The organism is Croceibacter sp. (genome assembly GCF_002716225.1).
Taxonomy (GTDB): domain Bacteria; phylum Bacteroidota; class Bacteroidia; order Flavobacteriales; family Flavobacteriaceae; genus Croceibacter; species Croceibacter atlanticus.
In genome coordinates this window covers 57,672-173,014 of record NZ_PAZX01000001.1, presented here as the reverse complement: position 1 = coordinate 173,014, position 115,343 = coordinate 57,672, and the positions used below count along the sequence as shown (strand labels likewise).

The window sequence follows — 115,343 nt, the reverse complement described above, 5'->3', positions numbered from 1 at the left end:
AGGTATATTTTGATCTACAGCTACATTTCTTGCCATAGACAATGTGAGCGCAGTTTTACCCATACCAGGACGACCAGCCATAATTATTAAATCACTTGGTTGCCATCCAGAAGTTAACTTATCTACACGCTCAAAACCTGAAGACACACCACTAAGACCTTCTTTATTCGAAATATCTTCAATCTTTTTCTTTGCTTGTATTACAAGCTCTCTTGCTGTTTCTGAAGATCTCTTAATATTTCCTTGTGTAACTTCATAGAGTTTAGATTCTGCAGTATCTAATAAGTCAAAAACGTCTGTAGTCTCATCATAGGATTGTTCAATTATTTCGTTTGAAATTTTAATTAAACTACGCTGAATATATTTCTGCAAAATAATACGCGCATGGAACTCGATATGTGCAGAAGAAGACACCTTTTGAGTAAGTTGAACTAGGTAAAAATCGCCACCAGCAGCCTCAAGTTTCTGATCTTTCTTAAGTTGCTGAGAAACGGTTAATAAGTCGACAGGCTCACTATTTTCAAACAATTTAAAAATTGCTTCAAAAATATATTGGTGAGACTGCTTATAGAATACATCTGGGTTAAGAATATCTATAATTTCGTCGACCCCTTTTTTATCTATCATCATCGCACCTAACACAACCTCCTCTAAATCAGTTGCCTGAGGTGGTAATTTTCCTTTTTCCAAGGAAATAACCTGTCCTCTGTTGTAATTTTTAGATGTTTGCTGATTGACGTTCTCCATAAAGCGAATGTAAAAAATTTAGACTCATGATGCGTGTTAAATACCGTCTTGATATATTAACAATTACCATGTGTACAAGTTGTGGATAACTAAATTCTCCTGTTAATAAGCACAAAAAAACCCAAAGCATCAACTTCAGGTTTTTGTGAGCAAGTGGTTTAATAGGGATTAGCCTTTAAAGACTCCCATTTCTGAATATTTATTCATTCTTTGTTCCACTAAATCTTTTGGTGATAAGTCTTTAAACTCTGCATAAGAGCTTGCTATTTTCTCTTTTACCGTTGAGAACGTTTTGTCTCTATCTCTATGTGCGCCACCTAATGGTTCTTTCACAATTTCATCGACTAACTTCATCTTTTTCATGTCTTTAGCTGTAAGCTTTAAAGCCTCTGCAGCTTCTTCTTTATGCTCCCAACTTCTCCATAATATAGAAGAGCAAGACTCTGGAGATATTACAGAATACCAAGTATTCTCTAACATTAATACTTTATCTCCTACACCTATACCTAAAGCACCACCACTAGCACCTTCACCTATTATTACTACAATAATTGGCACTTTAAGGCGTGTCATTTCCAAAATATTTCTTGCAATAGCTTCACCTTGACCACGTTCTTCTGCTTCTAAACCTGGATAAGCACCTGGCGTATCAACAAAACATACTACTGGCACACCAAATTTCTCGGCAGATTTCATAAGGCGAAGTGCTTTACGGTAGCCTTCTGGATTAGCCATACCAAAATTTCTATATTGTCTGGTTTTGGTGTTAAAGCCTTTTTGTTGACCTACAAACATGTAACTCTGGTCTCCTATTTTTCCAAGACCACCAATCATAGCTTTATCATCCTTTACATTTCTATCGCCATGAAGCTCTAAAAATGTATCACCACAAATAGCTTTAATATAGTCTAATGTATAGGGACGTGAAGGGTGACGAGACATTTGAACACGTTGCCAAGCGGTAAGGTTCTTATATATGTCTTTTTTGGTTTCATTTAGTTTTTTCTCAATTTGCTTGCAGGTTGCCGTAACATCTACTTCGCTCTCTGATCCAATATTTTTTGCTTTTTCATATTGCTCTTCAAGTTCTTTGATAGGCAACTCAAACTCTAAATATTCCATAAAAGGTGTTGTTATTTTAGCTTACAAATATAGCAAACATTTTTTGGGAAGTGAATATTCTAGTTTTAAGATTACACTTAAAACTTATCTCATTTTTCTTCGCTTAGCAAATCTGCCAATACCGTCTTTATTTTTCAGAATTCCATTTAACACTACAGTAGATAAAATTATTAAAGCACCATAATAAAATTCTGGATTCATTTCTTCTTTACTTCCAAAGATGAAAAATGCTAATATTATACCGTAAACAGGCTCTAAGTTTATAGTTAGCATAATTGTATATGGACTCAGGTACTTCATAACAGCAACAGATGCTATAAATGCATACGCCGTACAAACCGATGCCAACACCAATAACAATAACCAATCTTGATTGCTAAGTTGAAAAAATTCTGAAGTAAATCCTGCTGATGCTTCTCCTATAAAAGTATCAAAACCTAAATAGATTGTAATAGCGATTACGCCAATTAGCAACTCATAAAATGAAATAACTGAAGCATCTCCTTTTTGCGCTAATTTGCCGTTTATCAAGGAAAAAACTGCAGATAAGAATGCAGATATTAATGCTAAAATAATACCTAAAACATAATCTGTTTCTACATTAAATATTATGTAAAGACCTGCAATAACCAAGACACCAAAAAAAACTTCGTACCAAATTACTTTTCGCTTATAGAAAATAGGTTCCATAATTGAAGTAAAGAATGCGCCAGTAGCAATAAGCGCTAGCGTGATAGAGACATTTGAAACTTTTATAGCTTCAAAAAAAGTTAGCCAATGCAAGGCAATCACAATTCCTGCAGATGCCAAAATTAATAGTTGTTTTGCAGTCATTCTTAAAGGTTTCTTTTTATAAAGAATCCACAAAAAAATAAAACCGCTTGCTAACCACATTCTATAAAACACTAACGGTAAAGCGTCGATAGATATGAGTGCTCCCAAAACTGCGGTAAAACCCCATATAAAAACAATAACATGAAAATGTAAGTAACTTTGTAGCTTAGCGTTTGGCATTGTAAAGTAGATAGATTGCTAATATCCCAAAGGACACATTTGGAAACCAGACCGCAACAAGTGGTGAGAAGTCACTTTGTTCTGCGATAGTACCTAAAACTTTATCTAGAAAGACAAAACTAAATGCCACCGCAATACCTATTGCTAGGTTAATACCCATACCGCCACGGCGTTTCATTGCAGAAACCGCAACAGCTATAATAGTAAGTATATAAGCCGAAACTGGTGTGCTCCATCTTTTATAAGCAACCACTAAATATCTATTTAGATTCCCTGATCCACGTCGTTTTTCATCTTCAATAAACTTATTAAGTTCATTAAAATTAAGTGTTTCTGCCACGTAGGAATTAGGCGTAAGTTCATCAAACTCAAATGGCAAGATTGTATCTAACTTTCTGTAATGAATTAAAGAATCTCCTCTAGCACCAACCAAACGTTTATTAAAGTTAGTTAAGGTATACGTTGTGTCTTCCTTATTATACTGTAACCTAGAGGCACTAATCTTATATTCTAACACATTATCCTTAAAATGCTCAAGTGTGAAATTTAGAGCAGATTGCCTTGAAGGATTAAAGTTTGTGGCATAAATAACCTCGTCGTCATTTATTTGCCTGTAAACATTTTTGGTTTCTTGTTGGTTGTCTCCTCCACTTTTAAGGTAAGTGTATTTAAACTCATTAAAACCCTTACTAGCAGATGGCGCTAAATACATACCCATTATTAATGCTAATAAACACACTATGGTAGCACCTATTAGGTATGGTCTTAAAAACCTATAAAAGGAAACTCCAGAACTTAAAAATGCTATAATCTCTGTATTGTTAGCTAGTTTTGAAGTAAACCAAATTACCGAGAGAAATAAAAACAGCGGAAATAATAAATTAGCAAAGTAAATGGTGAAGTTTAAGTAATACTCCGCAACTTCAATAAAAGGTACATCATTAGCTAAAATCTTATCAATTTTTTCAGCTAAATTAACTGTAATACCAATTGGTATAAACAACAACAACAAGGTTACAAAAGTTCCTAAGTATCGTTTTAATATGTACCAATCTAATATTTTCATTAAAGGCGTTTGTCCATTTGTTTAACCATCTTATCTTTCCATACTCTAAAAGTACCTGCTAATATTTGCTTACGCGCTTCTCTAGTTAACCACAAATAAAAGCCTAAGTTATGAATTGTAGCAATTTGCTTGCCTAAAAATTCATTTACAGAAAAAAGATGTCTTAAATATGCTTTAGAATATTCTGTATCTACCCAAGTAATGTCCATTTCATCAATAGGAGAAAAATCATCTTTCCACTTGGCATTCTTAATGTTAATTGTACCGTGTGCGGTAAACAACATTCCATTTCGTGCATTTCTTGTAGGCATTACACAGTCGAACATATCTATACCAAGCGCAATATTTTCAAGTATATTAATAGGAGTACCAACACCCATTAAGTAACGTGGCTTTTCTTTAGGCAATATTGCTGTAACAACATCTGTCATAGCATACATCTCTTCGGCAGGCTCTCCAACTGAAAGACCTCCAATTGCATTTCCGTCTGCTCCAACACTTGCTATATAATCTGCAGATTGCTGTCTTAAATCTTTGTAGATACTACCTTGTACAATAGGAAAGAAGGTTTGCTCATAACCGTATTTAAAAGGCAGCTTTTTTAAATGCGCCACACAACGCTCTAACCACCTATGCGTCATATGCATAGATCGTCTTGCATATTGATAGTCGCACGGGTAGGGCGTACACTCATCAAAAGCCATAATTATATCTGCACCTATTGTACGCTGAATTTCCATCACATTTTCTGGAGTAAACGTATGCATACTACCATCTATATGGGATTTAAACTTTACGCCTTCTTCTTTTATTTTTCTATTAGACGATAATGAGTAAACTTGGTAACCACCACTATCTGTTAAGATATTACGATCCCAGTTCATAAATTTATGCAACCCACCAGCTTTCTCTAAAATCTCTGTTCGAGGCCTTAAATACAAATGATACGTATTCCCTAAAATTATATCGGGATTAATATCTTGTTTTAATTCTCTTTGATGTACACCTTTTACAGTACCAACTGTACCAACAGGCATAAAAATTGGAGTTTCAATTTTACCGTGGTCTGTAGTAATTGTTCCTGCTCGTGCTTGAGAATTTTTATCTGTAGAAAGAAGATCGAATGTCATAGGCTAAAATAGAAGGGCAAAGATAACCAACTGAAATAGATTATCGAATTTGCTTCAAAAATTAATACGAGTTGTTTACTACTTCCTTAAAATCGTTAATAACTGCATTCTTTTAATTTTTTAACCCTTATAACAATGCGTATTTTTGCAGAAAATCAACCTATTCCAAATATGGCAGACATTAAAGCATTAGAGGATTTCGTAACTCAAGTGAGACGAGACATTTTGAGACAAGTACACCGCGTAAATTCAGGGCATCCTGGAGGCTCATTAGGTTGTGCAGAATTTTTTACAGCTCTTTACCAAGAGGTAATGACACATAACAGTGATTTTAACATGAACGGTAAAGATGAAGATGTATTCTTTTTATCTAACGGGCATATATCACCTGTTTTTTATAGTGTTTTAGCTAGAAGTGGCTACTTCCCTGTTGAAGAACTTAATACATTTAGACTTATTAATTCTAGATTACAAGGACACCCAACTACCCACGAAGGCTTACCAGGCATACGTATGGCATCTGGCTCTTTAGGGCAAGGCCTATCTGTTGCAATTGGTGCAGCAAGTACTAAAAAATTAAATGGAGACGATAAGTTAGTATATGCACTTTTAGGCGATGGCGAATTGCAAGAAGGACAAAACTGGGAAGCATTTATGTATGCTGCAGGTAATGGTATAGATAACCTAATTGCTACTATAGATTTAAATGGGCAACAAATTGATGGCTCGACAGATAAAGTATTACCATTAGGAAATCTTAAAGAGAAGTTTGTAGCTTTTGGATGGGATGTCTTAGAAATTAAAGATGGAAATAATATAAAGGAAGTTATAGATGGCCTAAAGTTGGCTAAAAGCAAAACCGGAAACGGTAAGCCTGTACTTATTCTTATGCATACTGTTATGGGTAACGGTGTAGATTTTATGATGCACACTCACGCTTGGCACGGAAAAGCACCTAATGACGAGCAACTAGAAACTGCTTTAAAGCAAAATCCAGAAACTTTAGGAGACTACTAACGCTATTACTACATTACAATGAAAACATACACTAATACAGGAAATAAAGACACACGCTCAGGATTTGGAGCTGGTTTAACAGAATTAGGAAAAACCAATGAAAATGTAGTGGCACTTTGTGCAGACTTAACAGGATCATTAAAAATGGATGAGTTTAAAGAAAACCACCCAGATCGATTTTTTCAAATAGGTATTGCAGAAGCTAATATGATAGGTATTGCTGCAGGAATGACTATTGGAGGAAAAATACCATTTACAGGAACATTTGCTAACTTTTCAACTGGTCGTGTTTACGATCAGATAAGACAAAGTGTAGCTTACTCAGATAAAAATGTAAAAATCTGCGCATCTCACGCAGGTGTCACTCTTGGTGAAGATGGTGCTACCCATCAAATTTTGGAAGATATCGGATTAATGAAGATGTTGCCAGGCATGACTGTCATAAACACTTGTGATTACAACCAGACTAAAGCAGCAACTCTTGCAATTGCAAAACACGAAGGTCCTGTTTATTTAAGATTTGGACGTCCTAAGGTTGCTAATTTCACGCCTGAAAACGGAACTTTCGAAATTGGAAAAGCTGTTCTGTTAAATGAAGGTACAGATGTTACTATTGTTGCAACTGGACATTTGGTTTGGGAAGCTCTATTAGCTTGTGAAGCATTAGAGAAAGATGGTATTTCTGCTGAAGTAATTAACATTCATACAATAAAGCCTTTAGACGAAGAAGCCATAATTAACTCTGTTAAAAAAACGGGATGTATTGTTACTGCTGAAGAGCATAACTATCTTGGCGGCTTAGGAGAAAGTGTTGCAAGAACTCTTTCCCTTAATTTACCAACTCCACAAGAATTTGTAGCTACAGAAGATACATTTGGAGAAAGTGGAACGCCTGCACAATTAATGGATAAATACGGTCTTAATGCAGATGCTATTATTGCTAAAGCAAAGCAAGTTATCTCTAGAAAATAGACTTAACTTTTTAAGAATAAAAAAAGCGTAAACAAATGTTTACGCTTTTTCTTTATTAGAATGTTTTCTTTTTATTCTTCCTCTTCTTCCGGACTACCATCTACATCTGCCTGTAAATAATCTGCAATGCCATCATTATTGCTATCTGTAAAAATAATTTCATCTATAGTAATAACACCATCATTATTTAAATCTTCAGAAATAATTTCATCTCTTGTAAGAACTCCATCATTATCATCATCTGCATCTAAATAATTAGGGCCGCCATCTGAATCTGTATCTTCTCCACTTTCAAATTCACTATTTTCTCCAGTTGCATCTTCTAAGAATGACGGAATACCATCATTATCGTGATCTGCTTGATTAGATACAAATAATTTAAAACTGAAAATTAATGGAGAATATGTAGGAATAATCCCCACACTACCACTAAAGTAACCTATCCCAGAAGGAAAGAAAACCGCTCCAATACCATAATCATCATTAAAAGTTATGGTTCCATCTGTGTTTTCTACAAATCCACTTGCATCTTTAAACTCTGTTATACCAGCAGTAAATCCAGGTATTAAACCACTCGCTGTTAATCCTCCAGGAAGATCAAACCAAATAGGTTGCACAGAACTATCAAAAAGATCATTTGTAAGCAACTCACCTCTATAGGTAACATATGTTGAGTCTGCTGCTGTTGGCGCACGACCAACACCTTCTCTTACTTTAAGAACATATAAGTTATAATCTATATCTGCCTCCTCAACAGTCTTAGTATAAAGTTCTGGTCTGTCAATAAGTGCAATTTTATCTATATTCTCTCCTGCAATTGTATCAAACCTTACCACATAATCAAAATCTTCCGAAGGGTTTTCAAACTCTTCATAATTGTAAAAATGGGTTTCAAGATAGGTTTGTAATTCTAATTGATCTTCTGCATCAACCTCTGCCCTATCTCTATCCGGCACAGGTACAAAATCCTCTGTATCATCATCATTGCAAGATACAAGTACAGCTAAAACCAATATAGCTGGAAGTAAAATTTTATTCATTTTCATCATTGCTTAATTTTATGCGCAAGATACAATATTCTTGTATTTTTGCTATACTGTAACGGCTAATCCCCTTAATTAATATGCGAGTAGACAAATATTTATGGTGTGTAAGATATTTTAAGACTAGAAGTCTTGCCACTAAAGCGTGTAATCTTGGTCGCGTAAAGATAGACGGCCAAAATCTCAAGCCCTCAAGAGAAGTTCATCCTTTAGATGAAATTGAAGTGAGAAAAAATCAGATTAATTATAAAATTAGAGTACTTGACACCCCTAAATCTAGAGTTGGTGCTAAATTAGTTGGATTATATCTTATAGATATTACACCTGCAGAAAATTTAGAAAAATTAGACTTATTGAGTTATACAAAATCTCAACAACGTGAAAAAGGCGCAGGAAGACCCACTAAAAAAGACCGTAGAGATATTGAGGATTTTATAGACGATACAGATGACATCTAACTTTTGGGAACAACGATATGCCAATAACAACACTGGATGGGATCTTAACACAGCATCACCTCCTTTAAAACACTACATAGACACACTTTCTAATAAAACACTTTTTATTTTAATTCCTGGTTGCGGAAATGCTTACGAGGCTGAATACCTACACAATCAAGGTTTTGAAAATGTTTTTATAGTTGATTTAGCAGAACACCCATTAATAGAATTCTCTAAACGAGTACCAGATTTTCCGAAATCTCATATTTTACATCTAGACTTCTTTAACTTAACTCAAAAATTTGATTTAATATTAGAGCAAACATTCTTCTGCGCTTTACACCCAGAGCAAAGACTAAATTATGCTCATCATACATCTAAGCTTTTAAATAGCAACGGATGTTTAGTAGGCTTGTTTTTCAATAAAGAATTTGATAAAACGGGACCTCCATTTGGCGGTAATAAAAAAGAATACAAAAATCTATTTAAAAACTTATTTAAAATTAAGAAGTTAGAAAATTGCTATAATTCAATAAAACCAAGACAAGGAAGTGAACTCTTTTTTATCTTTGAAAAAAAGTAACTCATGACAACAGCTGAAATTTTATCTGCAGAAGATATTGAACATAAAATTAGAAGGATGGCATTTCAGATTTACGAAGCCAACATTAATGAGTCTTCTGTTATTATTTCTGGGATTTATCCTAATGGACACAAGCTTGCTATAAAGCTTAAAGAGGCTGTTGAAAAAGTATCTAACCTTACCGTTACTCTTTGCAAACTTGACATTGACAAGAAAAACCCAATTGGCACAGTAAAGGTTGACGTGAGTGAAGATGTGTATAAAAATAAATCTGTGATTCTCGTTGACGATGTTTTAAACTCTGGCTCTACTTTGATTTATGCAGTAAGTCATTTTTTAAAGGTTCCATTACAACAATTTAAAACCGCTGTTCTTGTAGATAGAAATCATAAAAAATATCCTGTAAAGGCAGACTATAAAGGTATTTCACTATCAACATCAATAAATGAAAATGTTGTCGTTACATTTTCACCTAAAATGAAAGTAACCTTAGAATAATTCTGTAGAAATTTCTTTAGTTAACTCACTCTCAGTTTTAGCATCACAGCTAAGGATCACATCTGCTTGATTATAATAAAAACTACGCTCAAAGAGATGCTTTCTCACAAAATCATTCAATTCTTGCTTACTTTCTATGTGGCTTATTAAAGGCCTAGTAATTTTATTACCCCATAACCTATTAACCAAAGCATCTAATGAAAGTTTTAGATATACTGACGTTACTGAATTGGAGTCTTTAATTAAACTTAAATTATTTGCATAACAAGGAGTACCACCACCCAAAGCAACAACACACCTTTCATTACTTTCTATCAAAGCTTTTAATACTTCTGTTTCTTTTTTTCGAAAGGCTATTTCACCATGTTTTTTAAAAAAATCTGAAATACTAATATCTGTATCTTTTACTATAAGGTGATCTAAATCATAAAAAGGAATATCCGTAACATTAGATATAGCCTTACCTAAGGTAGATTTTCCACTTCCCATATACCCCATTAAAAAAACCATTAAAACTAATTTAAATTTATAAGTTAGTAAAAATATGACATTTTACCTTTGTCATATAAATTAATGATAGTATATTTGCACCCGCATTAGAGAAATCTAAATATGCATGATCTGGTAGCTCAGTTGGTAGAGCATCTCCCTTTTAAGGAGAGGGTCCTGGGTTCGAGCCCCAGCCAGATCACTTCTTTATTTAAAAAGGCGAAAGCCTTTTTTTTATTAGATCTGGTAGCTCAGTTGGTAGAGCATCTCCCTTTTAAGGAGAGGGTCCTGGGTTCGAGCCCCAGCCAGATCACTTCTTTTGCCCAGATGCTGGAATTGGTAGACAGGCATGGTTGAGGGCCATGTGTCCGTTAGGGCGTGTGAGTTCGACTCTCATTCTGGGCACTTAAACCTTGTTTTCTACAAGGTTTTTTTCAACTCCACAATTTTAAATTTTTTTTTATTATCAAATAAATGAGATTTTAACGTCCTATTTAGTGATATTGCATTCTTTTTATTTAGTTTTGTTTAATCGATTAAATACAATGGTTAAACAAAAATTCAGCATAAAGGATCTTGAAAATCTAAGCGGCATTAAAGCTCATACTATTCGAATATGGGAAAAAAGATATGGCGCATTAGAACCAGACCGTACAGATACTAATATTAGATTGTACGATATCACCAATCTTCAGAAATTATTAAATATATCTTTCCTGAATGATAACGGCTATAAAATCTCTAGGATTTCTAAAATGAGTGACGAAGATGTCATCAAACTCGTGAATAGAATTTCAGCAAGTAAAAGTGATGAAAATAGAGCTATAGCAAAGTTTAAAATTTCAATGATAAATTTTGACGAAATCCTATTTGAAAGCACTTATCAAAAATTGCTTTCAGAAAAAGGATTTCGTGACATATTTAAAGATGTCTTTATTCCTTTGCTTGAAGAGATAGGTCTTTTATGGCAAACAAAAACCATTAATCCTTGTCATGAGCATTTTATAACCAATCTTATAAAACAAAAATTAAGTATTGAGATAGAGAAAGCCCAGAATCCAAATAATTATGATGACAGCAAATTATTTGTTTTATACTTACCACCTAATGAAATTCATGATTTAGGCTTAAATTATTTTCATTATGAAGTTTTGTTAGAAAACTATAGAGTTATTAATCTAGGAAGCAGCTTGCCTGTATGTGATCTTGAAAACATACTAAACCTACATGAAACTATAATTTTCGCAACATATTTCACAGTACAACCAGAAGACATTCCTTCATACATTAAAGAATTTGAGGAAGTTATTTGTAAAGAGAGCATCAAAGAGCTTTGGGTTATGGGCAGAAAGCACCAAGGTATAGATAAGTCTGGATTTAAAAATAACATAAAGTTTTTCGATACTGTTTCACAAGCCATTTTACAATTACAATATTAATTTGAAGAAAAGAATAGCAATTATAGGCAGTGGTTTTTCTGCATTAGCAAGTGCTTCATACTTAGCAAAAGAAGGTCACCAAGTTACCATTTACGAAAAAAATGACACCGTTGGAGGCCGAGCACGACAGTATAAAAAAGACGGTTTTACTTTTGATATAGGCCCAACTTGGTATTGGATGCCAGATGTGTTTGAGCGATTTTTTAACGATTTCGATAAAAAACCATCAGACTATTATACCTTAGAAAAGCTTTCACCTGCATATAAAGTCGTTTTCTCTGAAACTGAGTCTATTTTAATAGAAGACACATTAACTAAAATATACGCTGCATTTGAGGCTGAAGAAAAAGGCAGCTCTAAACAATTAGAAAAATTTATAACCAAAGCTAAATCAAATTATGATATTGCCATAAAAGATTTAGTTTACAGACCAGGTGTTTCTCCTCTAGAATTAATAACACCTGAAACCATTAAAAAAATAGGCGCTTTTTTTAGCACTATTTCTAAAGATGTTAGAAAACAATTCAATAATGAAAAACTAATCCAAATACTTGAGTTTCCTGTGCTTTTTTTAGGAGCTAAACCAAGCAATACTCCTGCATTTTATAGCTTTATGAATTATGCAGACTTTGGTTTAGGTACTTGGCATCCCAAAGGTGGCATGTATCAAGTTGTCTTAGGCATGAAAACTTTAGCAGAGTCTCTAGGTGTTAAGATTAACACTAATGCAAACGTAGAGAAAATCTTAGTTCAAAATAGCTCGGCAACAGGACTTATTGTAAATGGCGACACAATTACTGCAGATATTGTTTTAAGTGGTGCAGATTATCATCATACAGAAACTTTACTACCTTTAAAACTAAGACAATATTCTGAAACATATTGGAGCAAAAAAACCTTTGCGCCTTCAGCATTACTATTTTATATCGGTTTTGACACCCCAATAATAAATGTTGAGCATCATACTTTATTTTTTGATGTAGATTTCGAGGAGCACTCAAAAGCTATTTATGATGATCCTCAATGGCCGGAAAACCCTTTATTTTATGCAAGTTTTCCTTCCAAAACAGACTCAAGTGTAGCTCCTAAAGGTAAAGAAGCTGGAATTTTTTTAATTCCATTAGCGCCTGGAATTGAAGACACTGAAGCTATTAGAGAAACTTATTTTAAAAAAATAATGACTCGTTTTGAAAATTTAACCAACCAAACAGTTCAAAAAAACGTTATATTTAAAGAGACCTATTGTCTCAATAATTTTATTGAAGATTATAACTCTTATAAAGGCAACGCATATGGTTTGGCAAATACATTATTTCAAACCGCATTTTTAAGACCTAAATTAAAAAGTAAGACTGTAAAAAATCTGTATTTTACAGGACAGTTATCTGTTCCTGGACCAGGTGTGCCACCATCCCTAATTTCCGGAAAATTAGTTGCTGGCCTTATACAAAAACACAACAAGAATTAAATGAAATCTATTTTTGACACCGTTTCTAGAGATTGTAGCAAAGCAGTTACAAACTCTTATAGCACTTCATTTTCATTAGCTTCAAAATTATTAGCACCTTCTATAAGACAAGATGTTTATAATGTATACGGCTTCGTAAGATTTGCTGATGAGATTGTAGACTCTTTTCACAATTATGATAAAGAAACTTTATTAAACGATTTTGAGGAAGATTTAAAAAAAGCTGTAAGAGATAAAATTAGCTTAAACCCTATATTAAATTCGTTTCAGGAAACAGTTCATAAATTTAATATAGAAGAAGAATTCTACATGTCTTTTTTAAGAAGCATGAGGTTAGACCTTTATAAATCTAAGTACCTTACAAAAGAAGAATATGAAGATTATATTTACGGCAGTGCAGATGTTGTAGGCTTAATGTGCTTAAAAGTATTTGTAAAAGGAGATCAACAAAAATTTGATGACCTTAAGGAAGACGCCATGAAATTAGGCTCTGCTTTTCAAAAAGTAAATTTCCTGAGAGATCTTAAAGCAGATCTAGAAGATTTAAATAGAAGTTACTTTCCCAATACAAACCTTCAAAAATTAGACGAGAATAGTAAGAAAAGGATTATTGAAGAAATTGAATTAGATTTTAAAGCTGGCTTAAAAGGTATACAAAGGCTGCCTGTAGAAGCTAAATTAGGCGTTTATACAGCTTATGTGTATTATTTGAGGCTACTACACAAATTAAAGAAAACACCATCTCTGGAGATACGCAATAAACGCATACGAGTACCTAATTATGAAAAAGCAGGATTAATGGCAAAATCTTACGTAACCTGCAGATTAAATTTATTATAGATATGGATATCCTTATTTGGATTTTAGTATTTCTACTCACTTTCTGCATAATGGAATTTATGGCTTGGTTTACCCATAAATATGTAATGCACGGATTTTTATGGAAACTACATAAAGATCACCATCATAAAGATCATAACAGTTGGTGGGAGCGAAACGATTTCTTCTTTATTTTTTACGCACTAGTAAGTATTGGTTGTTTTGTATCGTGGAGCTTTTATAACGTTTGGATAGGTCTTCCCATAGGTCTTGGTATATTTGCATATGGTGTGGCTTACTTTATGGTTCATGACATTTTTATACATCAGAGATTTAAACTTTTTAGAAATGCCAATAACTGGTATGCAAAAGGTATAAGACGCGCCCACAAAATACATCACAAACACTTAGGGAAAGAAAAGGGTGAATGTTTTGGTATGTTATTTCCACCACTTAAGTATTTTAATAGATCATAAGTAAATTGTATGAGCACCAAGTCTTTTGATTTCATCATTATTGGTGCAGGTTTATCTGGTCTTCATTTAGCTCATTCGTTTCTTAATGATCCTTTTTTTAAAGATTTTTCAATAGCTATAATTGATAAATCTTCTAAATCTGAAAACGACAAAACGTATTGCTTTTGGGAAAAAGGTAAGGGAAATTGGGATTCTATTCTTACAAAATCTTGGACTAGCGCATTAGTTTATGGTACATCTAAAAAAATAAATGTGCCCTTACTGCCTTATACGTACAAGATGGTAAAATCGTTGGATTTTTACAATCTTGTTTTAAGTGAGATTGAAGCTTCCAATACTATTCAGTTTTTTAAAGATGACGTACAATATGTTAATGAAGACAACATAGTCACTGTAACCTGCAATACTAATTCGTTTCAAGCCAAGCACGTCTTTGATAGTAGGCTTAGTGAAGATTTTGAAAAAGACAAAACTGCCACTACTCTTTTACAACACTTTAAGGGATGTACTATAAGTACAAAAAAACCGACATTTAACCCTGAAGTCTTAACAATGATGGATTATAGGTTAACCTACAAGAACACCACTAGTTTTATGTATGTTTTGCCTATTACGCCTACTAAAGCTCTTATTGAATACACGTTCTTCTCACCAAGTTTAGTTGAAGACCATATTTATGATTCGTACTTAAAAACCTATATTTCTAATACCTTATCTATTACAGATTATACTATAATTGAATCTGAAAAAGGTATTATTCCTATGACAGATTACAAGTTTAAAAAACACCATACAGATGCCATTACCAAAATTGGAACTGCTGGTGGTTGGGTTAAAGGTTCAAGTGGTTATTCATTTAAAATGTCTGAAAAGAAATCGAAGAGTATAATTGAGAACATTAAAACTGATAGTCATCCAACTAATGGGTTGTACAATAATAAATTTGAGTTGTTTGATGCTATTTTCCTTAAAGTCTTAAAAGATGATAACAGTTACGGCCCTAAACTCTTTCAAGATTTTTACAGCAAGAATGAAATGGCAGTAGCCCTAAAGTTTTTAGATGAAGAAACTTCCTTTAACGAAGATTTAAAAATAGTGTGGAGCTTAAAATCATTTAAGTTTGTTAAAGCATTTTTAAAAACACTATTCAGGTTTAGATAGGAGCTCATCTAAAGTACTTCTAAACTTTTTACTATTCCAATTAGCACTACCTGTATGGTTTATAATTAGGTTGTCTTTAGCATCTAACACGTAAGTGGTTGGTAATTGATTACTGTTAAAAGCTTCGGGTAAGTTATTTGTACTTGTATAAAATGGCAATGTATAATTGTGTTTTTCTGCAAAGGCTTTGGTAGTTTTGACATCCTCATTAGATAAAAACACAAATACCACATCGTCCTTGTAGTCATTATAAACATTTTGAAAACTTGGCATTTCTGCCACACAAGGCGGACACCAAGTAGCCCAGAAATTAACCACTAACGGTTTGTTTATATGTTCTACATTTAACACCATACCATTGGCATCAACTATCTCCCAATTAGACAAATTAACTTCTTTCGAAGTCTCTTCAATACTTGGTGAAAAAGCTAATAACTGTTGTGCAAACACCTGAATCTTAAATCTGGTTTGCGGTATTAAGAGTAACACAATAAAAAAAAGCAACAACACATTTTGCCATTGCTTTTTTAAGAATTTAAATATTGTTTTCAATCTATTTTATTTGCTGGGAAAGTCTTTCAATTTGATATTCTAACTGCTTAAGGTTAGATTCCATATGTTCAAACTTATCTGTTTCTACTTTTGTGTTAGTATTAACTTTGCTTGTAACCTTACCTTTTATTGAAAGAATTGCTTTAATTTCTTCGTTCTCTATTTTTATCGGGCTATAGTGTTTATTATCACTTTCTAAGTAGCAATAGCCGTATTCTTTCTTTACGCGCTTAGTAAGGAGACCTTTTTCTGTCCCTATTACAACTAATGAATTATCTGCAACATCTGAAATAGAATGTTGAGCTTCACAAATTAAGATATCATTTGGGTAAAATGTTGGTGTCATACTATCACCCTCTACTTCAAATAATAGGTGATTAGATGAAGATTTAAATCCTGGGATTCTATATCTGTCATATTCACTTTGTGAATGTGCTCCTTGCAGTTCATTTAAATTACCTGCAACAGCCTCAACATTTATAAAAGGAATAAAACCATTTTCAATATTCATATGAATAAGGTTAGTTTCTCCTTTGAGTATAAAATCTGTACTAACATCATATAACTTTGAAAGTGTAAGTACATGACCTATCATAACATTATTATGTGCACTTTCAATTAAAGAGTAAGCACTTTGTGAAATGTTAAGTTTTTCTGCAATAAATTGTTGTGAGTATTTTTTTTCCTTACGTAATGATTTTATTCTTTGACCTATTGATGTCATCATCATGAGAGCATTAAGTTAGTGAATAACAAATTTAGGGATAAGCAGTAGTTTATGATTGCACATTAACATAATGAGATGACCTCCATAAACTATTTAAACCAATTTTTAGTGCAATAAATTATTAATAAACATTTAATCGTTAATATTTAGCACATTGATGACAAAAGGAGTTATCGCGAATGATAGTTTAAGAATAATTTAAGATATATATTTTGTTAAATTTTAACATTTCGAGGCTAAAACATAAAAGGCTGAACGATTAACGTTCAGCCTTTTATAAAATATATTAAACCAAAGGGCTTAAGACTTGTTCTGTTTTTTTATAAGATTTAATGCAGATCCTTCTTTATACCATTCAATTTGTGGAAGGTTGTAAGTGTGATTTGCTTTAATTGTATCCTTGCTACCATCTTCGTGAACTATCTCGATAGTTAATTGCTTATCTGGTGCAAAATCTTCTAAATCTATAAAGTTGAACGTATCATCTTCTTGTATTAAATCATAGTCGGCTTCATTTGCAAAAGTGATTCCTAACATACCTTGTTTCTTAAGGTTTGTTTCATGAATTCTTGCAAAAGATTTCACCAATACTACTTTCACACCAAGGTGTCTTGGCTCCATTGCAGCGTGCTCTCTAGAAGAACCTTCACCATAGTTATGATCTCCTACAACAACTGTTGGTATACCTTTTTCCTTGTAATGACGCTGTACTTTTGGCACGGCATCATACTCTCCGGTTAATTGGTCTTTCACAAAGTTTGTTTGCTTGTTGTAAGCATTTACAGCTCCTATAAGGCAGTTGTTAGAAATATTATCTAAGTGACCTCTATAACGTAACCAAGGACCAGCCATACTAATGTGGTCTGTAGTACATTTTCCAAATGCTTTAATTAGCAATTTAGCGCCTGTTAAGTTTTTACCATCCCAAGGCTCAAAAGGTGTTAATAGTTGTAAACGCTCACTATCTTCAGCTACTTTTACATCTACATCGCTACCATCTGAAACTGGCTCTACATAACCTGCATCTTCTACATCAAAACCTTTTGGAGGCAGTTCTATACCGCTAGGCACATCTAATTTCACCTCTTCACCATCTTCATTTAGAAGCGTATCGTTAAGTGGATCAAAATCTAAACGTCCTGAGATTGCAATTGCAGCCACCATTTCTGGAGATCCTACAAAGGCATGTGTATTAGGGTTACCATCTGCTCTTTTAGAGAAGTTTCTATTAAAAGAGTGTACTATAGTATTCTTTTCATCGCCTTTTAAATCACTACGATCCCATTGCCCAATACAAGGTCCGCAGGCATTTGTAAAGATTGTTGCATTAAGGTCTTCAAATATCTTAAGAATACCATCACGCTCTGCTGTGTAACGTATTTGCTCTGAACCTGGATTAATACCAAAGTCAGACTTTGCTATTATCTTCTTATCTACAGCTTGTTTAGCTATAGATGCAGCTCTAGTTAAATCTTCATAAGATGAGTTTGTACAAGATCCTATAAGACCCCAATCTACTTTAATTGGCCAGTCGTTCTTTTTAGCCTTGTCTTTCATTTCTGAAACAGGTGTCGCTAAATCTGGAGTAAAAGGTCCGTTTAGGTGAGGACGTAACTCGTCAAGATTTATTTCGATTACCTCATCAAAATAATCTTCTGGAGTTTCATAAACTTCAGGATCTGCAGTAAGGTAATCTTTAACAGCGTTAGCAGCATCTGCCACATCACTTCTGTCTGTCGCTCTAAGGAAACGCTCCATAGATTCGTCATAACCAAATGTTGATGTTGTTGCACCAACTTCTGCACCCATATTACAAATAGTTCCTTTACCAGTACAGCTCATAGATTTTGCGCCTGGCCCAAAGTATTCAATAATTGCGCCTGTTCCTCCTTTTACGGTAAGAATACCAGCAACCTTTAAGATAACATCTTTAGCAGCTGTCCAACCATTAAGTTTCCCGGTTAGCTTTACACCTATAAGTTTTGGAAACTTAAGTTCCCAAGGCATACCAGCCATAACATCGACAGCATCTGCACCACCAACACCAATAGCTACCATTCCTAAACCACCAGCGTTAACTGTATGAGAGTCTGTACCAATCATCATTCCTCCAGGAAATGCATAATTTTCTAATACTACTTGGTGAATAATACCTGCACCTGGTTTCCAGAAGCCAATACCATATTTTTTAGATACAGATTCAAGAAAATCAAAAACCTCATTACTTGTTTCGTTAGCTCGTTTTAAATCTGCTTTAGCTCCTTGCTTTGCCTGTATAAGGTGGTCACAATGTACTGTAGTAGGCACTGCAACATTAGGTTTTCCAGCTTGCATGAATTGCAAAAGCGCCATTTGCGCTGTAGCATCTTGACAAGCTATACGGTCTGGTGCAAAGTCTACATAATCTTTAGATCTAGTAAATGCTTGAGTTGCATTACCGTCCCAAAGGTGACTATAAAGTATTTTTTCTGAAAGTGTTAAGGGCTTACCAACAACCTCACGTGCTTTATCTACACGTTCCGTCATTTGGTCATAGACCTTTTTTATCATGTCAATATCGAATGCCATAGTGTGAGTGTGTTTATTTTTTGAAGTCTTGCGAAAATACGGAAATACAAAGACATTTAAAAGTTTAATGCCAGTATTGCAATTTATCTAATTTTCATAAAGACTTATTATGAAATTACAGATTTATTATAACCTAACTTAAGGATGTATTGAATATTTGACATATTATTAAGGTCTTCAGAATTTTACCCTAATTCTTTATATATCATTAAAGTATAGATAAAGAATAACAAACAGTTAGTTTCCTAAAATAAGTCTTTTATAATCTGCTCTATAGATATGCCTTCTGCTTCTGCTTTGTAGTTTCTTATCATTCTATGCCTAAGAATACCTGTTGCAACTGCTTGTACGTCTTCAATATCTGGAGAATATTTCCCTCTAGTGGCTGCGTGTGTCTTTGCAGCTAAAATTAAGTTTTGGGAAGCTCTTGGTCCTGCACCCCAATCTACAAACTCTTTTACAAGATTAGAGGCTTCTGAAGATTTAGGACGTGTTTTTCCAACAATTTCAACTGCATACTCTATAACATTATCAGCTACAGGTATGCGCCGTATTAGTTGTTGAAAATCTATAATTTCTTGTGCCGTAAATAAAGGGTTAACTGTTGCTTTATGGTCTCCAGTAGTTGCCTTTACAACATCTACCTCTTCCTGAAAACTTGGGTAATCTAAATTTATAGAGAACATGAAACGGTCTAACTGTGCTTCTGGTAAAGGGTAAGTACCTTCTTGCTCAATAGGGTTTTGAGTTGCCAATACAAAATAAGGCAAGCTTAAAGGGTAATTGGTTCCTGCAACTGTTACAGAACGCTCTTGCATTGCTTCCAATAGTGCTGCTTGCGTTTTAGGAGGCGTTCTGTTAATTTCATCTGCAAGTATAATATTAGAAAATACGGGTCCTTTTAAAAACTTAAATTCTCTGTTTTTATCTAAAATTTCAGATCCTAAAATATCACTTGGCATAAGGTCTGGCGTAAACTGAATACGCTTAAAATCTAAACCAAGGGCTTGAGAAATGGTATTTACCATTAACGTTTTAGCTAAACCTGGAACACCAACAAGAAGCGCGTGCCCTCCAGAAAATATAGAAATTAATATTTCCTCGATGACTTGCTCTTGCCCAACAATAACTTTTGCTATTTCTTTTTTTAGTTGGGTATGTTTTTCAACGAGGTGTTTAACAGCTGAAACGTCTGACATATTTTAATTTTGTTTTAACCAGTCACTAGCAAAATCACAATTTCTGTAATCGCCATTTATTTTAATGTAAGTATCGTCAATTTTTTCTTCTTGCCAAGCTTCAATGGCTTTTAATTGTTTTTCCTTAAGTGCTAGTTCTTTAATTTTCAAGTAATCTTGAGCATAATCTGCAATGTGCTCTTCATACCTATCTGTAACTGTCATTATTTTAAATTTCTTACGGCCTACTCTATCTTCTTCAGTTAAAATAGGAGAAATTTCATTTTCATCTAGATTAACCACTTGGTTGTAAATTGTAGGATCAATCTTTGTAAGTTCAAATCTTGTATCTCCAGTTGCAGGATTAATTAACTGTCCGCCATCTTGCTTTGTCTCTTCTTCTGTTGAGAATTGAACTGCAGCATCTTCAAAAGTAATAGTTCCTTTATTAATTTCAGTTTTTAAACTGTCTATTTGTTTTCTGGCAGCGTTTACACTTTCTGGTGTTGTATCTGGCACTAAAAGTACTTGTCTTACATCTACAGTTTGTCCTCTTATCTTATCGACCATAAGGATATGAAATCCAAATTCTGTTTCGAAAGGCTCACTAATTTCACCTTCTTGTAAACTAAAAGCAGCATCTTTAAATTCTTTTACAAATGGGTCTTTACGTGTTAAAGAGTATTGACCACCATTAGCTCTAGATCCTGTATCTTGTGAATACAATACCGCTTTGGTAGCAAAACTTGCTCCATTATCTAATACATCTCTACGCATTTCATTTAGACGATCTATAACGCGTTGGCGTTCTGCTTGTGGTATTTCTGGCTGAATTATAATTTGAGCGATTTCAATTTCGTCTCCAAATAAGGGCCTGTCTTCTTTAGGGATACCGTTAAAGTATTCTCTTACTTCTTCAGGTGTAATCTCAATACCATCTACAATTGAGCGTTGCATTTCTCCAGCTAACTTATTTTGCTTGTTAATCTCAAAAAGCTCTGCTCTAAATTCGCCTTCATTATCTTTTTGATAAAAATTAAGAACCTTTTCCATTGTTCCTAATTGACGTTTCATATAATCTATTTGCTGATCTACGTAAGCATTTACCTCAGCATCATTTACCATAATACTATCTATTACGGCATGGTGTGCATAAAGCTTATCTTCTAGAAGTTTCCCTGTTAAATTGCAGCGTGTTATATCCTGAACAGAAATACCTTGACTTTTAAGCTCTATATATGCCTTATCTATATCACTATCTAAAACTACGTACTCTCCAACTACTGCAGCTACACCATCTACCTTAAATTTCTTGAAGGGCTTTTTTACAGTGTCTTGAACTGCGGCTGTTTCTGTAACAGCTGTGCTAGATTCTGTAACTATAACTTGCTTAGTCTGTACCGCTGTACTATCTGATGTTGTTTCCTGAGCAGTTAGTGATACTGTAGCGCCTATTAGTGCTGCCACAGTTAAATATTTAGTTGAAAATCTCAAATTCATTATTTTTAATTGCATCCTTCGTTATATCTGTTCTTAAGTTTTTTATCAATTCTTGTTTCCTCTTGTTAAGTATAATCTGCTCAACCGTTGGTTTTATATAAGATAGTGGTGCTTGTTCTCCACGTTCTTTAATATCCTTAATATATATTAAATAGACGCCAAGAGAATCTTTAAGTTGCACATATCTATCTGCAGTGTTTAATTGCCAAGGTTGCGCTTCTTTTAACACTGGCAAATCTTCCAAAAGTTGTCTGGATTCTCTCCAAATTGAATCATTAAGGTTGTATTGAGGAAACTCCACAACACTATTCATTAAAGATTGTTTGTCTTCACTATTAAATCTTGCTATTTCTCGCTTTACTTGATTTATAGATGATGAACCATCTGGCAGCCTTACATATCTTAGTTTATATAATGTTTCATTTAGACTAAAAGCTGTACTGTTAGCCTCAAAATATTCTTTAACTTGATTTTCTGTAATAACAGAATCTATTTTCTTTACCACCATTGCATCTGTATAAGCCTTGGTGTAAAGTTGATTCTTATAATCATCTACCAACTTATCAAATTTTTTCTGGCGCTCTAAATTCAAATTAAGTTTTGCTCTGTCTATTAAAAGCTGCTGAGTTGCCCAACGGTCTATATAATTATTTACAATTACAATGCTATCTTCTTTAGATGTTGTTGCGGTTGTTAGATTAGAAATGTCTTCTCTATACAAAAAGCTTTTGTTTACACGCGCCACGACTTCACGCTCATCTTCAGGGCCAAAGTCAAAATTAAAATAATCACAACTTTGCAGTAAAAATACACCGCAAAAAATAGCTAGTATGTAATTTAATTTAGTCTTCAAGCTTTGTTTTTATAAGGTTTACTGTATCATCATTAATATTTACAGAATATTTTGTTCTTAATGCCGCAATCCAGTTTTTCTCTAAATAATCTTGATAGTCACTTACAATAGTTCCTTTAGCTTCTTTAAAAGTTTTAGGACCAGCAGGTAACACATCTTTAATGTTTACTACAGTGTAATAATTGTCTTCTTCATACACTTTAGAAATACCTTGCTTAATTTTTAATTTTTTAGGCAATACCTCATCTTCTACATTAAACGTACCATTAGAAAATAAGGTGGTCATAGATTCATCACTATTAATTTGTGATTTAACATCAACTTCAGAAACACCTTTCTTCATTAAATTTCTAACTTTTTTTGGCGTCTGTTTTATTATTAACCTTAGCCATAGTAACGTTTACGCGTTTATCCCAAAGGTAATTTTGTTTGTTAGTCTCGTAAAAAGTTTTTAATCCTAAAGTGTCTTTTTTAGCTTTGTTCCAAATGTTCATTTCCATAAGATCGAACAACAAAAGACCATCTCGATATTCTGAAACAATATTAGAGAACTCTTTATCTTCCTGTTCCAAATGATCACGGTGATAGGCCAACACCTTACCATCTACATATTCTTTTAACCAATTGTTTATAGCAGTATTTTTATCGCCACTTAAGCCTTTATTTACCTGTTTATTATAAATGAATTTCGCGAAATCTCTATACTTAAATACAGAATCTCTTAATTTAAATAATGGTTGATCTAATGTGCTGTTATCTGAAATAGCCCAATTTCCATCTTTTACATCTTTAGTGACATAAGTGCTGAAGAAAGACTTAGCTTCAGAAAAATCACCAATAGAATAATGATCTTTTAAGCTAGCAACCAAAGCATCACTAATTAAGTTTGCCCTAGAGTCTTTAGTTACTTTTTTCTCTAATTCTCCACGCATCTCGTTAAAACTAGGAATAGGAAACCTATCAATAAGTTTTATAATATGCCAGCCGTATTGAGTTTCAAACGGCTCTGTAACTTGCCCTGCTTTTGTTAATGAAAATGCTTTTTTCTCAAAAACTTCAGAATTTAGCTTTCCACTACCAAATCTATCTAATTTTCCTTCTCGCCTAGCTGAATTCCTATCATCACTAAATTGTTTAGCAAGCACACCAAAGTCTTCTCCTTGCTTTACTTTTAAATACAATTCTTCAATCCTGTCTTTTGGATTAAAAACGGTGTCTTTAGGTTTTGGCGATACCATTATATGGGCAACTTCAACTTCACCAGCAGATGCTCTTCTATCATTAACTTTTAAGATATGATAGCCAAATCTTGTTCTAAAAGGTTCAGACACATCTCCAACTGGAACTGTATACGCTTGCTCTTCAAAGGCGTAAACCATCTTAAGAGTAGTAAACCATCCTAATTCACCTCCATTTTTCTTAGCAGAAGGATCTTCAGAATAAGTTTTTGCTAAAGTTTCAAAAGACCTGCCATTTACAGCTTTCTCTCTAATATCTTTAATCTTAGAATATGCTTTTAATGTATCTTCTGGCGTAGCATTTTGATCTACTCTTATTAATATATGACTGGCGTTAACTTCATTTACAGTACGATCATAAGCTTCTTGAACTAATGCTTCTGTAACATTATTATCTGTTAAGAAGTTACGTGCCATCTGGTTTCTGTATGTTTTAAACTCTCGTTGAAACTTAAGTGTAGTATCTAATCCTTGCTCATAGGCTTCACGTAGTTTTAACCTATAATCTATAAAAAGCTTTAAATATTCATCGACATCCTTTTGAGACTCATCTTGAACTAAATCTAAATTTTTTTGATAAACCCTAACAAAATCAGATGCGTAAACTGGCTCACCATCTAAAGTCATTATTATCTGTTTATCTAATTCTTGCGCAATTGTGTTGCCCGCAATAAGTAAGCAAAACACAAATAAGAACCGATATAATTTCATAAATGCGTGTTTAATTTAAGCAATGTCCGCAAAAATAATAAACTCAAGCGGTTTTCAACTCTTTTGTTATAACGAAATTACACTCCATAACGTATATGGTTGCTCTAATCATTATTCTACATTATATTAGTGCATATTAAACTAAAAACTACATGAAATATAGCTCTCAAATAATTATAGAATTGCCACGAGAAAAAACCATCTCAATTTTTGATAATGCTGAGAACATGAAGCATTGGCAAAGAGGACTTATACACTACAAACAGCTTAGTGGTGATTTTGGTGCAGAAGGCGCCAAAATGCAACTAGACTATAAAATGGGAAAACGGGAACTTACAATGATTGAAACTATTATTAAAAACGATCTTCCTGATTTGCTCATTACATCTTATGACACCAAAGGTGTTTATAATATTCAAACAAATCATTTTGAAAATACTTCTAATGGGCATACTAAGTGGACATCTGAATCTGAGTTCCGTTTTAACAACTTAATGATGAAAATTATGGGGTTTCTTATGCCTGGCGCATTTAAAAAACAATCTTTAAAATATATGAAAGATTTTAAAGCCTTTGCAGAAGACAATAAAAGTGTATTAGATTAATTTTGTGTGCTAAAACTAAACTTTGTTAGCGGCATATTATTTGAAACACTTTAAACGTTAACAAAACAAACATAAATTACCATGAAAAAATTGTTAGTCTTAATTACGTTTCTATCTAGTATATCACTTTTTTCTCAAAATACTATAAACCAATTTGACAGTAATGGAAAACGTCATGGGTTATGGAAAAAAACGTACGAAGGATATGATCAATTAAGATATCAAGGTACTTTTGAGCACGGAAAAGAAGTTGGTGAGTTTATGTTTTACAAGCCAAAATATGGAAAACAGCCTTCTGCTATCAAAACATATTCAAAAGATACAGACCTTGTCTTGGTATCCTATTTTACAAAAAAGGGAAAACTTATAAGTAAAGGGCAATTAAAAGATAGGCTAAGGACTGGTAAATGGGAGTATTATCACAATAACACAGACGCTATTATGATGATAGAACATTATAAAGACGATAAGCTTCACGGAAAAAAAACTGCATATTTCGATAACGGAAATATTACAGAGGAATACAATTATATTAACGGTAATAAAGAAGGAGACTACAAACTTTACTCACTTAATGGTGTTTTGCTACAACACCTTAATTACAAAAATAATGAGCTACACGGCGCGGCACTATTTTATAACGGTAAAGGTGAAGTAACAAAAAAAGGTCAATATAAAAATGGCAGAAAAGACGGTTACTGGCAATATTATGACCAAGGAAATTTAACTGAAGAAATTTTCTTTCCTATTAACACCTCTAGAAAGAAAGGTTAGAACACAATTTTCGACTCTATTTTGTAATTTTGCAAACTAAATTTAGAAAGTCATTTGCGCTTTGCAAATTGCTCTAAATTATTACAACTTAATATGAAACGTGTAGTAGTAGGACTTAGTGGTGGTGTAGACAGTAGTGTTTCTGCATATTTACTTAAAGAACAAGGTTATGAGGTTATTGGCTTGTTTATGAAAAACTGGCATGATGATACCGTAACCATAAGTGATGAGTGTCCTTGGCTGGATGACAGTAATGATGCTATGCTTGTAGCCGAAAAATTAGGCATACCATTTCAAACTGTAGATTTAAGCGAAGAGTACAAAGAACGTATAGTTGACTATATGTTTAATGAATACAAAAACGGACGCACCCCAAATCCAGATGTGCTTTGTAATCGTGAAATTAAGTTTGATGTTTTTATGAAGATTGCAATGTCTTTAGGAGCAGACTATGTAGCCACAGGACATTATTGCAGAAAAAGCAGTATAGAAAAGGATGGTGAAACCATTTACCAATTATTGTCTGGAAAAGATAATAATAAAGACCAATCTTACTTTTTATGTCAACTTTCTCAAGAGCAATTATCTAAAACATTATTTCCAATTGGTGAGTTGCAAAAGAGTGAAGTAAGAAAAATTGCAGCTGAGCAAGATTTAGTTACCGCAGACAAAAAAGACTCTCAAGGTCTTTGTTTTATAGGAAAAGTAAGGCTTCCAGATTTCTTGCAACAACAATTAAAACCTAAGGAAGGAGATATCGTAGAGATTGACTCAACTTTAGACCAATACGCAAAAGACACTAAAGAAGACTTTAATACAACTGAAGAAGAGTTGGCTTACCTGTCTAAAAAGTTTACATATAATTTTGAAGATGGTAAAGTAGTTGGCAAACACCAAGGTGCACATTATTTTACAAAAGGACAACGTAAAGGTTTAGGTGTAGGCGGTACTCCAGAACCATTATTTGTAATAGATACAGATGTAGAAGAAAACATTATATACACAGGCCAAGGAAAACAGCATCCAGGTTTATATAGGCGAGGCCTTTTTGTTAGCCCTCATGAAATACATTGGATTCGTGAAGATTTAAAACTTGATACAGGTGACACTATGAATGTTATGGCACGTATCAGGTATCGTCAAACTTTAGAAAAAGCAACATTACACCAAACCGAACACGGCTTATATGTAATTTTCGACAACCCTCAATCTGCCATTGCAGAAGGACAATTTGTAGCTTGGTATCAAGACGAAGAACTTATTGGTAGCGGTGTAATATCTTAAAATATATTTATGACAACTAACAGAATCACAGAGCTTTTCAATATTAAATACCCTATTATTCAAGGTGGCATGATATGGGCTAGCGGCTGGAAACTAGCAAGTGCTGTTAGTAATGCGGGTGGACTTGGCCTTATTGGCTCAGGCTCTATGTATCCAGAAGTACTAAGAGAGCACATTCAAAAATGTAAGAAAGCAACAGACAAGCCTTTTGGAGTTAACATTCCTCTACTTTATCCTAATATGGAGGAAATTGTTCAAATTATTATAGATGAAGGTGTAAAGATTGTTTTTTCATCTGCTGGAAATCCAAAAACATGGACTTCTCATTTGCAGTCTCACGGTATAACTGTTGTTCACGTGGTTAGTAGCGTAAAGTTTGCTTTAAAAGCTCAAGAAGCTGGCGTAAACGCCGTAGTAGCAGAAGGTTTTGAAGCAGGCGGACATAATGGTAGAGAAGAGACAACTACTTTAGCATTAATACCAATGGTAAAAGAACAATTAGACATCCCATTAATTGCTGCTGGTGGTATTGCAAATGGAAAAAGTATGCTCTCAGTTATGATATTAGGAGCAGATGGCGTACAAGTTGGAAGTAGATTTGTAGCTACACCCGAAGCATCTTCCCATCAAAACTTTAAAGATTTAGTTGTAAAAGCAAAAGAAGGCGACACACAATTAACGCTTAAGGAACTTGCACCTGTAAGAATGCTGAAAAATAAATTCTTCAACCAAGTTATAGAGCTTTATAGCAAAAACCCTTCTAAAGAAGATTTAATTGAATTATTAGGCAGAGCTAGAGCTAAAAAAGGAATGTTTGAAGGTGATCTAGATGATGGCGAACTAGAAATTGGACAAATTTCAGGGCTAATTCACGATATAAAACCTGCAGGGAAAATTGTTGAAGACATGGTTTCAGAATTTAAAGAAGCTAAAGAAAAGTTACCTACTTTTTAGCGTACTCTTTTAATTTATCCAGCTCTTTTGCAATATGTGCCTGCCATTTTATTTCAGCTTCTGAATTCATGCTATGGGCGCTTTCTAAATCAAATTCACCTTGCATCTTAACACGCTCAAGCTCTATATTATTATAAAGCTTTTGTAAATCTTTTCTAATATTTCTACCTGGTTTATAAGCCTGCATAGCTTTTCTTAGCTTACGGGCGTGAATTTCGCTTATATCAAAATGTGCTTGCTCGTGCTTTAAAAGCTTATCTGTCTTATGATCTGGATGTACCCAAGATCCATTAGGATAAAATGTACTATATACTTCGTATTGTAAATCTACTTCGCCATTAGTAGTTTTATAAGACCACGTATATGAAAAGCCAGAATTTGTATTAGCATGAAATTCTGAGTCGTAAACTGGAGCGCCTTTAAAATCACTCCAAGTTAATACCGGATGATCATCATAGGATATTTTTTGTTGGGTATACCCAAGTGATACCATACCCAAAAGTAAAAAGACCGCTAAAGTTTTAAAATTACCCATATACAAATGATATGTTTTTTTCAATATCTGGATGCAAACTAAAGTGCACTGGGCACGTATTTGCTGTATGCTCTAAAATGCTTTTAGTTTTTTCGTCGTAAGATTTAGGCAGTTTAATAACCATATCTATCTTAGAAATCCTTCTAGGATTACTAGCCATAGTTTTCACAACTTCTGCAGTAGCATTAATCATATCTACATTAAGTTGATCTGCTTTAATTCCCATAACGGTAAGCATACAACTCGCAAGTGCTGTAACTACAGTGTCGGTTGGAGAAAACGCTTCACCTTTACCATTATTATCTGTAGGCGCATCTGTTATAAACGTGTTACCGCTTTTAATATGCTCACAAGTAGTTCTTAAATTACCATTATAGGTTATCTTACTAGTCATTATTCTACAGGTTTTAGGGTAAGGTTTTCTCCATATTGCATAATATAGATCCCGTTATTCATATAGCCACTTATACCGTTTTCAACATAACTAAATTTGTTTTCTATATACTCTGTAGCTATATTATTTTCTAACGATTCCATGTAAGTGTCTGAATTTGCCAACCTCAACAACGTATCATACATAATATCATAACCACGCACTGCATACTTGTTAGGAGCAATACCGTATTTAGCATTATAATCTATTATGAATTTGGCTTTATTCTCATAATCAAATTCTTTATCTACTGAAGGAAAAGTAAATTTGAGATTACTTAAATGATCGTTTGAAACATCTTCACTATCAAACGCAGATGTTTTCTCCAAAGCAAATAGTTGTATGTTATGTTTAGAACGGTAAGCGTTTAAATACGATAAAAGATTACTTAATAATGCAACATCTTCTGTAGCTACAATAAACCAATTGTCTTTCCCACTTACCAATTGCTTGCTTACATCATTTTGATACACAAAATTGTCTTCTTGCTTTTTTAAAGTTGAAGCAGTTGGAAATTTAGATGTTATAAGAGATTTAATAGATGATGCATTATCATCTGCCAAAATAACTATGTTTTGGTCTGTATGCATAGCTTCAAGGTAACTAAGCATAACCTCGTGTAACATATCATCTGTAGGGCGAGATTGTATAAGGTTTTCTCTTCCGTTAGCTTTTCTGCTGGACAATGGTGAAATTACCGGAATGTCTTTTCTGTTAAGTAATGCAGAAGCTTCCTCAACCGTACTATTTAAAAGCGGTCCTACAACTACATCTACATCGTTAAAGTTATTATCATTTATAATAGCTCTTACTTTAGATGTGCTTTGTTCTGTATCAAAAACTCTTAGGGTCGTACTCAACCCTTTTTGTTTTCCTTCTTCCAATGCAACTAAGGCACCACTATAAAAATCTAATGAAATACGCATAACACGATCTCTCTTAATGCGCTCTTCTGTATTTGAAAGCGAATCGTTTGTAATCTTATGACTATTAAATGGTAATAATAATGCTACAGTTTTAGCATCGTAGTTTCTAATAGACGCTTCTAGGTTAACAATCTCATCATTGCCAAATGCAATACTAGTATTCTTCTTAGGAATTTTTATAATCATTCCTACTTTTAGTCCTTCTTCTAATTTAGGATTTAGTGCAATTAATGAGTCTTCAGAAATATTGAAACGCTGCTCTAACCTAAAGAAGTTTTCTTTCGGTTTAACTTCATAAAATGTAAATCGTTCATCTGTAATTACAGTGCTTTCGGTAGAAGCTTCGCCTTTTACATTTAATACTTGTCCTGGTTGTATAGGTTCTTCCATATCAGGATTCATAGCTTCTAACTCGGCTATGGTCATCCCATATTTTCTAGAGATCCCGTATTTCCCTTCTTTAGCTTGAACGGTATGTGTTGTTTTCCCAGAAGGTGTTCTTACAATTTTAACAACAGGTTCTTCTTTAATTATAAACCTAGGATCTTCAACAGTTTGAGTATCTGAAATAACAACATTTGGATACACAGGTATTCTTATTTTGTCCTTTCGTTTTAATTGCTCGGCATACAACCATTTATTGTATCTCTTAATCTCATCTACAGTAACATTATACTCTTTAGATAAACTGTATAAGGTTTCCTTACGCTTTACTTTATGTGTTTTAAAGGTTTTTGGCGTGCGGTCTTTAGAGTTTGCTGTATTGTTTTGAGCAGAAGTACTTTTAGGGATTACTAAAACAGCACCTTTTCTCAATCCATTTTTAGCATCTGGATTAAACCTATATATTTCTTGAATTGTAGTATTAAAACGCTTAGCCAAACTAGTGGCAGTATCGTCTTGTTTAACTGTATATGTCAAAAATTCTTGTGCATTCGCTTGTAAATTGAATGCTAAAAAGAAGATTAGACTGGCTAGGATTGTTTTCATATTATAATTTTATTCCCACTCAATTGTGGCTGGCGGCTTAGAACTAATGTCATACACTACTCTATTAACGCCTTTTACACGATTTATTATCGTATTTGATGTCTTTTGCAGAAACTCATAAGGTAAATTGCACCAATCTGCAGTCATACCATCTGTAGACTCTACAGCTCTTAGAGCAACAACTTGCTCATAAGTACGCTCATCTCCCATAACACCTACAGATTGTACAGGTAATAATATTGCACCTGCTTGCCATACTTTATCGTATAGCTCCCATTCTCTAAGTCCGTTTATAAAGATGGCATCTACTTCTTGTAAGATACGTACTTTTTCTGCAGTAATGTCTCCCAAGATTCTAATTGCTAAACCAGGTCCAGGAAAAGGATGTCTTCCTAATAATTTAGGAGAAATACCCATTTCTTTACCAACACGTCTTACTTCATCTTTAAAAAGCATACGTAATGGTTCCACAATTTTAAGTTTCATGAAATCTGGCAAACCTCCAACATTATGGTGAGATTTTATTGTTGCAGAAGGTCCGTTTACAGAAATACTTTCTATAACATCTGGATAAATGGTACCTTGAGCTAAAAACTTCACATCTTCAATATCGTGAGCTTCATCATCAAATACTTCAATGAACACGCGACCTATTTCTTTACGTTTTTCTTCTGGATCGCTTTTTCCTTCTAAGGCTTTCAAGAAACGTGCCGAAGCATCAACACCTTTAACATTTAGACCCATATCTTTATATTGATCTAATACATCAACAAATTCGTTTTTGCGTAGCAACCCATTGTTTACAAAAATACAATACAGGTTTTTCCCAATAGCTTTATGTAATAACACTGCTGCTACCGTTGAGTCTACGCCACCGCTTAAACCAAGAACTACTTTATCTTCCCCTATTTTTTCTTTTAACTCATTAACTGTTAAATCTACAAAAGCGCCTGGAGTCCAAGATTGCTCAACGCCAGCTATATGAACTAAGAAGTTTTCTAAAAGCTGCTTACCATCTGTAGAGTGGTAAACTTCTGGGTGAAACTGTATACAGTATGTTTCTTCTCCATCTATTCTGTAAGCAGCATTTAGCACATCTGCTGTACTTGCTAGCCTCACAGCGTTATCTGGTAATTCTTTAATAGTATCACTATGACTCATCCATACTTGAGAATTTTCTGTAATACTTGCAAAAAGAGCTTCTTTATCTTTAATTACAGACAGATTAGCACGACCGTATTCTCTAACATTAGACGCTTCTACCTTGCCTCCAAAAAAGTGAGCTAAGTACTGCGCACCATAACAAACACCTAATAATGGAAGTTTCCCTTTTATATTAGATAGGTCTGGTTGCGGAGCATCTTCACCTCTTACAGAAAAAGGGCTACCTGATAAAATGACAGCTTTAAAGGTTGATAAATCTTCTGGAACTTTATGGAATGGATGAATTTCGCAATAAATGTTTAATTCTCTTACACGACGAGCAATTAACTGCGTGTATTGCGATCCAAAATCGAGGATAAGTACGTTGTTTTGCATAGGCAAAAGTAACCCAAATTAAATTTTTCAGAAAAGATTTTCTAAACAGATTTTTTGAGTTACTATTGATTCTTTTTCAAATTTTAATAAACAATTTTTGAAGTGATAATTTTTAAAATCTACACTGTGAAACTTTAAGTTTAGGAAATGCAGATTAGCGCTTACATAACTAGATTTATTTGTAATATAAATTCTTACATTTGAATTCCCCTAAATTAATTTAATTAAGATCTAAATTACCCTGAAACCTACTTCATTTCATAAGATTTGTATTGTTTTTGCCCTTATATTCTATGCAGCAGTTGCCTGGTTTGCAAGCGGCTATTATCATGCAGATGAACATTTTCAAATTATTGAATTTGCTGGAATAAAAACAGGCGCCAACACCCCAAACGATCTCTCTTTTGAATATCGCGAAGGCATAAGACCTACCTTACAGCCTACAATTGCATATCTCATTTTAGAATTTCAGGAAGTATTTACAAGCAACCCATATATTAAAGCGTTTTTACTACGATTACTTACTGCAATAATTGGACTCTTGGCAATTAGGCTTTTTATTAATGCCACCTTATTTTTAATTGAAGAGCGTTTACGGAACGTTTATATCATAAGCTCATATTTTATCTGGTTTATGCCGCTGGTATTTACACGGTTTTCTTCTGAAGCTTGGTCTGCCATCTTCATAATTTTTGCAACTACAACGCTAATCAACTCTAAATTACCTAATCCTCGACAAATATTTGCTATCGGTTTGCTTTTAGGAACCGCCTTTCTATTTAGGTACCAATCTGCATTTATAAGTATTGGGTTAATAGCTTGGCTACTTTACAATAAGCGTTTAAACTTAAAAGGGTTTTTACAAATGTCTTCTGCTATTTTAATAATAGCTCTAATTGGAATCTTGATAGACACTTGGTTTTATGATAAATGGATTATAACCGCCTGGAATTATTTCAACTTTAATATTATTGAAGATGGTGCTTCTACATTTGGCACCAAGCCATTTCTTTGGTATCCGTATGCAATTATTAAATACACCTTCTTACCTATTGGTATTTTAATAGGCTTATCTTTTTTATACTTGCTTCTAGAACGAAGAAAATCTATTTTTCTATTTATTTTTCTTCCAATGTTTGTGGTGCATTGTCTTATACCACATAAAGAAGTTAGATTTTTGTTTCCATTAGCATTTATAGTGACTCCTGTTGTATTCTTATTTATACAATATGTCTTTAAATCGACTAGAGATATATTTCCAAATAAATTTGCAATACCTACACTAGCTATTATTTCCATAATATGTATAACTTTAGCCAACAGTATTGGCTTAGTTGCGTTGGTTAGCAAAACTGCAGGAGCAAGATCTATTCACACAGGAAAGTATATTTATGATAATTTTAAAGATGATGCTATAACGCTGTACCAAACACAATTTGCTGCACCTTACGCTCCTTTTGGGGTACCTCTAAATTTTTATAAAGTTGAAAATTTGACTACCAAGACAATAATAACTCCTTGTGACATTACTTTAAAAGACATTAATCCTAACAATATTAATTTAGTGACATTTGCCTTTAAAGATAAATTAGACACTACCTGTCTTTCAGAAAACACAACGTTAGAGTTTACAAAGCTCACCCAAAGTTGGCCAGATTGGCTTGTAACCTTAAATGAATTTTATACTGCCTACGAAACACCAGAGCAAACGTATTTATATAAGGTAAACTTAAAGCGTTAAGATTGAAAACTCATGACTAAGAGGATCTAAATTTTCTTTTAATTCATTAATTAATTGGTCTCCATACTCTAAGTAAAACTCTGAGAAATTTATTGTGCGTTCTTGAAGGCTTTTTAAAGGGAAGAGCTCATTTTGAAGTGCTACCAACCTACTCACCTCATCTTTTAACTTTAAACGCTGAGCTTTTAACAGTCGCTGCTCTAAATGATCTAAGCCTTTTAATTGTTTTACTTCTTGTGCTTTTACAGCTCCTAAAAATGTAGCATCAGTTTTTTCAGCTAAAGCATACATAGCTTCAAACTGGTCTTTAAGGTGTGCTTTCTGCGTAGAGAAATCTATATTTATATTAGAAATCTGCCTAACTTTTCTATTTATAAGTTCGTGCTGTTTTAAGAACAGATCTTCATTACTCACTCTAAGCTTTTGCTGTTTCTCGTATTGTTTATCTGTTCGTAGCAACACAGAATTTCTTAATAGCAAAATAGGAAAAGGAACTTCAACTTTATCAAAATAGGTTTTAAGCTCAAACCAATAAGCTAACTCTCCGCCACCACCTATATAACAAATGTTTGGCAAAATAGTTTCTTGATATAGCGGTCGCATTATAACATTTGGGCTAAATCTTTCTGGATGCTCCGATACTTCTTCAAAAAGCTCTTGTTCTGTATTCCAAATCTTATCACTATCAACAACACCAAACGTACCATCTACATTTACGATACGCTCTCTAGAAGTTTCGGTTAAATAAAATAAATTTATTTCTCTAGCAGAGACCTGAACTGGATAGTTTGCACTTTCTAATTGATTAGATGTGTTAGCTACAGCTTTATAAGATGTTTGATGCTGTAACTCATCTAAAACTGTAGGCACAAACAATTGCTTTAACTTAGGATGATCTGCATCTAAAATTACCAACCCGTACTTAGCAAACAGCTCGTTAGTTAAGTACCTCGTAGCTTCAGCTAGTGTATTGTGGTTTAAGTAGGCGTCTTCAAATAATTTTACAAGATATTCTGCTTGATGACCTACACCTAATTCTGCTTTAAGAAGTTTTAAAACATCTTCTAAGCCTTCAGTAGTAAATCTTCCGACAGCTCCATCTGCATTATCTGAATAACGTTCTGGACTCCACTTAAACTTTTTACCATGTAATGTAAAGTGATTAATTTCTTCAAAATCATGATCTTCTGTTGCCATCCAAAATACAGGAACAACATTTATATCCTTATAATTTTCTGAAAGCTTTTCAGAAAGGTTTATAGTAGATATAATCTTATATAAAAAATACAAAGGCCCAGAAAACAAGTTGAGTTGATGACCAGTTGTTATGGTTACAGTAGTATCTTCGGCCAACAATTGTATGGCTTGTTGTGTTGCAGAAGATGTTTCAATATTTTGGTATTGTTCCTTAAGTACTTCTACCAAAATACGCCTATGTGTCTTGGGAAATTGTTTGTTACGTTCTTTTGCATGAGTTAAGAATGCAGCATCACTAGGAAAACTTCTATAAAACGAAGCTAGTTTTTCCTCTTGTTTCAAGTAGTCACAAACGAGATTTGAAAAATAGCCAGTATCTTCAAATGGTATACAATCAATAGGCATATAAGGAATTTATTCTGTGTAAAGTTAGCGATTTTTAGAAGGAAACAGCCTAGATAATGCTAAGCTGTGTATCTTTAAACTTTTAATATTTGTTCTTATATAATGAAACAACTTACACTTCTTTTCGCTTTTTTATGTTCAATCACTATTTCGGCGCAATTAAAATCGCCCGAAGCTTTTTTAGGCTATGAAATTGGACAACAGTTTACACGGCACGCAGACGTGGTTGACTATTTTGAACATGTCGCTCAGTTTTCACCGATGGTTTCCTTCTCTACCTATGGAAAAACCAATGAGCGCAGACCTTTAACCTATGCAATTGTGACATCAGAAAACAACCTTAGCAATATTGAAGCTATTAGGACAAACCATTTAAAAAACACAGGTATACTTTCTGGAGACAGCACTACAGACAAAGCTATTGTTTGGTTAAGTTATAATGTACATGGTAATGAAGCATCGTCTACAGAAGCTGCTATGGCCACACTCTACAAACTTATTACTGAAAAACAAGATTGGCTTGAAAATACAATTGTTATTATAGATCCTTGTGTAAATCCTGATGGTAGAGACCGTTATGCCAATTGGTACAACCAGGTAAAAGCAACACCTTACAACATTGCGCAAGATGCTACAGAACACCATGAACCTTGGCCTGGCGGAAGACCTAACCATTATTTATTCGATTTGAATAGAGATTGGGCTTGGGCTACTCAAATTGAAACACAAGAACGTTTAAAAGTTTATAACCAATGGCTACCTCACGTACATGTTGATTTTCATGAGCAAGGCATTAACGACCCATATTATTTTGCACCAGCTGCAGAGCCTTTTCATGAAGAGATCACAGATTTTCAAAGAGATTTTCAGACCAAAATAGGTAAAAATCACGTAAAATATTTTGATGAAAATGGGTGGTTATTTTTTACAAAAGAACGTTTTGATTTATTATACCCAAGTTATGGTGACACCTACCCAACATTTATGGGAGCTATAGGAATGACATATGAGCAAGCTGGTCACGGTCGTGCTGGTCTTGGTATTAATACAGATGAAGGCAATGTTTTAACACTAAAAGATAGAGTTGCACACCATACCACAACTGGTTTATCTACAATTGAAGTAGCTTCTAATAACGCCGCTGAATTAAATGCCGAGTTTAATGCATTCTTTAACAATGCAACTAACAATGCATCTTATGTTTTAAATGGTTCTCAGGATAAAATTGATGCTGTTACTAACTTGTTAGACAAACATGAGATAGCGTACAATTATGGTAATTCTGGAAATGTTTCTGGTTATAACTACAATACTCAGAAAAATGGAAGTATGAAGATGACAACTGGTTCATTAATTATAAGCGCCAATCAACCAAAAGGTAAAATGGTTACAACGCTATTTGAGCCACAAACTAAAATAGCAGACTCTCTTACTTATGATATTACAGCTTGGAGTATACCTTACGCTTATGGTTTAGATGCTGTTGCTACCACAAAATCTGTTTCAGGAAATACATCTCGACAACGTTCTGATATAAGTAATAATCCTATGACTTCATCTGCAGGATATATTTCTAAATGGGACAGCATGAAAGATGCCCGTTTTTTATCTGAATTACTTAAGGCAGGAATAAATGTGAGATTTTCAGAAAAAGCTTTTACTAATGCTAATACAGATTTTGAGAAGGGCAGTTTAATTATAACACGAAGCGATAATACATCCTTAGAAAATTTTGACACTTTAGTTACAACAATTGCAAACACACAGCAAAGACAGCTTAATACTGTAACTAGCAGTTTTGCTAATAATGGTCCAGATTTTGGCTCTCCAGATATTAAAAGAATAAACAAACAGAAGATTGCAGTACTAACTGGAGATTATACCTCGTCACTAAGTTATGGTGAACTTTGGCACTTTTTTGAAACTCAATTACACTATCCCATAACCAGCATTAACACAAATAACTTTTCTGGAATACATTTAGGAGATTATGATGTACTTATAATCCCAGATGGATATTACGGAAGTTATTTCGATGAATCTAAATTAGGTACATTAAAGGAATTTGTGAAAAATGGCGGAAAAATAATTGCACTTGCAAACGCTTTACAAATATTTAGTGACAATGACAGTTTTAGCTTGAAACAAAAAACTCAAGAACAAGAAGACACTAATAATGAGCTATTACCTTATAATATGAGAGAACGCCAAAGCACTAATGATTTTATTATTGGCAGTATTTTTAAAACAACTTTAGACACTAGTCATCCACTAGCTTTTGGATACAAAAACACATACAATAGTTTAAAGCTAAGCGCAGATGCTTACCAATTTCTTGATAGTGGTTATAATGTAGGGTACATAAATGGTATTGCTCAAAACATTTCAGGATTTGCAGGAAAAAATGCTTTAAAAAACCAAGATAACACTATGGTCTTTGGAGAAGAAAGATTAGGTAAGGGAAGTATAATTTATATGGTAGACAATCCTATGTTTAGAAGCTTTTGGGAAAACGGTAAACTTCTTCTCGTAAATGCAATTTTCTATGTGAACAATTCTAAAGTTAGAATTTAGAACACTATAAACATTAAACAAATGTTAAAATTAATTGTTCTGAAAAATTAACATTAACATAAAATCATAAAGAGACAACTAAGACCTTATTTTTATAAGGTCTTTTTTTTATAAATAAATATTTATCAAGGCTCTATCATTGTTTACTCTAAATTTAAAATTAAAATTAATTTGGCGTTTGTAATCTTTTTCTTACTAATAATTTTTAGTCAAACGCAATGAAATTAAATGAAGAAAACATCTAAATTGCATTTTAAGACTTCATTAACATATTCATCACACCGTTCGTCACTTAATCTTTATTTGGGACATATGAGCTTATTGAGTTACGAAATTTATTAAAATTTTGTTTTATTTAAGACAAATGTTCACTTAAATAAAGAATAGCTTAACATATTGTGATTTATTATCCAATTAACTTTACGNTATAACTGGTACTTATATTTAGTATTGTTTAAACACAAATAAATCCCTCTTTTGCTATGAAAACACCTCTACTCTATTCATGTAAAAAATTTTCNGCACTACTAANTTTCGCATTCATATTTATGTTTCTAAATATGTTTCAAAACTTAAATGCACAAACACAAGTTTATGCAGACGNTGTTGTTTCACANAANAATGTATTAAACTCTAATAACGCCATAGCCGAAAACGGCTCTTTTGCAACATTAAACTCAAGTGGCGGCCTACTAGCTGGTGGCGGTGCATATACAGGTGAAATTGAATTAGAATTTTCAAGCACCATTCCCGCTAATACAACAACCTTTGTAAGAATAGATTTTGATAATGACCTCCTAAATGTATTATTAGGTGGAGCGTTGGGAGATTTACTTGCAGACACTGTAGGGACTATTGCTTTAGGTGATCATTTCTTTAATGTTGAAGCACGAGACAATGCNACCACAGTACTTAGTGNAAGNTCNGCTACAGGTGCGACAGATAGATTTAGAGTCGTTGTAGACCGNAATGGATATTTTTACATTGCNATTACTCCAGATGCAGATTACAANAGAGTTTATATTGAAGATGCAACAAGTACCTTATTATTAGGACAAGAAAATAGNATGAATGTNCACCACGCATTNTTCTATAATGAACTTGGCAATAACGTAACACCACTNTATTCAGATTTCGANGAAAGNGGNTTAGGATTAGATGTTGCCGATNTAGCAGATTCTGGTGTGGTAAACCCTCAATTTGCTATAGATAATAATAATAGCAGTTTTTCTGAAATNAGCTTAGGTACAGTGTCTTTNGGNGCTGGNATACAACAAAACATATATTTTGCAAGAGAATATTCAAATACAGATGAGTTTTCAATAACACTTAAATCTGAACCTGCACTGGTAGCTGTTGGCATTCAAAACAATGTTGTAATAACAGCATTAAATGATGGCGCAGAAGTGTTCTCCACGACATTAGGAGATGTATTAAATATAGATTTACTTGGACTTTTTGAAAATGGTGAAATTGTAACAGTACCATTTGCTCCAAATATTAATTTTGATGCTGTATCAATAAGCNTGTCTTCATTACAACCAGTTGGTGCTACTCAATCTATAAANATTTATGGTATATCAATCGCAGGTGAATTGTTGCCTGGCGAAGTTGACAATAGGGTTTTNGCAGACACCGTTAGTAATGAAAATAATGCAACAAACTCTGGAAGTGCCGTAGGAGACAATGGCAACTTCGCCGTACTTGAATCTTNTGGTGGTATAGCTGTAGGCATTGGAANTTATACTGGTGACATTGAGTTGCAGTATCCNGAAGTTGTNCCNGCTAATACAACCTCATATATNAGAATAGATTTTGATGACGATGTATTAAACTCCTTACTTGGTGGTAGTTTGGGAGATNTGCTTGCAGATATTGTAGGAACTATTGCNNTAGGTGATCATTTCTTTAATGTTGAAGCCAGAAATAATACTACAACTGTACTTTCTGAAAGCTCTTCAGACTTATCAACAGANAGGTTTAGAGTCGTTGTAGATGANTTCGGNTTTTTCTACATTGCTATTACACCAGATTCAGATTATGATAGGGTTTATATAGAGGACGTTACAAATGCACTATTATTAGGTGAAACAAATACAATGAATGTTCATCATGCATTCTATTATTCTTCTACTACACCTTGTGCTACAAATAACTTANTTACAGATTTTGATGATAGTGGNATTGGCTTAGACTTATTAGAACTACAAAACTCTGGTGTTACTAATCCTCAGTTTGCTATAGATGAAAATGACAGTAATTTTTCTCAGTTAAGCTTAGGTGTGGTATCTGTAGGTGCAGGTATTCAACAAAACATATATTTTTCTAAANATTATTCACCACAAAGTGAAATCTCAGTAAGGTTAAAAACAGATCCTTCTCTTTTAACTGTAGGCCTTGTAAACAATGTTGTTATTAGCGCATTAGATGATGGCACAGAAGTATTCTCTACAACTCTTTCAAGCGGTTTAGATGTAGACCTTTTAGGTCTTTTAAGTGATGGTGAAATTGTTGATGTTACATTTGCTCCAAACTTAACCTTTGATACAGTTACCGTAAGCCTTACNAGCNTAGAAGTAGTTACTGTAGCTCAAAGCCTAGATTTATATGGTGTATCTATTATAGATACTTCTATACCAGATGCAGATGCNGAGCAAACCTTCTGTTTGTTAGATGATCCTACCGTTGCAGANCTAGAAGTAAATTCTGGTCAAAACATNATTTGGTATGATGCTCCTGTTGGCGGAACAGCATACAGCACAACAGACCCATTAATAGATGGTGAAGTTTACTATGCTTCTCAAACAATTGATGGTTGTGAAAGTACTCTAAGAGCAGATGTNACTGTTACAGTAAACGATACTGCTACACCAACAACTACAGANCCTAATCAAGAATTTTGTATTCAAGANAACCCTACNGTAGCAGATTTACAGGTTAATGAGACTGGTGTAACTTGGTATGATATGGCAACNGGAGGCACGGCATTTAATNCTACAGATGCTTTANTAGATGGACAGTCTTATTTTGGAGCATTAACTGTTGATGGTTGTGACAGTACTACACGATTAGAAGTTATTGTAACAATAGCTAACACGCCACCACCAACAACTACAGAACCTAATCAAGAATTCTGTATTCAGGACAACCCTACTATTGCAGATATTCAGGTTAATGAAACTGGTGTTATTTGGTATGACATGGCAACTGGAGGAACAGCGTATGATTCAACAGATGCATTGACTAATGGACAAACGTATTACGCATCTCAAACTTTAAATAATTGCGAGAGTGCATCAAGATTAGCAGTAGTTGTTACAATTTTTGAAANTCCTANTCCTACCACAGATAACACTGAACAAGAATTCTGTTCTCAAGACGTTCCTACTATAGCAGATCTTATGGTTAACGAAGCAGACGTAACTTGGTACGATATGGCTACTGGTGGTACAGCTTATGATCCAACAGACGAGTTGGTTAATGGGCAATCTTATTTCGCCTCTATCTTAGCAGATAATTGCGAAAGTGCGACAAGGTTAGAAGTTGTGGCTACAATAAATACTACGCCACCACCAACTACAGATGATATTGCTCAAGAGTTCTGTATTCAAGATAACCCAACGGTATCAGACATAGATGTTAACGAGCCTGGAATCGTTTGGTATGATATGGAAACTGGAGGTACAGCATTGCCTGTNGATGAGCCTNTAGTTGATGGTGTAACTTACTATGCTTCACAAACTATAAATAATTGTGATAGCACATCTAGGTTAGCTGTACAAGTTGAAGTTATCGAAACTCCTACGCCAACTACAGATAATACCGATCAAGAATTCTGTATTCAAGATAATGCCACGATTGCAGATCTACAGGTAAATGAATCTAATGTAACNTGGTTTGACATGGCAACTGGAGGAACAGCATACGATCCTACAGANGNNTTAGTAGNTGGNCAATCTTATTACGCTTCANTAGTAGCAGATAATTGCGAAAGTGCTTCAAGGTTAGAAGTTTCAGTTTCAATCTTTGAAACTCAANCACCTACAACTAATGAAGCAATTCAAGAGTTTTGCAGTCAAGACAATCCAACGATTGCAGACCTACAAGTAAACGAGCCAAATATTACTTGGTATGATATGGCTACTGGCGGAACAGCCTATAATGCTACAGATGCATTGGTTGATGGACAAACATATTTTGCATCACAACTAAGTAATAATTGCGAAAGCGCAACACGTCTAGAAGTTACNGCAACTATTTACAGCACACCACCACCAACTACAACAGATAGTACACAAGATTTCTGTACTCAAGACAGTCCAACGGTTGGAGATATACAGGTTAATGAANCTAATGTGACTTGGTATGATATGGCGACAGGCGGAAACGCATTTAGTAATACTGCTAGTTTAATTAATGGTCAAACATATTATGGNTCAATAATAGAAAATGACTGCGAGAGCGTAACAAGGCTTGCTGTTACTGTTACTATTAATGATACACAAGCTCCTACAACGGTAGACTCTACACAAGACTTTTGTATACAAGACAATCCGACAATTGCAGACTTACAAGTAATAGGTACAGCTGTAATATGGTATGATATGCCAACTGGTGGNACAGCATTTAATAGTACAGATACTCTTGATGATAACACTATTTATTATGCCACACAAACACTAAATGGTTGTGAAAGTGAAGATCGTCTTGCNGTAAGTGTTTCAATATTTAATACACCACCACCAACTACTACTAACAGTACACAAGAATTTTGTATTTCAAATAACCCAACAGTTGCAGATTTACAAGTAAACGAAAGTAACGTTATATGGTATGATGCNCCAACAAACGGNACAGCGTTTAGTAATACAGCATCATTAATTAATGGTCAAGTTTACTATGGTTCACAAACCTTAAACGGCTGTGAAAGTGTGTCTCGATTAGCAGTAACAGTTATTATTCGAAACACAGCTCCACCAACTACTTTAAANAATATGCAAGAGTTTTGNATACAAGACAACCCAACTATTGCAGATTTACAAGTAAATGAAANTGATGTTATTTGGTATGATATGTCTTCAGGAGGAACTATTTTAAGTCCTAGTGAGCCTCTTATATCTGGTCAAACTTATTATGGTGCTCAAAACATTAATGGTTGTGAAAGCAACACCAGATTAGCTATTGGTGTTACAATATTTAACACACCACCACCAACTACTGCTAATGATACTCAAACATTCTGTGCAGCAAACAACCCTACAGTTGGAGACATACAAGTAAACGAATTAAATATTACTTGGTACAACTCGGCTGCAGGCACNACNCCATTAAATGACTCAGATGCCTTAGTTGATGGGCAAGTTTATTATGCATCGCAAACTTTAAATGGCTGCGAAAGTGTAACACGATTAGCGGTAACTACTAATATAACTAATACACCGCCACCAACTACAGTTAATGCCAACCAAGAGTTTTGTGAGGTTAACAATCCTACTATAGCAGATATAGAAATAAACGAAACTAACATTACTTGGTATGATATGCCAACAGGCGGAACAGCTTATAATTTAACAGATGCGCTTACAGATGGTTTTACTTACTATGCTAGCCAAACAGTAGATGGTTGTGAAAGCTCTACAAGNTTAGAAGTTAATGTATCAATNTTTAGTTCAGATTCTGCTACAATTACATCNAGTGCTTCAGGNGACGTTTGCCTTAATACTGTAATTACCTATACAACTGAGCCAGGAAACACAAATTATATGTGGGACTTTACTGGAGGAATGGTTGTTGCCGGCGGTGGTNTAGANGATAATACTATCGAAATACTTTGGGACACTCAAGATAACACTACTGTAAGTGTGTCTTATGATGCTNCAAATGCTTGTAGTTCTGGAGGACCAGTTACAATTAACGAGATAGTTTCTGTATGTGGAGATTTAGCAATTACAAAAACTGTAGATGAAACTTCTCCAACTATTGGTAGTGAAGTTACGTTTGTAATAAACGTTACTCATTCTGGACCAAATGATTTCTTTGATATTACAATTGATGAGGTACTTCCTTCTGGTTATGAGCTTATATCTTCTAATGCAACAGTAGGAACTTACACATCTGCAATTGGAGAATGGTTTATTCCTACTCTTATGACAAACCAAACTGCAAGCCTTACAATTACAGCAGAAGTTTTAGGTGACGGAGATTATTTAAATATTGCAACTATTGAATCTTCNACACCAGAAGACACTAACCCATCAAACAACTCTGCAGAAGCCAGTGTAGATCCATTATGTNTATTTGTTTATAGCCAGTTTTCTCCAAANGGAGATGGTATGAATGAAAACTTTACAATNTCTTGTATTGAAAGATTTCCAAATAATGAAATCCANATATTTAATAGATACGGAAGTTTAGTTTACAAAAAAGTAGGTTACAGAAATGATTGGGACGGCACAGCAAATGTAAGTAGTGTATCTAGTAATGGTGAACTACTCCCAGCAGGAACCTATTATTACGTTATAAAAATGAATGACCAGGAAGATAACCGTATGTCTGGATGGGTTTACCTAATCAAGTAATAAAACACCTCTTAATCGTTAATAATCAACTCCAATTCTATGAAAAATCGTAGTCAATTCAAGTCTTTTAATACAAAAGCTTCTGTGGGCTGTATTGTTTTGCTCGCAATCTTGTTTGGTTTTACCAACACAACATCTGCTCAACAAACACCTCAGTTTACACAATATATGTATAACACAATGAGTATTAATCCAGCCTATGCAGGTTCTTTACAAACATTAGATATTGTAGGAACCTATAGAGATCAATGGCGTGGAATAGATGGTGCTCCAGTTACTCAAAATTTAGGAATACANTCACCTTTAAGAAATGAAAAAGTGGGTGTAGGCCTNAACCTTACAAATGATAAATTAGGACCTGCCAAGCAATTTTTTGCAGATGCTAATTTCTCATATACCGTACAAGTTAATCCTACAGCAAAATTAGCTTTTGGNTTAAAAACAGGTGTCAGGATTTTTAATGTCGATTTTACAGAAGGTGATTTTGTAAACCCAAATGATCAATTAAATAACAATATAGACAACCGTGCAAGTGTGAATCTTGGAGGTGGTTTATACCTACACTCTAACAACTGGTATTTAGGCTTGTCTATTCCAGATTTCTTGTCTGATGATTTTTATGACGATAACGACGAAGCAGTTGCTGAGGAAGAAATACAATATTTTCTTATTGGTGGTTATGTNTTCGACTTTAGCCAAGATTTAAANTTTAAACCAGCATTTTTAGCTAAATATTTAGACGGCACACCTTTAGTGGTAGATGTTTCTGCAAANTTNTTATTGTATGACAGGCTTACATTAGGAGCTTCGTACAGGTTTGAAGATTCATTTAGTGGCGTTGTTGGTTTTGAAGTTTTAAAAGGATTTTTTGCGGGATACTCTTATGACGCATCTACAACAGAATTATCAAACTATAATGATGGTACACACGAACTTATATTAAGATATACTGCACCTCCAAAAATAGAAATAATCGAATCTCCTCGTTTCTTTTAAAACCCTGACAACATGAAAATATATATTACATTACTTATAGGTTTGTTTCTCTCGCTACCCAGCATGTCTCAATCTAGTTTAAAGAATGCAGACAAGTTATTTAAGACTCAGGCGTACACAAAGGCTGCAGAGGCTTATAAAGAGTTTCTAGCCGAATATGAAGGTGAAGTAGAAATACAAACACTTTTAAATGCTGGAGATGCAAATTATTTCATTTACAACACTTCAAAAGCAAAGCAATACTATCAAAGAGCTTTTAATAGAAAGCCAGATATTAAAGAGCCTTACATTTCTAGATACGTNAGGACATTAAGAAGCGAGGAAGATTATGAGTTTGCACATAAAGTAGCGCTCAAAGCCCTAAAAGAATCTAATGATGATGAANCTTTAAATACTTACAAAAAACAATATGATGCTTTTTTAGANTTATTAAATTCCGAAGAAGATTCAGAATATAGGTTGATGAATATATCTGCCAATTCAAAATATTCAGACTTTGCTCCNGTAATNTTTGGAGATAGTATTGTGTTTTCTTCATCACGTACCGGAAACTCTAAAGAATTATATTCTTGGAATGAACAGCCTTATTTAAGCCTTTATATAGCTACTAAAGGTGAAGATGGAGACTTGATAGATGCTAAACCATTCTCAAAATCAAGCAAAAGCGACTATCATGATGCAACACTAGCTATTATGCCAGACACCAATATTGTTTTCTTTGCTTCAAGTAACATCAATAAAAATAAATTAGTGTTAGATAGTGAGAGAGAAAATAACTTTAAACTTTATAGTGGCGAACTAAAAAATGGAGTCATAAAAAACAGGGAAGAANTAAACTTTAATAGTGATTCGTATTCAGTAGGGCATCCATCTATTAGTGATGACGGCAAGTATTTCTTCTTCGCATCAGATATGGAACAAGGCTATGGCGGTTCAGACATTTATTACTGTAAAATCACTCCAAGTGGTAAACTAACCACACCTAAAAATGCAGGCCCTGAAATTAATACTTCAGGAAATGATTTCTTTCCACATATGAAAGACGGTGTATTATACTTTGCTTCTAATGGCCATGTAGGTTTTGGAGGGTTGGATGTTTTTCAAATTGAATTTAATAGAGATACTGAAGATTTTACTANTCTTCAAAATTTAGGAAAAACTGTAAACACATCTTATGATGATTTTTCTATGGTGTTTAATACAGATGGAATGACTGGTTACCTTGCGTCTAACAGAACACAAGGTGTTGGTGATGATGATATTTATTATTTCACTAAAGAACCAATTCCTTGTGATCAAATCTTGTTTGGAAACATAAAAGACTTAAGAACTAAAGAAAATCTTGCAGAGGTAACTGTTACAGTTAAAGACAGCTTAAATGAAACTATTTCTATATTAAAGACTGATGCAGATGGAAATTATGAAATTAAATTACCTTGCCTTACCAAAGTTACCATACTTGCAGAAAAGGAAGATTATTTTGAACAAGAGAAAATTGGAGAAACAGGTGATGTAGATGGTGAGGAAAATGAATCTATAGATTTTGAGCTTGAGCGAGCTAAAGATATGATAGTAGTAGATGAAACTACAAAACAAGAAAAAATAGATTTAGAAACTATTTACTTTGATTTTGATAAAGCTGATATCACACCACAAGCTGCAGCTGTCTTAGACAAAGCCGTTAAGCTTATGAACTTTTATCCAGATATGGTTATTAATATTGAGTCTCATACAGACTCGAGAGGTTCTAAGAAATACAACTATAGCTTATCAGACCGAAGAGCAAAAGCCACACAACAATATATATACTCTCAAGGCATAGCAGAAGAACGTATTGTAAGTGCACAAGGTTACGGTGAGCAACGCCTTTTAAACGAATGTAAAGATGGCGTAAAATGTAGCGATGAAGAACACGATGTAAACAGACGATCAGATTTTATCATTTTAAAACGATAATNCTCAACCAGCAANTCTTAATTGATTACTAACACCTAAGGTTAAAACCTTAGGTGTTTTTTTNATGGATAAATATAAAAAACGTAAAAGCCCGAAGTCTTCACTTCGGGCTTACGCACTAATAGATACTAAGATGTAAGGTTTATCGTAATCGATCAACAGATTTTACGAGATTCTCGTCCCTCATTATGGCCTTATTCGCCAACACTAAAAAAACGATAGAAATAATCGGTAAGAGCATCCCAATGCCTTTCTCAGAGATATTCATCTCTCCAGGCACCCTTAGTGACCAATACACAAATAATCCTAGTAAAATAAAGTTTAATATTATATTTAAACGCCCCAATACAAATTGAAGCTTTCTATTTTTAAATGCTAATAAAGCAATAATTGCTAAAGCAGATGATCCTATATACATTCCAAATACAATTGGTTCATCTAAAGCTACAACTGCAGCACCTTCTGCATCTTTCCAAAGTGTTACAAAGAAAGGTAATGCACCACTAATTATGATGACTAAAAGTAAATAAACAGACTGTATTCGTTGTATCATTTAACAAATTATTGGCGTCAAAAATAAGGCTTATTTAACAAAATTGGGAGAAAATTTATAAATAATGTTGTATAATTGCATTAACCATTCGTAACCATTTCAATATAGGTTACTTAACACTTTCATAAACAACGTCCTTCTTCTGGACAATTTTCACCCCATTAATTCTAAAACATTACATGTTAGACATTAACGCATTAAAAGCCAAGAAATTACCTGAATTACAGGAAATGGCTAAAACACTTGAAGTTCCTAAATACAGAAGCTTAAAAAAATTAGACTTAGTATATCAAATCTTAGATTACCAAGCAGCAAACCCTCACAAAGTAAAAGAGGTTTTAAGTGACGATAAACAAAGTGATTCTCAAAAGACAAATTCTGAGACCACAAAGAAATCATCGGACTCTAAACCAAAGCAAGCTACTACAAAGGATTCTTCTACTAAAGCAGAGCAAAAAACTAAACCAGCTAGGGCTCCAAGAGCTAATCAAAAAAACNCTAGGCCCAAGCCTGNAAAAGGGGCAACGNCTAGTCAAGAAGACAAAAAACAAAAGCCTATAGCAAAAGAATCTAAAGAGACTAAACCAGCTCCTGCAAACAAGAGACCAAATCCTAAGGCACAGCAAAACTCTAACAGTAGTAAGACAGATAATCGCTCAAATAACGATACTAAGTCTTCTAATGATAACCGTCATCCTAAAAGTGATAATAGAAATAACTCNAAGAATGACAATCGCAACAGTAAGCAAAATAATAAAGGCAACAGAGACACCAGAAACCGCTATAAAGAACCAGACTATGAGTTTGATGCGATTATAGAGAGTGAAGGTGTTTTAGACATGATGCAAGATGGCTATGGCTTCTTAAGATCTTCAGACTATAACTATCTTTCGTCNCCAGATGATATATATGTATCTCAATCTCAAGTTAGACTTTTTGGTTTAAAAACTGGAGATACCGTACATGGACAAGTTAGACCTCCAAAAGAGGGCGAGAAATACTTTCCANTAATTAAAATTAATAAAATTAATGGNTTAAANCCTAGCGTAGTAAGAGATCGAGTTTCTTTTGAACACTTAACTCCATTATTTCCGCAAGAAAAATTTAACCTTGCAGAACGCCAGAGCACAATTTCAACCCGAATTATAGATTTATTCTCACCTATTGGTAAAGGACAACGTGGTATGATTGTTTCCCAGCCTAAAACTGGTAAAACAATGCTTTTAAAAGATGTTGCAAATGCAATTGCAGCAAATCATCCAGAAGTTTATCAGATCATCCTATTAATAGATGAAAGACCTGAAGAGGTTACAGACATGCAGCGCAATGTAAAAGGAGAGGTAGTAGCCTCTACTTTTGATAAAGAAGCACATGAACACGTAAGAGTTGCAAACATTGTATTAGAAAAAGCTAAGCGCTTGGTAGAATGTGGCCACGATGTGGTTATATTATTAGATTCTATTACACGTTTAGCGAGAGCATACAATACAGTACAACCTGCTAGTGGTAAAGTACTAAGTGGTGGTGTAGATGCTAATGCACTACACAAACCAAAACGTTTCTTTGGTGCTGCAAGAAATATTGAAGGAGGCGGATCTTTATCTATTATCGCCACGGCGCTTACAGATACAGGCTCTAAAATGGACGAAGTAATATTTGAAGAGTTTAAAGGAACAGGAAATATGGAACTTCAACTAGATAGAAAGATCGCTAATAGAAGAATTTTCCCTGCTATTGATCTTACTTCTTCTAGCACTCGTCGTGACGACCTGCTTTTAGATGAAAAGACTATACAACGCATGTGGATTATGCGAAAATACTTAGCAGATATGAACCCTGTTGAAGCTATGGAATTTATAAACGATAGATTTAAGCAAACTAAGAACAATGAAGAGTTCTTAATTTCAATGAATGGCTAAAAGCTAAATATAACAAACAACTAAAGCGCCTTCTTTAAATAGAAGGCGCTTTTTTATTTGAATTTATAACACAAAAAACTTCTCGATGTTATCGAGAAGTTTAATATTGTTAAGAGTTAGCTTTGTATTATAAAGCCGCTACGTGCTTTGCTAACTGAGATTTTAAGTGACCAGCTTTGTTACTATGAATAACATTATTTTTAGCCAACTTATCAATCATAGAGTTTACAGAAGGAAGTAATTTTGTTGCCTCTTCCTTATCTGCCTCTTTCAACTTCTTGATAGCATTACGCGTTGTTTTGTGTTGGTAACGGTTTCTAAGACGTTTAGTCTCACTGTTACGAATTCTTTTTAACGCTGACTTATGATTTGCCATAATTTCTGTTTGTTAACTTATAGTAGTCCGTAGGGGAATCGAACCCCTGTTACATGGATGAAAACCATGCGTCCTAACCCCTAGACGAACGGACCGTAATTATTATTTAATTGTCTTAAGAATATAAGAATAATATTATACACTCTTAAAACTTTAGTAGTCCGTAGGGGAATCGAACCCCTGTTACATGGATGAAAACCATGCGTCCTAACCCCTAGACGAACGGACCAGTTTTGCTAATTAGCGGATGCAAAAATACAACTATTTTTTAAAGTCACAAACATTGATTTAATTTTTTTAATATGCTTTTGCAAATAATACACGTTGAGAAGATGGCTTGCCGGTTAGCACGCATATTCCTTCTTCTTTTTTACCATCAAATGGTATACAACGTATTGTTGCTTTTGTGTATTCTTTAATTCTATCTTCTGTTTCTGTTGTACCATCCCAATGTGCACTTATAAAGCCACCTTTGTTTTTTAATACTTTTTTAAATTCTTTAAAATCATCAACTTCGGTAATATGATCATTCCTAAAATCTAGTGCTTTTTTCAACAGAGTATCTTGAATTTCTGTCATTAGCCCTTTTGCTTTAGCAACTACATCCTCTCTTTTTACAAACTCCTTCGTTAAAGTATCTCTTCGAGCAAGCTCGACAGTACCATTTTCTAGATCCTTAGGTCCTATTGCAATTCTTAAAGGTACTCCTTGTAATTCGTATTGAGCAAATTTCCAACCCGGCTTATGTGTGTCCCTACCATCAAATTTCACAGAAATACCTACAGCTCTTAATTCTTCAGTTAACAATTTAGCTTCTTCTGAAATAGCATTAAACTGCTCATCATTTCTATAAATAGGCACAATTACAACTTGAATTGGCGCTAAATTAGGAGGTAATACTAACCCTTTATCATCTGAATGAGTCATTATTAATGCCCCCATAAGTCGTGTTGAAACTCCCCACGATGTAGCCCAAACGTATTCTTGCTTCCCTTCTTTCGAGGTAAATTTAACATCAAAAGCTTCAGCAAAATTTTGCCCTAAAAAATGTGACGTTCCAGCCTGTAAAGCTTTTCCATCTTGCATTAAAGCTTCAATACAATAGGTTTCAACTGCACCCGCAAATCTTTCACTTTCTGTCTTTGCTCCCTTTATAACTGGTATAGCCATAAAATTTTCTACAAATTCAGCATAAATATTATTCATTTGCTCTGTTTCAGCAAGAGCCTCTTCTCTTGTAGCGTGTGCCGTATGACCTTCTTGCCATAAAAATTCTGCTGTCCTTAAAAACAAACGGGTTCTCATTTCCCATCTAACAACATTTGCCCATTGATTAATTAATAAAGGAAGATCTCTATAGGACTGGATCCAACCTTTATAGGTGTTCCAGATTATTGCTTCTGAAGTTGGTCTTACAACCAACTCTTCTTCTAGTTTAGCTTCAGGATCTACTATTAGTTTTCCAGGGTTATCCTCATCGGTTTTTAGCCTGTAGTGGGTAACAACAGCACACTCTTTTGCAAAACCTTCTGCATTCTTCTCTTCTGCCTCAAATAAACTTTTAGGTACAAATAGAGGGAAATACGCATTTTGATGACCCGTTTCCTTAAAACGTTTATCTAATTGAGCCTGCATTTTTTCCCATATAGCATAACCGTATGGTTTTATTACCATACAACCTCTTACAGCCGAGTTTTCAGCCAAGTCTGCCTGTACAACTAACTCGTTATACCATTTGGAATAATCCTCATTTCTAGACGTTAAGTTCTTTCCCATTTTGTAATTTTGGCACAAATCTTGTGACTAACTAGTTAAAAATAGCTTAGCGCAAAACTAACTATTTTTATAACGTTCAACAATTAATACCATCAAGTTATGCGAGTTATTACATCTTTATTATNTACACATAAATTAGCANTTATGCTAGTTGCGACAATAACACTTGTTTCTTGTGGTTCTTATGAATACGTTGGTAGCAATAACGACGGAATTTATGGCACAAGTACTGGTGAAGAATATTATGAGGAAGTTCCTCAAGGTTCTGACAACTACTATGCTAACCTATTTGCTGAAAAATCTTATCAATATGAAAGNGTTCCTGAAGAGAATGCAATTTTCACAGATATTGAATCCTATTCTTCTAATTCAAATTATGAAGGAGATGAAATTTACGACGACACCACATATAATGGTGGTTACGGTTCNTGGGGAGACAACGCTTCTACAGTATCAATAAATTACTATAACTCTGGGTTCTATAACCCATACGCATATGGTGGTTTTTATGGATACGGAGGTTTTTACGGAAGAGGCTTTGGTTACGGTTTCTTTGGCAACCCATATTTCTACGGTGGATTTAGCCCTTATTATGCAGGGTTTTACAGTCCTTATTNTGGGTTTAATAATTATCCTTACTATTATGGAAATAATTANTATACTACCAACGGAATCGCCTATTCTAATGGCAGAAGGTCTGCATACACTAATTATGTGAACAGAACTAATCAAAACGGAAATTACACAAGAAGCAACTCTAACAGAATAAGCAGAAGTAACAATGTTAATGCTAACAGAAGTTCTTCCAACACAAGAGTTAGAAGTAACTCAACAAGGGTTAGGCGTTCAAGTTCTAGCAACAATGTAAGAACTAGATCTACTTCACCACAACGTAGAGTTACTCCTTCTAGTAGATCAACAACAAGATCATCTTCNACCATTAGAAGATCATCNGGTAGTACAAGAAGCTCAGGGTCTGGCTCAACTATTAGACGTTCTTCAAGTAGTAGCTCATCTGGAGTAAGACGTTCTTCTGGCGGAANCTCAAGAAGAGGTGGTGGAAGATAAAATTTAAAAAACTTATTTATTATGAAAAAGATATTTATTACAATGGCGGTATGTATTACCGCCATTTCTATGAAAGCTCAAGACGTCTCAGACGCAGTATTATTTAGCTCTGAAAATGTTACAGGAACTGCAAGATACAGAGCAATGAGTGGAGCCTTTGGAGCTTTAGGTGGAGACTTATCTGCGATAGGGAACAATCCAGCAAGTTCTGCAGTATTTCTTAATAGTACAGCTTCTCTTTCTATTAGTGGTTATACTNTATCTAATGATAGTTTTTATGGAGATGGCTTAGCAATAAATGATGATACATCTGGAAAATTAAATCAACTTGGCGGTGTATTTGTATTTAATAACAGAGATGAAAATGCAGCCTTTAAAAAATTCACTTTAGGNTTAAATTATAATTTAACTCAAAATCTAGATGATGAGTATTTTGCCTTTGGAGAAACTCAAAATTCTATTGATCAATTTTTTCTTGAAAATGCTCAAGGGATTCCTTTAGATCTCTTGCAATTACAAGATGGCGAAAGCATATCTAGCTTATATTCATTTTTAGGCGAAACACAAGNCTATGCTGCACAACAAGCCTTTTTAGGATTTCAAGGTTTTATTATTGATCCCGAGATGGACGATCCAGATAATACTNCCTATATATCTAATCTAACAAACGGCAATTTCTTACAAGATTACGCTTACCGATCAAATGGTTTAAATGGAAAATTCTCTATAAATGGTGGTGCACAGATAAATGATGACTTATACCTAGGTGTAAATTTAAATACACATTTTATAGATTATGAAAGACAAACAGTATTATTTGAAACTAATAATAATTCTGGCAGTGGTATTAATGAAATTTTCTTTGAAAATAANTTGAGAACATTTGGGAANGGCTTTTCAGCCCAAGTAGGAGGNATTTATAAAGTTTCANCTATGTTTCGATTAGGNTTAAGTCTTGAAACACCGACTTGGTATAACATTTCTGAAGAAACAACTCAATATTTAGATACTTTTAGTAACGATGAAGGTTCTGCTGTTGTAAATCCAAATGTTATAAATATTTATCCTGAATATAATTTTAAAACTCCAGGAAAATATACTCTAAGTGGCGCTATATTATTTGGCAAACAAGGATTAATTAGTTTAGACTACTCATACAAAGACTATTCTAACACTGAATTTGACTCACAGTTTAATAGCAGCAATACATTTGCAGATTTAAACAACAATATAAAAAACACACTTCAAGGAGCAACTTCCATAAATATTGGAGGAGAATATAGAATAAGAGAATGGAGTTTGAGAGGTGGTTTTCGCTACCAAGAAAGTCCATATAAAGATGAAACTACAATAGGTGACCTAAAAGGGTATTCAGCAGGTTTTGGTTATGATTTTGGAAATATAAAGTTAGGTTTAGCCTATGATATATATGAGCAAGACAGATCTCCTCAACTTTATAGTATTGGTTTAACAAATAGGGCTAATATAGACACTACGAATTCAAGTTTTACAGCAACACTAAGTTTTGGCTTATAAAACAATCTTTTCTCNAAAAAAAAGGCTTCAATANTATTGAAGCCTTTTTTTTGTATCTATATACTTATATTATTATCGTTTCAATGTAAAGTTAGCTCTGAACTCCTGTATGGATCCGTCAGCCGGCTCCACGAACTCGACGCTGAACCAGTAGTCGTCGCTAGGAAGCACACGACCGTTGAAGGTCCCGTCCCATCCGTTGCCCGTTGGACTCAACTGCTTGAGCAGCTTCCCATAGCGGTCAAAGATATAAATTTTAGCCGCAGGTTGCCCATCTATCCCTATGATATTCCAAGTGTCGTTGTAGCCGTCTCCATTAGGGGTGAAGAACCTCGGGTAGTCTATGATCCCGAATGGGTCACCGACCTCGCCGCAGCCTTCCACATCCACNGCATAGCCTANATGGCTNCCAGGACCCACACCAGTGAACACGTTGGAGGTCTGCAGCGGACCGTCATCTATCCTGTAGAGGTAATCCTCCAATGGTANTGGTTGCCCGTCCTGACCCAANGGTGTCACCGTCACCGTATACTCCGCCTCCTCGTTGAACGAGGTCTCCGTCACACTGGCATTGGCCGCGAACGGCGCAGAGCTTGGCGTGAAGGTCACCGTATAAGGATTGCCGTTCTCATCAAGACCGTTCTCACAGCTAGGCATTCCCGAGACCGGATCATTAACCCTGGTGATCACCACACTGTAGGTGGTGGCCTGTGTAAGGCTGGTCACCGTATAGATCGCATCCTCGTTGCCGTCGCCATCTGCATCAATATTGTCAGGCGTCCAGTCATAGGTATACTCAAGTCCGTCTGTCGCACCAAGGTCATAACCGATATCAAACGGAGAGAGCACATTGCCCTGAGCGTCCGTACACACGATATCGCCCTGAGGCATCTGAAGCGCAGCCGGAAGTACCGGAAGCGACTGTACCACAAGGTCGAACTCCACCGTACCGTCACTGCGGCAGCCCGTCACCGGGTTGAACAGCTCGGCGATGATCGTCTGGGGATTTACCGTATTGGTATACATCACNGCATCCGCAGCATCTATCTCGATACCTGCATCATAGTCCGCCTGGCTTGCATAGTACACAACCTCGGTGTCAGGATTCATCGATCCGTCTATCTGCCCGTCCCTAACCGTGAGGTCGAACATCGTGGAGGTGTCCTGGTCCATGGCGCTGTCTGCACACAGGAAGATATCATCCACATCTCCCATCACGAACTCCGGCTGCGTGTCCACCGTTATGGTCAGCTCCGCGAGGTTGTCGCTGTTGTAGCACTGTGTCATCGTCGTNTTGTCNACNACCCTGATATATACAGGATTGTTCACNGCCTCGCTGAACAGGAAGCCGTCAGGGATCGCATTGACACCCATGTCTGCCTCTGCCTGCGTGAAGTGATAGGTCACCGTGAAGTCTGCTATAGGTGTTGCCAACAGGTCTGGAACAAGGTTGTTGGTCACCTCCTGTGCATCGAAGGCCGTAACGCCCGGCGTGGTATCCTCAGGCTCGCAGAGTGCTGCCGTGTAGGACGTGTCCGTAAGTACTGGATTGGCGTTGACCACCACCTCGAAGCTTACAAGAACAGAGCAGGTATTGTTCTGGTTACCGTTCTCCACGCGTACCCATATCGTGCGCGTCACTGTATTGTATGCCGTCTCCTCTGCTGCAGGGATGGCGTTGATGTTGTCAAGGGCATCCTGCTCACTCAGGTGGTATGTCAAATCGACGTTCTCTCCCATCGCGATCACATCCCCACTTGCCGTAAGGTCGAAGTCAGCCATGGTGTCGATAATTCCGTCGCTGTCATCACAGGATTCCTGGTCAAGCTCTCCGTTCTCGTTGGTACTGCTAGGTGATGGTAACGGCAATACCGTAAGGGTCATCGTCGTGGTATCGGAGCATTGCCCCATCGTGGCCGTGTCCACAACCTCAACGAAGATCGTCTGGTTGTTCTGCGTATTCTCATACATCGCAGGATCCGCTATAGGATTGTCATTGTCCAGGTCTGCCTGGCTCTCGTAGTAGTATACCTCTATGTTCGACAGTACCGGGCTCTGACCGGTGATCTCCTCGTCCTTCACCGTAAGGTCGAAGGTCGTGATCGCAGGGTCGTCATAGTCGTCATTACAGATTCTGAGTGCCGTAGGGGCATTCACCACGGGAAGGGCCTCAACCGTGATCTCGAAGCTGCCTACCGTCACACACTGGGTATCATCGCCCTCAAGGCGTATCCAGATGGTCTGAGGGTTGGTCTGGTTCTCGTACATCTGTGGCATCGAGATCGGCATCGTGCCGTCCTCAGCCTCTGTCTCNCTCTCATGGTAGCTCACCGTCACATCCGGCTGGGTCGTGCCCAACGCATTAGGGGTGTTCTGGGTAAGGTCGAAGATCGCCTCGCCGTCCCCGTCGTCGTCACACTGGAATAGGTCATCCAGGCTCTCGATCTCAGGTGAGGCCGTCACGATCAGGTCAAGCTGGCGGATGGTCGTACAGCCAGTGATGTCATTCTCCGCTCGTATGTAGATATCATCGACGTTGGCCTCCGTGTTCTGGTAGGGCTGCGTCGTATCGATCGCATCGGTGCCCATCTCCGCCTCGGCCATCGTCTCGTGGTAGGTGATGCTCACATCAGGCTCGTTGTTCAGTATCGTCATCGTCTGGCTCTCAAGGTCGAACTCCTCCACGCCGTCATTGTCGATGTCGCAGAGCTCATACTCGAAGATCATATCGGCAATGCTCGGATTCGGGTTTACCACAAGGGTCAATGTCGTGAAGTTCTCACACCCGAACTCATCCTCGACCCTCACCTCCAGGGTCTGAGGGTTTGCTATGTTAACATAGCTCTCAGGGTCTGCGATAGGGTTGCCAGGGATGTCCGCCGTGGTCTCGTAATAGAAGATGTCCACATTGGCNTCGCCGTTGATCACCNTGTCCATCGTCGTCAGGTCGAACGTCGCGACCTCATCCTCGGTGTCCACGCCGGTCTCGTCATCACACACCTCAAGCTCCTCAGGCTGGTTCGCAGCCGGAAGGTCACGTACCCTGAGCTCAAGCTCTACGATGTTGTTGCAGTCGGCCATGTTCGATGGGTCCGTCACCCGGACGTAGATCGTCTGNGGGTTGCCCTGATTCGTATATGCCGTCGGGTTGCCGATGGCTCCCATATTGTCCATCGCCTGCATAAGTGTCTCGTGGTAGGTGATGTCGTAGAGTGCAGGGTCAAGACCGTCAAGGATCTGCATCTCTGCCTGCGTCAGGTCGAAGACCTCCTCGCCGTCACTGCCTAGATCACAAAGCACCAGCGGGTCTGGTGTCTCGAGAAGAGGACTGTCATAAACGATCAGCTCAAGCTCGGTGAAAAGAACGCAGCCGTTGATGTCNTCCTCCACGCGAACATAAACCGTCTGGGTGTCCTCCATCACATTGCCNTAGGGACTCGAAAGGTCATTGACACCANTNATGGCNTCGCTCTGGGTTGGGTGGAACGTCACAACAAGGTCAGGGTTGCCGAGGGCTATGCCGTTGCTCGTGCTGTCAAGGTCGAACTCGGAGAAACCGTCGTTGTCCGTGTCACACACCTCCAAAGGCTCTGGATCCTGGATAGGTGCGCTTGGGGTAGCTTCAATTTGGAATGTCCCTGTTTCATAACAATCTGTACTTCCATCACTTTCAATACGNACATATATGGTTTGAGGATTGATAGTATTAGTATACATGGTCGGGTCTGNTATACTNGNNTCATTTGTATCCGCNCCTNCTTGTGNATCGTGATANGTTATTGAATAATCTAAACTNTTTTGATTATCTAAAGCATTATCATCATTCTCTGTAAGATTAAAAAGTGCTGTACCTCCACTTCCTTGATCACACNCAAATAAATCTTCTAAAACACCAATAGTAACTTGAAAAAACGAAAGTATAAATGTTGNTGTTTCATAACAGTCTGTGTTATCGTTATTTTCTATCCTTACGAAGATTGTTTGTGGATTTTCTGTATTTGAATAGGTATTTGAATCTGTTATAGNGTTCTCTCCCATATCTGCATCTACCTGCGTTTCATGATATGTTACCGTAAATTGGNTAGGATCTTGACTCCCTAAAACAATAGGTGTATTACTTTCAAGATTAAAATCACCATTACCAGTACCATCATCACATAGTTCTAAGTCTTGAGGTTGTGATGCAATTATTGGCTGTTGAAAAAATTGAATTTGAAAACTTCCAGATTCGTAACAGGTCTGATTAGTATTATTTTCTACTCTTACAAATATAGTTTCGGTGGAGACAGTGCTATTATAATTTGGACCTATAGGGTTATCTCCTGTATCTGCATCTGCTTGAGTATTATGATATGAAACTGTAAATTCATTAGGGTCTTGACCATCTAAAGCATTATCATCATTAACTGACAAGTCAAAAATAACAGTACCATTATTATCAGTATCACATTCTATTAAATCATCTAACTCTCCTATTGATACAAAGAATGATTGAATTTCAAATTGAGCTGTATCAAAACAGCTTTCTGTTGCTGCATCTTCAATTCTCACAAAAATAGTTTGTGGATTCNCTGTTGGTGGATACATATCTGGATTTGGTATTGGCGCCATATCCATTTCTGCATTTTCCATCGTCTCATGATATGAAACATTAAACATGGTAGCATCTTGACCTCCTAAAACATCATCATCATTTTCAGTAAGATTNAATACCACAGGTGTTACTCCATCATCACAAAGTTGTATATCTTGAGGTGCGTTAGCTACTGGTTGTGGAGCGAATTCAATTAAAACATCGTCTGTAGCAACACAATTAACATTATACTCTACTTCGACTGTATATACACCTTCTTCNGTAACAACTAAAACAGGGTCTGTTTCATCTGGAATTAAAACTCCATCTTGATACCAAGCAAAACTTATTGCATTAGCAGAGCTTTCAGAAACATCAAGTGTTACTGTTTGATCATTACAGGATGCCGTACCTGCTTCAATTGTAATATCATCTCCCAAGTTGGCTCCTAAATTAAANCTTCCGCCTTCTAAAAAAACTGCTGAATCATAAACACCATCTCTATCATCTGCAATTACTAACTTCATTCTATAAGTTTCACCAGGATTTACATTTCCCGTAGCACTAATTACAGTTGTTTGCCCTATAAACTCNGTAGGAGATGTTGCNGCAGCTGCACCAGTATTATATTGTCCAAAAAACTCTTCGTTTTGTGGCCCACAACTTCCAGGGACATCTGGATGAACATTTGTTACAGATACTATGTTATTAGGAGGCGCCACTCCTGGCAATACTGCCAAATTCTGTACATTACCTTCAGAATCTGTTAACAAGAATGCAAATGCATCTGTATATGTACATTGAAAACCTCCGTCGTATTCTTCTGATGCAAACACGAAGTTGAATGATATCTCGTTTACAAAAGGAACAAAATCAAAAGAAATGAATGTTCTATCTTGCCTAGCATCTGTTGTTGGGACNGCAAGATCTAAATCTNNATCTGCAGGAGCATCTGTATTTTGACTACCAAAACCACCNGTATCATTAGGNCCAACGGCTGCTGTTGCAGATCCTGTACTTAGAACTATTCCTTCAGCAAAAGGAAAATCTGATCCGTTACCATCAAAATACCCTATACCGTTAAAGACTGTACCTGTTCCTGAATTAAAGTTTGAAACATTTGCACAAGATCCAGATATAAGTACATCTTCAACCAATTCTTGAACGGACATACTATCATCCACTGTTATAAACTGGGAATGAACACTTGATGTGAAACNTAAAAATAATAAAAATAGAAAGAGTAAAACTTGCTTCATAAAGCTATAGATATAATGGGTAATTCGGGTAAATATATAGATTGATCATAATATTAACTAAAGTTACCAATAATTTTAACGTAATACACTGATAAAGGTTAGTATAACTGAATGTAAAAAAAGAACCACATTACAGATTTGCTTATTTTAATCCGTAATTTTGCAAAAAAAATAACTATGTCGTTTTCAATTGATATACAATCAACCTCAAATCCATCAATACTTAAGTTNGAAACTAATAAGTTTTTATCAAGACATGATAGTTTTGAATTTCATAATATAGATGAAGCGAAGCCTTCTCCGCTTGCCCAAAAACTATTTTATTTACCGTTTGTAAAAACGGTATATATAGCTCAAAATTTTATAGCAATACAGAAATATGATATTGCCGAATGGAGTGATGTGCAAGATGAAGTGAAATCTCAAATANTAGAGTACCTTAACAGTGGCGAAGATGTTATTACAGATAAAACACCTCAGAAAAAAAGTGTTCCAGTAACNATTTATGCGGAAAGCACTCCTAACCCATCTGTTTTAAAATTTGTTGCAAACAAAAAATTGGTGGTTCAATCTGAAGAGTTTAAAAGTATAGATGATACCGCTAATGCTCCGTTAGCACAAGCTCTTTTTAACTTCCCATTTGTAAAAGAAATATTTATTGATGAAAATTATGTTTCTATACAAAAGTATGATATGGCAGAATGGGGCGATATTACAACAGAGCTTAGAGATTTTATCTCGCAACATATAATGTCTGGAAAGCCAGTTGTTACAGAGCATAGAGCAAACAAATTAGCTCCACAAACAAATGGTGGAGCAACAGAAAAACCTCAACTGGATTTATCTCATTTAGATGATACCTCTAAAGCTATTGTCGAAATTTTAGATGAATACATAAAACCTGCAGTAGCAAGTGACGGTGGAAACATTATGTTTGACTCCTATGATGAAGAAACAAAATCTGTAAAAGTGATTTTACAGGGTGCTTGTTCTGGTTGCCCTTCTTCTACAATGACATTAAAAAACGGAATCGAAACTATGCTTAGAGATATGCTTAATGGTAAAGTAGAGCATGTTGTTGCAATTAATGGATAACTAATAATATAGATAGTAACAAAAAAAAGCCTCTTGAAATTTCAAGAGGCTTTTTTTTGGGGGTTCTTATTTAAGNTTATAATGTACGCCTAGCATCATTATAAAACTCTTGAAATAANTGTAATAGATTCATAGTAGACACTATAAGGTCTTTAGTTTCTAAAAGAATACCAAAGTACAGTTTTGTATTCTTAGGACTTGTCTCTGAAGTACGTATGCGAGTAATTTGTTTCTGTATTAAATCTGAAACATGGTTTAACAACTCTTGTTTGTCATCTATAATAACATTTATACGTTCAAAAGAGTGAGAGTCAAATGTATTTGTAATATCATCAAAAAGAACCTGCATCTTCTTATCAATACCCTTAAGTTCTCTTATCTGATTAAACTTAAGATTCTTATGATTATTATTTACGTGATTGTAACTATTGTTAGTAATGGTTTTAGTTGAATGAACCATATCATGTAAATGGTCTGCAATATGAATATAGAATTGACTTGCTCCTATATTATTATCATCTAAAGATTTTATAAAGTAAAATATATTGCCTTTTAGCTCATCTACCTCTTTTACTAATTTACCAACTCTCTTGTTTTCTTTTTTAAGTTTACTAAGGTCATGATATCCTAANTTNGTTACAACGCCTGAGTAACTTTTATTAATACCACTTAAAACACTAGAAATATTATTTGAAGTATCATTAGTNATTTCATTAATAGTAATGATATCACTTAAATTATAATGCTTAACAGCCTTTTCTTCTCTTACTTTTTTCTTGTGAGCCATTGCACTTCTTACTATAAGAGCTACTGCCANAATAATTAATAAGACTAATGCTACTAAACCTCCAAAATAAAGTATGCTNGAAAAAACAGCTGCTGCAATAAATGCAACAATAGCAGTTACAAACCAACCGCCAACAACATTTACAACACCTGCAACCCTATACACAGCGCTTTCTCTATCCCAAGCTCTATCTGCCAAAGATGTACCCATTGCTACCATAAAGGTTACGTAGGTTGTAGATAGTGGTAATTTTAAATTTGTTCCTATAGAAATTAGAATACTTGCAACTACTAGATTTATAGAAGCTCTCACCATATCAAAAGCTGGTGCTTCTAACTTTTTAGATTTAGGTATTTCTACTTTTTCAAATTTAGAATCTATAGTTTCCTGTACTTTTTTAGGAATTACTGTTTCTAAAGCTGCTCCTAACAATACAGAATATCTTACAATAGTTCTTGACAAAAAGTTAGGTGAAAACTTCTCGACACCTTCACCTTGTCTAGATAAATTTACTCCAGTATCCACAACAGAACGTGCTTTACTAGAAAACCACAAGGTAATAACCATGATTGCTCCTGCAAGTATCAAAAGAAATTCTGGAGTTTCAACAGAACCTGCTAAACCAGACATTATAAGTTCATTAGCTGGAACACCAGAACTAATATAAATATCATAAGATTGCCANGCTGCAATTGGCACACCAATAAAGTTTACAAGATCATTACCTGCAAAAGCCAATGCNAAAGCGAAAGTACCTACAACAATAATAGCCTTAAGAATATCTATCTTAAATACTTTCATTAATACTTGTGAAATTAAGGCCCAAATAACAAAACTAATCCCGATTATGATTAGCGTGTTTTCATTAATGTAAGCCTTAATATCATCAGAAATAAAGCTAATTGTCTTCATTCCTTTAATAAGAATAAAGTATGTAATAGCAGTCATAGAAACTCCACCAAATAAAGCTCCGAAAAGCTTTATCTTCTTTTCATATTTAAATGTAAATACAACTCTGGACAAATATTGCACAAGCGCACCTATTGAGAAAGCAATGACGACAGAGAGCAATATTCCTACAATTATTTCTGTAGCTTTNTCTGTATTTATGTATTGGTATATCAGTGCAAAACTATCATCTGACTGGTATATTTTTATAAAACCCATTGCCACAGCAGCTCCTAACAATTCAAAAACAATAGAAACTGTAGTAGATGTTGGCAATCCNAAGGAGTTAAAAAAGTCTAAGAGGAGCACATCTGTGAGCATGACGGCCGTAAATATGACCATGATCTCATCAAAATAAAACATGCNAGGCAAGAAAATCCCTTTTCTAGCAACTTCCATTAAACCACTAGAAAATATGGCACCAACTGCCACACCTATACTAGCAACAATCATGATAGTACGCATTGAAATTGCCTTAGAGCCAATTGCAGAGTTTAGAAAGTTAACAGCATCATTACTAACACCTACTACTAAATCTGTGATAGCNAAGGCAAATAATGCCACAAGCATGATAATATAAATATTGTCCATAGTGTATATTCAATAATTCGGCAAAAGTCATACATTTTTATAACTTTTAACAGCTTACTAAGTTAATAAAACATTAAGCAGAAACACATTTCTTCTAAGCATATGATTTTTTGTATCTTACCTATGAAACCAATATAAATCTTAAACACAAAAATTATGTCTGTTTTAAAAGTTATTGAAGTCTTAGCAAATTCTGATAAAAGCTGGGAAGACGCTGCTAGAAAAGCAGTTAAGCACGCAGGGAAGTCTGTAAAAAACATAAGATCTGTCTATATTAACGAGCAAAATGCAGTTGTTAAAGGCGATGAAATTACAGAGTTTAGAGTAAATGCAAAAATTACCTTCGAGGTAGATTAACAAATANTAAACANTTAAACTAACGTTCCTAACTATCCTTAGGGGCGTTTTTTTGTTCAACAAACCTAAGTTGCTTTTCAATTTACAGCATTATGTCTTCAAAAATTAATACAAATAATTTACTCTCTAAGGAAACTAGCCCTTATTTACTGCAACACGCTAATAATCCTGTAAACTGGGTAGGTTGGTCTTCNAAAGTTTTAAATAAAGCAAAGGAAGACAACAAACTTATTTTAATAAGTATTGGCTATGCTGCTTGCCATTGGTGCCATGTTATGGAACACGAAAGTTTTGAAGATATATCTGTTGCAGAAGTAATGAATGCTAATTTCATAAACATTAAGGTAGATAGAGAAGAACGTCCTGATGTGGATCAAGTTTACATGAAGGCACTCCAACTAATGACAGGACAAGGTGGTTGGCCACTAAATATTGTAGCCTTGCCAGATGGCAGACCAATTTGGGGTGCAACATATTTGCCAAAAAAACAATGGAAAGGAAGTTTACATCAANTAGCAGATNTATATAGGAGCAACCCAGAACATATGNTTACATATGCAGAAAAGCTATCTAAAGGTATGGCACAGGTTTCTTTAGTTACTAAAAGTGACTCAAANACAGATATANCNAAAGCNTTTTTAAAAGACTCCCTNAAAACTTGGTCTAACCAGTTTGATTATACCTATGGNGGNACACAACGNTCTCCAAAGTTTATGATGCCNAACAATTACNAATTTTTACTTAGGTATGCTCATCAAACTAAAGACAAATCTTTGTTNGATTATGTAATACTTACATTAAACAAGATATCTTATGGTGGTGTGTATGATCATATTGGTGGTGGTTTTTCAAGATACGCTGTAGANTCTAAATGGCACGTGCCACATTTTGAAAAAATGCTTTATGACAATGCGCAGCTGGTTAGTTTATATTCAAAAGCTTATACGCTCACAAAAGATCCTTGGTATAAAATTGTTGTAACAAACACCCTTAATTTTATTGAAACAGAACTAACAAGAGACAACGGTTCGTTTTACTCTTCTCTAGATGCGGATAGTCTTAATACTGAAGGCANGTTAGAGGAAGGCGCTTTTTATGTTTGGACTAAAGCTGAATTAAAATNGTTATTAAATGAAGATTATCCGTTGTTTGAAGCCTATTATAACATTAATGAATATGGACATTGGGAACACAATAATTATGTACTAATAAGAACCAAATCTAATAGCGAGATAGCTAATGATTTTTCTATTCCATTATCTACTCTAGATNAAAAATTAANTTCCTGGAAAGCTCTTTTAAACAATAACCGTCAAAAAAGAGCACAACCACGTTTAGACGACAAATCTTTAACATCCTGGAATGCTTTGATGATAAATGGCTACATAGATGCTTATAAAGCATTTCAAATAAATGATTATTTAGAAATAGCCCTTAAAGCTTCAAATTTTATACTGGATAAAATGCTTCAGAAAGATGGTAGCTTAACTCATAGCTATAATAAAAATGAAGCCAAGATAAATGGCTATCTCGAAGATTATGCATTTACAATTGAGGCTTTTATATCTTTATTTGAAGTTACTTTTAATAGTAAGTGGCTTNNAAAAGCTGAAGAATTAACTACATATGCTCTNAAACACTTTTATGATGAGGAACAGCATATATTTTACTTCAATTCTAATTTAGATGACGCACTAGTAACAAGACCTATAGAGCAGCAAGACAATGTTATTCCGGCATCTAACTCTACAATGGCTAAAAACCTTTTTAAACTATCNCATTTATTAGGCATAAAATCTTACAAAGAAATAGCAGAACAACAANTAAAAACAGTATTACAAGATGCTAAGACTTATGCNAGNGGCTATTCTAATTGGTTAGACGTCATNATGAATTTTAGCTTCCCTTACCATGAGATTGTCATTACGGGNAAAAATGCAAGCAACTNCGTTAAAGACTTAAATTTAAATTATATCCCAAACAGTATAACAGCAGCTACAGAAAAGGAAAATAATGATCTTTTNATATTTAAAAATAGATATGNAGATGAGCAAACACTAATATACGTTTGTAAAGACAACACATGTAATGTACCTACAGATAAAGTTTCTAGTGCTGTAANGCAATGTCTTGAGTAGGGTTTTAAATAAACCTTAACGCTAGTTATATGGTTATACGCTGTAAAAATTAGTCCTTTGCAAAAAAATTAGTACATACCTATGGATTTAGAAAANATTAAAAACTACGATGAAATTATATCAAAATATTTTGATAAGGTTTTAGGCTACTTACCAAATATCTTATTGGCAATTGTAATTTTTATAGTTGGTTGGTGGATTATAAAAATNACTACCGGATGGTTAAGAAAATTCTTCTTGAAAAAAGATTANGATCCTACNTTNGAGAACTTTTTATTAAGCTTAACCAATTGGGCGCTTAAAGTCTTATTATTTGTAACTGTTGTTTCTCAACTTGGAGTACAAACCTCTTCTTTTGTAGCTATTATTGGTGCTGCAGGTTTAGCTATAGGTTTGGCATTACAAGGTTCTTTAGCAAATTTTGCTGGTGGTGTTCTTATTTTACTATTAAAACCTTTTAAAGTTGGCGATTTTATTAANGGCCAAGGTATAGAAGGTACNGTAAAAGAGATTTCTATCTTTAATACAAAATTGCTTACGTTCGGAAATCAATTAGCTATTATTCCTAATGGAAAACTTTCAAACGACAACATTATAAATTATACAGAAGAGGGAAAACGTAGAGAAAACCTTGTTTTTGGTATTTCTTATGATGATGATGTAAAGCTTGCAAAAGACATTTTACTNAAACTTACGTTAGAGCAAGAAACTGTAATGGCAGAACCTGCACCAATGATTGTCCTTGCAGAATTAGCAGATAGCTCTGTAAATTTATCTTTAAGATATTGGGCTTTAAATGATGATTTCTGGGCGTTAAGATGGCATATCTTAGAAGAAGGAAAAGCTCGATTAGAAGCAGCAGGCATATCTATTCCTTATCCACAAAGAGACGTACACATGTATGCGGAAGACGTAAAAAGCTAGTTTGCTTTTTTCTTTCCAGCTACAAAATCCTTTAAATAAAAAGGCTCAAAATAAGCGACATCCTCAAAGGTGTCGCTTTTATATTTTGCTTCAGCCAATGGTACCATTTCTCTTGCAGAAGGCAATTTATTTACAAATACAGCATTAGGATGTTTACAAACCTCTTTAAATTTAGGAGCACCATTACCTACAAATGTTACTTTNCCAAGATTTAGNTCTTCAACAAAAGAAGCCTCATCTAGTATCTGAGCNTCAATTTCTCGCTGTAATTTAAAATCTGAGTTATATATTGAACTAAAAACCTCCATTCTCCTAGCATCAAGCATTGGTACAATGAGGCCGTCACTATTTATTTGATGCGCTAAAGAATTTAAAGTACCAATTGANATTAGGGGTTTGTCTAAAGAAAAACATAATCCTTTAGTTGTACTTACACCTATTCTTAATCCAGTATAAGAACCTGGTCCTTTACTTATAGCAATAGCATCTAGCTCTGAAAGTTTCTTTTTATTTTCCTCAAGAATTTCCATTATAAACACATGCAATCGTTCTGCATGAGAGTATTGATCATTATAATCTTCCTTTAAGGAAACAAGAACACCATCTTTTCCTAAAGCTACAGAACAGTTTGTTGTAGAGGTTTCTATACTAAGAATTAATGCCACAATTACTCGTCTTTTTCTTGATTAGGAGATTGGCGCTCTATAGCCTCACCATTATCTAAATTTTTAGTAACAGTTGTGTATGGACCAACTATAACTTCTTCTCCAGCAGATAGGCCAGATAAAATTTCAATATTTGTGTCGTCTTGAATACCTGTTTTTACAACTCTAAGTTTTGCTTTACCATCTTTAGCTATAAACACACACTCAAAACGTTGCTCTTCAGAAGACTTAATCTCCATTTTTTCTTTTCTGCTCTTTTTGCCTGAAGAGGTATCTGTCTTAATAACAATAGCACTAATTGGNACACCAATAATATCTTCTCGTTTTTTTGTTATAATATCAACCGTAGCTGTCATACCAGGTCTAAACGGTGAAAATCCTTCTGGCTTATCTTCNATNAAATCTTTATAAGACTCTTCTAAAATGCGCACTTTAACCTTAAAGTTAGTTACCTGATCTGCAGTTAATGCNTTATCTGCAGAGTTTGCAATCTCTGTAACAATACCTTTAAATTCTTTTTTNAGGTATGCATCTACCTCAACAATNGTTGAGTCTCCTACATTAACTTTTACAATATCATTTTCATTTACATCTACCTCAACCTCCATATTTGCAAGGTTTGCTACACGCATAATTTCTGTACCAGCCATTTGTTGTGTACCAACCACACGCTCACCCAACTCGACACTTAGTTTTGAGATTGTACCACTTCTTGGTGCATAAATTGTAGTTCTGTTTAAGTTGTCTCTAGCTTGAGAAACATTTGCAGAGGCACTTTGTACAGAATAATATGCAGATTGTTTTGCTGCTTGAGCACCTTCATATGTAGATACTACACGATCCCATTCTGCTTTAGAGATTATGCCTTTGTCGAACAAAGTCTTGTTTCTGTTATAATTTGACTCTGCTTCTTTTAAACTTGCATTTGCTTGCTCTAAGCCAGCTCTTGTATTAGATAAAGCTGCTTGAGATTGATTTAATGCAGATTGAATTAANTCTGGATTTATTTTAACCAACAAATCTCCTTTTTCAACAGATTGCCCTTCTTTTACTGGTAGTTCGATAATTTCTCCAGAAACTTCAGAAGAAAGATTAACTTCTACNTCTGGTTGTATTTTTCCAGTAGCAGAAACTGTTTCAGTAATGTTTATAGTTTCAATAGTTGCTACTTCNACAGTCTCAAAATCGCCTTTCTTACCAAACCAGCCAGATTTTGAACCTACTACTAGGATTGCCATTAGTGCTAAACCACCTAATAATAAGTAGAGTGTCTTTTTTTTCATAATNCTAGAATTTTAATTCTGAAGCAGGTACCCCAAAGTAGAGTTCCAAGACTTTAAGTTTAAAAATATAATCGTACTTAGTACGTTTTGCTTCAATCTCTGCGTTTTGCAAACGTATTTTACTTTGGCTAAAATCGAAAGCATTTGTTAGGCCAACATCAAAACGCTCTTGCGCNTATGTATTGGCTTGTGATTGACTTTCTAATGCTACCAAGGCAGCTTCATATGCTTCTTTAGCTCCTTCTGCATCTACATAGGCTTGATACACGTTAGACTCTAANTCTAGTTTTGCTTGCTCTAAGTTATATTCTGCTCTAAGTACATTTATCTTACTTCTCTTAACAGAGTTTTTTGTAGCAAAACCATTTAATATAGGTAAGCTTAATTGCAACCCATAACCTAAACCATCATTTTCATAAAGTTGAGTTCTAAAGTCTCGGTTAAAGAAATCATTATCTGCCCAACGCGTGTTATATTGAAAGAATGCACTTAGTGTAGGAAGATATGCTCCTTTTGCAATCTCTACATCTTTCTCTGCTATAGCTTTATTTTGCTCTGCAAGCTTAACCTCATTACGCTCTTCTTCTGCTTGTGCTATGATAACTGAAACTGGCTTACTTAATAAACCATCATCTATAATATTATAGTCATCATCTGCAATTTGAAAATTATCGTAATCTTTAATTAAAAGTGTTTGTGCTAAGCTTACTAATGCAATTCTTACATTATTCTTAGCAACTATTAAGCGTTGTTTCTCATCTGCATTTGTAGCTCTAATTTCTAAGAGGTCTCCTGCTGGTAAAGATCCAGCATCAACCAATTCTTGTGTACGCTCCAACTGCTGAATGGTAATTTCATTTTGAGAGCTAAGCACATTTACAGTTTCTTTATTAAACAATACTTGCAAGTAAGCATTAGCTACGAATAATGAAATATCATCCTTCATTTTGTCTAATGAATATTGACTAGCAAGTCTGTTAAGCTTAGATCGTTGTAGCTGTCTAAAATTTCTTAACCCATCGAACAATGTTAATCCTGCGTTTATGCCACCTGTAGCAGATGTAAATGAGGTATTTTCAAATGTGTTAGTAACTGGGTTAATACTTGAACCTGTATTTTTAGATAGTGAAGCACTTGTATTAATTGATGGTAAAAAATTACCTATCGCATCGCTCTTATCTATTTCTGCAGCCTCTAAGTTTAATTCACTTTGTTTAATGGATATGTTGTTTTCCAGAGCGTAATTAATACATTCTGCCAATGTCCATGTTTTATCTTGTGCTTGTCCAGAAACGGCAAACAAAACGATACATACTATACTAAAGAATCCTTTCATAATGGTNATCTTAATTAATAAGTCTATGTTTTAATAAATAGTTACAGATTGAATAAAAAAATTATCCTCTTCCGTTAAAACCCTGTACTGGCTTCACTTGGTTCCAAACTTTAATCTTGTCGTCTTTTGATAATCCTTCTAANACTTCAACATTTATACCGTCGGATATTCCTAATTTTACATCTCTACGCTCAAAAGACTGTTCTCCAGTTTCAATTTCTACAAACGGTAACTGTGTCTTAGGGTCATATTGAACTAGGGCTTCTTTTATAGCAAGGACGTTTTCTGCTTTTGCCAAAATAATTGAGGCATTGGCACTTAATCCTGCACGTATAAATGTTGAATCTTGCTTTTGTAGCGTTCCTTTTATCTCAAATTGAATAGCACCATTTTCACTTACACCTTTAGGAGCTATGTAGTCTAAAACTGCATCGAAGGTTTTATTTTCAATAGCACCAACTGTTATTTCTAACGGTAAGCCTTCAGATACTTTTCCAACTTCGCTTTCATCTACCTTTCCTTCAAAAATCATATTATTAACATTTGCCAATGTTGCAATTGTTGTCCCATCATTAAAGTTGTTACTCTCAATAACCTGATTTCCTGTTTTAACAGGCACATCTAATACCATTCCTGCAACGGTAGCTCTAATTTCTGTATTTGCGGAAACACCTAATCCTCTTGCAGAACCTGTTTTAACTATCTGATAAGTTTGGTTGGCAGCATCATAAGTTTGCTTAGCCTGAAGGTAACTTGTGTTTGCCTGGTCAAATTCATTTGCAGAAATTACACCTTTATCAAACAACGCTTTTTGACGGTCGTAGATTTTTTTCTGATTGTCTAATGCTATTTTAGCTGTAGAAATTTGATTTTTACTACTTGCTAAATTATTTACATTAGGCACAATTTTAAGCTTAGCAATAAGATCTCCTTGCTTAACAATATCTCCAGCTTCAATAGCTACTTCATCTATAATTCCAGAAATATTAGGCTTTATTAATATTTCTTCTTTTGGCACAATGCTACCCGTAGCCACTGTTTGCTTAACTATAGTTTCTGTAGTTGGCGTTTCTGTTGTATAAATAATAGGGTCCTCTTGATTTTTGCTATAGAGGTAATACAAAGAAATGCTGAAACCTAATGCAATAACTATTAGGATGATAATGGTTACAGATTTTTTCATTGGAGTTGATTGATTATTAATTGTTAGTTTTATTCTGTACGCAATGCGTCTACTGGTTTAATTTTAATGGCGTTTTGAGCTGGTATGAGTCCTGCTAATAATCCAGAAACTACAAGTATGGTTAATGCTATTAATACTACTGTTAGGTTTACAGACGGATTTGCAAACATGTCTACAGGTCCATTTGCCTCCAACATCTGGTTAGCACCATAAATTACTAATGTTGCAAAAGCAATTCCCAACATTCCAGAAATTATAGTTAGCACAATAGACTCCATAAGTATTTGACCTCTTATATTCCAAGGTGTAGCCCCCAAAGCTCTTCTTACACCAATCTCTTTTGTGCGTTCTTTTACTACAATTAGCATAATGTTACTTATACCTATAATACCTGATAACAATACTAGTATTCCCACAAAATAAGCGACAAAACGCAAGGCTATAAACAACCCATTAACTTTACTAAACTGCTCATAAAGGTCAAAGTTTCCTATAGCTCTGTCATCTTCTGGATGTATAGTATGTCGTTCTTTTAAAAGCTCGAATATTTGAGGTTTTATTTCTGTGATAGATGAGCCATCTTCTGCTGTTATGGCCATCCAACCTACATTGTTTCCTCTATTAAAAGCTTGAGAAAACGTAGTAAACGGCACATAAATTTGTTTCTGTTCTTCTTCTGCATCACCATTTCCACCTTTCTTTTTGTAGGTACCTATAACCATAAAGTTTACACCATTAATCTTTATGTATGTTCCTAATGGATCTTCCGCAAACCCATACATTGCTGTTTTTACGCCTTCGCCAATTATAGCTACTTTACGCTTTTCCTCTATATCTCCATAGTTTATAAAACGACCACTGGTAATATCCATTGGCTCCTGTTGAATGATTTCTGGATAATCTCCATACACATTAAAGGCTCCTGTTTTTAATCCTCTTACCACATTGTTTGTACTCCCAAAACCTCCTAATTGATTTCTAGGAGAAATAAATCTTAGGTTAGGTACATTATCTCTAATTGCTTGAACATCGTCTGTTTTATAATTAAACTGTCTGCCTTTAGGTAAGCCTTTATAAGGTTTGCTAATACCTTGGGTCCACATAAACATGGTGTTAGTAGCAATGCCTCCAAAATCTGACTTTACTCCATTTTCCAGACCTTTACCTGCCGCCAGCAATACAACCAATATGAAAATACCCCAAAGTACTCCAAAGGCTGTAAGTATGGTTCTAAACCAATTACTGCTTAAGGCTTCTATGATTTCATCCCAACGGTCTTTGCTAAACATATTATTCGTCTCTTAAGGCTTCAATAGGTTTAATACTAGCTGCTCTCCACGCAGGAAAAAAGCCTGCAATTGCTCCTGCAATTATTAAAATAAATACGGTTGTAATTGCCACATTAAAATTTACAGAAGGATTTAAAATATAATCCATCTCGATGTTTGGCCCTATAATTTCTAAAAGTGCCATACTAAACACCAAGCCTGTAAAACCGGCAATTGCGGTTACAAAAATTGATTCATGAAGAATCATTCCTATAATAGACCACGGTTGTGCGCCAAGTGCTTTTCTTACACCTATCTCTCTAGTGCGCTCTTTTACAATTATGAGCATGATATTACTTACACCAACAACTCCTGCAATAATGGTACATATGCCCACACCCCAAAAGAAGGTGCGTATCATCCAAATTAAATCGTAAAAGCGTTTTGTTTGCTCTAATGTATTGTTCACATTTATGGCACTCATATCATTTGGAGCAATGGTATGTACTTGTTTTAAGTAGTCTTGAATTTCTGCTGAAAATTGTTCACTTTCAATTAACGCTTCCTCAAAATTTTCTTTTGGCTGAAGCGTAAATGCCATGTTTCTTATAATGTTACCTCCATTAAAAACTTTTTGAGAAGTCGTAATTGGTAAAAAGATACGAGCTTCTTCACGTTCTCCGCCAGGATCTGTATACACACCTACAACTTTAAAGTTTACACCAGAAACTTGTAATTGTTTTCCAATTGCATCATCTTCTTTAAAAAGATCGCGTTTAACTTTATGACCTAGCACCACAACTTTTTCGTTATGATCTATATCATTTTGGTTAAGATATCTTCCTGCTGTTAAAGTTTCATTTTCTAAGAATTGGTAATCTGGATGTACACCTTCAACGCGGTAACTACCACTTTCTTTACCATAGGTTGCGAGACCATTCCAAATTCTATAAAGTGATGATTTGTTTTCAATTTTATCTGAATACTTCTTTGTGATGAATTCAAAATCTTTATTCTTCATCTGTATGAAGCGACCAGGATTTAATCCTTTATGCTCCACAGTAGTAACTCCAGACCAAACACTTATTCTATTAGAAGCATCATTTTGAAACTCTTTAGAAATTCCATTTTCCATGCCTTGGCCAAAACCTAGAAGAATAACTAAGATGAAAATACCAGACGCTACAGATACTCCTGTTAAAAACGTACGGAGTTTATTTTTTGCTATTGTTTGAAATATTTCTTGCCAACGTTCAATATTAAACATGCTGAATAGCTTTTACTTGGTTTACCTTACTATCATCTATAATAAGGCCATCTTTTAAGTTTACTATTCGTTTAGTCATGTGAGCAATATCATCTTCATGCGTAACAACAAGAATTGTTTTTCCCTCGTCATTAATACCTTGAATAAGATCCATGACTTCGTAAGATGTTTTAGTATCTAAAGCTCCTGTAGGCTCATCTGCCAACAACACTTTAGGATCACTTGCTAGTGCTCTAGCAATGGCAACACGTTGTTTTTGACCACCAGATAATTGATTTGGCAAGTGTGTAGCCCAATCTGCTAGCCCCACTTTTTCAAGGTAAGCCATAGATCTATCTATACGCTCATTACGCTTCATACCTTGATAGTACAATGGCATTGCTACATTATCAAGTGCTGTCTTGTATCCAATTAGATTAAAGGATTGAAATATGAACCCTAAAAATTTATTACGGTATTTAGCTGCTATCTTCTCGTTTAAGTTCTTAATAGGAACATTGTCTAGCATATAAGAGCCCTCATCTGCTTCATCTAGCATTCCTAAGATATTAAGTAATGTAGATTTTCCTGAACCAGAAGATCCCATTATAGATACAAGCTCTCCTTCTTTTACAGAAAAGTTAATTCCTTTAAGAACATGCAAAGAGTTTGCTCCAGTTTTGTAGGACTTGTGAAGGTTAGTAATTTCAATCATAATGCAGCTAGTCAGTTTATAAATAAGACTAATTGCTTTAGGAATTGTTACAGCGAAAGTGTTATAGAAATGTTAAAATGAATTAAGCTTTATTTCGCTTTTTATATTTATAAATAGCAAAAGCTATACCGCCTACAAGTAGATATGGAAAAATCATTAAGTAAACAATACCATTATTTATACCTTTTGCCATACCACCATCACCTTCGCTTTCTAATACAGCACGGCACATAGCACACTGAGCATCTGCCACTATTGGTAGTAACAGACAAAAAGCAATAACGGCTAAAAGTTTATAATTATAGGATTTCATTTTTGAAATGTTTAATAATAAGGCAACATAAATATATATACAAGAACACCAGTTACAGAAACATAAAACCAAATTGGAAAGGTCCAGCGTGCAACTTTTTTATGCTTAATATATTGTTTATTTAAACCTCTATACATTGTAAATAACACTAAAGGCACAATAATACCCGATAATACAATATGAGAAATTAGGATAAAGAAATATATTGGTCTTAAAATTCCTTCTCCACCATAAGGCACAGGATCGTTACTTATTTTAGAAATTACATAACTTACCAAAAATACACAAGACAGAGCAAATGCTGTAATCATGACATTACGATGCCATTTCATATCTCCTATTTTTATTAAGAAATATCCAGCTAGTAATAATAATGCCGTACAAGCATTTATAACTGCGTGAAAAAACGGAAATGTTCCTACTTCTAAACCTAAAAGATTGTAACGCACATTTAAATTCATAAGTAATAACACAACTAATGGTACTACCAATGAAAGTGCTACTATAACAGGAATAACTATTTTGTCTGTTTTAGTTCTTGTTGCCATGGTCTAATAAAATTTTTATGTCTTCAATTAAAATATCAATCTGTGGTTCTTCATCTGCTTGAGTTGGGTCTATTCCTTGTGGCACCGAACCTCTGTAAAATATAATAACGTTTCCAAACTCATCTTTACGAGATCTTAAATACCCTTCTTGATCTACCAATGCAAAATAACCACTATGCTCAAATCCTCCAGGAACTTCTGGGTTTTCTTCTGCATAGATTGTAAACCCTGTTCTTGCCAAATCATAAATAGCATCTCTATCTCCAGTCATTAAATTCCAATTTGGATTGGTTATACCATATTGTTTTTCATAAGCTTTTAAAACCTCTGGCGTATCTTTTCTTGGATCTATACTAAAGGAAGCAATACCAAAATTTTCATCTTCAATTTCTTGATCTACCGCCACAAGGTTACTGTTCATAATTGGGCAAATAGTAGGACAAGAAGTAAAGAAAAACTCTGCAACATATACTTTTCCAATATAATCTTGATTAGTAATTGAATCACCGTCTTGATTTATAAATTTGAAAGGCGGTACTTTTCTCTTCTCACCATCTCTAGTTACAAAAGCGAGATCACTATTTTTAACAGACTCTGTTCTGTTCTCTTTTACAACTGTTCCTTCTGAAAGTGTCTCAATTATTTTAGGAATTACTATTATACCAAAAATTAGTATAATGATCCCTAAACCTATATAACTGTATTTTCTCTTCATAACAAGTCTTACTTTCTATCTGAATTATATTTCTTAAGAGCTCTTCTATATTCTGCTAATATAACTTTTACGTCTGCTACCATCTTATTACTTATTTCAGCTATATCTGAAGAATTATAACCATACATTAAACCATTATCCTCATCGTTTTCACGACCTCTTAAAATTTGTTCTTTGTCTATTATAAATACATATGGTGTTGAGTAATTAGGCGATAATGACATATCTGTTTTTAAACTATTAAAAACGTTACTTATCGCATCTTTACCACCTACCGCAAAAATCCACTTTTCTGTAGAGGTATAGGCTTCAATTTTATTACGTAATTCGATAGCTTGATCCTTTCCTTCCTCAGAAATTAATATGACAAATTGAAAGTCATCAAATTTATAATTACGCTTGTATATTTTTTCATTAAGGTTTAAGGCATTTCCCTTCTTTGATTCTGGTGTATCTCCAAAAAAGCCAAGAATGGTTATCTTATTATCTAAGGAAACCTTATTGCCTTCCAGATCTTCAAACTCTTCTAAATTTGAAACATCTTTAGTAAGCTGCGGCAACAAATTAAACAACCCCTCACCAGATGCTGAAAGTAGATAGATTACCAAGGGCAATACAAACAATGCTATAAGTACAGCATATTTTACTGGGCTATTCCTGTTGTCTTTAATAGTTTCCAATTGCATATTTTAGTTTGCACAAAAATACAATACAGAGGTCACATTATTTTAATCAAATAGAGATAAAAGCTAAAGACATTTGTTAAAAAAGAAATGCCCAACATTCCTGTTGGGCATTTAGTATATTATAATTTAGGATTTAACATTAGAAATCCCAAGCTTGATGTCCTGTTCTGTATACTTCATAAATATAATCTCCTTCAACAAGAAGAATTGTAACTAGGTAACATACAAGAAATATAGCTGTCCAAACTACAGATCTTCTAAGACCTTTAGTTTCTCCTTCCATGTGCATGAATGCCCAAGTAATGTAATATGCTTTATAAATTGTGAGGATGATAAATATCCAGTTTAACAATTTCATTTTAATAAACGTATTCTCTATTAAAAATGCTGGTTTTATAATACCAAGGATAACCTCAACTATAGTTACTATAGAAAGTAATGCAAATACAAACCAAATGCGTTTAATTGGATCCTTACCGTGTGCTGTATCGTGTGCCATTGTGTTTAATATTTTGTGTTATACTAAGTAGAAGAATGTGAATACAAATACCCAAACTAAATCTACAAAGTGCCAATATAATCCTACTTTCTCAACCATTTCATAGCTACCTCTTCTTTCATAAGTACCAATGATTACATTAAAGAAAATAATGATGTTTATGATTACACCAGAAAATACGTGAAACCCGTGAAATCCTGTAATGAAGAAAAAGAAATCTGCAAATAATGGCGTACCATATTCGTTATGTTTAAGGTTAGCACCTTCTACTATGTTTCTTCCTTCGGCTTTTAACTTTGCCAAAGACTCTTCTCTAGAAAGAATTGTCTTTTGACCATTTTCATCTAAGATCTGTGTGCGCACCAAAATTTCTGGTTTAGCTTCAAAACCTTTAATGATTTCGTTCATTGAGTAAGTAGGCAATTCTTTTTCACCATTATACCAAACACCATTTTTCTTTTGGTGTTGTTCTCTTTCTCCAGGAACTGCAACAGCAATGTTTTCTAAAGCAACACGATGACCTGTATTGTCTACAAACTGTAGTATTTGTCCTCCATGAGTTTCAACGGCTCCATATTCACCATTAATAAAATTTTTCCACTCCCAAGCTTGAGATCCTACGAAAATAGCACCTCCAATAATAGTTAGGAACATGTAAAGAATAACTTTCTTTTGTTTCATGTGATGACCAGCATCAACCGCTAATACCATTGTAACAGATGAGCCAATAAGAATAAAGGTCATTAATGCCACATAATACATAGGTGCATCTACACCGTGTAAAAATGGGAAGTGATTAAACACTTCATCGGCGATTGGCCAAGAATCGATAAATTTAAAACGGGAAAATCCGTATGATGCTAAGAATCCTGAGAATGTCAATGCATCAGAAACGATGAAAAACCACATCATTAGCTTGCCATAGCTTGCTTTTAGTGGTTGATTACCGCCACCCCAAGTTTTTCCTTCGGTGCCAGTACTTACTGCAGTAGCTTCCATAAACGTGAATTGGTTTAATGTTGTGCAAAAATAACTTTTTTATTGTACTCTCGAAATAGCTTGCACCGCATTTTCAAGGCATTTTTTTAATTTATCGCTTTCATTGAGTTGATTCAACGAAGATTATCATACTTTTTCTTAGAAAAAATATAAGAATACAAAGAGGTAAAGCCACAGAACATCAACGAAGTGCCAAAATGTAGCACCAAGTTCGAAGCCTAGCATTTGCTCTGCTGTATAGCGTTGTTTAAAATGATTATAAATTAAGACTAAAAGCACAATTAGTCCTGCCGCAATATGTGCTAAGTGCGCTAACACAAGTACATAAATGAAAGAGGTTGTTATTGAACTTTCGCTTCCTGTAAAATAAAATCCTAAATTAATAATATCTTCAAATCCTTGTAACTGCAGCCCTACAAAAATTACTCCCAACACCAATGTAGCTAATAATGAATAAGTTGCTCCTTTGCGGTTGTTTGCTCTTAGTTGTTTTTTTGCGATAAATAAAGTAATGCTACTTGTTACAATAGCTAGTGTACTCCATATAAAAGAAGCTGGCAGCGTAAAATCATTTAACCAATCTTGACGCTCACTACTTACTACATAAGCACTAGTTAATCCCGCAAACATCATTACCATAGATATGATGCCAAACCAAAGCATCATCTTTTTAGACCGTGCTGTTTTTTCTTGTTCTGTTCCTTGTGTTAAATCCATTACCTTATAAATTTATCTAAGACATATATTATTTGAAGCAGTGTGATATAGCTTACACTTGCAAACATTAATTGCTTTGCAGATTTTGGTGTTCGTTTCTTATATAACATGATTGCATAATACATCATAAACACTCCTAACAATCCAATTATAACAGCTGCTATTGGTGTTAGATAAAGACGTCCTGTCATACCAAATGCTGGAACTAATGATATTAAAACTGTCCAGAATGTATATAAGATAACTTGTATGGCTGTTTTTGTGTCACGCTTGCCAGTTGGCAACATTGCAAAACCTCCTTTTTTGTAATCATCATACAACCACCAACCAATAGCCCAAAAATGTGGGAATTGCCAAAAAAACTGTATCATAAATAATGTACCTGGTTCTATTCCAAATTCGTTTGTAGCGGCAACCCAACCCAGCATAAATGGTATTGCTCCTGGAAAAGCTCCTACAAATACGGCTAAAGGTGTTTTTGTTTTTAGAGGTGTGTATACCAACACGTATAATAAGATAGACAATGCACCAAACATTGCAGTTTTAGGATTTATATAATATAACACCGCAACACCGCTTATTGCAAAAGCGGTAGCTATAAACAAAGCCATTTGCACACTCATTCGCTTTGCTGGCAATGGCCTGTTTTTAGTGCGATCCATTAACGCGTCAAGATCTTTTTCTATAACTTGATTATAGGCATTTGATGCTCCAACCATTAAGTAGCCACCAATTGCAAGAAGCAGAACATCTACAAAGTCTAAAACGGTGGCGCCTAAAAAATAACCAGCTACAGAAGAAAAGACCACGCTAATAGCTAATCTCATTTTAGTGATTTCCTTAAAGTCAGAACTCCAAGAAGTTGTCGTATTATGTAGCGCTGTTTCAGCCAAGAAATAAGTTTTTCAATTGGGGTGCAAAGATACTGCATTATAGATGTTTTGCCACGATGAACAGCCTATAAAATTTATAATATAAAGTATTGTATTTCAATATTAAAAATCTATTAGAGCAAGTTTTAAATTATTAAGTATCTTAATCTTTTTACGACCTACCTCACAAACAATTGTAATTATGAAAGTCTTAACCCACACACTGGCATTAATTTTTCTAAGCTCACCTTTATTTTTGCATTCCCAAAAGGTATCTATAAATTCAGAAAAACTATCTAATCATGTTTATATGATTACCGGACAAGGTGGTAACATAGGATTGTTTGAAGATTCAGATGCTTTATTGATGATTGATTCTCAATTTGGTAAATTAACTCCCCAAATTCTTGCGGAAATAAAAACCATTAGCCCCAAACCAATTAAAATACTCCTTAACACACATCATCACGGCGATCACACTGGCGGCAATGAAAATATAGTAAATAAAGGCGCTTCTGTTTTTGCTCACAAAAATGCAAGAGTCCGTTTGTTAAAAAGTATCGAAGACAAGGCTAAATCATCTAAAAAAGCCTTACCAATTTTAACCTTTTCAACCGAGTTAAATTTATATTTCGACACTACACAAGTTTTAATCTTTCATCCTGAAACAGCACATACAGATGGCGATGCAATTATTTATTTTGTTGAAGAAAATGTATTACACACCGGAGATGTATTCTTTAATAGCAGATATCCTTATATAGATTTAGATTCTGGCGGAAGTGTTATCGGTGCCAAAAAGGCGATAGAACACATGTTGATGCTTATTAATGCTGAAACGCAAATTATTCCAGGACATGGAAAACGCGCTACAAAAACAGATTTAGAAAAAACATTAGCTATGTACAACACTTGTATTTCCCGCATTGAAAATGAAATTAACCGTGGCGCTACTCAGGAAGATGTTACACAAAACAGAGCTTTAACTGAAGATCTTGATGGGAAATTTTACACAGAAGGTGCTTTTATATCGCCAGAAAAATGGAGAAGAACCATTTACCTTAGTTTAACTTCTGAAAAAAACTAGTTAATTAATAATCGTAATACCAATTAAACAAGTCTGTCCTAACACCAAAGTTTAACCATACAGTATTTTGTGTTTGTATAACATCGCTCACATCTTCATCTACAGAGAAATCTCTATAAATTGCAGTAGCGTATACTTTAAAATTAGTGGCAGGATTTATAATGTAGCCTAATTCTAACTCGCCATAAAAGCTAGTTGCCTTATTACCTTGCAACAAATTATTTCCATTATCTGCAGGCCTATCATCTTCACTTGTAAAGATATTACCACCATAAACAACACCATCCTTAAAATCAAAACCTCGTTCACCATAAATAAGTTTTCCTAGACCATAATAGCGCTTATGCTTATAGCGTAAAATCCCTATATACTCTCTAAAATTTGCACCCCATAAATGTGCCTGGCTTTGGTTGTTGTGCCCATAATTAAGAGTAATGCTATTGTGAGAATACGTATAAGGTCTTACTTGATTATATTCTGCTTGAACAATTAAATTTGGGACATTGAATGCATTAAAATATTTTATACCTAATTGGTAACCTATTTTATTTTTGTAACTGCCCTCACCACCTGTAATATCTCCGCTAGAAAACTCATCTATCAATAATTGCGCATAAGTATTAAAGCTGTCACTCCACTTGTATTTTCCTGTTAAACCAATTATTGCATTACCACCACGAGAACCAGTTGAAAACTCAATTGCTCGATAAAATATAACTGGATTTAAGTAATTAAGATCAAAACCTCTGTCATTATCATTTTCCCAAATTACATTTTCAAACAAGCCGATATTTAAGCGTTTAGTCACATTTATACTTAAGTAATGGTTAGCCATATACTTTGTTCTGAAAGAACCATCTGCAGTTACAGCAGGCCTCACATCGCGCAGAGACATCCAAGTATTTGTATACTTTAATTTCCAAAATGTAGTATTTAATTTAAAGTAGGGATAAGGGCTTGCATTATCACTTAACAATAATGACCTATAACCATCACCTATAAAATTTTTGCCGTGCCCAAACTGCACATTAAAAAATTTTGACGGTGAATACGACAAGTATCCTGTAGCAATAGGATAGTCAAATGCGTCTTCTCCAAACTCTTTTGCAATACCTCTTCCTGGTATGATAGCTGGATTACCTCCATCTGGCTTTAAACTCCTTGCAAAATCATTATAATATCCAGCAAAGCGGCCTTGACTTTCATATAATACAGTGTGGAAATTTAAGTTCTTTCCTAGACCTCCTTGAAAAACTGCAGCTCTTGTATTGTTATAAGTAGTTAAATCTCTATCTAAATCTCTTCCCAACTGTAAATCTGCAGCAACATCTAACGTAAACCAATAATCTTTTCCTTGAAGCCTAATTAAATGTTCATTAAAAAATTTCCTGCCAAACCAAGAAGATTTATCATAATGTAATTTCTTATTTTCTTTCTCAAAATCATAATAGCGTTGTACTTCTTTATATAATAAAGGCTTAGAAGCTGTATGATTATTGGTGCCAACTTGGTTCATGTCATCATCAAAACGAGAATAAACTTCATGTGATAAAGGAATGTTTATTTGGCTAGACGCTTGTCTATTTTTAAACGGACGCACCTCTACATCATCATACTCATTTTTAATAGTGTTTGGTGACACAGTTGCAATCGCTTTTACAGGATTATCTATTTCGTTAATTGTCGGGTTTAACATTCTTGACAATGGTAGTTTTATAGGCATACGAAATTGCATATCTATAACTCTACTATTATAACTTGCAGGTTGTATTTTTGGTAATTTCTCAAAAACAGCTAAGGTTGCCTCTTGTAACTCTTCATACACTGCTTCTGTATATATTACATTAAAGATTCCTTCTGTATCCACTTCAAAAATCACTGTTACATCTGTTTTTAAATCTTTAGTTTCAATACCATCAGGTATTTGAAAATTGGAATAGATAAATGATTTTAAAGTAGCATCAAAACAATTCTCAAGATTAGACAGTGCAACAGATTCACATTCATTAAAAACAGGATAGCGTTCTGAAGAAGTTGTTGCTGTTTGAGCACAGACTAAAAAAGGAAGCAATAAAAATAAGGTGTAAAAGGTCTTCATAGCGCTTAAAAAAACTTCAGGTTTTTCAGGTGATGAAGATACCTCATTTAGGTGACCTATAAAAAAAAGCCTCTTCGAATTAGTAGTCGAAAAGGCTTTTAAATAAAGACAGTTGATGGCTAGTCTTTTACATTAAATACAATTGGAAGATCAAAAATAACTTCTACCGGCTTGTTACTTTGCTGTCCTGGTTTCATCTTAGGTATTAAGCCAGCCATACGTTCTCCTTCTTTAGTTAACTTAGGATGCGTAGAGCGACCTTGAATATCTACAACATTACCAGTTTTGTCTATTTTAAATCTCACATAAATTCTTTGCTGTCCACTTAAGCCAAGATCTGAAGCTAGATCACCATCAAATTTACGTTGTACAATTGTATTTATCTTACTAGACATACATGCTCTACGTTCTGCATTGGTAGTTAAACCTTCACAACCAGGAAAAATAGGTACAAACTCCACTTTAACAAATGGTACTGGAGCAATTTCTGGGTCTTCTGTTTTTTCAACCAAATCTCCAGGTTCAATTTCTGTGATATCTGGTTCTGTGGTAAGTTCTGTATCCTCAAATAGCTCTGTTGGAGTATCGTCATCGATAACATCTATAACGTTTATAATCTTCTGAACTTTTTTAAGAGGCTGTTTTTTCTCTACTTTGTCTTTTACGATGACAAATTCTGGATTAAAATAAGTTTCTACTTCTGAGTTGTCCACAGCCACATCATCGGGCTTTACAACTGGTACCGCAGATTTAATCTCCATCACCAAAACGGTGGTTACTAAGGCTACAATTAAGCCTAACTGAAAGTTTACCAATGTACTTTTTCGTACATTAGCATCGTGCTTGTTGTTCATAATAAATGGTTTTAATGTTACAATAAAAACCGAATCAACAAGCATACCAAAAAGAAATCCCGCTCTTGAAAACAAGGCGGGATTTTGATATTTAGGGTGTATTTAGAATTAATCTAAAACCTGGAAAACAATTGGTAATGAATATAATACACCTACTGCTTTACCACGTTGCTTACCTGGCGTCATCTTAGGTAACGCTTTTACAACGTTTTCTGCTTCTTTAGCTAATCTTGGGTGTGGTGCTCTTGCACGTACGTTTGTTATATTACCGCTTTTATCAATTTTAAAAGCTACATAAATACGTTGTATACCACTTAATCCAAGCTCGCCTCCAAGTTCTTGATCAAACTTACGTTTAACAAACTTGTCAACTTTTTCACTCATACATTTCTTACGAGCTGCATTATTAGTTTCACCTTCGCATCCAGGGAAAATTGGCACATTTTCGATAACTGCAAATGGTACATCTGCAATTTCTTCTTCAACTGCCTCTTCTACCTCTTCTACCTCAACAATTTCCTCTTGGTTTGTTTCTGTAGACTCGATAATAGTTTCCTCTACCTCTGCCTCATCTTCAACAACCTCGATTACTTCAGGTGCTGGTGGCGGCGGTGGCGGCGGTGGCGGTGGTGTGTTCTGTATTTCTGTAATAGGCACATCTTCATCAAGTAAATCATCTACTTGAACTTGTCCTATATCAATTTCGTCTGGATAAGTTTTCATCTCAATGGCTTGCCATGTGAGGAATAAAATTAAAATTAGACCAATTTGAAAGTACAGCACGCTGTTCTTTCTAAGGTCTGCTTTTGGATTTTTCTTTGGTTCCATAATGCGTTCGTGTTTAAGGATTGCTAATGTAATTAATTTTTGTCTAACATGGAATTCTCAACACTTTTTAAGTTCACAATTTGTTGTTGAAAACCTCTAAAAATTAAGAAACCTAGACAAGCACCTAATGTATTTGCTAACATATCATAATAATCAAAAGACCTATAATCTGTTAGTGTATCTTGTAAAAACTCAATAAATATGCCATAACCTATCACAAGAAGTAGAATTGCTATTCCTATTTTAGAAAATGGGTATTGAGATACTTTTTGCCTCATCATACTGAAGAGCCAAAGTATTGTTAAAATAAAATATATGGCTGTGTGAGCTATCTTATCTGAAAAACTCACACCAGTTTTAGGAAAACTAGTAGGTTTTACTAAACTAGCTATTGCTACAAGTATTGTAAAAACAATACTTAATAGAACGGCGTTTTTAACCAACCAATTCTTTATAGGCTTCAGCATCTAACAAGTCTTCTACTTCTGAAGCTTCAGAAAATTTAATTTTAACCATCCAGCCTTTTCCGTATGGGTCTGAGTTTACTAATTCCGGCTCGTCTTCTAACGTTTCATTAAACTCTATAATCTCACCAGTAAGTGGCAAGAAAAGATCTGAAACAGTCTTCACAGCTTCAACGGTACCAAATACTTCTTCCCTATCTAGAGTTTCATCGACAGTTTCTACTTCAACATAAACGATATCTCCTAATTCGCCTTGAGCAAAATCAGTAATACCTACAGTTGCTACATCACCTTCAATCTTAATCCATTCGTGATCTTTGGTATATTTTAATTCTTGTGGGATATTCATGTTATTAGTTATAGTGTTAGTTATATTTTTTAGTTTCCAAAATTGTAACGCAAAGTTATGCCACCTCTAATTGTTGTCTGCGGAAATGCAGTAGAAATTTCATAGGTAGAAAAACTATGATCGTAATAGAACAATGCTGTTAAATTCTTAGTAAGTGCATAGTCTGTTGTAAAGTTAATAGTCCAGATGTTTTGACCAGCTGTTGTTTGGCTATTATCTAAATCTAAGTATCGTATAATAGTCTTATTACGTCTGTATGAAATATCTGCCTTAAAGTTAAGGTCACTACTTAGTATACGGCGTTTACCGGCAACTCTAGTCGCTATTTTTAAATCTTTAATTCTGTAACCTAGTCCTACAATATATTCGTTTCCGCTTATTTCTGTAAGAAGGTTGTTATCAAAACTTAATGATAGTGCTCTATCTTTTCTAATTTCTGCTAATATCTTGATAGAGTTATTTGTTTCCATATCTATCTTGACAAGTGGACTAAATGCTTCTGTAATATTCACATTAGAAAATAATGTCCTGTTCTTAAAGTTTCCGGCTTGGTCACGATTATTATCTCCAAATGGATTATTTGTATCAAAATCTATATTAGTCTGGAATTGACTCAAAGTATAAACAGAATTGTACGCGTGATTTAATGAAAAACGTTTAAAGTTATCCTTAAACCATTTTAATCGCATAAGGCCAGTATACTTAATTGTCCAGTTTGGAAGTGGCGTATCTCTAAATGCACCTAAACTTACACTATTTACATCTTTACCAGAATAAGCCGACAAGAATGCTGGTAGTAGAACAGCTTGATTACCTCTACCATAACCACTTGGGAAACCATTCTCATCTACATCTGTAGGGTCTTGACCATTTTGTGCTGCTAATCGTCTTGCTACAACTAATCGGTTTTCTCTAAAAGTATCAAATGCTTCAGATGAATCTTGGTCACTTTGTGAAAATGCTGTGGCAATTAATACTGTTGATATACTAAAGTTTCCGAAGGTATTTGGCGTAAGGGAATTGTATTGATAATCTCCAATGCCACTTCCAGTAACCCTATAGTTTTCTTGAAAAGTTTCAGAATAATTTCTGGCAGCGTTTAGGTCTATTTTTAGATCTGGCAATAAATCTACTGTAGCCTGAATATTTAGCTCTCTATTTTCAACTTCTTGATATTGCTGATTAAACTGGTCGTATAATGTAAGCCAACCACGTCTTGCTGCTTCTTCGCGCACATCTCTTTGGCTACCTAATGTAAACCCTACAGTTGGTCTTACAGAACCTATAAATCCTACTGTTGGAGTATATCCAGGCAAGAATGTACCTTGACGCTCGATGTAAGACACCTGCAATTTCTTAACAGCTGTAAGCAGACCTATTCCTGTATTAATAGCTTTATCTGCGCCACTTAATTTATTAGAAGGCGTATTATCTTGGTTGCCTTGAGCAGCTAATCTAGGTGTGCTTGTTTGGCCTTGTCGTAAATCTCTCCTATTGGTAGATGTTCGTCTTGCAGTAGTTTTTTTCTGTTTCTTTTTAAGCCCTACATAATTATAAAGTCTTTGTAAATCTAAAGTCGAGTTTAACTCGTGCTTCATAGAATTTTGAACCGTATTTCCTAATCTTGGAATTCCTTGATCTTGTAGGTTGTTAAAAATTTCTGAACCACGTTGCCATTGGTAAGAACTTTCATAACTATACGTAGACTTCACAAACTCCAGCAATGGTATCTTATTTAGAGGTAACTCATAATTAAGCTGAAGATTTTGAGTATGTATGTTAGGAGTTCCTGTTTCAAAGAATCCGTCCCATAGCCCTATAGTTTGATCTTGTGTAAGATCATCATTAACATAATTTCTAACAACAAAATTGTTTCCTGTAGTATAATTAAAGTTTAAAGACTTAGATAGTTTCCAATTAAGTGCAAATTGCCAATCGTACAAATAATTACGTTGGTATAGTTGCGGAATAATATTTCCTTCTCCCAAAAACGACCTGAAACGCTGTCTGTTATATTGTCGTTGTATATTAGATCCTAAAGAAATACTTGTAGGTAAAGGATTAAAGTTAAAATCTTTAATTGGCTTAAAGTAAGCACTGCTATCTAAAACAGCAATTTTCTTAAATGGCTCTATTGTAACTTCTGGAACAGCATACTCATAAGTGGCGCCTACCCTTACATTTTGATCTATAGACTCTTCTATCTCAAAATCCCTGTGATCTGTTTGATTGTATGTGCCAGAAAGGGTAAAATTTTCAATATCGTAAGGCATAGGTGTTTTTGGCTCTGCACCTGGTTCTGTAGAGACTACTCTGTTTTTTCTTAATCCAATTATACTTACACTTTGTCTTCTGGTATAATCTTCTGCACGCTCTTTAATTGCATCTGCTGTTTGAGAATCTTGAGCAGCATCTATCCTATCATCTAACTCTAGGTCTAAAAATTCTGGATCGTATTGAGGTGTAATTAACTCTTCTCCTCTGGTGTAATTAAATGGTATTTGAACTCCCCAATTTTTAGGTAGCAATTGTCCTACACTTACATTGGTTGTTACATCATAACTTTGTACGTCTTCACGACTACGTTGGTTAGGGCCTTGCTCTATACTACCAAACCCTACAGTGCTTCGTCTACCTGTGGCAGAAACATTCATGAAGTCTGCTACGTTGGCATCCATATTTACTACAGCAGCCCAACCTCCTTCATTTTTAAGACCAGATAACCTTAATTCATTAAACCATACCTGGCCAGAAGTTTCGTCTAAATTATTGTCATTTGTATTTTTTACACCTAACATAATAACCCTAACGTTACCAAAACTCGGGTTACCTTTGATACCTACTCTTAGTTCACCAGGAACATTATCTAAAGATACTTCTCCATTTTCATTAAAGAAATTTAAATCTGTCTGGGCAAATTGATCACTACCTAAAACAGTAGCCTTTACAGTTTGTAATAAATCTAATGGTAATTGAAGTTCATTTTCTGACGGCCAAATTTCAGCAGCATTTGTAGCATTTGGTGCTGTTACTTTTAATGGAATCTCAACTTGATAGAAGTTGTCTGTAAAATCTAATCCCATTCTAATGAAAGCTACCATTTCATCATCCTCCAATGGTGTTTCGTTTGGTAAAGACTCTGCATGAAGAAACATTTGAAGTTTTTCATACTGCCTCATATCTACCTGAAAGTTTTTATAAACAGCTCTAGAATCATTAGGTTTTAATCCTGAAACAGTTAATGCTAAAGATTGCTCATCTTCTAAAACCGACTGGTTATTGTTTACAAACTCTTCTCTAATTACACCTGGTGGCGGCTCATAATTAGAAGTCATTTCTTCTGAAACTGAGGTAACTTCAAATAAAGCATCATCTGTTGTAGGGTTATTACCATCTGGTTGTATTGCTACATTATACCTTCTGTAATCTCCTCTAACTAAATCTAATGTTGCAAATCTTAAATGAATGTTTTCTTGAAAGTCCTGTAAGAACATTCTCATGAAACGTACAGATCTTAAATCTCCAATACCACCAACAACTTCTCTTAAAGGATCATTTGAATCTTGCGGAAATTGCAATGGCACTCTAAACTGCACCCAACGTGTTGGTAACGTACCTCCATCAACTGTATTTACATCTAATTCCCTAACGTCTGTCACAAACTCATTTGTATCTGGAGACATCTGGTTTGGTGCAATTGGGACATTTAACTGCAAGTAGCTGTCTATAGTGTTCATCGTGTTGTCTCGATTCACATCTTCAACTGTTGGGAACGTTGTGTTTCCTCTATTATCCTGAGACACATCTGTTGGAGAGTTTCCTTGTGTACCATTATATTGTCTGTAACGCTCTGTAATACTACCTTGAGCATTCAAAAAATAATTGTAATTATCGTTTGAAGGATCTGCAAGACCTGCAAAATCTCCAAATCTTGAAGCTTCTTCCGCATCATCTAAACCATCAAAACCTACATCTTGATTAACACGTGCTTGTCCTTCTGTATCAAAAGCATATACTAAAGATTGGTTTTGTGGTACTTTTCCAAAAGCTGTAGATTGGGTTTGTGCTGTACCGCCATCTTCTGGCAAACCATTCTCATATTGTTTTCTTCCATCCTTAAGTACATCTTCAGAAATACTACCTAAGTTAAATGATATTGTACCACCAGTACTTCCTGCGTTTTCATCGTAAATAAATGGATCTAGTAACCAAAACTCTATATACTCTACATTAGATTGTTCAAAGTTTGTGTTTGTAATTTGGCGTGTAATTCCTCCAAAATTTTGTTCTGGGTTTGGTAATGTGTTTGTACCATTGGCTCCGGTTGCATAGTTGTATTGACCACGCTCTTCTGGATAAAATGCAATATCCATAGGAAACAACACTTGAGGTTGCCCTTGAACAATAGTTGTTTCCGGAAAGATTTCATCAATAAAAACACGACGGGTTTTATAATCTGAAAGATCTGCATCTGACACACCATCTGGACGCTGGTTACTATAAAAAATAGGATCTACTGTATACCAGTTTATTCTTGCGCGACGATCATTTACACGTAAATCTCCATTTCCGAAACCACCATCAAAACCATTTGGTCCTGTAGGTACACTTGACAATTCCCAAGATAATGGAGTTAATATTGAAATAGAGGTTTGTGACGCTTCAAAATCGTCTACATAGGTTACCGTTTCTCCTCTAAAATTGTCTCCACTTGGTGAGCCTGGTTGTAAATAAGCGAACTCTCCACGTATTGAAAAATTAGACTCTACCTCTGTATCAATATTAGGTAAATGGTTTGCAAAGCGTGTTAACCAAGGCACTTCTGTAGAGTAATTAATATTGAAACCATAAATTGAATTGTTTATAGGTTCATAACCATAGTTGGCTTTTTGCGTAATTGGTCTCTCATTTAAGTTAAGGTATGTACCACCAATTAAGAAGTTTTCATTAAAACGGTGCTCAACATTTAATCCAGTAAAACGTTTAGTTTGTTGTCCGAATAATGCATTACTTTCTGTTGAAATCTGAATAGGCACATCTGATGCTAGTAAAGATTCATCTAGTATTTGAACGCGACCAAATTGGTAATTCACTACATAATCTACTCCTTCTTGAAGTACACGACCACCAGCAGTTACTGTTACAGAACCTTGTGGTATATTAAAACCACCAATTGGAATACCGTCTACTCCACTAGATTTGTAGCGTCCTTTAAGTTGGAACTTATTTTTTTCTGCAGATTCTTGTTCTGCTTGTATTTTAGTTGTGGTATAAAGTTTCTTAAATACGTATTCTCTTTGGTTAGAGTTATAGGTTAGCAACTCATTATCAGAGCCATCCATTTCATCATCATAATCTTCAGAAGGATTTAATCTTAGCTTGTTAAACAAGTATTCTCCAAACGGTTCTGTACTTGTAAATATGATTCTACCATTTTGTGGATCTATTGTTAACCCTGGCACATAATCAAAAAAGCCATCACCTTCCAAAACAGGATCATTGTAGGCATTAAGTTTATCAAGATTTAAAACGCGTAATAATGTTGTTTGCTCAACATCATCTGGAAGCGGATCTGCACCTACAGATTGTATATAGTTTAATGGTTGTGGATCTGTATATAATATATTGAATCTAAAATCTTCAGCAGAAACATCAAACGCATCTAAGCTGTAAATGTTTTTCATCATTAAGTCCCAAATAGGTTCGTTAACATTAGTTATAGGACTTTTAAGCATTTTTACAACAAGCGTCTGGTTAACTATGGCAGACATGTTTGGTGGTAAAGCAGCATCATCTATACCATCGTTATTAGCATCTTGACCATTGGTTTGGTCTACATCACTTGCGTCATTAATACCATCGCCATCTGTGTCTTGGCCATTATCATTAGTACCATCACCATCAACATCTGCATCTACACTATCTAAAATACCATCTAAATCTGTATCTGGATTAGATGCAGTTGCCTCTACACCATCATTTGCAAATTCACCAACTTGAAATACCTGGCCGCCAACTGTATATTGAAAAGCAACACCTAAAATTTCATCATTACTCAATCTTTGGTTAAGAGATATATAACCTAATTGAGTATTTATTGTATACTCGTTATTCTGTAATTGTCTTGCATTTTCTAAAACGCCGTAATCTCTTCCTTCTGTAACTTGGGTGCCAAAACCTTGGCCTATAGTAGCTACATCTCTAATTTGATTGTTTAAGATAGATTGTTGCTGAGGATTACCAATACCAAAAGGGTTAAAGTCGTTATTTTCATTATCGGGAAAAGAGCCTGGCGCTTCATTAACGAAACCTGCTGGTTGGTTATCTAATCCAATATTATTTTGATCTGACTCACCAATATCCTGTATTGCAACAATGTTCCTTGCATCTACTAAAGATTGCGTGTTGTTTGTCCTGTTAGTTACCCAAACTTGTATTCTTGTAATTTGAACGTTTGAGTTTATAAATGGATAGTTTGCTAAAGATCTATCATATGTATCCCTAAAGTAATGGGAAAGGAAAAAGTGTTTGTTCTCATCATAATCTAAGATAAACTTTTCGAAATCCTGTACGGCATCACCACCTTCAACATTTACTGTGTTACGTTCAGAATTCTGCTCAGAGTAAACACCAGTAATAGTCGTCTTACCAAATTGCATTTCAACCTTTGCTCCAAATAAACTTTGTGCACCTTGTATAAGAGAACTGTTTAACGGCAAACTCACATTACCGATCTCAATTTTTCTTACAATATCATCTTCTGTTGGAGTATACTCTAACTTAATTTGATTTTGAAAATCGAAACTAGCTTCTGTATCATAATTTGCTGTTACCTGAAGCCTCTTTCCTACTTTACCAAGCAAACTAAGACTTATACGTTGGTCAAAATCGAATGTTAGGTTACTCCTGTTTCTTGGTGAAAAAGACGGATTGTCTTGTTTTGTATAAAGCACACCCAAATCTACCTCGACCGTACCTGTTGGGATAACCTCTATTTCTCTGCCTCCAAAAACACTTTCAAAAAAGTTATTGTTTACATAAAAGTTAGGCAGTAAGTTTTTTTGTTCTTCTTCCGTTCCTTCTTTCTTTCCACTTAAAGCATCAGATTTTTCATTGAAATACTTTCGCATTTCTTCTTGAAATATTAAACGTTGATACTCATCTGGTGTTAAGATTAAGGGATAAGAGATATTAAACTCTCCAAGTTTTTGAGTGTACACATAACGATCTAAATCTACATCGTAAGTGTATTTGTTTAAGATACTATTGGGATCTGAAAGTTCTATTTTTCCTAAGGAGTATCCCGTACTAGTGGAGTCTTGTTCTGTTTCTTCTTGTGCAGTTACAGAGTAAGCACCTAATAAAGCAAATAAAAGGATTGCTGTTTTTAAAGCCGGAATTTTAAAATAGAAGTTCGCCAATTCGCCTAAAGTTTTTTAAGTGCTAGTTTGATGATAGTTTCAACGGAAGCTTCTGGATCTGTTTTGAGTATTCCTGCCACGACTTTGTCGCTTTGTTTCCTCGTATATCCTAAGGTTTCTAAAGCAGATAACGCTTCTTCTTTTTGAGTATTGCCTTGGGATGGCAAAACTTCATCTAAGCCTACAACATTAAGTATCTTATCCTTAAGATCTATAATAACACGTTGCGCAGTCTTTAACCCTATTCCTTTAACAGATTGTATAGTTGCAACATCTCCTTGAGATATAGCTTCTGTAACTTGTTGTGGAGTTAGTGATGACAACATTGTTCTTGCAGTACTTGCACCAATACCCGAAACACCTATTAATAATCTAAAAACTTCTCGCTCTGCTTTTTCTGCAAAGCCAAATAATGTATGCGCATCTTCTCTTACTTGTAGGTGAGTAAAAATTTTTACGCGTTCTTCATTTTTAATAAGGCCAAAAGTGTGCAATGAAATATTTACAAAATAGCCGACGCCACCACAATCTACAATAATGTTTGTAGGGTTTTTCTCTATTAATTGACCAGCTAGTTGGGTTATCATTTGAACTGAAGACTTAGACTGCCAAATGTAGCAAATTTATTAAGATCGCAAAACGTAAAGTCTCAGCTAATTATTGGATTTCTAATTTCATTTGCTGGCGTTTTTGCTTATCCTGCGCATCAACAATTGCAACAGCAGCCATATTTACCATTTCCTCTACACTTGCTCCAAGTTGAATAACGTGTGCAGGTTTTTCTAACCCCATCATAATTGGGCCTATTGAATCTTCACCAGTAAGCTCCTTTATTAACTTATAGGTTCCGTTTGCTGAGTCCAGCGTTGGATAAATTAATGTGTTTACTTTCCTATTGGATAATTTAGAGAATGGAAACTTTTCCTCTCTCATTTTTCTATTAAGAGCAAAATCTACTTGCAATTCTCCATCTACAATTACATCGGGAGCTACTTTATGAAGCAAATCAACAGCTTCTCTAACTTTGGTAGCGTGTGCATCTTTTGAAGAGCCAAAATTGGCATATGAAACCATTGCTATAATAGCTTCCATCCCAAACATTTTTACAGTATGGTTTGTCATTTGAGCTATTTTAGCTAAATCTTTAGCTGTAGGATCTATATTTATTGATGTGTCACTAATAAAAATTGGGCCTTTAGAGGTGTTCATTAAGTTACACGTGGCAACTTTGGTTACTCCTTTAAGCTTACCAATTATTTCTAAAATTGGCTTCACCACGGTAGGATACGCTCTAGAGTATCCAGAAAGCATAGCATCTGCATCTCCTAACTGAACCATCATGGCAGCAAAATAATTTCGTTCTCTCAATAGCTTTTGAGCGTCGTAGAGTGTAACTCCTTTTCTTTGTCTAGCCTTCCAGAATTGGTTGGCATAATTTTCTAGGTGACCTTTCTCTTCATCTGACTTTGGGTCTATAATGGTAACCTCTTCAGAATCAAAATCTAACTCGATCATTAATTCCTTGATAACTTCTCGGCGTCCCAGAAGAATAGGAATACCCATTCCTTCATCATGAACAATTTGTGCAGCTTTAAGTACATCTAGATGATCTGCTTCTGCAAAAACAATGCGTTTAGGATTCATTTTAGCACGGTTATGAAGCAACCTTGTAACCTTATTATCGTTACCCATACGATCATAAAGTTCGTCTTCATATTTCTGCCAATCTAAAATTTCTTTTCTGGCTACTCCACTTTTAATAGCTGCTTTTGCTACTGCTGGCGGCACTTGTGCAATTAGTCTTGGGTCAAATGGTTTTGGTATTATATAATCTCTCCCAAAGTTTAGACGCGTTTCTCCGTAGGCTATATTAACTTGCTCCGGAACTGGCTCCTTAGCTAATTTAGCCAAAGACTTTACCGCAGCCATTTTCATTTCCTCATTAATTTTAGTAGCCCTAACATCTAAAGCACCACGAAATATAAAAGGGAAGCCCAATACATTATTAACCTGATTAGGGTGATCACTACGTCCTGTAGCCATAATGATATCTTTGCGTGCACTTATAGCCAGATCATAATCTATTTCTGGATTTGGATTAGCCATAGCAAATACAATAGGATCATTAGCCATAGATTTTATCATCTCTGGAGATACTATATTTCCTACTGAAAGCCCCAAAAAGACATCTGCATTAACAAACGCTTCGGCTAAAGAACCGTACATTTTTTTAGAACAGAATTTTTCTTGCTGTATTGTTATATCGCCTCTTTCAGAGTGGAGTAATCCATTAGAGTCAAATACAGACATGTTTTCTGGTTTTGCACCTAATAACAAGTATAAATTAAGGCAGGCAATTGCAGCTGATCCAGCACCCGATACCACAAACTTTACATCTTCAATCTTCTTGTCTGCTAACTCTAGTGCATTAATTAGAGCTGCTGCAGATATAATTGCTGTACCGTGTTGATCGTCATGCATGACAGGAATATCCAGCTCTTCCTTAAGTCTTCGTTCTATCTCAAAAGCCTCTGGTGCTTTTATGTCTTCTAGATTTATGCCACCAAATGTTGGCGCTATATTCTTTACTGTTTCAACAAAAGCATCGACATCTTTAGTGTCTACCTCTATGTCAAAAACATCTATGTCTGCAAAAATTTTAAACAATAGTCCTTTACCTTCCATTACTGGCTTAGAAGCTTCTGGACCTATATCACCTAAACCAAGTACTGCTGTACCATTAGAAATTACAGCTACAAGATTACCTTTGGTGGTATATCTGTATACGTTTTCCTTATCTTTTTCTATCTCTAAACAAGGCTCTGCAACTCCAGGCGAATATGCCAATGCAAGGTCTCGCTGAGATGAATATTTTTTTGTAGGGACAACCTTTATCTTACCAGGTGTTGGTTTGGCGTGATATACTAAGGCTTCTCTTCGTTTGCTTTCTTTAGACATAGACTATAGGTGTTGAATAAAATATGTATTTATACTCTATTACAAATGTAACAACCTTAATTGACGAAGAAAATTAAAGCTTGAAATATGTTTGGTTATTTATGAGGTACTCTCAAGTTTCCAATCTAAGTATCTATGCAAGTCACTTTCTATCCAACCTAAACCAATTGAAAGTACTGTAATGTCATCTAAATACCCTAATCCAGGAATAAAGTCTGGCACAATATCCATAGGGTTTAATACGTATAGCAGTGAGAATGCTATAGTTGCAATTGTATACCAAGGCACTTGTTTATACTTACCACTTGAAGAATCTTTTATAAGTGCCAACATTAACCTACCAAGCTCCACATATTTTTTTAAAGAAGCACTACCAGACAGTTTTTTATTAATGGCTTCTTCTTTATCTATAACAACTTCAACATCTTCTGCACTAACCTCAGAAACATCTTCTTTCATTTTATCTTCTGTAACAACATCATCAATAAAGTCTTCTGAAGTCTTCTCTTTAAACTTATCCCAAATACTCATATCTTTCTTTTTCTTGAAAATTACGAGTTTTTTACATCAACTATATTTAAAGTTTTGTTATTTATGTATAAGAATAAATTAAAGTTTAGTCTTAATGTAATAAGCTTGAAAGAATATTAATGTTATTTGGCAGTCTTCCTACATGCTGAAGTTTTAACGCAGATAAACTTTGTGCTACATCTAAACTTTTTGATAGCGAAAAATTCTTTATATAAGAAAATAAAAAGCCAGACCAAAAAGCATCTCCAGCACCAGTAGCATCTTTAACCTCCTTGATTTCTTTTGCAGGCTTAATAATAGATGGTTGTCCATTTTGTGAGACAATTACTCCGTCCTTTCCTAATGTCAGGCAGATAAGATCGACACCATAATCGTGTATTTTTTGCAATGCTTCTTCAATTGTTATTGTAACTCCAAAAAGTCTAGAAATATCATCTTGGCTAATTTTGACTAAAGGATTTTTTGAAAAATATTTTCCCAACACTTTTATAGCTTCATTACGATCTGGCCAGATTTTTTCTGAATAATTTACATCTATACTAAGCTTACAATTAAATCTTAATGCTTTTTTTGCCGCATTAAGAATTGTCTTTTGTGCAGGGTTTCTACTTAGTGAAAAACTAGTTGTATGAAATAACTTTGCTTGTTCAAGAATATGATCTGGAATCTGAGCATCAATAATTTCTGAATCTGCAGATAAGTAAGGTATAAACTCTGGTGTACCAGAAGTTCTAGAAATAAATATGGAGCTTGTTGGCTTACTCTCATCTTTTCTAATTAGAGCAGTATTTACCTGAACTTCATTTAATCGTTCTAAAATATAATCTCCTAAACCATCCTTACCTATCGTTGCAATTAATGTTGCATTTAGCCCTAATCTTGCCATATTCATAGCGACATTTGTTGGTGAACCTCCAATATATCTATGATAATCTTTAGTTAAAGAAAGGCTCACATCTGGTTGATGTCCTATAAAATCTACCAAGGCTTCACCAATACATAAAATATCAATTTTTTTATTTTCCATTATTTAAGAAGCTTTTTTCCTTTAAGGTATTGAGATAACATAATTTGTCCAGAAGCACTCCAAGTACATTTTGGAACACCGTTTGGTTCCTTAGTTTTAGTATTAAAATTTTCATAGAAAGCATAATCTTCAACCTCGTTTAATGCTTCTATATTAGACAATACTTGTTGTGCGTTAATAGAATTATTTTCAACAATCGATACTCCGTAAAAACTATTAACCATTTGCCATGTTCCACCATTATGGAACGTGTATGGATAGTTCCTAAATTCATACTTACAATTGTTTTCCAGTAAATCCCATTGCTTATCTCCTTTTTTAATAGGATCCCAAAATGCAGGAAGTAAACCTAATGGTAGTTTTTTTCTTAAAACTTCAGAATATTGAATTACTTTGTTTCTAAACGATGTTTCTCCTAGTTCTAAGAATATAGCTAAGCTATTTCCGAAAGCATCAAACATATTTTGATAACCTGATGGTGTAATTGATGCCTGCCAAAATTTTGATTCAGGCATTTTAGAATAAGCTTTAGGATGAAACACATTATTATGAGTTCCACTTTTATAATTTATCACAAGCTTTTTTGTGACAATATTAATTTTTTCTTGATATTCTATTTTTGGTGTTAAGTGATTTATTGTACGTAAAGCCCATAACCTTAATACCTGATCATAAAACGTATGTCCTTCTGTAATGTACTCATCTGCCCAATTACCAGATCTCGGCACATATATAAGATGGTTGTTATTAAATTCCCAAGCATTTAAAAGCCATAAGCCCTTATTTATCTTTGGAATCATTTCATCTAGAAACTCTGTATCTCCCGTGAAATGTACATAGTTAGCAACTCCAATTATAAACCAAGAAATAGTATCTACACGACCTGCTAAACCTCCAAAACTAAGCTCTACACCACTTTTACCATAATAAACATTGGAAGGAATATGTCCTAAATTGTGTTGATGATCTGCTAAAGTAATTAGTGTCTTTTTAAATGTAGAAACTAATGTATTATCTCCATCTAACAAGGCCGCCAACCCACAAATTACTCCATCTCTAGCCCAAACTCTTTTATAATTAGATATGTTGTTGGCACTTGCCAAAATTCCAAAATCTGAACTTGCCTCAACCAAAAGTTCTTTAGCTTTATTATAAGGATTGTTTGTCATGACTATTTAACAATTAAATTTTTAGGACCAACTTTTATAAATAAGGTGAAAATTGCTGCTAACACTAAAAACACACCTGCTAAATTCAATACATTAATTGGGTTTTGACCTAATAAATCATATACAAAATATTGCATGGTAACTATTTGGATAATCATAGGAATAACTATAAACATATTAAATATTCCCATATAGACACCTGTCTTCTCTTTAGGTATTGATCCCGCTAATAACTGATAAGGCATAGCTAACATAGATGCCCAAGCAACCCCTAAACCTATTGTAAATAGGTAGATTGATGCTATTTCTATTTGACCACTTCCAAATGGATTAGTTACGCTAAATAATATGTTGTCTACACCTAAAAAAGGTATACTTAACAACCCAATACCACCTAGTAAAAGACTTACAAAGTGAACGCCTTTAGCTCCAATTTTATAAGCTAATGGCACTAATGCAAAAGCAACTACAAAACATATTATGTTATAAGTTCCATTTACTTGTCCCGTTAACACTTGTGCTTGACTAAACCCTTGTGAAGTCTCATCTAATGTACCAAAAAGAGATAATGATAAAGAAGAGGTAAGATACTGCCAGTAGCAAAACATAGCGTACCAAGTAAAAAACTTAACTGGTATTAATTGTTTCATTGTAAGAGGCATGTTTTTAAAAGCATCAACAATATCAATCCAAACTCTTGTAAGGATATTTCCTCGTTCTTTATCTAATTTTAATGCGTTTAATTCCTCTTGTGTAGGTGGAAACTCTTTAGTAGTTAAAACTGAATACAATATTGTTGCAATAGAAGCAAATGATCCTATGAAAAATGCCCAATATGTAGAGACCGGTATACCGTTAGCCATTCTATCTGATGCTAAGAAAAACCCAAGAGATATTAAGATAGCTGGTGTGAAGTTTGCAAGAGTTGTCCCTAATCCTGTAAAAAAACTTTGCATTAAGAATCCTAATGAATGCTGTTTTTTATTTAATTTATCAGACACAAATGCCCTATATGGTTCCATTGCGATATTATTACCTGCATCTAAAATCCATAATAAGCTTGCTGCCATCCAGATGGTTGTTGAATATGGCATGATTAGCAAGGCTATACTTGCTAACACAGCTCCAATTAAAAAGAATGGTTTTCTTCGGCCAAATTTTGGAGACCAAGTGCCGTCACTTAACGCTCCAATTATAGGCTGAACAATAAGTCCTGTAACTGGTCCTGCCAACCAAAGCATTGGTATATCTGCTTCATTTGCACCTAAATATTTATAAATGGCACTCATGTTACTTTGCTGTAACCCGAAACTAAATTGAATCCCAAAGAACCCAAAATTCATATTCCAGATTTGCCAAAAACTTAACTTTGGTTTTTTTAAAAGCATAATTGAGGTTTATTGAACAAGCATTTTTAGGAAATCTTGAAACTTACTATCATTCATAAATAATTTCCCAGATTTATCTATAACAGGTAATTTCACATTTGAAATATCAACACCATTAGTACTTAATTTTTTGAGCATTTCATTTAACTTACTTTCACTAAGGTCTATGTCATAGAATATAAATTCGATATTTTTTTCTTTTAAAAATAGTTTTGTATCTATACAGTAATGACAGGTGTTACTCCCATAAATAATTAATGGTGTCTTTTCTTTAGTCACTAAAGGATTGCTTTGAGAAAATGTAAGAGATGTAAATAATAAAACACAAATTATAGATACGAAAAATTTCATTTAATTTTAATTTTATTAGAAGAGCCAATGTGTGGAATTAACCATTGACTCTTCCCTAAAAAACACTTGAAAGTTAATGTTAGAAATTATAGCTAAGTCCTAATGAGATAGATCTTCCTGGCACTGGTCTTGCACGTATATAATTAACTTGACCCTCTGTAATTGCACCTTCCTCAGACTCTGTTATTCCTAATGTGTCAAAAATATTATTTGCAGATATATTAGCTGATAAGCCTTCTGTAATTCCAAACCTTACAAAACTATTAACTATTACAAATGCTGGTAAAACTAACGCATTAGAGTCTTGCGCATAAGCTTCTGACTGCCCAATAAAGCTTAAACCAATTGTATTTTGTTTGTTTGCTCCAAAATTATAAGATGGCAATAAATTATATATAAAGTCTGGTTGCCTTCTTGGTGTATTCCCTTCGTTATCTCCAGAGTCTATTTCTGCTTTTGTATATGTCACACCTGCACGAAAATCAAAATTATTTATTCTATAAGACCCTTCAACTTCAAGACCAAAAGACTTATAATCGTTTTCAATTATTTCTTGTGTACTAGCTTCAAATCCACCTTCCTCTGTAGTTTTAGAGTAAAATGCTGTAGCATATAAAGTTCCGTTTTTAAAACCTTGTTTATATCCTAATTCTGCTTGACTCAAGAAGTCTAATGCGTTTACATCATCTCCATCTAAATAATTTAAAGGATCTCCATTAGCGTCTGAGGCAAATAAAATACGGTCTGCTTTAGCCGAGGCTCCTTTGCTGTATCTAGCAAAAACAGCTTGATTATCTTTTAATTTATAGTTTACACCAAATGAATAAGACACATAATTATAATCATAATCTACAACAGTAGGGTTAGCATTATTTATAGATTGAACATTTTGCTCTGGTGCAGAGATTACACCATCTCTATTTACATCGAATGCAGAACCAACAGGACCAGAGAATGTACCATCTACCTTACCTAAATCTAACCTCACACTACCATCAAAATTTAATTTTTCTGATGCTTCGTAAGAAATTTGAGCATAAGGGGCTGAAATATTATAGTTTGTATCGTAATTACGTTGACAACAATTGCCAAATAATGCCGCTCCATAGGCAAATAACCCGTTATCACTTAAGCTAGCACCAGATGCGTCTGCTATATTTATTAATCTTGCATTATCACTAGATGCCTCGAGCAAGTAAGAATTCCATAACCAAGACATAGATACATTTTGATATGATTTAAAGAAGCCTAAAGTTACATCTAACTTGTCAAAAGATTTTGAGAGTCTTAAATCATTCATGAAATTATTAAAGTTATTTAGTTTGGTATCAAACAAAACTACTGGTGTTACTAATTGAGTATCACTTACAGCGCTACCATCATTTGCATATGTAAAAGAATTCCATCCATTATCTGTAGCAAAATCACCAGCCAATACATTTTCAGCTGTTCCTACAGATGCAGGAAAAGGAGATACAAATGATCCATTATTAACAGAAAACCTACCATTATTTTTTATTTTCCATCCGTCAACTAATTCAAAATCTGCCAAAAGTCCTATTGATGTTGATACAGGATGCATACCATCTGCAACTTTAGACCTACGTAATTCACCATTTGCTCCTAAGCCTATATTTTGAGATAAAAACGGGGTATGTAATGTACCTTGTGTAGCATCAAAACCAGGCGCATTATTAAAAGTTGGATTATTATTAGAACCTGTAACTTGTATTGGCATAGGCAGGTAACCTATAGCTCTGTCATTTAAATATTTAGCAGACAACCTAACAAAACCCTTCTCAAATTCTTTAGTAATATTAAATTTGAATTGTCCTCCGTTATTTGCTGTATATCCTGCATCCCTTATTCCTTCACCTACTCTATAAAAACCACCCATGTGAAAATATAAATCTTCACCTATAGGTGTTCCATAATCAAAATCTGTTCTAAATGAATTATAATCTAATCCAAAATTTGTACTTAATGAGCCTTCTTCTACCTTACCTGTTTTGCTAATAAAATTTATTATTGCACCAGGAGAATTAGAAGACAATGTAGATGCCGAACCACCACGTATAGCTTCTATACGTTTTACATTTGCATCAAAACGTGTGAAAATATCTGCAGTTGCAAAAGACATGTCTCCAAATAATAATACTGGCAAACCGTCTTCTTGTAATTGCACGTATTTAGAACCGCCAGATGAAATTGGCACACCTCTAACAGCTATGTTTGAGTTTCCTTCACCACCAGAAGATTCTGATCTTATACCAGGTACAGTTCTAAAAATTTCAGCAGTTGTTCTAGGCGCAGAGTTTTCAATAGTTTTTAATCCTAATGATGTGATCGATATACTTGATTCAATTTTAGATTTTGGATTAGTAACACCAGTAATAATAATTTGGTCTAAAGACTCACTATCTTCAGACATTATAAAATTCTGAATAATATCTTCTCCAGTTACTGTAATAAATTTGGTGATTTTACTATACCCTAAAAATGAAACGTTAAGAGTATAGGTTCCATCTGCAATGTTTACAATTTCATAGTTTCCATCAAAATCTGATACAGCTCCACTTGTAGTATCTTTTAAAACTAGGTTTACGCCAGGTAATGGCATACCATTTTCGTCTTTTACCTTTCCTTTTATAGTCGACTGTGCAACTATTTCATTTGCTCCCAAACATAAAAGCAAAAGAAAAACTAAATTTTTAAATCTTAAATTCATCGTGGTTGGATTTATTAATAATTCATTTTAAGCGTTATTATTTTATGAATATATAAATTGAAGAAAGTTAATAGTTAAAATTTTAACACCGAAAACGTTTTCGATTCTTCGAAAACGTTTTCGTTTTCTTTGCAATGTATAATTAGTGGAGTATATTGGTACTATAAATGAATTTAAAAGATGCCTGTTACTTTAAAAGATATTGCTGAAAAACTAAACATTTCAATAACAACAGTTTCTAAAGCATTAAAGGATTATCCGGACGTAAGTAAAAAAACTAAACGACTTGTAAAAGAGACTGCTAGTTTATTAAACTATAAACCAAATTCATTTGCTGTAAACCTTAGAACAAAGGAGTCTAAGACTATTGGCCTAATTATCCCTGAAATTGTACATCACTTTTTTTCTAGCGTTATAAATGGTATTATTAATCAGGCTGAAAAAAAAGGCTATTTGGTAATCATACTACAATCCAACGAGTCTTATGAATTAGAAAAAAAACAAATAGATTTATTGCTTGCAAAACGCGTAGATGGGATACTTATTTCTCTAGCGAATGAGTCGACAGATTATTCTCACTTAAATGAAATACTTAACCAAAATGTTCCGTTGGTTATGTTTGATAAGATTGCCAAATTAGTGAATTGCTCTAAAGTGATTATTAATGATCGACAAGCTGCAGCAATTGCTACTCAACATTTAATAGATATTGGCTGTAAACATATTGCTCACTTTAGAGGACCATTATTACCACAAAACTCTATAGACAGGTTTTTAGGTTATAAAAAGACATTATTAGATAATGACCTAAAGTATGACTCATCACTAGTTTATATTAGTGATGATATGAGTTTTGAAAATGGTAAAACTAATATTTCAAAAATGCTTTCGGAACACGAGCATGTAGATGGCATATTTATTAATACAGATTTAGTTGCTGTAGGAGCCATAGCTGAGCTTAATAACCGAGGTATAAAAGTTCCTGAAGATATTGCAATTGTAGGATTTAGTAACTGGTTTATGTCTTCTGTAATCTCTCCAAAACTTACTACAATTAATCAACCAGGTTTCGATATGGGGAAACAATCCTTTAAACTTCTTTACAAAGAAATAAAGGCGTCTAAGAAAAATAACCCTTTAGTTCCTAAAACTGTAGTATTAGATACAGATTTGATTATTAGAGAAACTACAAGTTCTACACGTTAATCTTCCGAATTTAAAAAATTAATATTCCGTTTTAGCCCTGTAAACTTAGTACGTTTTACTGCAGATTTCTTGAAAATCTCTGCAAACACTTCTTTTGTTAATTCTTGCCACTCACTCTTAGATTTAGTGAGCAACTCTGGATGTGGATTAAATAATGGTTCATTATGGGGTTTGCTAAACCTATTCCAAGGGCATACATCTTGACATACATCGCAACCAAACATCCAATCGTCCATTTGGTTTGAAAACCCATTAGGTATTTCGTTCTTAAGCTCAATAGTTAAATATGAAATACATTTGCTGCCATCTACTTTATAAGGTTCTATAATTGCCTGTGTTGGACAAGCATCTATACAAGCTGTACACGTACCACAATGGTCTGTAACTGGCGTATCATAATCTAGCTCTAAATCTATAATTAACTCAGCTATGAAGTAAAAAGACCCTGCCTGTTTAGATAATAAGTTACTATGCTTACCAATCCAGCCCAAGCCACTTTTTGCAGCCCAAGCTTTATCAAGGACTGGAGCAGAATCTACAAAAGCACGACCGTGAACATCTCCTATTTCTTCCTGAATGCTATGTAATAATGTTTTTAGTTTATCTTTTATGACAAAATGATAGTCTGTACCGAAAGCGTATTTTGAGATCTTATAAGATTCTTCTATTTGAGTTTCTGAAGGATAATAATTTAATAGTAGAGACACAACGCTTTTTGAGCCTTCAACTAGTTTAGTAGGGTCAAGGCGTTTATCAAAATAATTCTCCATATACTGCATCTCACCATGTCTATTTTTAGACAGCCACTCTTCTAATCTTGGCGCTTCTGCTTCGAGAAATTCTGCTTTTGAAATTCCACAAGACATAAACCCTAATCTCTTGGCTTCATTTTTTATAAATGCAGAATATTGAGCTTTAGTATTCAAAATTAAAAATCTTGTTTATGGTTTAGAAAATTCAATACCTTCTGTTTAGGCATTTCACAAGGCTTGAGTATATAGTTAGAGTTTAAAGAATAAATGTTTGCACTTATTACATCTGTACCGCCTAATTCTTCAGCAAATATTTTAATACTATCACCAGTATTATATGTGGTTTTAATTAAGCTATAGGTTTGTGACTTGTAAACGGTTTTGGAAAAGCCTTCGGGAATACTATCAATTAGTTGCTTTAATTGCATTAAAACAAACCTCCTTGCACACTTCCCTTTATCTTCCCTAAATGCTTATAAGCGGCTTCTGTAACTTCTCTACCTCTAGGTGTTCTCATTATAAAGCCTTGTTGTATAAGAAATGGCTCGTACACCTCTTCTATAGTTTCTGCACTTTCAGAAACTGCTGTGGCTAATGTCGTAATACCTACAGGACCACCTTTAAATTTTTCGATAATTATACTTAAGATTCTATTATCCATTTCATCTAAACCATTAGCATCAACATTTAATGCTTTAAGACCAAATTTAGAGATAGACATATCTATCCTACCATTACCTTTTATTTGTGCAAAATCTCTCACACGTCTCAAAAGGGCGTTTGCTATACGTGGCGTTCCTCTACTTCGCCCTGCAATTTCTATAGCAGCTTCAAGATCTATTGGTACATTTAAAATACTAGAACTACGTTCTACAATAGTGCTTAATAATTCTGTTGAATAATATTGAAGCCTACTAGATATTCCAAACCTAGCACGCATTGGTGCTGTTAATAAACCTGAGCGTGTTGTTGCGCCTATTAGCGTAAATGGGTTTAGATTTATTTGAACCGATCTTGCATTTGGACCGGTTTCAATCATAATATCAATTTTATAGTCTTCCATCGCAGAATAAAGGTATTCCTCGATAACAGGACTTAGTCTATGTATTTCATCTATAAATAAAACATCCCTAGGTTCAAGGTTAGTTAACAAACCTGCTAAGTCTCCAGGCTTATCTAATACTGGTCCAGAAGTAACCTTTATCCCTACATTTAATTCGTTTGCGAGAATATGAGCCAATGTTGTTTTACCTAAACCTGGAGGACCATGGAAGAGTGTATGGTCTAAAGCCTCATTTCTTTGATTTGCTGCTTCAACAAATATCTTCAAGTTTTCTAATACTTGATCTTGTCCAGCAAAGTCTGAAAAACTTAGCGGTCGTAATGCACGCTCTATATCAAATTCTTCTTTACTGAAAGATTCACCTGAAGGATCTAAATTTTCATTCATTACACAAAGATACAAATCGTTTTTAAGTGATTATATGTTTATGATAAATAGCATTAACTATATATTATGTAAGCTTTACAAATGCTTTAAGACCTAATTTAATTATTGACTTATATCTTTAAATAAAAATTAAATTATGAAACCAACAGAAAAAGTACCTAACCTGTCATTACCTTTAGTAAATGATACAGAATGGGAGTTATACAGCCAGAATCCAGAACATTTTACACTTTTAGTATTTTATAGAGGCTTACATTGTCCTGTATGTAAAAAACAACTTGAGGAATTATCGTCTAAGTTAGAAGATTTTAAAAATGAAGGCGTAAATGTAGTAGCAATCTCTATGGATACTGAAAAGAGAGCGAAGCTTTCTCAAGAAAAATGGGACACTGGTAATTTACCAATTGCATATGGTCTTAGTGAAGAAGATGCTAAAACTTGGGGGCTTTATTTTTCAAAAGCAATATCAGATAGTGAACCAGAATTATTTTCTGAACCTGGATTGTTTTTAATTAAAAATGATCATTCTTTATACTTTTCATCTATACAAACTATGCCGTTTGCAAGACCTAAAGTTGAAGATTTAATTAAAGCAATTCAATTTATTAAGGATAAAGATTATCCTGCAAGAGGAAAAGCATAATTACATACACTTAAATTAAAAAAGCCTATCAATTAATTGATAGGCTTTTTTTATGAGTAATTAGAAAACTAATTAATGATTCATTTCCTCTTCGTTTTCTTGCATAGGAATATGTTGTCCTACCCAATCTTGACCTGGAATAACATAGTCTGTTTCATCTTCATTTAACTTAGAATAGTCATAAGGCCAACGGTAAACGTGTGGTATTTGACCAGACCAGTTTCCGTGAACATGTTTCTGATCTGCTGTCCACTCAAGAGTATTAGATTTCCAAGGGTTTTGAGAACCAACTTTTCCGTAGAAAATTGAGTGTACAAAGTTGTAAATGAATACTAACTGTACTGAAGCAGTAATAATTGCAAAAATAGTAATAGCAACATTTACATCTGTTAAATCATCAAAATAAGGGAATGCTGTGTTAGTATAGTAACGTCTTGGTAAACCTGCCATACCTATAAAGTGCATAGGGAAGAAAATTCCATAAGCTCCTATAGCTGTTACCCAAAAGTGAACGTAACCAAGATTCTTATTCATCATACGACCTTGGAACATTTTTGGGAACCAATGGTAAACACCAGCAAACAAACCATACAATGCAGAAATACCCATTACTAAGTGAAAGTGAGCTACTACAAAATAAGTATCGTGAACGTTAATATCTAGAGTACTGTCTCCTAAGATGATACCTGTTAATCCACCTGAAATGAAAGTAGATACTAAGCCTATTGAGAATAACATACCAGGATTCATCTGTAAGTTACCTTTCCAAAGAGTTGTAATATAGTTGAAAGATTTTACTGCAGATGGTATTGCAATTAATAATGTAGTAAATGTAAATACAGAACCTAAGAACGGATTCATTCCTGAAATAAACATATGGTGACCCCAAACAATTGTAGACAAGAAAGCAATTGCTAATATAGAAGCAACCATAGCTCTATAACCAAAAATAGGTTTACGAGAATTTGTTGCAATAATTTCTGAAGTGATTCCTAATGCAGGAAGTAGAACTATATATACTTCTGGGTGACCTAAGAACCAAAATAAGTGTTCAAATAAAACTGGAGATCCTCCTTGGTGTTGTAAAACTTCACCTGCAATATAAATATCACTTAAGAAGAAAGATGTTCCAAAGCTTCTATCCATAATTAACATTAATGCAGCAGAAAGTAATACTGGGAAAGAAACTACACCAATAATTGCTGTTACAAAAAATGCCCATATAGTTAAAGGAAGGCGTGTCATAGACATACCTTTAGTACGTAAGTTTATTACAGTTACAATATAATTTAGAGAACCTAATAAAGACGACGCAATAAATACCGCCATAGAGCTTAACCATAAAGTCATACCTGTACCAGAACCTGGAATTGCCTGAGGTAATGCACTTAATGGAGGATAAATTGTCCAACCAGCAGATGCAGGTCCAGATTCAACAAAAAGAGAACATAACATGATTACACTTGAAATAAAGAATAACCAATAAGAAACCATATTAAGGAATCCTGAAGCCATGTCTCGTGCTCCAATTTGAAGTGGAATTAATAGGTTTGAGAATGTACCACTTAAACCAGCAGTTAATACAAAGAATACCATTATGGTACCGTGAATAGTCACTAATGCTAAATAAACACCAGGATCCATAACACCACCTTCTGCCCATTTTCCTAAAAAGAATTCGAAAACCCAGAATGATTCTTCTGGCCAAGCTAACTGTAAACGGAATAGGATTGACATACCTATTCCTATAGCACCCATAATAAGACCTGTAATAAGATATTGCTTAGCAATCATCTTATGATCTTGACTAAAGATGTACTTGGTTATAAATGTTTCTTTGTGATGATGCCCGTGATCGTCATGTGAGTGATCATCGTGTGCTACTGCTACTGCTGACATATCTTAATCTTGTTTATTGTAATATATTAGTTACTAGCTTGAGCTGAAAGTTCTTCGCTAAGTGTTTTTTGTTCTGCCATCCAAGCGTTGAAATCTTCTTCAGACTCAACAACAATTTTCATCTGCATGTTGTAATGAGATTTTCCGCAAATCTTATTACATAAAAGATAATATTCAAATTCATAGCTATCTAAAGGTTCTTCACCTTTTGCAACTAGGTCTTTACTATTCTCTCTTCTTATTTCATTAATCTTACGAACCTTTTTAATCATAAATTCGCTTTCCTGAATATCTTCAGACGTTACAGTTGGTGTAAATCCAAATTGAGTAATCATTCCTGGCACAACATTCATCTGTGCTCTAAAGAAAGGCATATACGCTGAGTGTAATACGTCTTGAGATCTGAACTTAAATAAAACTGGTTTATTTACAGGTAAGTGTAATTCCGTAGTAATAACATCATCTTTACCGTAGTTGTCACTAGGATCTACACCTAATGCATTGATGCCCTCAATATATCTTACATTAGCTTTACCTAAAGTATTATCATCACCAGAATAACGAGCTCTCCAAGCAAATTGATAAGCATAAAGTTCAACCACCATAGTATCTTCTGTCTCTTCTACATTCATGATGTCACTCCAAGTAAACAAACCATAAAGGATAAGACCTGCTAATACTACAACAGGAATAATAGTCCAGATAAATTCTAACTTGTCATTATCTGCATAAAAAAGAGCTCTTTGCCCTTTCTTACCAGCATATTTATTAGAAAAATAAAATAGTAAGAATTGTGTAATTACTTGCACAAACATAATAAGTGCTATAGTAATAAACATTAAAGTATCGTAATCTGCACCGTGTGCAGAAGAAGCTTCAGGCAAATAGAATTCACTATAATTCCAGAAACAATAAATACTTATTACATATAGGAATATCAAAAACATGATACTCAAATACCCATTTATTCTATTATCCTTATCATTAGCAACTTCTGAATCGTTTCCAACATTTTGGTTACCTTGAGACAGTTGAAATATCTTGGACATTTGCCAACCAGTAACTGCTAAAAGCGCTAATACGATTATGGTTAAAAATACAGTCATTTTATATATGATTCTTTAAATATCGTTCTGATTATTAATAATGAAAGTGTTTACTTTCTTTTAAATATGGATTACGTTTTGGTACTAACGGTACTTTTGTAAGTGCTGTAAATACAACTAATACAAAAAGACCTCCAAAGAATAGCACTGCACTAATTTCTGGGATACCAATAAACCAAGATCCTCCTACAGTTGCAGGCATTACCATATTAAAGATATCTATGTAGTGTCCCACAAGTATTGCTACACCTGCCATAACTACAAACCAATTAACACGCTTATAATCACTATTCATTAATACCAATATTGGAAAGATGAAGTTTAATACTAACATACCAAAGAATGGTAGGTTATAATCATCTATTCTAGTAATAAAGTAAGTTACTTCTTCAGGAATGTTAGAATACCAGATAAGCATAAATTGAGAGAACCATAAGTAAGTCCAGAATACACTTATACCAAACATGAATTTAGCTAAATCGTGTATATGGCTATTATTTACATATTCTAAATAACCTCTAGACTTAAGGTAAATAGTAACAAGTGCTATTACTGTAATACCAGAAACAAACATACTTGCAAATACATACCATCCAAATAATGTAGAGAACCAGTGTGGATCAAAACTCATTATCCAATCCCAAGACATCATAGATTCCGTTACTATAAAGAATCCCAAGAAGCCTGCCGCTAAACGGAAACTCTTCTTATAATAAGAATTGTTATCAGATTCATCTTGTTTAAGAGAGTACTTACGTAATAAGTTTCTAAATACGTTCCAACCAATAATATAGATTGCTGCACGAATTAAGAAAAAAGGAACATTTAAAAACCCAGTTTTACCTTGAATTAATTCATCATGTGCAACAACTTCTGGATCCATCCAAACAAATAAATGATTTAAATGGAAACCTGATAATAGTAACAATGCAAACATTATTAAACTACCTGGTAATAGATAGGCAGTAATACCTTCCATTACTCTAAATAATACTGGTGACCAACCTGCTTGCGCAGCAAATTGAATAGCATAAAATACTAAAACACCTAAAGGAATCATAAAGAAAAAGAATGCTGCAACATATACGGCAGCCCAAGGCTTATTTTGTAATTGATGAAATACATGCTCAGCGTGAGAAACTTCATGTGAATCTGCTTCATGATTGTCTCCTGTCGCGGTTTCGTTATGTGTTTGCTCAGAAGCATTATGTGTAGTTTCTATGTCATGAGTTGTAGTTTCATGAGAAGCTTCTTCACCGTGGCCACCACCATGGTGTGCTTCGGCTGCCATCATTTCTTTAACTTCTTCTAAAGTAGAAGGAGCGGCTATAAAGCCATAAATGAGACCAATGGCACCAACAATCATAAAGATTATTGCAGTTAACTTAAGTTTGCTTGATAAGGTGTACATACTATATCTGTAAATGCAGTTATGCTATTCTTGTTCCTCGTTTAATTCGTTTTCTGTTTCCATTACAGAAACTTCTGTTGTCATTGATGTTTCATTAGTAGCTGTATTTTCTACTTGAGAATCATCATTTACAGTCTGTCTTTCTGGTTTTCCATCTAATGCATCTTTAAGCTTCATTACATGATGAGCAATTTGCCAACGCTCTTCCTCACTAGTTTGAGCAGCATAAGATCCCATTGTATTAAGACCATAGTACATCACGTGATACACATCACCTTCTGTAATTGCACGGCCTTGATCATTATATGACGGAATACCTAATATTTTTTCACGTTTTGCTAAAGTACCTTTACCATCACCTTTATCACCGTGGCAAATAGCACAGTAAATTGTGTAAAGTTGTTTACCAGAAGATAAATTATCATCTGAATAAGCAATAGGGTTTTTTAAATTAGCCTTAGCATTAGCCTTTCCTTCTGCAGAATCTTCATAATCATAAGGAGCCCAACCTCTTGGTACAGTTCCTTCTGCTGGAAGCTTTGCCTCTTGTTCGTTCTCAAAAACATTATATGCACCATAAGCTTCATAACCTACTGGCTCATACATATTATCCATGTATTGATAGTTTGGTTTTTCTTTATCAAAACAAGAAGTTAATGATATTGAAATTCCTAAAATCAAAACTATATTGAATATACTCTTCATTTGTTTAGTGTTCATCATTTGAAACAATTGAAATTTCTAGAGCTCCAGTATCATAGAAGAACTTAGTCATATCTTCTACATTATGGTTAGCTACATCTATAGCCATTAAAAAATGGTCGTCTGTTGTTCTTACATCTGGATTTTCAGCTTGCTTAAATGGCCATAGTTTACTTCTCATATAAAAAGTTATAACCATAAGGTGAGCTGCAAAAAATACAGTAAGTTCAAACATAATAGGCACAAAAGATGGCATATTCTCAATATAGCTAAAGCTAGGTTTACCACCAATATTTTGAGGCCAATCTTCAATCATTATAAAATTCATCATTAGCACTGCTACCGTAAGACCAACTAGACCATACATAAAAGAAGCAATGGCAATACGAGTAGGCTCAAGACCCATAGCTTTGTCTAGACCGTGTACTGGAAAAGGTGTATAAACCTCTTCTATATGATACTTAGCCTCACGAGTTTGCTTGACAGCTTGCATTAAGATGTCGTCGTCTGTGTAAATTGCGTGTATTACTTTTGAAGACATTACTATTTGTTTTTTAAGGTGTTTGCCTGACCTGCCCAATCATCACGTTCTGCGCGACCTGGGAAAGAATCAATAATACTATCTAATAAATCGTACTCAGTTTTTGTCATACGGCTTACCTGGTCAAATGTATAGATACCTAACTGGTGAAGTTTCTGCTCCATAACTGGACCAACACCACTAATTTTCTTCAAATCATCTGCTTTTTGAGTAGCAGGATCAAATGAACCAATTTTATCAAGTAGATTATCTATTTTATCTTTTTGAGCTTCAGTATCAACAAGTGCGTCTGCATTTACTGTTTCATTATGAGATTCAGTGCTTATATCTGTGTGCTCATTAAACCCAGATGTTGAGTTTACCATTGGCTCTCTTACGACAGGTGTATACAATTTAGCATCATCTCCTTTTTCTGCTCTTATTTTCTTGTAGTTTTCTCCAGACGATTTTAAAATCGTTTTAACTTCTGCCTGAGCTATAACTGGGAAAGTTCTAGAGTATAGTAAGAATAAAACAAAGAAGAAACCTATTGTTCCTATAAATATTCCAATATCTACAAACGTAGGAGAGAACATTGTCCAAGAAGATGGAAGGTAATCTCTATGTAGTGATGTTACAATAATTACAAAGCGCTCAAACCACATACCAATGTTTACAACAATTGAAATTATGAAAGAGAACATAATACTTGTACGTAGTTTTTTAAACCACATAAACTGTGGAGAGAAAACATTACACGTCATCATACTCCAATATGCCCACCAATAAGGTCCAGTTGCTCTGTTTAAGAAAGCATATTGCTCATATTCTACTCCAGAATACCATGCAATAAACAACTCTGTTATATACGCCACACCTACTATAGAACCTGTAATCATAATTACAATGTTCATAAGTTCAATATGTTGTACAGTAATATAATCTTCTAGATTAGATACTTTACGCATTATAATAAGTAACGTATTCACCATTGCGAACCCAGAGAATACAGCACCTGCCACAAAATAAGGAGGGAAGATAGTAGTATGCCATCCTGGAATTACAGATGTAGCAAAGTCAAAAGATACAATTGTGTGAACCGAAAGTACAAGAGGTGTTGCAAGACCTGCAAGAACCAAAGATACTTCTTCAAAACGC

At 34.5% G+C, this 115,343-nt stretch carries 91 protein-coding genes and 5 tRNA genes (2 of these 96 cut by a window edge); 31 read left to right on the top strand and 65 right to left on the bottom strand.

Going from position 1 to position 115,343, the window contains the following annotated elements; all coding sequences use genetic code 11:
* From dnaB to tgt, 5 genes are all read right to left on the bottom strand, one after another.
* A protein-coding gene (gene dnaB, locus CL818_RS00655) for a replicative DNA helicase (protein ID WP_013185939.1) crosses the window boundary here: on the bottom strand, positions 1-747 show its start. The gene continues 792 nt to the left of window position 1, outside the view; the window shows 747 of its 1,539 coding nt (coding positions 1-747); it begins with the start codon at positions 745-747; its stop codon lies off the left edge, out of view.
* Between the two features lie 168 nt (positions 748-915).
* Positions 916-1,869: an acetyl-CoA carboxylase carboxyltransferase subunit alpha gene (locus CL818_RS00650; protein WP_013185940.1), complete on the bottom strand. Its 954-nt coding sequence runs from the start codon at positions 1,867-1,869 to the stop codon at positions 916-918.
* An 84-nt stretch (positions 1,870-1,953) separates the two neighbouring features.
* Positions 1,954-2,883: a DMT family transporter gene (locus CL818_RS00645; protein ID WP_272973285.1), complete on the bottom strand. Its 930-nt coding sequence runs from the start codon at positions 2,881-2,883 to the stop codon at positions 1,954-1,956.
* Positions 2,870-3,949: an LptF/LptG family permease gene (locus CL818_RS00640; RefSeq protein WP_219360449.1), complete on the bottom strand. Its 1,080-nt coding sequence runs from the start codon at positions 3,947-3,949 to the stop codon at positions 2,870-2,872. The genes CL818_RS00645 and CL818_RS00640 overlap by 14 nt, the downstream gene beginning before the upstream one ends.
* Positions 3,949-5,079, bottom strand: a complete 1,131-nt coding sequence (gene tgt, locus CL818_RS00635; RefSeq protein WP_272973284.1) for a tRNA guanosine(34) transglycosylase Tgt — start codon at positions 5,077-5,079, stop codon at positions 3,949-3,951. The genes CL818_RS00640 and tgt overlap by 1 nt, the downstream gene beginning before the upstream one ends.
* 171 nt (positions 5,080-5,250) lie before the next feature.
* Here tgt and CL818_RS00630 point away from each other — a divergent pair, with 171 nt between their 5' ends.
* Both CL818_RS00630 and CL818_RS00625 read left to right on the top strand, forming a co-directional pair.
* Complete coding sequence (locus CL818_RS00630) at positions 5,251-6,096, top strand: transketolase (RefSeq protein WP_272973293.1); 846 nt, start codon at positions 5,251-5,253, stop codon at positions 6,094-6,096.
* An 18-nt stretch (positions 6,097-6,114) separates the two neighbouring features.
* Entirely contained in the window at positions 6,115-7,068 is a 954-nt protein-coding gene (locus CL818_RS00625) for a transketolase family protein (RefSeq protein WP_272973283.1), read from the top strand.
* Positions 7,069-7,139: 71 nt separating this feature from the next.
* On the opposite strand, the gene CL818_RS00620 is transcribed toward CL818_RS00625, so the two are convergent.
* Positions 7,140-8,108 (bottom strand): FKBP-type peptidyl-prolyl cis-trans isomerase, encoded by a 969-nt coding sequence (locus CL818_RS00620; RefSeq protein WP_238524716.1) that lies wholly within the window; start codon positions 8,106-8,108, stop codon positions 7,140-7,142.
* A gap of 83 nt (positions 8,109-8,191) precedes the next feature.
* Here CL818_RS00620 and CL818_RS00615 point away from each other — a divergent pair, with 83 nt between their 5' ends.
* From CL818_RS00615 to CL818_RS00605, 3 genes are read left to right on the top strand one after another with little or no spacing between them, the layout of a single operon-like run.
* Positions 8,192-8,569 (top strand): RNA-binding S4 domain-containing protein, encoded by a 378-nt coding sequence (locus tag CL818_RS00615; protein WP_272973282.1) that lies wholly within the window; start codon positions 8,192-8,194, stop codon positions 8,567-8,569.
* Positions 8,559-9,134, top strand: a complete 576-nt coding sequence (locus tag CL818_RS00610; RefSeq protein WP_272973281.1) for a class I SAM-dependent methyltransferase — start codon at positions 8,559-8,561, stop codon at positions 9,132-9,134. Before CL818_RS00615 ends, CL818_RS00610 begins: the two co-directional genes overlap by 11 nt.
* 3 nt (positions 9,135-9,137) lie before the next feature.
* Positions 9,138-9,632 (top strand): phosphoribosyltransferase family protein, encoded by a 495-nt coding sequence (locus tag CL818_RS00605; protein ID WP_013185949.1) that lies wholly within the window; start codon positions 9,138-9,140, stop codon positions 9,630-9,632.
* Here CL818_RS00605 and CL818_RS00600 read toward each other — a convergent pair.
* Positions 9,624-10,142 (bottom strand): shikimate kinase, encoded by a 519-nt coding sequence (locus CL818_RS00600; protein WP_272973280.1) that lies wholly within the window; start codon positions 10,140-10,142, stop codon positions 9,624-9,626. The two genes, CL818_RS00605 and CL818_RS00600, sit on opposite strands and share 9 nt — an antisense overlap.
* A 108-nt stretch (positions 10,143-10,250) precedes the next feature.
* Between CL818_RS00600 and CL818_RS00595 the strand changes: the two genes are divergently transcribed.
* The 8 genes from CL818_RS00595 to CL818_RS00560 all read left to right on the top strand — a co-directional run bounded on the left by CL818_RS00595 (position 10,251) and on the right by CL818_RS00560 (position 15,484).
* A tRNA-Lys gene (locus tag CL818_RS00595) sits at positions 10,251-10,323 on the top strand.
* A 38-nt stretch (positions 10,324-10,361) separates the two neighbouring features.
* Positions 10,362-10,434 (top strand) — tRNA-Lys (locus CL818_RS00590).
* Between the two features lie 8 nt (positions 10,435-10,442).
* Positions 10,443-10,526 (top strand) — tRNA-Leu (locus tag CL818_RS00585).
* Positions 10,527-10,666: 140 nt separating this feature from the next.
* Complete coding sequence (locus CL818_RS00580; RefSeq protein ID WP_013185951.1) at positions 10,667-11,560, top strand: MerR family transcriptional regulator; 894 nt, start codon at positions 10,667-10,669, stop codon at positions 11,558-11,560.
* A gap of 1 nt (position 11,561) precedes the next feature.
* Positions 11,562-13,028: a bifunctional phytoene desaturase/3,4-desaturase gene (gene crtID, locus CL818_RS00575; RefSeq protein ID WP_272973279.1), complete on the top strand. Its 1,467-nt coding sequence runs from the start codon at positions 11,562-11,564 to the stop codon at positions 13,026-13,028.
* Complete coding sequence (locus CL818_RS00570; protein ID WP_272973278.1) at positions 13,029-13,868, top strand: phytoene/squalene synthase family protein; 840 nt, start codon at positions 13,029-13,031, stop codon at positions 13,866-13,868.
* Between the two features lie 2 nt (positions 13,869-13,870).
* Complete coding sequence (locus CL818_RS00565) at positions 13,871-14,323, top strand: sterol desaturase family protein (RefSeq protein ID WP_013185954.1); 453 nt, start codon at positions 13,871-13,873, stop codon at positions 14,321-14,323.
* A gap of 9 nt (positions 14,324-14,332) precedes the next feature.
* Entirely contained in the window at positions 14,333-15,484 is a 1,152-nt protein-coding gene (locus CL818_RS00560) for a lycopene cyclase family protein (RefSeq protein WP_272973277.1), read from the top strand.
* On the opposite strand, the gene CL818_RS00555 is transcribed toward CL818_RS00560, so the two are convergent.
* The 8 genes from CL818_RS00555 to CL818_RS00520 all read right to left on the bottom strand — a co-directional run bounded on the left by CL818_RS00555 (position 15,467) and on the right by CL818_RS00520 (position 24,811).
* On the bottom strand, positions 15,467-16,036 hold the full coding sequence (locus tag CL818_RS00555; protein ID WP_272973276.1) for a TlpA family protein disulfide reductase: 570 nt from the start codon (positions 16,034-16,036) through the stop codon (positions 15,467-15,469). The two genes, CL818_RS00560 and CL818_RS00555, sit on opposite strands and share 18 nt — an antisense overlap.
* Position 16,037: 1 nt before the next feature.
* A complete protein-coding gene (locus CL818_RS00550) occupies positions 16,038-16,766 on the bottom strand; it encodes an XRE family transcriptional regulator (protein ID WP_041240841.1) in 729 nt (242 codons plus the stop codon).
* Positions 16,767-17,063: 297 nt separating this feature from the next.
* Positions 17,064-19,331: an aconitate hydratase gene (locus CL818_RS00545; RefSeq protein ID WP_272973275.1), complete on the bottom strand. Its 2,268-nt coding sequence runs from the start codon at positions 19,329-19,331 to the stop codon at positions 17,064-17,066.
* Between the two features lie 245 nt (positions 19,332-19,576).
* A complete protein-coding gene (locus CL818_RS00540) occupies positions 19,577-20,530 on the bottom strand; it encodes an AAA family ATPase (protein WP_272973274.1) in 954 nt (317 codons plus the stop codon).
* A 3-nt stretch (positions 20,531-20,533) separates the two neighbouring features.
* Complete coding sequence (locus CL818_RS00535) at positions 20,534-22,024, bottom strand: peptidylprolyl isomerase (protein WP_013185960.1); 1,491 nt, start codon at positions 22,022-22,024, stop codon at positions 20,534-20,536.
* A complete protein-coding gene (locus tag CL818_RS00530) occupies positions 21,987-22,862 on the bottom strand; it encodes a peptidyl-prolyl cis-trans isomerase (RefSeq protein ID WP_272973273.1) in 876 nt (291 codons plus the stop codon). The genes CL818_RS00535 and CL818_RS00530 overlap by 38 nt, the downstream gene beginning before the upstream one ends.
* Positions 22,852-23,205: a hypothetical protein gene (locus tag CL818_RS00525; protein WP_286971105.1), complete on the bottom strand. Its 354-nt coding sequence runs from the start codon at positions 23,203-23,205 to the stop codon at positions 22,852-22,854. Before CL818_RS00525 ends, CL818_RS00530 begins: the two co-directional genes overlap by 11 nt.
* 7 nt (positions 23,206-23,212) lie before the next feature.
* Positions 23,213-24,811, bottom strand: a complete 1,599-nt coding sequence (locus tag CL818_RS00520; RefSeq protein ID WP_286971104.1) for a peptidylprolyl isomerase — start codon at positions 24,809-24,811, stop codon at positions 23,213-23,215.
* Between the two features lie 152 nt (positions 24,812-24,963).
* On the opposite strand from CL818_RS00520, the gene CL818_RS00515 reads away from it, so the two are divergent.
* The 4 genes from CL818_RS00515 (at position 24,964) to CL818_RS00500 (ending at position 28,428) form a co-directional block, all read left to right on the top strand.
* Positions 24,964-25,416 carry an SRPBCC family protein gene (locus tag CL818_RS00515; RefSeq protein ID WP_272973271.1) on the top strand — a complete coding sequence of 151 codons (453 nt, stop codon included), beginning with the start codon at positions 24,964-24,966 and terminating at the stop codon, positions 25,414-25,416.
* An 81-nt stretch (positions 25,417-25,497) separates the two neighbouring features.
* Positions 25,498-26,190 carry a toxin-antitoxin system YwqK family antitoxin gene (locus tag CL818_RS00510; protein WP_272973270.1) on the top strand — a complete coding sequence of 231 codons (693 nt, stop codon included), beginning with the start codon at positions 25,498-25,500 and terminating at the stop codon, positions 26,188-26,190.
* A 93-nt stretch (positions 26,191-26,283) separates the two neighbouring features.
* Positions 26,284-27,474, top strand: coding sequence for a tRNA 2-thiouridine(34) synthase MnmA (gene mnmA, locus CL818_RS00505; protein ID WP_286971103.1), 1,191 nt, complete (start codon positions 26,284-26,286; stop codon positions 27,472-27,474).
* Positions 27,475-27,483: 9 nt separating this feature from the next.
* On the top strand, positions 27,484-28,428 hold the full coding sequence (locus CL818_RS00500; protein ID WP_219360439.1) for an NAD(P)H-dependent flavin oxidoreductase: 945 nt from the start codon (positions 27,484-27,486) through the stop codon (positions 28,426-28,428).
* Here CL818_RS00500 and CL818_RS00495 read toward each other — a convergent pair.
* From CL818_RS00495 to guaA, 4 genes are read right to left on the bottom strand one after another with little or no spacing between them, the layout of a single operon-like run.
* Positions 28,418-28,963 (bottom strand): DUF922 domain-containing protein, encoded by a 546-nt coding sequence (locus tag CL818_RS00495; protein WP_272973268.1) that lies wholly within the window; start codon positions 28,961-28,963, stop codon positions 28,418-28,420. The genes CL818_RS00500 and CL818_RS00495 overlap by 11 nt on opposite strands.
* Positions 28,956-29,357: an OsmC family protein gene (locus tag CL818_RS00490; RefSeq protein WP_219360441.1), complete on the bottom strand. Its 402-nt coding sequence runs from the start codon at positions 29,355-29,357 to the stop codon at positions 28,956-28,958. Before CL818_RS00490 ends, CL818_RS00495 begins: the two co-directional genes overlap by 8 nt.
* Complete coding sequence (locus CL818_RS00485; RefSeq protein ID WP_286971102.1) at positions 29,357-31,312, bottom strand: LysM peptidoglycan-binding domain-containing protein; 1,956 nt, start codon at positions 31,310-31,312, stop codon at positions 29,357-29,359. Before CL818_RS00485 ends, CL818_RS00490 begins: the two co-directional genes overlap by 1 nt.
* Positions 31,313-31,321: 9 nt before the next feature.
* Positions 31,322-32,851, bottom strand: coding sequence for a glutamine-hydrolyzing GMP synthase (guaA, locus tag CL818_RS00480; protein WP_013185970.1), 1,530 nt, complete (start codon positions 32,849-32,851; stop codon positions 31,322-31,324).
* A gap of 235 nt (positions 32,852-33,086) precedes the next feature.
* Between guaA and CL818_RS00475 the strand changes: the two genes are divergently transcribed.
* A complete protein-coding gene (locus CL818_RS00475; protein WP_336380108.1) occupies positions 33,087-34,592 on the top strand; it encodes a glycosyltransferase family protein in 1,506 nt (501 codons plus the stop codon).
* Here CL818_RS00475 and bshC read toward each other — a convergent pair.
* Entirely contained in the window at positions 34,581-36,194 is a 1,614-nt protein-coding gene (gene bshC, locus CL818_RS00470; protein ID WP_272973266.1) for a bacillithiol biosynthesis cysteine-adding enzyme BshC, read from the bottom strand. The genes CL818_RS00475 and bshC overlap by 12 nt on opposite strands.
* A 102-nt stretch (positions 36,195-36,296) precedes the next feature.
* Between bshC and CL818_RS00465 the strand changes: the two genes are divergently transcribed.
* From CL818_RS00465 to CL818_RS00450, 4 genes are all read left to right on the top strand, one after another.
* Positions 36,297-38,768 carry a M14 family metallopeptidase gene (locus CL818_RS00465; protein WP_272973265.1) on the top strand — a complete coding sequence of 824 codons (2,472 nt, stop codon included), beginning with the start codon at positions 36,297-36,299 and terminating at the stop codon, positions 38,766-38,768.
* A gap of 482 nt (positions 38,769-39,250) precedes the next feature.
* Positions 39,251-45,346, top strand: a complete 6,096-nt coding sequence (locus CL818_RS00460) for an Ig-like domain-containing protein (protein WP_502692184.1) — start codon at positions 39,251-39,253, stop codon at positions 45,344-45,346.
* Between the two features lie 39 nt (positions 45,347-45,385).
* Positions 45,386-46,342 (top strand): PorP/SprF family type IX secretion system membrane protein, encoded by a 957-nt coding sequence (locus CL818_RS00455; RefSeq protein ID WP_286971100.1) that lies wholly within the window; start codon positions 45,386-45,388, stop codon positions 46,340-46,342.
* 12 nt (positions 46,343-46,354) lie between these two features.
* On the top strand, positions 46,355-48,298 hold the full coding sequence (locus CL818_RS00450) for an OmpA family protein (RefSeq protein WP_286971098.1): 1,944 nt from the start codon (positions 46,355-46,357) through the stop codon (positions 48,296-48,298).
* 142 nt (positions 48,299-48,440) lie between these two features.
* Here CL818_RS00450 and CL818_RS00445 read toward each other — a convergent pair whose 3' ends face one another.
* On the bottom strand, positions 48,441-48,851 hold the full coding sequence (locus CL818_RS00445) for a DUF4293 domain-containing protein (RefSeq protein WP_219360444.1): 411 nt from the start codon (positions 48,849-48,851) through the stop codon (positions 48,441-48,443).
* 179 nt (positions 48,852-49,030) lie between these two features.
* On the opposite strand from CL818_RS00445, the gene rho reads away from it, so the two are divergent.
* Positions 49,031-50,770: a transcription termination factor Rho gene (gene rho / locus CL818_RS00440; RefSeq protein ID WP_286971095.1), complete on the top strand. Its 1,740-nt coding sequence runs from the start codon at positions 49,031-49,033 to the stop codon at positions 50,768-50,770.
* 127 nt (positions 50,771-50,897) lie between these two features.
* Here rho and rpsT read toward each other — a convergent pair whose 3' ends face one another.
* From rpsT to proS, 4 genes are all read right to left on the bottom strand, one after another.
* The gene (gene rpsT, locus CL818_RS00435) at positions 50,898-51,146 is read right to left on the bottom strand and encodes a 30S ribosomal protein S20 (RefSeq protein WP_013185979.1); all 249 of its coding nucleotides are present in this window, start codon (positions 51,144-51,146) and stop codon (positions 50,898-50,900) included.
* Positions 51,147-51,169: 23 nt separating this feature from the next.
* Positions 51,170-51,241, bottom strand: a tRNA-Glu gene (locus tag CL818_RS00430).
* 62 nt (positions 51,242-51,303) lie between these two features.
* Positions 51,304-51,375: transfer RNA gene (locus tag CL818_RS00425), tRNA-Glu, on the bottom strand.
* Positions 51,376-51,443: 68 nt separating this feature from the next.
* Positions 51,444-52,922 (bottom strand): proline--tRNA ligase, encoded by a 1,479-nt coding sequence (proS, locus tag CL818_RS00420; RefSeq protein WP_272973261.1) that lies wholly within the window; start codon positions 52,920-52,922, stop codon positions 51,444-51,446.
* 1,089 nt (positions 52,923-54,011) lie between these two features.
* Between proS and CL818_RS00415 the strand changes: the two genes are divergently transcribed.
* The gene (locus CL818_RS00415; protein WP_286971092.1) at positions 54,012-55,526 is read left to right on the top strand and encodes an OmpP1/FadL family transporter; all 1,515 of its coding nucleotides are present in this window, start codon (positions 54,012-54,014) and stop codon (positions 55,524-55,526) included.
* A gap of 72 nt (positions 55,527-55,598) precedes the next feature.
* On the opposite strand, the gene CL818_RS00410 is transcribed toward CL818_RS00415, so the two are convergent.
* A complete protein-coding gene (locus CL818_RS00410; RefSeq protein WP_286971090.1) occupies positions 55,599-61,271 on the bottom strand; it encodes a T9SS type B sorting domain-containing protein in 5,673 nt (1,890 codons plus the stop codon).
* 264 nt (positions 61,272-61,535) lie between these two features.
* On the opposite strand from CL818_RS00410, the gene CL818_RS00405 reads away from it, so the two are divergent.
* Positions 61,536-62,453: a NifU family protein gene (locus tag CL818_RS00405; protein WP_286971088.1), complete on the top strand. Its 918-nt coding sequence runs from the start codon at positions 61,536-61,538 to the stop codon at positions 62,451-62,453.
* 76 nt (positions 62,454-62,529) lie between these two features.
* Here the strand turns inward: CL818_RS00405 and CL818_RS00400 are convergent, their stop codons facing one another.
* The gene (locus CL818_RS00400; protein WP_286971086.1) at positions 62,530-64,779 is read right to left on the bottom strand and encodes an inorganic phosphate transporter; all 2,250 of its coding nucleotides are present in this window, start codon (positions 64,777-64,779) and stop codon (positions 62,530-62,532) included.
* Between the two features lie 156 nt (positions 64,780-64,935).
* Here CL818_RS00400 and CL818_RS00395 point away from each other — a divergent pair, with 156 nt between their 5' ends.
* The 3 genes from CL818_RS00395 to CL818_RS00385 all read left to right on the top strand — a co-directional run bounded on the left by CL818_RS00395 (position 64,936) and on the right by CL818_RS00385 (position 68,198).
* Complete coding sequence (locus CL818_RS00395; protein WP_013185986.1) at positions 64,936-65,136, top strand: dodecin family protein; 201 nt, start codon at positions 64,936-64,938, stop codon at positions 65,134-65,136.
* Between the two features lie 92 nt (positions 65,137-65,228).
* A complete protein-coding gene (locus CL818_RS00390; RefSeq protein WP_286971083.1) occupies positions 65,229-67,274 on the top strand; it encodes a thioredoxin domain-containing protein in 2,046 nt (681 codons plus the stop codon).
* An 81-nt stretch (positions 67,275-67,355) separates the two neighbouring features.
* The gene (locus CL818_RS00385) at positions 67,356-68,198 is read left to right on the top strand and encodes a mechanosensitive ion channel family protein (RefSeq protein ID WP_286971081.1); all 843 of its coding nucleotides are present in this window, start codon (positions 67,356-67,358) and stop codon (positions 68,196-68,198) included.
* Here CL818_RS00385 and tsaB read toward each other — a convergent pair.
* From tsaB to cyoE, 15 genes are all read right to left on the bottom strand, one after another.
* Complete coding sequence (tsaB, locus tag CL818_RS00380; RefSeq protein WP_286971079.1) at positions 68,195-68,863, bottom strand: tRNA (adenosine(37)-N6)-threonylcarbamoyltransferase complex dimerization subunit type 1 TsaB; 669 nt, start codon at positions 68,861-68,863, stop codon at positions 68,195-68,197. The two genes, CL818_RS00385 and tsaB, sit on opposite strands and share 4 nt — an antisense overlap.
* 2 nt (positions 68,864-68,865) lie before the next feature.
* On the bottom strand, positions 68,866-70,146 hold the full coding sequence (locus tag CL818_RS00375) for an efflux RND transporter periplasmic adaptor subunit (RefSeq protein WP_286971077.1): 1,281 nt from the start codon (positions 70,144-70,146) through the stop codon (positions 68,866-68,868).
* A gap of 4 nt (positions 70,147-70,150) precedes the next feature.
* Positions 70,151-71,482, bottom strand: coding sequence for a TolC family protein (locus CL818_RS00370; RefSeq protein WP_286971075.1), 1,332 nt, complete (start codon positions 71,480-71,482; stop codon positions 70,151-70,153).
* A gap of 61 nt (positions 71,483-71,543) precedes the next feature.
* On the bottom strand, positions 71,544-72,665 hold the full coding sequence (locus tag CL818_RS00365; protein ID WP_272973251.1) for an efflux RND transporter periplasmic adaptor subunit: 1,122 nt from the start codon (positions 72,663-72,665) through the stop codon (positions 71,544-71,546).
* A 29-nt stretch (positions 72,666-72,694) separates the two neighbouring features.
* Positions 72,695-73,954 carry an ABC transporter permease gene (locus CL818_RS00360; protein ID WP_272973250.1) on the bottom strand — a complete coding sequence of 420 codons (1,260 nt, stop codon included), beginning with the start codon at positions 73,952-73,954 and terminating at the stop codon, positions 72,695-72,697.
* A 1-nt stretch (position 73,955) separates the two neighbouring features.
* Positions 73,956-75,200 carry an ABC transporter permease gene (locus tag CL818_RS00355; protein WP_219359947.1) on the bottom strand — a complete coding sequence of 415 codons (1,245 nt, stop codon included), beginning with the start codon at positions 75,198-75,200 and terminating at the stop codon, positions 73,956-73,958.
* Positions 75,193-75,894, bottom strand: coding sequence for an ABC transporter ATP-binding protein (locus tag CL818_RS00350; RefSeq protein WP_013185994.1), 702 nt, complete (start codon positions 75,892-75,894; stop codon positions 75,193-75,195). Before CL818_RS00350 ends, CL818_RS00355 begins: the two co-directional genes overlap by 8 nt.
* Before the next feature lie 82 nt (positions 75,895-75,976).
* Entirely contained in the window at positions 75,977-76,207 is a 231-nt protein-coding gene (locus CL818_RS00345; protein WP_013185995.1) for a CAMCR motif-containing small membrane protein, read from the bottom strand.
* An 11-nt stretch (positions 76,208-76,218) separates the two neighbouring features.
* On the bottom strand, positions 76,219-76,755 hold the full coding sequence (locus CL818_RS00340; protein WP_013185996.1) for a DUF420 domain-containing protein: 537 nt from the start codon (positions 76,753-76,755) through the stop codon (positions 76,219-76,221).
* Positions 76,739-77,470 carry an SCO family protein gene (locus CL818_RS00335; protein ID WP_272973248.1) on the bottom strand — a complete coding sequence of 244 codons (732 nt, stop codon included), beginning with the start codon at positions 77,468-77,470 and terminating at the stop codon, positions 76,739-76,741. The genes CL818_RS00340 and CL818_RS00335 overlap by 17 nt, the downstream gene beginning before the upstream one ends.
* Before the next feature lie 8 nt (positions 77,471-77,478).
* Positions 77,479-78,156, bottom strand: coding sequence for a hypothetical protein (locus CL818_RS00330; RefSeq protein ID WP_272973247.1), 678 nt, complete (start codon positions 78,154-78,156; stop codon positions 77,479-77,481).
* Positions 78,157-78,295: 139 nt separating this feature from the next.
* Positions 78,296-78,655 carry a cytochrome C oxidase subunit IV family protein gene (locus tag CL818_RS00325; protein WP_013185999.1) on the bottom strand — a complete coding sequence of 120 codons (360 nt, stop codon included), beginning with the start codon at positions 78,653-78,655 and terminating at the stop codon, positions 78,296-78,298.
* Positions 78,656-78,673: 18 nt separating this feature from the next.
* Positions 78,674-79,654 (bottom strand): cytochrome c oxidase subunit 3, encoded by a 981-nt coding sequence (locus CL818_RS00320; protein WP_013186000.1) that lies wholly within the window; start codon positions 79,652-79,654, stop codon positions 78,674-78,676.
* 138 nt (positions 79,655-79,792) lie between these two features.
* Positions 79,793-80,371 carry a cytochrome c oxidase subunit 3 gene (locus CL818_RS00315; RefSeq protein WP_013186001.1) on the bottom strand — a complete coding sequence of 193 codons (579 nt, stop codon included), beginning with the start codon at positions 80,369-80,371 and terminating at the stop codon, positions 79,793-79,795.
* The gene (cyoE, locus tag CL818_RS00310; protein WP_219359943.1) at positions 80,371-81,264 is read right to left on the bottom strand and encodes a heme o synthase; all 894 of its coding nucleotides are present in this window, start codon (positions 81,262-81,264) and stop codon (positions 80,371-80,373) included. Before cyoE ends, CL818_RS00315 begins: the two co-directional genes overlap by 1 nt.
* Before the next feature lie 181 nt (positions 81,265-81,445).
* Here cyoE and CL818_RS00305 point away from each other — a divergent pair, with 181 nt between their 5' ends.
* On the top strand, positions 81,446-82,330 hold the full coding sequence (locus CL818_RS00305) for an MBL fold metallo-hydrolase (protein WP_272973246.1): 885 nt from the start codon (positions 81,446-81,448) through the stop codon (positions 82,328-82,330).
* A gap of 4 nt (positions 82,331-82,334) precedes the next feature.
* Here CL818_RS00305 and remB read toward each other — a convergent pair whose 3' ends face one another.
* The 14 genes from remB to CL818_RS00235 form a co-directional block, all read right to left on the bottom strand.
* Entirely contained in the window at positions 82,335-84,428 is a 2,094-nt protein-coding gene (gene remB / locus CL818_RS00300) for a gliding motility outer membrane protein RemB (RefSeq protein ID WP_272973245.1), read from the bottom strand.
* 119 nt (positions 84,429-84,547) lie between these two features.
* A complete protein-coding gene (locus CL818_RS00295) occupies positions 84,548-85,282 on the bottom strand; it encodes an energy transducer TonB (RefSeq protein ID WP_272973244.1) in 735 nt (244 codons plus the stop codon).
* 108 nt (positions 85,283-85,390) lie between these two features.
* Positions 85,391-86,110 (bottom strand): energy transducer TonB, encoded by a 720-nt coding sequence (locus tag CL818_RS00290; RefSeq protein ID WP_013186006.1) that lies wholly within the window; start codon positions 86,108-86,110, stop codon positions 85,391-85,393.
* 32 nt (positions 86,111-86,142) lie between these two features.
* Entirely contained in the window at positions 86,143-86,577 is a 435-nt protein-coding gene (locus tag CL818_RS00285; protein ID WP_049787188.1) for a VanZ family protein, read from the bottom strand.
* Complete coding sequence (gene gcvH, locus CL818_RS00280; RefSeq protein WP_013186008.1) at positions 86,546-86,923, bottom strand: glycine cleavage system protein GcvH; 378 nt, start codon at positions 86,921-86,923, stop codon at positions 86,546-86,548. Before gcvH ends, CL818_RS00285 begins: the two co-directional genes overlap by 32 nt.
* Before the next feature lie 29 nt (positions 86,924-86,952).
* A complete protein-coding gene (sov, locus tag CL818_RS00275) occupies positions 86,953-94,344 on the bottom strand; it encodes a T9SS outer membrane translocon Sov/SprA (protein WP_272973243.1) in 7,392 nt (2,463 codons plus the stop codon).
* 5 nt (positions 94,345-94,349) lie between these two features.
* Positions 94,350-94,931: a Holliday junction branch migration protein RuvA gene (gene ruvA / locus CL818_RS00270; RefSeq protein WP_219359938.1), complete on the bottom strand. Its 582-nt coding sequence runs from the start codon at positions 94,929-94,931 to the stop codon at positions 94,350-94,352.
* A 70-nt stretch (positions 94,932-95,001) separates the two neighbouring features.
* Positions 95,002-97,302, bottom strand: coding sequence for an NADP-dependent malic enzyme (locus tag CL818_RS00265; RefSeq protein ID WP_013186011.1), 2,301 nt, complete (start codon positions 97,300-97,302; stop codon positions 95,002-95,004).
* A 99-nt stretch (positions 97,303-97,401) separates the two neighbouring features.
* Complete coding sequence (locus CL818_RS00260) at positions 97,402-97,833, bottom strand: YkvA family protein (RefSeq protein WP_013186012.1); 432 nt, start codon at positions 97,831-97,833, stop codon at positions 97,402-97,404.
* A gap of 91 nt (positions 97,834-97,924) precedes the next feature.
* Positions 97,925-98,860: a carbohydrate kinase family protein gene (locus CL818_RS00255; RefSeq protein WP_272973242.1), complete on the bottom strand. Its 936-nt coding sequence runs from the start codon at positions 98,858-98,860 to the stop codon at positions 97,925-97,927.
* Positions 98,860-100,029 carry a glycoside hydrolase 100 family protein gene (locus tag CL818_RS00250; RefSeq protein WP_272973241.1) on the bottom strand — a complete coding sequence of 390 codons (1,170 nt, stop codon included), beginning with the start codon at positions 100,027-100,029 and terminating at the stop codon, positions 98,860-98,862. The genes CL818_RS00255 and CL818_RS00250 overlap by 1 nt, the downstream gene beginning before the upstream one ends.
* Positions 100,030-100,031: 2 nt before the next feature.
* A complete protein-coding gene (locus CL818_RS00245) occupies positions 100,032-101,417 on the bottom strand; it encodes an MFS transporter (protein WP_257895123.1) in 1,386 nt (461 codons plus the stop codon).
* A 9-nt stretch (positions 101,418-101,426) separates the two neighbouring features.
* Positions 101,427-101,768 (bottom strand): glutaredoxin family protein, encoded by a 342-nt coding sequence (locus CL818_RS00240; protein ID WP_272973240.1) that lies wholly within the window; start codon positions 101,766-101,768, stop codon positions 101,427-101,429.
* 79 nt (positions 101,769-101,847) lie between these two features.
* Complete coding sequence (locus CL818_RS00235; RefSeq protein WP_272973239.1) at positions 101,848-104,496, bottom strand: TonB-dependent receptor; 2,649 nt, start codon at positions 104,494-104,496, stop codon at positions 101,848-101,850.
* Between the two features lie 180 nt (positions 104,497-104,676).
* Between CL818_RS00235 and CL818_RS00230 the strand changes: the two genes are divergently transcribed.
* Positions 104,677-105,702, top strand: a complete 1,026-nt coding sequence (locus tag CL818_RS00230) for a LacI family DNA-binding transcriptional regulator (RefSeq protein WP_219359933.1) — start codon at positions 104,677-104,679, stop codon at positions 105,700-105,702.
* On the opposite strand, the gene queG is transcribed toward CL818_RS00230, so the two are convergent.
* From queG to ruvB, 3 genes are read right to left on the bottom strand one after another with little or no spacing between them, the layout of a single operon-like run.
* Positions 105,699-106,628 (bottom strand): tRNA epoxyqueuosine(34) reductase QueG, encoded by a 930-nt coding sequence (gene queG, locus CL818_RS00225; protein ID WP_272973238.1) that lies wholly within the window; start codon positions 106,626-106,628, stop codon positions 105,699-105,701. The two genes, CL818_RS00230 and queG, sit on opposite strands and share 4 nt — an antisense overlap.
* Before the next feature lie 2 nt (positions 106,629-106,630).
* A complete protein-coding gene (locus tag CL818_RS00220) occupies positions 106,631-106,882 on the bottom strand; it encodes a peptide methionine sulfoxide reductase (protein ID WP_272973237.1) in 252 nt (83 codons plus the stop codon).
* A complete protein-coding gene (gene ruvB, locus CL818_RS00215) occupies positions 106,882-107,904 on the bottom strand; it encodes a Holliday junction branch migration DNA helicase RuvB (RefSeq protein WP_272973236.1) in 1,023 nt (340 codons plus the stop codon). The genes CL818_RS00220 and ruvB overlap by 1 nt, the downstream gene beginning before the upstream one ends.
* Positions 107,905-108,040: 136 nt before the next feature.
* Here ruvB and CL818_RS00210 point away from each other — a divergent pair, with 136 nt between their 5' ends.
* Positions 108,041-108,547 (top strand): peroxiredoxin-like family protein, encoded by a 507-nt coding sequence (locus CL818_RS00210; RefSeq protein WP_272973235.1) that lies wholly within the window; start codon positions 108,041-108,043, stop codon positions 108,545-108,547.
* A gap of 72 nt (positions 108,548-108,619) precedes the next feature.
* Here the strand turns inward: CL818_RS00210 and CL818_RS00205 are convergent, their stop codons facing one another.
* The 6 genes in view from CL818_RS00205 to CL818_RS00180 are tightly spaced (at most 34 nt apart) and all read right to left on the bottom strand, a layout consistent with a single transcriptional unit that may run on beyond the window.
* Positions 108,620-110,446, bottom strand: coding sequence for a cytochrome c oxidase subunit I (locus CL818_RS00205; RefSeq protein ID WP_013186023.1), 1,827 nt, complete (start codon positions 110,444-110,446; stop codon positions 108,620-108,622).
* A gap of 26 nt (positions 110,447-110,472) precedes the next feature.
* Positions 110,473-111,552, bottom strand: a complete 1,080-nt coding sequence (locus CL818_RS00200; protein WP_013186024.1) for a cytochrome c oxidase subunit II — start codon at positions 111,550-111,552, stop codon at positions 110,473-110,475.
* A 34-nt stretch (positions 111,553-111,586) separates the two neighbouring features.
* On the bottom strand, positions 111,587-112,963 hold the full coding sequence (locus tag CL818_RS00195; protein ID WP_286971060.1) for an HAD family hydrolase: 1,377 nt from the start codon (positions 112,961-112,963) through the stop codon (positions 111,587-111,589).
* A gap of 24 nt (positions 112,964-112,987) precedes the next feature.
* The gene (locus CL818_RS00190; RefSeq protein WP_148232831.1) at positions 112,988-113,668 is read right to left on the bottom strand and encodes a c-type cytochrome; all 681 of its coding nucleotides are present in this window, start codon (positions 113,666-113,668) and stop codon (positions 112,988-112,990) included.
* 4 nt (positions 113,669-113,672) lie between these two features.
* Entirely contained in the window at positions 113,673-114,206 is a 534-nt protein-coding gene (locus CL818_RS00185; RefSeq protein WP_013186027.1) for a DUF3341 domain-containing protein, read from the bottom strand.
* A 2-nt stretch (positions 114,207-114,208) separates the two neighbouring features.
* Positions 114,209-115,343, bottom strand: partial view of a helix-hairpin-helix domain-containing protein gene (locus CL818_RS00180; RefSeq protein ID WP_219359927.1) — the 3' portion only. It continues 647 nt past the right edge of the window; the window shows 1,135 of its 1,782 coding nt (coding positions 648-1,782); its start codon lies beyond the right edge, outside the window — the gene reads right to left on this strand; the stop codon is at positions 114,209-114,211.

What these genes read in the sequence shown, in the direction of transcription:
- CL818_RS00645 (WP_272973285.1), bottom strand. Translation starts at nt 2,883, where the DNA reads ATGCCAAACGCTAAGCTACAAAGTTACTTACATTTTCATGTTATTGTT.
- CL818_RS00510 (WP_272973270.1), top strand. Translation starts at nt 25,498, where the DNA reads ATGAAAAAATTGTTAGTCTTAATTACGTTTCTATCTAGTATATCACTT.
- CL818_RS00235 (WP_272973239.1), bottom strand. Translation starts at nt 104,496, where the DNA reads ATGAATTTAAGATTTAAAAATTTAGTTTTTCTTTTGCTTTTATGTTTG.
- CL818_RS00495 (WP_272973268.1), bottom strand. Translation starts at nt 28,963, where the DNA reads ATGGGTAATTTTAAAACTTTAGCGGTCTTTTTACTTTTGGGTATGGTA.
- CL818_RS00490 (WP_219360441.1), bottom strand. Translation starts at nt 29,357, where the DNA reads ATGACTAGTAAGATAACCTATAATGGTAATTTAAGAACTACTTGTGAG.
- CL818_RS00335 (WP_272973248.1), bottom strand. Translation starts at nt 77,470, where the DNA reads ATGAAGAGAAAATACAGTTATATAGGTTTAGGGATCATTATACTAATT.
- CL818_RS00545 (WP_272973275.1), bottom strand. Translation starts at nt 19,331, where the DNA reads ATGGCATTCGATATTGACATGATAAAAAAGGTCTATGACCAAATGACG.
- CL818_RS00285 (WP_049787188.1), bottom strand. Translation starts at nt 86,577, where the DNA reads ATGCTGAAGCCTATAAAGAATTGGTTGGTTAAAAACGCCGTTCTATTA.
- CL818_RS00330 (WP_272973247.1), bottom strand. Translation starts at nt 78,156, where the DNA reads ATGCAATTGGAAACTATTAAAGACAACAGGAATAGCCCAGTAAAATAT.
- CL818_RS00625 (WP_272973283.1), top strand. Translation starts at nt 6,115, where the DNA reads ATGAAAACATACACTAATACAGGAAATAAAGACACACGCTCAGGATTT.
- CL818_RS00620 (WP_238524716.1), bottom strand. Translation starts at nt 8,108, where the DNA reads ATGAATAAAATTTTACTTCCAGCTATATTGGTTTTAGCTGTACTTGTA.
- CL818_RS00565 (WP_013185954.1), top strand. Translation starts at nt 13,871, where the DNA reads ATGGATATCCTTATTTGGATTTTAGTATTTCTACTCACTTTCTGCATA.
- CL818_RS00525 (WP_286971105.1), bottom strand. Translation starts at nt 23,205, where the DNA reads ATGAAGAAAGGTGTTTCTGAAGTTGATGTTAAATCACAAATTAATAGT.
- CL818_RS00305 (WP_272973246.1), top strand. Translation starts at nt 81,446, where the DNA reads ATGAAAGTCTTAACCCACACACTGGCATTAATTTTTCTAAGCTCACCT.
- CL818_RS00535 (WP_013185960.1), bottom strand. Translation starts at nt 22,024, where the DNA reads ATGCAATTAAAAATAATGAATTTGAGATTTTCAACTAAATATTTAACT.
- CL818_RS00245 (WP_257895123.1), bottom strand. Translation starts at nt 101,417, where the DNA reads ATGCTTTTAAAAAAACCAAAGTTAAGTTTTTGGCAAATCTGGAATATG.
- ruvB (WP_272973236.1), bottom strand. Translation starts at nt 107,904, where the DNA reads ATGAATGAAAATTTAGATCCTTCAGGTGAATCTTTCAGTAAAGAAGAA.
- CL818_RS00220 (WP_272973237.1), bottom strand. Translation starts at nt 106,882, where the DNA reads ATGCAATTAAAGCAACTAATTGATAGTATTCCCGAAGGCTTTTCCAAA.
- CL818_RS00650 (WP_013185940.1), bottom strand. Translation starts at nt 1,869, where the DNA reads ATGGAATATTTAGAGTTTGAGTTGCCTATCAAAGAACTTGAAGAGCAA.
- remB (WP_272973245.1), bottom strand. Translation starts at nt 84,428, where the DNA reads ATGAAGACCTTTTACACCTTATTTTTATTGCTTCCTTTTTTAGTCTGT.
- bshC (WP_272973266.1), bottom strand. Translation starts at nt 36,194, where the DNA reads ATGCCTATTGATTGTATACCATTTGAAGATACTGGCTATTTTTCAAAT.
- CL818_RS00345 (WP_013185995.1), bottom strand. Translation starts at nt 76,207, where the DNA reads ATGAAATCCTATAATTATAAACTTTTAGCCGTTATTGCTTTTTGTCTG.
- CL818_RS00315 (WP_013186001.1), bottom strand. Translation starts at nt 80,371, where the DNA reads ATGGATTTAACACAAGGAACAGAACAAGAAAAAACAGCACGGTCTAAA.
- CL818_RS00515 (WP_272973271.1), top strand. Translation starts at nt 24,964, where the DNA reads ATGAAATATAGCTCTCAAATAATTATAGAATTGCCACGAGAAAAAACC.
- ruvA (WP_219359938.1), bottom strand. Translation starts at nt 94,931, where the DNA reads ATGATAACCCAACTAGCTGGTCAATTAATAGAGAAAAACCCTACAAAC.
- CL818_RS00445 (WP_219360444.1), bottom strand. Translation starts at nt 48,851, where the DNA reads ATGATACAACGAATACAGTCTGTTTATTTACTTTTAGTCATCATAATT.
- CL818_RS00255 (WP_272973242.1), bottom strand. Translation starts at nt 98,860, where the DNA reads ATGGAAAATAAAAAAATTGATATTTTATGTATTGGTGAAGCCTTGGTA.
- CL818_RS00580 (WP_013185951.1), top strand. Translation starts at nt 10,667, where the DNA reads ATGGTTAAACAAAAATTCAGCATAAAGGATCTTGAAAATCTAAGCGGC.
- CL818_RS00195 (WP_286971060.1), bottom strand. Translation starts at nt 112,963, where the DNA reads ATGTACACCTTATCAAGCAAACTTAAGTTAACTGCAATAATCTTTATG.
- mnmA (WP_286971103.1), top strand. Translation starts at nt 26,284, where the DNA reads ATGAAACGTGTAGTAGTAGGACTTAGTGGTGGTGTAGACAGTAGTGTT.
- CL818_RS00550 (WP_041240841.1), bottom strand. Translation starts at nt 16,766, where the DNA reads ATGATGATGACATCAATAGGTCAAAGAATAAAATCATTACGTAAGGAA.
- CL818_RS00265 (WP_013186011.1), bottom strand. Translation starts at nt 97,302, where the DNA reads ATGTCTAAAGAAAGCAAACGAAGAGAAGCCTTAGTATATCACGCCAAA.
- tgt (WP_272973284.1), bottom strand. Translation starts at nt 5,079, where the DNA reads ATGACATTCGATCTTCTTTCTACAGATAAAAATTCTCAAGCACGAGCA.
- CL818_RS00325 (WP_013185999.1), bottom strand. Translation starts at nt 78,655, where the DNA reads ATGGCACACGATACAGCACACGGTAAGGATCCAATTAAACGCATTTGG.
- CL818_RS00205 (WP_013186023.1), bottom strand. Translation starts at nt 110,446, where the DNA reads ATGTCAGCAGTAGCAGTAGCACACGATGATCACTCACATGACGATCAC.
- CL818_RS00250 (WP_272973241.1), bottom strand. Translation starts at nt 100,029, where the DNA reads ATGACAAACAATCCTTATAATAAAGCTAAAGAACTTTTGGTTGAGGCA.
- CL818_RS00210 (WP_272973235.1), top strand. Translation starts at nt 108,041, where the DNA reads ATGAAACCAACAGAAAAAGTACCTAACCTGTCATTACCTTTAGTAAAT.
- CL818_RS00185 (WP_013186027.1), bottom strand. Translation starts at nt 114,206, where the DNA reads ATGTCTTCAAAAGTAATACACGCAATTTACACAGACGACGACATCTTA.
- CL818_RS00605 (WP_013185949.1), top strand. Translation starts at nt 9,138, where the DNA reads ATGACAACAGCTGAAATTTTATCTGCAGAAGATATTGAACATAAAATT.
- CL818_RS00395 (WP_013185986.1), top strand. Translation starts at nt 64,936, where the DNA reads ATGTCTGTTTTAAAAGTTATTGAAGTCTTAGCAAATTCTGATAAAAGC.
- CL818_RS00200 (WP_013186024.1), bottom strand. Translation starts at nt 111,552, where the DNA reads ATGACTGTATTTTTAACCATAATCGTATTAGCGCTTTTAGCAGTTACT.
- CL818_RS00320 (WP_013186000.1), bottom strand. Translation starts at nt 79,654, where the DNA reads ATGGAAGCTACTGCAGTAAGTACTGGCACCGAAGGAAAAACTTGGGGT.
- CL818_RS00355 (WP_219359947.1), bottom strand. Translation starts at nt 75,200, where the DNA reads ATGTTTAATATTGAACGTTGGCAAGAAATATTTCAAACAATAGCAAAA.
- CL818_RS00290 (WP_013186006.1), bottom strand. Translation starts at nt 86,110, where the DNA reads ATGGAACCAAAGAAAAATCCAAAAGCAGACCTTAGAAAGAACAGCGTG.
- CL818_RS00640 (WP_219360449.1), bottom strand. Translation starts at nt 3,949, where the DNA reads ATGAAAATATTAGATTGGTACATATTAAAACGATACTTAGGAACTTTT.
- proS (WP_272973261.1), bottom strand. Translation starts at nt 52,922, where the DNA reads ATGGGAAAGAACTTAACGTCTAGAAATGAGGATTATTCCAAATGGTAT.
- CL818_RS00560 (WP_272973277.1), top strand. Translation starts at nt 14,333, where the DNA reads ATGAGCACCAAGTCTTTTGATTTCATCATTATTGGTGCAGGTTTATCT.
- CL818_RS00570 (WP_272973278.1), top strand. Translation starts at nt 13,029, where the DNA reads ATGAAATCTATTTTTGACACCGTTTCTAGAGATTGTAGCAAAGCAGTT.
- CL818_RS00360 (WP_272973250.1), bottom strand. Translation starts at nt 73,954, where the DNA reads ATGTTTAGCAAAGACCGTTGGGATGAAATCATAGAAGCCTTAAGCAGT.
- CL818_RS00465 (WP_272973265.1), top strand. Translation starts at nt 36,297, where the DNA reads ATGAAACAACTTACACTTCTTTTCGCTTTTTTATGTTCAATCACTATT.
- rpsT (WP_013185979.1), bottom strand. Translation starts at nt 51,146, where the DNA reads ATGGCAAATCATAAGTCAGCGTTAAAAAGAATTCGTAACAGTGAGACT.
- gcvH (WP_013186008.1), bottom strand. Translation starts at nt 86,923, where the DNA reads ATGAATATCCCACAAGAATTAAAATATACCAAAGATCACGAATGGATT.
- CL818_RS00610 (WP_272973281.1), top strand. Translation starts at nt 8,559, where the DNA reads ATGACATCTAACTTTTGGGAACAACGATATGCCAATAACAACACTGGA.
- CL818_RS00350 (WP_013185994.1), bottom strand. Translation starts at nt 75,894, where the DNA reads ATGATTGAAATTACTAACCTTCACAAGTCCTACAAAACTGGAGCAAAC.
- CL818_RS00540 (WP_272973274.1), bottom strand. Translation starts at nt 20,530, where the DNA reads ATGTCAGACGTTTCAGCTGTTAAACACCTCGTTGAAAAACATACCCAA.
- CL818_RS00340 (WP_013185996.1), bottom strand. Translation starts at nt 76,755, where the DNA reads ATGGCAACAAGAACTAAAACAGACAAAATAGTTATTCCTGTTATAGTA.
- CL818_RS00630 (WP_272973293.1), top strand. Translation starts at nt 5,251, where the DNA reads ATGGCAGACATTAAAGCATTAGAGGATTTCGTAACTCAAGTGAGACGA.
- CL818_RS00190 (WP_148232831.1), bottom strand. Translation starts at nt 113,668, where the DNA reads ATGAAGAGTATATTCAATATAGTTTTGATTTTAGGAATTTCAATATCA.
- CL818_RS00230 (WP_219359933.1), top strand. Translation starts at nt 104,677, where the DNA reads ATGCCTGTTACTTTAAAAGATATTGCTGAAAAACTAAACATTTCAATA.
- CL818_RS00260 (WP_013186012.1), bottom strand. Translation starts at nt 97,833, where the DNA reads ATGAGTATTTGGGATAAGTTTAAAGAGAAGACTTCAGAAGACTTTATT.
- CL818_RS00615 (WP_272973282.1), top strand. Translation starts at nt 8,192, where the DNA reads ATGCGAGTAGACAAATATTTATGGTGTGTAAGATATTTTAAGACTAGA.
- CL818_RS00485 (WP_286971102.1), bottom strand. Translation starts at nt 31,312, where the DNA reads ATGAAAACAATCCTAGCCAGTCTAATCTTCTTTTTAGCATTCAATTTA.
- guaA (WP_013185970.1), bottom strand. Translation starts at nt 32,851, where the DNA reads ATGCAAAACAACGTACTTATCCTCGATTTTGGATCGCAATACACGCAG.
- CL818_RS00520 (WP_286971104.1), bottom strand. Translation starts at nt 24,811, where the DNA reads ATGAAATTATATCGGTTCTTATTTGTGTTTTGCTTACTTATTGCGGGC.
- CL818_RS00240 (WP_272973240.1), bottom strand. Translation starts at nt 101,768, where the DNA reads ATGAAATTTTTCGTATCTATAATTTGTGTTTTATTATTTACATCTCTT.
- CL818_RS00600 (WP_272973280.1), bottom strand. Translation starts at nt 10,142, where the DNA reads ATGGTTTTTTTAATGGGGTATATGGGAAGTGGAAAATCTACCTTAGGT.
- CL818_RS00500 (WP_219360439.1), top strand. Translation starts at nt 27,484, where the DNA reads ATGACAACTAACAGAATCACAGAGCTTTTCAATATTAAATACCCTATT.
- CL818_RS00295 (WP_272973244.1), bottom strand. Translation starts at nt 85,282, where the DNA reads ATGAACAACAAGCACGATGCTAATGTACGAAAAAGTACATTGGTAAAC.